Source organism: Stenotrophomonas maltophilia, assembly GCF_001676385.1.
Taxonomy (GTDB): domain Bacteria; phylum Pseudomonadota; class Gammaproteobacteria; order Xanthomonadales; family Xanthomonadaceae; genus Stenotrophomonas; species Stenotrophomonas maltophilia_J.
This window is the reverse complement of sequence record NZ_LYVJ01000001.1, coordinates 53,170-164,776: the sequence shown is the minus strand read 5'-3', so window position 1 is coordinate 164,776 and position 111,607 is coordinate 53,170. Positions and strand designations below refer to the sequence as shown.

Below are 111,607 nucleotides of genomic sequence, written 5' to 3'. Positions count from 1 at the left end.
GCCGCTGAGCGGTAAAAAAACCTTGCCGCCTTGGCCTTCACACGGTATCTTAGGCGGCTCCTTCGGGGTGTAGCTCAGTCTGGTAGAGCGCTACGTTCGGGACGTAGAGGTCGCAGGTTCGAATCCTGTCTCCCCGACCACTTCGGTGGTCGCATTGAAGCCTGGTGAAGTCGTCCAGGCTTTTTTGTTCCCTGGAGTACCTGCTCCGGCAGTACGCAGTAAACGGCGTTCACCCCTTGCCGCCATCGGGGTGAATCGCTAGAATAGGCGGCTCCCTTCGGGGTGTAGCTCAGTCTGGTAGAGCGCTACGTTCGGGACGTAGAGGTCGCAGGTTCGAATCCTGTCTCCCCGACCACTCCGGTGGTCACCAAGAATGCCTGGAAGACTCCACGGTCCTCCGGGTTTTTTTGTGCCTGCGCCGCGCGCCTGATCGATGCCTGCAGGCGGGCGTTCCTGGCCTTTGCCGATGCGGTTGCGGGCCAGCCACGTACAATGGCCGCCTCTCCCACCTGCCGCATCGGCCTCGCCCGATGCCGGCGCCCGTGCCATCACCTCGGCATGCGGCACCTGCAAGGACCACCGATGAGTTCCTCCCCTTCCGATCCGCCGTCGCTGCTGCGCGGCCGCGTCCTCGCCTTCGCGGCCATCCTGCTGGCAGCGGTCAACCTGCGGACCGCGGTCACGTCCATCACGCCACTGCTGGATGTGCTCGGCCAGCAATTCGGCTTCGGCACCACCATGACCGGTGTGCTGGGCATGCTGCCCACCGCGTCGTTCGCAGTGTTCGGCGTGGCCACCCCGGCCCTGGCGCGGCGCCTCGGCCTGGAACGCACCACCCTGCTGGCGATGGTGATGGCGATGGCCGGCCTGCTGCTGCGCTCCAGCGCCGGCAACGTGGGCACGCTGCTGTTCGGCTCGGTCGTGGCGCTGGCCGGCATGGGCATCGGCAACGTGGTGGTACCACCGCTGGTGAAGCGCTATTTCGCCAACAAGGTCGGCACCATGAGCACGCTGTACATCAGCGTGCTGCAGCTGGGCACGATGCTGCCGGCGCTGCTGGCGGTGCCGGTGGCCAATGCCGCCGGCTGGCGCGTGTCACTGGGCATGTGGGCGCTGCTGGCGCTGGCCGCGGCGTTGCCGTGGCTGCTGCTGGCCACGCGCGCACCCAGGCCGCAGGCCGATGCCGCCGACCCCACCGCGCAGCCACACGGCAAGGTATGGCGCACGTCGTTGGGCTGGAGCATGACGCTGATGTTCGGCATGACCTCGTTGATGACCTATTCGATGTTCACCTGGCTGCCGCGCATCGTGGTCGAGGCCGGTGGCACGCCCGCGTTCGGCGGCGTGATGGTGGCGGTGTTCTCGGCGCTGGGCCTGCTGCCGTCGCTGGTCATTCCGTCGATGGCGGTACGCATGCAGAACCCGTTCCCGCTGGTGCTGATCGGCTATTCGTCGTTCGTGATCGCATTCGCCGGCCTGCTGCTGGCACCGATGAAGGCTCCGCTGCTGTGGGCCTGCCTGCTCGGCGTCGGCCCGTCCACGTTCCCGCTGGCCCTGACCCTGATCAACCTGCGCACCCGCACCCCCACCGGCTCGGCCGCGCTGTCCGGCTTCATGCAGGGCGTGGGCTACACCTTCAGCTGCCTGGGGCCGTTCCTGGTCGGCTGGCTGCACACCGTCAGCGACGGCTGGATGATTCCGTTCAGCTTCCTGTTCAGCTGCGCCACGCTGATGCTGTGCGCATCGTGGGTGGCGTGCAAGCCGCGCAAGCTGGAAGACCTCTGGTAGGCCGGGCGGGACCATCGACCGCCCGGCTACCGCTTGTCAGCCCATGGGGGGATTTTGACGCCGGATTGACAAATCCGGGCGGATAGTGACCAGGAATGCCCATCCTTGCCGCGTGCCGGCATCGGGCATGGGGGCGGCGGCGCCGCCCGAGCCACCACCAGGTGTGCGGGGGACTCTCGTTTTCAGACAAGACATTGCAGTCGCTGTCCGGGTTGTACCCGTCCTGAGGGACGGGAATGCACGAAGGGAGTGACGCAGGACACGGCCACGCCGAAAGCTGGCATGTGATGTGCGTCACATTTCACAGGGTGTCTGGTTCGGAAGCCAAGGGGGTCCTCAATGGTCGTTCACTGTCGGCTGGCGCTCTGCGTCGGCCTCGCCTGCACTCCCCTGGCCTGGGCCAGCAGCGCCGCCGCGCCTGATCGCGACGCGGCCCTGGCCGACATCGGCCGCTATCGCGACCAGGCGCGCTGGCTGGATGCGCTGGGCGCAATCGAGCGTGCCAGCCAACAACAGCCCAACGACGACCTGTTGTTCAAGCTGCGCGTGCTGACCCTGGGTGACATCGGCAACGCCTGGCGCGCCTGGGAGCTGTACCAGCAGCGCCCAGAGCTGTTCGATGAGGCCCAGAGGCAACGCCTGGAAGGCGATTATCTGGCCAAGCTGGTGGCCTGGAGCCTGGCCTACAGCAGCAGCGAAGACAGTCGCCTGCAAGAAGCCGAATCCACCTTGGCCCGCATGCAGCGCTACCTGGGCCGCGAAGGCACGCCCCCCGGCCAGGCCCCCCTGCGAATCCGCATGGACCGGCTGATCCTGCTCAACCGGCTGGGTCGTCACGCGGAGGTACGCGAGGAAGCCCGCGCACTGCAGGCCGAAGGCCACTCCCTTCCCGACTACGTGCTGCCTGCCGTCGGGGACTCATTGATGGGCACCCTGCATCCGGAGGAAGCCATTCCGGTGCTGCAGGCGGCCGTGGCCGGCGACCCCACGCGCGATGCCTCGCGCTCGGAACTGGCCTATGCCTACCTGGAAAGCGAACAGCAGGAAAAGGCCATCGACCTGCTGCAGGCATGGCACGACAAGGAGCCACCATGGCGCTGGAGCAACGGCAAGTCGCCATATGCGAACTGGTCGCGTTACGAAGCCGACCTCAACCTGGCCATGGTGCGCGCCTACAGCGGTGACCTGCCCACCGCACAACGCGACCTGGAGTCGATGGTCGACATTGCGCCGGGCAACGGCGGCCTGCAGAGCGCGTTGGGCAGCGTGTACATGATGCGCGGTTGGCCACGCAGGGCGCTGCAGCGGCAGCAGATGGCGCATGTGCTGGACCCGCGCGACATCGAAGCCAGGCTGGGCATGGAAGAGGCCTATGTCGCGCTGCAGCGCGATGACCTGGCGCGGCCATTGCACGACGATCTGGTTGCACGCTATCCCACCCAGCCTGCCGTCCGCCGCATGGACCAGGCCTGGCGCGCGCATCGCGGGTGGCAGCTGAAGGCATGGACCGACATCGGCCGCAGCTCCGGCGGCGGCGGCATTTCGCCCCTGGGCAACAACGACCGGCGCTACGGCATGGAAGTGCAGACGCCGGTGCTTGACGACCGCTGGCGGCTGTTCGCCCTCGCCGAACGGCGCTCGGTCGACTTCCAGGACCAGCGCATCGACCCGCTGTGGCTGGGCGCCGGCGTGCGCTACCGCTTCGGGCGACTGGACGCGGAAGCGGCGGTACTGCGTGCCAATGACCACATCGGTGATACCGGCCTGCGCGTGGGCGTCGGCTGGCAGTTCAACGACGCGTGGCATGCCGGGCTGGTGGCCGCGCGCAACGACCCGGAAGCCTCGATGCAGGCACGGGCCGCCGGCATCACCGCCGACAGCGTGGGCGCCCAGGTCGCCTACCGGCGCAGCGAACGTACCCACTGGACCTTCGGCGCCAGCCGCTTCCGCTACGAGGATGGCAACCATCGCGAACTGTTCGGCACGGCCCTGGAACAGCGCCTGCTGACCCGCCCGCGCTGGCTGATCGATGGGTTGGCCAGCGCCTACGCCAGCCGCGGCAGCCGTGACGATGCGCCTTACTTCAATCCGGCGCGCGACCGCATGGTCGAGATCGGCCTGCGTATCGACCAGCAGCTGTGGCGGCACTACGAGCGGCATTTCCGGCACCGGCTGACCGTCTCGCTGGGCGACTACTGGCAGGACGGCCATGGCAGCGCGCTGGTGCCTTCGGTGTCCTACCTGCACGAGTGGCAGTTCGGCCCGGGCCGCGTGTTCGAGTACGGCGTGCGCTGGTCGCGGCCCGTCTACGACGGCCACCGCGAGCGCCATATCGGCTTCGAAGCCGCACTGCGCTGGGGAGACTGACATGGCCCGCATCCTGCAACTGATCGTGTTCCTGCTGCTGGCCGGCGCGGCACCGGCCACCGCGCAGCAGGCCGTCCAGCTCGACGCAATCGACAATGGCCTGCTGATCCTCAGCTACCACGATATCCGCGACCAGGTAGCCGCCAAGGGCGACGCCGATACCTATGCGGTGAGCACGCAGAACTTCGCCGCGCACCTGGACTGGCTGGGCGCGCACGGGTATCACCCGGTGTCGCTGTCGCAGGTGATCGACGCCTCGAAGGGCCGCGCCGTGCTGCCCCCGAAGCCGGTGCTGCTGACCTTCGACGACGGCCTGCGCAGCGTCTACGACAAGGCCTTCCCGCTGCTGCAGGCGTATCGCTATCCGGCCCTGGTAGCGGTGATCACCGACTATGTGGACATGCCCGCCGGGCGCACCATCGACTACGGCTACCGCCCGTTCGGCCACGACGACTTCCTGACCTGGGCGCAGCTCAAGCAGATGCACGACAGCGGCCTGATCGAGGTGGCCAGCCATACCGACAACCTGCATCACGGCGTACTTGCCAATCCGCAAGGCAATTCCACGCCCGCCGTGGTGACCCGCATCTACAATCCGGCCACGCGCAGCTATGAAACCGAAGCCGAGTACGGGCAGCGGCTGCGCGCCGATCTCCAGCGCAGCGTCGAGCGCATCCAGATGCATCTTGGCGTGCGCCCGCGTGCCATCGTCTGGCCCTATGCCGCCTACAACCAGCTGAGCAACGATATCGCCGAGCAGCTGGGCATGGCGGTTTCGTTCGACCTGGAAGGCCGCAGCACGCCGGTGGCCAGCGACCTGCACGGACTGGCGCGTTTCCTCGTCAGCGACAACCCGACCGTGGAAGGACTGGCCTACGAGTTGCGCCGGGACATCGCGCTCGACGGCATCCGCGCCCTGCAGATCGACCTGGATGCTGTCTACGACGCGGACCCGGCCCAGCAGGCACGCAACCTTGATGCCCTGATCGAGCGGGTCAAGCGCATCGCCCCGACCCATGTCTACCTGCAGGCGTTCGCCGACCCGGACGGCAACAACACCGCCGATGCGCTGTACTTCCCCAACCGGCACATGCCGATGCGCGCGGACCTGTTCAGCCGCGTCGCCTGGCAGCTGAAATCCCGCGCAGGGGTGAAGGTCTACGCATGGTTGCCGGTGCTCGGCTTCGAGCTGCCCGACCCCGCGAGGCGCACGGCACTGGCGATCCACAACGGCGAGGCGGACGGCATGTACCGGCTGGACTTCACCCGGCCGGAGGCCCGCCGGATCATGCTCGACATCTACGAGGACCTGGCGGTCAACTCCTACTTCGAGGGCCTGCTGTTCCATGACGACGGCTACCTGCGCGACAGCGAGCTGCCGGCGCTGGCCGCCGGAGGCGGCGACGCGCGTACGCGGGCGCTGATCGATTTCACCCTGGCGCTGCGCGACAGCGCGCAACGGTGGCGGCCGAAGCTGGCCACGGTGCGCAACCTGTATGCCGAGCCGGTACTGAACCCGCAGAGCGAAGCCTGGTTCGCGCAGCGCCTGGACCTGTTCAACAAGGCCTACGACCAGACTGCGCTGATGGCGATGCCCTGGATGGAAGGGAGCAAGCACCCCGAGCGCTGGCTCGATCAGCTGCTGGCCGCGGTACGAACGCATGACCCGCAGCTGCAACACACGCTGTTCGAGCTGCAGACCGTGGACTGGCGCAGCGGCCAGCCGATACCCGCCACGCGCCTGCGCGCGCAGATCCGCCAGCTGCAGGCGCAGGGAGTGCACCATTTCGCCTGGTACCCGGATGATTTCATCGCCGACCAGCCCTCCACCCACGATGCCCGTGCGGCGATGTCCGCCGGCAACTTCCCGTACCCGGAGAAGTGACGTGGACATGCATCCGCTCCTGCAGATCCTGTTCCAGTTCGCCTTCTATTACCCGATGGTCATGGCGTTCTTCTGGATGTCCGGCGGCCTGTACTACTACTTCCGCCGCGAACGATATTCGCGCCCGCGCAACGATCCACCGCTGATGGTCGAGCCTCCCTTCGCGAGCCTGCTGATTCCCTGCCACAACGAATCGGAGAACCTGGACGACACGCTCGGCTCTGCGCTGGCGCAGCGCTATCCGGCCGACTACGAAGTGATCGCCATCGACGACGGCAGCAGCGACGATACCGGCGCCCGCCTGGATGCACTGGCCGCGAAGCATCCGCGGCTGCGGGTGCTGCACCTGGACCGCAACCTGGGCAAGGCCAACGCCCTGCGCATGGGTGCGCTGGCGGCGCGTTCGGAGTACCTGGTGTGCATCGACGGCGACGCGATGCTGGAGGAGCACGCGCTGCACTGGATGGTCTGGCACCTGGTCAGTGGCAACCGGGTCGGCGCGGTCACCGGCAATCCGCGCATCCGCAACCGCTCCACCCTGCTCGGCCGCCTGCAGGTCGCTGAGTTCTCCTCGATCATCGGCATGATCAAGCGCGCGCAGCGCGTGTACGGGCGCATCTTCACCATTTCCGGAGTGATTGCCGGCTTCCGGCGTACCGCCCTGCACCAGGTGGGCTGGTGGTCGGATGACATGGTCACCGAGGACATCGACATCAGCTGGCGCCTGCAGCGCGCGCACTGGGATATCCGCTACGAGCCCAACGCCCTGTGCTTCATCCTGATGCCGGAAACCCTGAAAGGCCTGTGGCGGCAGCGGCTGCGCTGGGCGCAGGGTGGCGTTGAAGTGATGCTGCGCCATGCGCGCTCGCTGCTGCACTGGAAGGAGCGGCGCATGTGGGGCGTGTTGCTGGAATACGTGCTGAGCGTGATCTGGGCCTACACCATGCTGTTCATCGTGGTGCTCTGGGCACTGGGCAAGTTCATCGACCTGCCCCCGCAACTCTACATCGCCAGCCTGCTTCCGCAGTGGCACGGCGTGATCCTGGCGCTGGTCTGCCTGCTGCAGTTCGCCAGCAGCCTGATCATCGACCGAAGGTACGAAACACAGATTGGACGCAACTACTTCTGGGTCATCTGGTATCCGATGGCGTACTGGCTGATCAGCCTTTCCACCACCCTGGTGGCGTTGCCGAAGACACTGCTGCGCCGTCGCAGCAGGCGCGCCACCTGGACCAGTCCCGACCGGGGAATCCGATGAACGCACAACGCCCGTCCAACCGCTTCGACTCGCGGATGATCCGCAAGCCGCATCGCCAGCCACGCTTCCAGCGTACCGCCTGGGGCTTCGTGACGATCGCATTCTGGGGGTTCTACTTCTACCTGTGGGCGCCGCTGGTCACGCTGTTTTCATGGCTTGTCGGCGGGCAGCTGGCCTGGCAGCAGCTGTATGAACGCCAGAACCAGTTCGACCCGTATGTGCTGGTGGCCCTGCCGCTGATGCTGCTGTGCGCGTCGCTGCTGCTGATCACCTGGGCCGAATACAATCGCGCGCGCTTCCGCGGCCAGGATCGTCGCCTGCCACAGCCACTCGCCACCCTCAACGAGGTAGCGGCCGATCTGGGCGCCAGCACCGGCCTGGCCGAACGGTTGGTGGGCTGCAAGGCCGCAACCCTGCACATGGATGATCACGCGCGCCCGGTGGGCATCCGCCGCGAGGTGGTGTGAATCCGGGTTTCGCCGGGCATCACCCGGCGCTGCCCGACGGGGGGCGGTAGCACCGGGCCATGCCCGGTGGCCTTGCTGTTCAGCTGCGGGTCTGCCCTTCGCCGCGCACCACGAAGCGTTCGACCGTGAGTGCCTCCAGTCCCATCGGGCCATAGGCATGCAGGCGCGTGGTGGAGATGCCGATCTCGCTGCCCAGCCCGAGCTGGCCGCCATCGGAAAAGCGCGACGAGGCATTGACCATCACCACCGCCGAACGCAGTGCATTGACGAAGCGCTCGGCATGGCCGGGATCCTCGGTGGCAATCACCTCGGTGTGGTCGGAGGTGTAGGTCCGGATATGCGCGATGGCGGCGTCGAGGTCATCGACCACGCGTACCGCCAGCACCAGGTCGAGGAACTCGGCGGCATAGTCATCCACGGTGGCCCTGGTGCTGCCCGGCAACAACGGCTGCGCACGCTCGTCGGCGCGCAGCTGCACGCCACGTTCGCCCAGTGCCTGCGCCACCCGCGGCAGGAACGTTCCGGCCACATCACGATGCACCAGCAGGGTCTCCAGCGAATTGCAGGCCGCCGGGCGGCTGCACTTGCCGTCCACCAGCAGGTCGATGGCCTTGCCGGGATCGGCACTCGCATCCACGAACAGATGGCAGACGCCCTTGTAGTGCTTGATCACCGGCACCCGTGCATGTTCGGCGACGAAGCGGATGAGGCCTTCGCCTCCACGCGGGATCGCCAGGTCGATCAGCTCGTGCAGCTGCAGCAGCTCCAGCATCGCTTCACGGCGCAGGTCGGTCAGCACGGTCACCGCGGCCGGTGGCACGCCGTTGGCCTGCAGGGCGCCGGCCAGCGCCTGGGCAATGGCGGTGTTGGAATGGATCGCTTCGGAACCGCCACGCAGGGTCACGCCATTACCGGCTTTCAGGCACAGCGCGGCGGCTTCGGCGGTCACGTTCGGCCGCGCCTCGTAGATCATCGCGATCACGCCCAGCGGCACGCGCACCTTCTGCACGCGGATGCCGTTCGGGCGCATGTCGTCGCGGGTCACCTGGCCGACCGGATCGGGCAACGCGGCCACCTCGCGCACGGCCTCGGCCATCGCGAACAGACGCGCCGGATCCAGTGCGAGGCGATCGAGCATCGCACTGCCAACGCCCTTGTCGCGCGCGGCGGCGAGGTCACGCGCATTGCCGGCCAGGATCCGCCCCGCGTTCACTTCCAACGCCTGGGCCATCGCCAGCAGCAGCGTACGGCGCGCCTCGCTGCCAAGGCCGGCAACGATCTGGGCCGCGTCACGGCAGGCGCGCGCCTGCGTTTCGATGTCGCTCATGAGGGTGTCCTTCAAACGGATCAGGGCAGCACCAGGTCGTCACGATGGACGACACTGCCACCATAGTTGTAGCCGAGCACGGCCTGGATGTCGCGCGAATGACGGCCGGCAATGCGTCGTACGTCGTCGGCCGCGTACTGGCTTACACCTCGGGCAACGCAGACACGGCCCTGCGGCGCATTCCAGCACACCTGCACCATGTCACCACGGCGGAACCCGCCCTCCGCGCCGGTGATGCCACCGGGCAGCAGCGAGGCCCCCTTCTCGCGCATCGCCTGCGCGGCACCTGCATCGATCAGGATCGCGCCCTCGGCCAGCGGTGCGTGCCGCAGCCAGTGCTTGCGGGCCGCCTCGCGGCTGCGCGCGGCGCGGATACGGGTCCCGAACAGGCGGTCCTGCGCCAGCGCGCGCACGACTTCGCCGCTGCGGCCATTGAACAGGTAAGTCTCCATGCCGAGGCGACCGGCCTTGGCTGCCGCCTCCAGCTTGGTTCGCATGCCGCCGGTGCCGGCGCGCGAGCCGGCGCCACCGGCCATCGCCAGCACCTGCTCGTTCAGTTCCGGCACGTCGTGCAGCGGCCGCGCATCGGCCACTGTCCGCGGGTCGGCACTGAACAACCCGTCGATATCGGTGGCGATGAACAGCGCATCGGCATCGACCAGTGCCGCCACCGTCGCGGCCAGATTGTCGTTGTCTCCAAGCTTGAGCTCGTCCACCGACACGGTGTCGTTCTCGTTGACCACCGGCAGCGCGCCCAGGCGCAGTAGTTCAGTCAGCGTGGCGCGCGCATTGAGGTAGCGCCGGCGGTTGCGCAGATCGTCGTGGGTCAGCAGCACCTGCGCCACCGGGCGCTCGAAGAAGCGCTGCCAGAGACCGATCAGCTGGGCCTGGCCGAGCGCTGCCAGGGCCTGCCGGGCGGCCATTGCCGCACCGGGTTCATCGGCCCGCGGCAGGATCGCGCGCCCGGCAGCGACCGCACCCGACGAAACGATCACTACCTCGCGCCCGGCCAGCACGTTGGCCGAAACGAACTGCGCCAGGCCGAGCGCGTGGCGCGGCGACAGGCCGCCGCCATCGGCCGCGAGCAGGCTGCTGCCGACCTTCAGCACCGCACGCCGCCACGGCGGCAGCGCCTGTTCGGGGAACGGCGAGGCGACGTGGGGAGCATGCAGGGTCATCGATCAGGGCCTCAGCGGGTGTTCCATTCGTGCACGGTCAGGTCGGAGGCCTGCATCGTCACCAGCGGGTCGGTGGCGACGATGGCCTGCGCCTGCGCCAGGCTTTCCACGTTGCACAGCACGTAGGCGCCGCCGCTGCCATCGGCGAAACCGCCGGTCAGCTGCAGCCGGCCCTGCTCACGCAGAGCATCGAGGAAGTCGCGGTGCGGTTGCACGGCTGCGGCATTGAAATCCGGTCGGCGCATGGCCAGGACCAGGTACACGGTGCTCATTGCGGATTCTCCAGCGGAACGGGTTCACGGTCACCGTGACTGTGCGGTGCTGAAACCACCAGGAAATGGACGTCAGCCGCCGAAGTGTTGCGCATCTGGTGCGCGGCGCCCGGTGGCACATGCAGCCCGTCGCCGCTGCGCAGCACGTGCGCGGTGCCATCCAGTTCCAGCACGGCCTCGCCTTCCAGCACGCGGAAGAACTGCCGCGAACGCAGGTGGCGATGGCGGGCCTCGGCGGTACCCGGTGGCATCCTCTCTTCGATCACGCTCAGGTCCGGCACATCCAGCAGGTGCCAGCCGTCGCAACGCCCCCCCCAGGTGTAGTGCCGGGCCGTGGAGGTGCTGACCGCGCTCATCAGGACAGCGCCTGCCAGCGTGTGCGCAGCTCGTCCAGGCGCAGATCGGCAGCCGAACCCGGCGACACGCGCGCGGCCAGGCTTCCTTCCGGGGTACGTCCCTGCCCTGCGCTGTCTGCGCCCGCCGCGGCCGCCTTGTAGGCCTCGCGGAACGGTACACCCGCAACCGCGGCCTCCACCGCGAGGTCGGTGGCATACATGCCCGAGTCGATCGCTGCGCGCAGCCTGTCATCACGCCATTCCAGGTTGCCCAGCAATGCCGGCAGCAGTTCCAGCGCGGCCAGGCCGCGCCCGAAGCCATGGAAGATGGCCCCCTTGGACGACTGCAGGTCGCGGTGGTAGCCCGACGGCAACGACAGCAGCTGCTCGATCTCGGTGCGTGCGGCCGCAACGCTGGCATGCGTTGCACGCATCAGTTCGATCACGTCCGGATTGCGCTTGTTGGGCATGATCGAACTACCGGTGGTGTACTGCGCCGGCAAGGCCACGAAGCCGAACTCGGCACTGGTGAACAGGGACAGGTCCCAGGCGATGCGGCGCAGGTCCAACGTGGCGCCACCGAGCGCTTCCAGCGCTGCCAGCTCGAACTTGCCGCGCGACAGCTGCGCGTAGATCGGCGAGACCTGCATGCGTGCGAAGCCGAGCGCCGCCGTGGTGTGCTCGCGGTCCAGCGGCAGGTTGACGCCGTAGCCGGCGGCAGTGCCGAGCGGGTTGGCGTCGATCAGCGCGTGGGTGTCGCGCGCGCGGGTGGCGTTGTCGATGAAGGCCTCGGCCCAGCCGGCCCACCACATGCCCGCCGAGGACACCACGGCACGCTGGATGTGGGTGTAACCGGGAATCGGCAGATCCTTCTCGGCCTGCGCCCGGTCCAGCGCAACCTTGGCCACTTCGGCGCTGAGCTGGGCGACGCGCTGCAGCTTCTCTTTCAACCACAGGCGCGTGGCGACCAGGATCTGGTCGTTGCGGCTGCGACCGGTGTGGATCTTGCGACCGGCATCGCCCAGGCGTTCGGTCAGGCGCGCCTCGATCGCCGAGTGGCCATCTTCGTACTGCGTATCCAGCACGAAGCGGCCTTGGCGGAAGTCCTGCGCCAGTATGTCGAGCTCGCGCAGCAGGCCCGCCAGTTCGTCGGCGCTGAGGATGCCGATGTGCTGCAGGCCCTGCGCATGCGCGGCACTGGCGGCGATGTCATGCAGGAAGAACTCACGGTCGAGGATCACGTCGTCGCCGGCGAGGAAAGTCTGGATCTGGGCGTCGACAGCGACGCCGGGCTTTTGCCAAAGAAGGTCTGCCATGGGGGCTCCGGGATGCGGGTTCAGTGCGGGATCGACGTCAGTTCGTCGATGCCCAGCGCGAGGTTGAGGTTCTGCATGGCCTGGGTGGCCGCGCCCTTCAGCAGGTTGTCCAGGGTAGCAACCACGACCACCCGCTTGCCGCCCGGGGCCAGCGTGAACCCACCGACCTGGGCACCGTGGCGGCCAGCGATTCGGCTGACCCAGGGGGCTTCATCCACCACTTCGATCAGTGGCTCGCCGGCATAGGCCTGCTGGAAGCGCTCGACGATCTGATCGCGGGTCTGCACGCGGTTCAGCCACAGGTTGGCAGTAAGGGTGATGCCACGGAAATGCGGTGCGACGTGCGGCATGAACTCCACAGCCACGCCCAGCTGCACCGACACCTCGCGCTCGTGCACATGGTTGGTCAGCGCATACGGCATCAGGTTGTCGGCCAGCAGTGCCACGTTGTTCTTGTCCGACGGCGTGGTGCCCGCACCGGAGTAGCCGGACACACCGAAGCACTGCGGCGGGCCGGCCAGCAGGTCCAGCAGCGGATGGATCGCCAGCTGCATGGCCGTGGCATAGCAGCCCGGATTGCTGATGTGCTTCTGGCCGTTGTAGCGGCCGCGGGTGAGCTCCGGCAGGCCGTAGTACCAGCTGTTGTCGAATCGGTGGTCGGCCGACAGGTCGACGATGACGGTCTCCGGCTTCGCTGCGTCCAGCGCGGCCACGAACGGTGCGGCCAGGCCGTTGGGCAGGGCCAGGATCACCGCATCCACGCCCTTGGCGGCCACTGCATCGGCGTCCAGGTTCTCGTAGCGCAGCTCGCCGGGGAACTCCGGATGGTGGTCGGACAGGCGCTGCCCGGCACGCTCGCGCGAGGATACGAAAGCCAGCTTCAGGCGCGGATGGGCGGCCACCAGCTTGATCAGCTCGGCGCCGGTATGGCCGCGGGCACCGACAATGCCCAGGGTAAAGGTCGGATCGTTCATGCGTGACTGTCCAGGCGGTGCTGCAGGTGGCGCTTCACGCCCTGCCATTCCGCATCGATGATGGAGAAGATGACGGTGTCGCGCGGCGTGCCGTCGGCGTGCCGCTTGTGGTTGCGCAGCACGCCATCCTGCTTGGCGCCGAGGCGGGCGATGGCACTGCGCGAGGCGAAATTGAACCAGCTGGTTTCCAGCACCACGCTGATGCAGCCCATGGTTTCGAAGGCATGCTGCAGCAGCAACAGCTTGGCTTCGGTGTTGGCCCCCGTACGCAGCACGCGCGGGATGTACCAGGTATAGCCGAGGCTGAGCTTCGGCACGCTGGCGTCCATGTCGTAGAAGCGCGTGCTGCCGATGACACCACCGTTCGCATCAAGGATCACGAACGGCAGCGCCTTGCCCTCGCCCTGCGCCTGCAGCGCTGCCTGCACATACTGTTCGACCTGCTGCGGCGACGGCACCTGGGTATACCAGAGCTGGTCCAGGCCACTGCCGTCCACCGCAGCACGCAGGCCCGGCACGTGTTCGCGCTGCAGCGGCTGCAGCGTCACGTGACGGCCGCACAGGCGGGGAACCATGGTCCAGGCGTCGATGGCGTTCATCGATCAGCCCTGCAGGCTCGGGGCGCGCTGGGCGCAGTGGTCGACATAGGTCTTGATACGGTCGATGCCGTCGGCGCCGAACCAGAATACCTTCCAGTGATCCTGCTTGTAGCAGCCATCGGACTCGGCGTAGTAGAAGTGGTTGATCGGGTTGCCATGGCGCGAGCGCCAGAACAGCTGCGGAGTCTCCTCCCGCATCACGTTCCAGACCGCGCGGCCCAGGCCTTCGCCCTGTGCATCATCCAGCACCGCGAACTTGTCCAGGTAAACGCCTTCGGCCTCGTCGGTGAGAATCACCGCGGTACGGTAGTTTTCGCTGACATAGGCACGCAGCAGCCGGGTCTTCTCGAAGTAGCCCGGCACCAGCGAACGGCCGAAACTGGATTCGATCAGGCCTTTCAGGCGCGGCAGGTCCAGCTCGCTCCAGGTGGTGGCACGCAGCACCTTCTCGCCCTTGCGCACCAGCGTACCCGAGCCCTTGTGGGTGAACAGCTCCTTGGCCAGATCGGCCGGGCGGGTGATCGACACCGACGATTCCAGCGGTAGGCGGTCGAGCAGATCCTTGATCTGCTCGATCTTCACCTTCATGCCGCCGTGGATCCACGGCTGCGCGATGAGGTGGTCGTACTCGGTGGACAGGTTGATCGAATCGATCACGTTGCCCTGCTCGTCCAGCAGGCCGCCGGTGCCGGTCAGGAAGATGATCTTGTACGGCTGCAGTTCCTGCACCAGTTCGTTGGCGGCGAAGTCGGCGTTGACGTTGAGGATCTGGCCGCCGGCGGTTTCGCCCAGGCTGGTGATGACCGGGATCGAACCGGCGCGCAGGCTGGCCTCGATCGGCGCCAGGTTGACCTTCTTCACCTCGCCGACCAGGCCGTAGGTGTCCATGTCCAGGTACTCGGCCTCGAACACGCCGCCGGTGATCGACGTGGCGCGCGCGCCATTCTGCTGCAGGGCTTCGACCAGGCGCAGGTTGGACTGCTGGAACACCCGGCGCACGATCGCCAGCGCTTCCGGCGAAGTCACGCGCAGGCCGTTGACGGTCTGCTTCTCGATGCCGGCGGCAGACAGCTCGGCATCCAGCTGCGGGCCGGCGCCATGCAGCACGATCGGGGTCAAGCCGACTTCCTGCAGGAACGACAGCGAGGAGGTCAATGCATCGAGGTCGTCGCGCAGCACCGCGCCGCCCACCTTGACCACGGCGAAACGCTTGGCGTCCAGCTGCGAAAAGCGCTTGAGGTACTGGCTGATCTCCTTCGCGCTGGCCATGCTGGAGAGCAGGCGCACGATGGTCTGGCGGGTCTGGCGGTGGGGCTGGAGGGCAGGAGACATTTCGGTTTCGTCACAGGCGGCGGTCGCCGCGTTGCAGTTCCACCCGGCCGGGGCCGGGCGGCGTTGTAGGGTCGATCAGGCGCCGGCAGCAATGATCCGGTGCACGGCGTCGGTGTAGCGCTGCAGCTGGTCCAGCGTCACGAACTCATCGGCAGTGTGGGCCTGGGCAATGTCACCCGGCCCGAACACCAGCGTGGTGTAACCGGCGGCGGAGAACAGCGAAGCCTCAGTCCAGAAGTCCACCGCGTTGCCGATCGGCAGTTCCAGCGCATCGGCCACGTCCCGCGCCAGCAGGCGGCGGTTCTCGGCCTCGGCGATGTCACCGGCCGGCAGGCTGGGGCCACGGAAGGTTTCGGTGAACAGTGCGGCTTCCGGCTCTGCGAACCCGGCGAAGGTTGCCAGCAGTCCGTCGATGTCCATCGACGGCAGCGGGCGGAAGCCGAAACGCACTTCGGCCGCAGGGGCAATCATGTTGGCCTTGATCCCGCCTTCGACGCGACCGATGTTGAAGCGCAGGCCGGTCAGTCCACCAAAGCGGGCCGAAGCCAGCGATTGCACATGGTCCAGCGCACGGTTGCCCCAGCGCATGGCCTGGTGCAGTGCACTGGCGGCGGCATCCTGCTTGCCCGAAGCATGGCCGGCACGGCCGGCGAACTGCATCAGCACCGAGCTGATGCCCCGGTGCGCAAGCACCGCTTCGCTCATGGTCGGCTCAGCCACCAGCACGGCGTCATAAGGCAACCCACGGGCCAGGAACGCGGCGATGCAGCGCGGATCGTTGGCTTCCTCGTCGCTGGAGAACAGGAACGCGGCATCACCGTTGCTGGCATTGGCCGCCGCCACCAGCGCAGCGGCGGCCCCCTTGATGTCGCACACGCCAAGGCCCACCACCCGGTCATCCAGGTGGCGCATCACATGCGGGTCGGCACTCCAGTGCGGCGAGTCCGGCACCGTATCCAGGTGCACGTTGAACAGGTACTTCGGGGTGCCGCGCACGGCGTACAGGCTGACCGCACCGGCGCCATGGTCGATCACCTCGACGGTGAAGCCGGGCAGGTTCGCGCGCAGGTAGTCGAAGATGCCGCCGGTGGTGATCGCACGTGGCGGGTTGCGGGTGTCGAACGACACCAGGGCCTGGAGGTGCTGCAGGGTCGAAGCGAGCAGGTCGGTCATGGGATCAACAAGGTATTACTCGGCCGAAGCCGGGGCATAGAGGTTCTGGCGCACGATTTCCATCAGCAGCTCGGGCCGTGCCGGCGCGCTGAAGCCAAACGCGGCGTAAAGCCGGTGTGCATCGCTGGTGGCCAGCATGAAGCGGCGCAGGCCCTGCAACTGCGGGTGGGCCATGATCGCCTGCAGCAGTTGCTTGCTGTAACCCTGGCCACGGTGCTGCGGTAACACGAATACATCGGCCAGATAGGCAAAGGTGGCACCGTCGGTGATGACGCGCGCGAACGCGACCTGGCCGAACTCGTCCAGGTAGGCGCCGAAACACAGCGACCCCTTGACCGCCCGTTCCACCACCTCGCGCCCGATGCCCAGGCTCCAATAGGCCTGGGTGGACAGGAACTGGTGGATCAGGGCAACGTCCAGGTGCTGCGGATCGGTGCTGATGCGGAGCGCGCTCATCGATTCATCCGTTTGCCGGCGCCCTGGCCCGCAGTGGACCCGGGCGCCGCGGTTTCAGCGGTTCACTTGCGCATAGAGCGTGGAACTCATGCCGAACAGCTTGATGAAGCCTTCGGCCTCCTCCACGCCCCAGTCGGCCGACTGCGCGTAGGTGGCGCCCTTGGTGTTGAGCAGGTGCGGCGACTTCACCGCCACCGCGTCGACGCGGCCACCGCGGGTCTCCAGCACCACTTCGCCGTTGACCTTGGCCTGCGAGGACTTCAGGAAAGCCTCGATGTCGGTCTTCAGCGGGTCGTGGTAGAAGCCCTCGTACACCAGTTCCACCCACTTGCGCGCCACGTCCGGCTTGAAGCGGTTCTGCTGCTTGGTCAGCACGGCGTCTTCCAGCGCGCGGTGCGCGGCCAGCAGCGAGACCAGGCCCGGGGCCTCGAACACGATACGGCCCTTCAGGCCGATCACGGTGTCGCCGGTGTAGACGCCGCGACCCACGCCGTACGGGGCGAACAGCTTGTTGAGCTGGGCCAGGATCTGCTCGCCCGGCAGCGCCTTGCCGTTCAGTTCGACGGCTTCGCCTTCGACGAACTTCAGGGTCACCGTCAGCGCCTGTTCCGGCCACTCGCTGCGCGGTGCACACCAGCCACGCGCGCCCTCGCCCGGGGCTTCCCAGCGGTCGATCTCGCCGCCGGACATGGTCAGGCCCAGCAGGTTCTCGTTGATGGTGTAGGCCTGCTGCTTGGCGCGCACGCCGAAGCCACGCGCTTCGAGGTACTTCTGCTCGTAGGCACGGGTCTGGGTGTGTTCCTTCTGGATCTCGCGGATCGGCGCGATGATCTGGTAATCGCCCAGCGCCTTCACCGCCAGGTCGAAGCGGACCTGGTCGTTGCCCATGCCCGTGCAGCCGTGGGCGATGATGTTGGTGCCCAGCTCGGCGGCGCGCTTGAGCGCGGCATCGACGATCAGGTAGCGGTCCGAAACCAGCAGCGGGTACTGGCCCTGGTAGCCTTCGCCGGCCCAGACGAACGGCTTGACGAAGCCTTCCCAGATGGCCGGGCCACCATTGACGGTGACGTGGCTGGCCACGCCCAGCTCGGCCGCGCGCTTCTCGATGAAATCACGCTCTTCATCATCCACGCCGCCGGTGTCGGCGAACACGGTGTGCACGTTGTAGCCGCGCTCCTGCAGGTACGGCACGCAGAAACTGGTATCGAGGCCGCCGGAGAAGGCGAGGACGACGTCTTTGTTGCTCATGGGGTCAGGTCCACTTGGGGGATGAGAATTCGGTAGAGCCGACCGTTGGTCGGCTGGAATGTTGGATGCGCCGCTGCGGGAGCAGCCGACCAACGGTCGGCTCTACCCCCTTGTTCGATCTAGCGCCCGGCCACTGCGGCCATGATCGCCTTCTGCACGTGCAGGCGGTTCTCGGCTTCATTGATGGCGATGCATTGCGGCGAATCCATCACCGCGTCGGTGGCCTTCACGTTGCGGCGCAGCGGCAGGCAGTGGCTGAACACGCCGTTGTTGGTCAGCGCCATCTTCCGCTCGTCCACGATGAAGTGCTTGAACTGGTCGCGGATCGGCTTTTCCGGTTCCCAGTTGCCGAAGAACGGCAGCGCGCCCCAGCTCTTGGCATACACCACATCGGCGCCGGCGTAGGCGCTGTCGATGTCATGGCTGACCTTCAGCGAACCGCCGCTCTCGGCCACGTTCTGCTCGGCCCAGCCCATGTAGCGCTCGTCGAGGATGTAATCGGCGGTCGGGCACAGCAGGGTGACGTCCATGCCCATGCGGGTGGCGATGGTCAGGGCCGAATTCGCCACCGCCGTGTTCAACGGCTTGGGGTGATAGGTCCAGGTCAGCACGTACTTCTTGCCGCGCAGGTCGCGGGTGCCGAAGTGCTCCTGCAGGGCCAGGATGTGGGCAAGTTCCTGGCACGGGTGGGTGATGGTCTCCATGTTGATGACCGGCACCGGCGAGTACCTGGCAAAGCTGTTGAGGACGATGTCCTGGCGGTCGTATGCCCAGTCGACGAACTTGGGGAACGCGCGCACGGCGATGATGTCGCAGTAACGGCCCAGCACCTTGGCCACTTCAGCGATGTGCTCCTCGGTCTCCCCCTCCATCACCGTGCCGAGGTTGAACTCGATCGGCCACGCATCCTTGCCCGGCTGCAGCACGACGGCATGGGCGCCGAGCTGGAACGCGCCCAGCTCGAAGCTGGTGCGGGTGCGCATGGACGGGTTGAAGAACACCAGCGCGATCGACTTGCCCTTGAGCTGGTCGCCGAGCTTGTTGCGCTTGAACAGCGCGGCCTGGGCCAGCAGCGCGTCGAGATCGCTGCGGCTCCAGTCCTGGGTGTTCAGGAAGTGCTTGGGGGACATCATCTTTCCTTGCGTGGCGGCGCCGGCTCCGGCGCGGTGGAAGGGAAAAGGTGGAACGAAAAGGTTGCAGTTGCAGTGTTCAGGGAGCTGGAAACGAAAAAACCCAGCCGGCGGGCTGGGTTTTTTCGGACGAACAGCAAAAAGCTCCGGTTACCCAGCGAGAATGTGGGGTTCCGGTCGACGCGCACGCGAGGTCATGCCCGACGCCTGTCGGGCTGCGCTGCTGTCGTGCTGGAAGTCGGTGAGCTTCATGGTCGGCCATCTTTGCACGCAGCCGGGGCCGGCGCAAGAGGCGGGGGTCGCAGAATCAGGGATTGCCGGCAGCGTCCTGCTCAGGGCCGATCCAGGGGGTGATCGATACCCGGATCCTGAGCCGGTTGCCGGGGTCCTCCGGCAGCCGCGAACGGTACTTGGTGCCCTTGTAGACGTAGTCCACGTCATAGGCGATGGGCCGGCGGAATTCGCGCCCCACCGGCACGATGCGGCAGTCGCGGGTCAGCATCGGCCCATTGTTGGCCGGCGCCGGCGCCGGGGCCTCGCTTGCGGCCTCCTCGGACGGCTCCTCGTCGCTGCGCTTGAACATCGAGCGCACCGAGTCCCAGAAGCGGCTGATCCGGCCCTTGTCCTCGACCGGCTCCTCGCCGGTCACGTTGACCGGGGCCAGGGTACGGGTGGAAACCGGTTCGCAGTGCTCCTCGGTACGGGTCGCGCGCAGGACCTGGAACACCGGCTCGACGTTCAGTACCTGGGCATAGTCGAACTTGACGTTCTCCACGATCACCACGCGGTTGCGCGGTTCCGCCTCCTGCGCCTCGGCCACGACGGCCAGTGCCGACAGGCAGGCCAGGGTCAGCAGCGCGGTGGATTTCATGGGCGACGGGAGCAAGGACACGGCGATAGTGTAGGCAGTGGCGAGCGCAAGGGGCTGAACATTACCCGTCCACGCCGCTCCTGCCCACCCCACCCCCGGAGCGGGCCCGGCATCCAGCCGTGCAAACCGGCGTCCCCAAAGGGGCCGACACGTTCTAAAATCACCGGCTTGTCCCCCAGCCACAGCCCCATGACCCTGCGCCTGCACAACAACCTGACTCGCCAGCTCGAACCGTTCACCCCGCTCGATCCGGCCTGTCCGACCCTGTATGTGTGCGGCCCGACGGTCTACAACTACGTGCACATCGGCAACGCGCGCGGCCCGGTGGTGTTCGGCGTGCTGGCCGACCTGCTGCGGCGGCGCTTCGGCGCGCTGCGCTACGCCCGCAACATCACCGACGTGGACGACAAGATCAACACCGCGGCGCGCGAACAGGGGGTGCCGATCAGCGCCATCACCGACCGTTTCGCGGCCGCCTACCGTGAAGACATGGCCGCACTGCGCGTGGCGCCGCCGGACATCGAGCCGGAGGTGACCGCGCACATGCCGCAGATCATCACCATGATCGAGCAGCTGATCGCCAATGGCCATGCCTATGCCGCCGAGGGCCACGTGCTGTTCGCGGTAGCCAGCTTCGACGGCTACGGCAAGCTCTCGCGCCGCGACCCCGAGGAGATGCTGGCCGGTGCCCGCGTCGACGTTGCCCCGTACAAGCGCGACCCGGGCGATTTCGTGCTGTGGAAGCCGTCCAGTGAGGACCTGCCCGGCTGGGAATCCCCCTGGGGCCGTGGCCGCCCGGGCTGGCACATCGAATGCTCGGCGATGGCCGCCGCCCATCTGGGCGAGACCATCGACATCCACGCCGGTGGCGTCGACCTGCAGTTCCCGCACCACGAGAACGAGATCGCACAGAGCGAATGCGCCCACGGCGGCCGGATCTTCGCCCGCTTCTGGCTGCACAACGGCATGCTCAACTTCGGCGGCGCCAAGATGAGCAAATCGCTGGGCAACATCGAGCGCGTGCACGACCTGGTGCGCCAGCATCCGCCGGAAGCGCTGCGCCTGGCCCTGCTGTCGGCCCACTATCGCCAGCCGCTGGACTGGTCCGACGCACTGATCGAACAGTCGGTGCGCACCCTGGACCGCCTGTACGGCACCCTGCGCGAGCTGGCGTCGGTCGAGGCCGGCGCCGTGATCCCGGCCTCCATCGAAGCAACCCTGGACGACGACCTCAATACTCCGCAGGCACTGGCCGAGCTGGCGCGCATCGCCGCCGACGCGCGCCGTGCCACCGATCCGGCTGAACGCACCCGCCTCAAGGGTGAGCTGCTCGGCGCCGGCCTGGCCCTGGGACTGCTGCAGGCCGATCCGGCGCAATGGTTCGGGACCGCTGCGGGCGATGGTGACGACGCACGCATCCAGGGCCTGATCGACGAACGTGCCGCCGCCAAGAGAGCGCGTGACTTCGCCCGCTCCGATGCGCTCCGCGACCAACTGGCTGCGGAGGGTATCGTGCTGGAAGACACCCCGCAGGGCGTGCGCTGGTCGCGCAAGCGCGGCTGACCCGCCCTGCCCCGTGGCCGGTCCGCCGGCCACGCCCCCACCGTAGAGACTGTTGTGACCGACTCCCCGTTCCCGCTTGAACCCACCGCCGCCGAGGCCCAGGCCGCCATCGCCGAGGAATTCGGCTTCTTCGGCGACTGGTCCGAGCGCTACCAGTACCTGATCGACCTCGGCCGCAAGCTGCCGGCTTTCCCGGAAGACTGGAAGACCGAAGAGCATCGCCTGCTCGGCTGCCAGTCCATGGTCTGGATCGTGCCCGAAGGCAACGCGCAGTCGCTGCGCTTCCACGCCATCAGCGATTCGGCCATTGTCTCCGGCCTGATCTTCCTGGCACTGCGCGTGTACTCCGGGCGCTCGGCGCAGGAAATCCTGGCGACCGAGCCAAGCTACATCCAGGACATCGGCCTGGCCCGCCATCTGTCGCCCACCCGCAGCAACGGCGTGGCGGCGATGCTGGCCTTCATCCGCGAGACCGCGCAGGCCCAGCTGCAGCGCGACCCGTCGTGAGCGAACCCGCCACAGCCGAAGACAGCGCGCTGGGCCTGCTGTCCCGGCCCGGTTTCGCCAGGCTGCTGGCGTACCGCATCTTCGCGATGCTGTCCTACCAGGTGGTCGCGGTCACCGTCGGCTGGCACATCTACGAAGTCACCCGCAATCCGTTTTCGCTGGGCCTGGTCGGCCTGGCCGAGGTACTGCCGTTCTTCTGCGTGGCCCCGTTCGCCGGCTACCTGGTAGACCACCTGCCGCGGCGCCGGCTGGGCATGTTCGCCTGTGCCGGGCTGGTCGCCACCGCACTGGTGCTGACCGGGGTCGCCCAAGGTTGGCTGCCGTTTGACGGTGTGTGGCCGATCTATGCCGCCATCGCGCTGACCGGCATGGTCCGCGCCTTCCTGTCGCCGATCTACAACGCGCTGTTCGCCCGCGTGCTGGCCCGTGACCAGTACGCCCGGGGCGCTGGCCTTGGTGCCGTGGTGTTCCAGGCCGGCATGGTCGCCGGGCCCGCATTGGGGGGCGTGCTGGTCGGCTTTGGCGGCAAAGGCCTGTCCTATGCGGTGGCAACGGCCTTTGCGCTGGTGGCGATGGCCTGCCTGGCCACGCTGAAGGTGGAAGAACCGGTGCATGCCGGCCCGGCCGCGCCGATCTTCAAGAGCATTGCTGAGGGCGCCCGCTTCGTGGTCGGCAACCGGATCATGGTCGGCGCGATGGCACTGGACATGTTCTCGGTGCTGCTGGGCGGCGTGGTGGCGATGCTGCCGGCGTTCCTGCATGAGATCCTGCACCATGGCCCGGAGGGCCTGGGCATCCTGCGCGCAATGCCAGCGCTGGGCTCGGTGTGCGTGGGGCTTTGGCTGGCCCGCCACCCGCTGCATCGCAATGCGGGCCGCGTGCTGCTGTTCGCAGTAGCCGGCTTCGGCCTGTGCGTGATCAGCTTCGGGCTGTCACAGCACTTCTGGCTGTCGGCGCTGATCCTGCTGTTCTACGGGGCCTTCGACGGTGTCTCGGTGGTGATCCGCTCGACCATCCTGCAGCTGGCCACGCCGGAAGAAATGCGTGGACGGGTGTCGTCGATCAACGGCATCTTCATCAGCTCATCCAACGAACTGGGCGCCTTCTATGCCGGCACCATGGCGAAGCTGCTGGGCCTGGTGCCCGCGGTGGTACTGGGTGGGTTCGCGGTGCTGAGCGTGGCCGGAATTACCGCGTGGAAGAACCCGACCCTGCGGAAGTTGAATCTGCGTGATCTGCAGTGATCCTGTAGAGCCGAGCCCATGCTCGGCCGCGCATTTGCGCGCGCCCACGCGCCGATAGCGCCGGGCCATGCCCGGCGGCCCTTTTCCGCGACCGCGGCGGGGTGTCACTTTCTTTCGCGAAAAGAAAGTAACCAAAGAAACGCTCCGCCATCCGCGAGCCGGCGCTGCGCGCCGGTGCCCTGTGCTCCTCGGTGAATCAGGGGACGGCGCCGAACTCGCTGCGCTCAAACAGCGGCGCCTCTTCGCCCCTGATTCCCCTGCGGTGCTCGGCTCGCTACAAGGCGGACTCAACAGCCGCGAGCGCACGCATGACCGCTCCTGTCGGCCTGAGCCGAGCGTGGGCTCGGCTCTACATCGGCCGCGCACGCAGGAAACCGTCGAGAGCCTGCGGATGGGTCCGGGCAGGACCGTCCGCGGCATGGATGCCGCGGCCGAGCTTACAGGGATGTACTTGCAGCGTGTCCTGCCCGGACCCACCCGCAGGCTCCACCCGATACCCGGAAGGCGCTGCTCTACACAGCCAACTCGAACCCAACAAAAAACCCGGCCGAGGCCGGGTTTTTCGCATGACCAGACAACGAACTGGAATCAGTCGCCCTGCTGCTTCTGCAGGTGCTCCCAACGCTCCTGGGCATCGATGGTGCGCTCGGCGGTCAGGCGCGCCTCAAGGCGCTCCAGGCCGATCTCTTCACCGGTATCCACGCAGTAGCCGTAATCGCCGGCTTCCAGGCGCTTGAGGGTGCTATCGATCTTGCCGATCAGCTTGCGGTAGCGGTCGCGGGTGCGCAGTTCCAGCGAGTTCTCGGTCTCGCGCGTCGCGCGCTCGGCTTCGTCGCCGATGTCACGCACTTCCTCACGCAGGTTCTCGATGGTCTGCTTGGACTCTTCCACCAGGTCCGCGCGCCAGTTCTGCAGGCGCTGGCGGAAGTATTCCTGCTGCAGCGGGCTCATGTATTCCTCTTCCGGGGACGGCTTGTAGCCGGCCGGCAGGATCGGGCGACCGGTCGCCTCGTCGGTCTTGTACTCGACCACCTTGTACTTGCTGCGCGGGGCCGGCGCCGCCGAGCGGGCGGCCACGGCCACGGCAACCTTGCCAACAGGGCGCGGCACGGTCTTCGGGGCGGAATCGGATTTCACGGCGGTCTTGGCAGGCGATTTCGAAACGGGCACGGGATTCTTGGATTGCGGGGCGGTCGATGCAGCTGGAGCAGCGGCCGGGGCCGGCTTGGAAACCGGTTGGGCTGCTGCCACTGCCGCGGTCTTGGCCGGGACAGGCTTGGCCGGAGCCGGCTTGGCAGCCGGCTTCGGTGCGGACTTCACAACGGGAGCCGGGGCCGGTTTTACGGCCGGCGTGGCTACATTCTTGGTGACTTTCTTTACAGCGGCAGGCTTGGCTGCCGGTTTTGGCGTGGCGGCCTTCTTCGCTGCGGGCTTGGCGACGGGCTTGGCAGCAGCCTTCTTCACCACGGCCTTCGGCGCCGGCTTGGCGGCTGCCTTCTTCGCTGCCGGCTTGACCGGGGCCTTCTTCACCGGCGCAGCCTTGCTGGCCGCCTTCTTCACCGCCGGCGCCTTCTTGCCGGCAGCAGCAGGCTTGGCCTTGGCGGGCGCGGCGGCCTTCTTCGCCGCCGGCCTGGTTGCCTTGGCCGGCGCTTTCTTTGCGGTGGCCTTCCTGGCCGCCGGTTGCGAGGACGCTGCCTTGCTCGCCGGCTTGCTGGCCGGCTTCTTGGCAACGGGCTTTGCCGCCAACTTCTTCACAACAGGCTTGGCGGTTTTCTTGGCGGCCGTTGCGGCCTTCTTTGCAGTTTTTTTAGCAGCCACGAAACGCTCTTCCTTGGATTTCCCGGGGCCCGGGAAAGCGGGCCTTTATAGCCTACCCGACCCGCAGCAGCAACCTCGGCGGCCCCGCTCCATTCAGTCCTGGAGCCAGGGCGCCCAAGGGGCAGTCCGACGAACACGGACCGCCTTGCGCGGTACGGAACCTGGCCAGCGCCCGAAGGCACTGGTACCGGTCGCAGGCCATCGGCGACATGCGACCAACGCCCCATCCTGCACAAATGCGGGCTTCATGCCAACTGGCATAAGATGACTGGGTGATCTCGCGCCTGCTCATTGCCCTGCTGCGCTTCTACAAGCGCTTCATCAGCCCCCTGCTGGGGCCACGCTGCCGTTTCGTGCCGAGCTGTTCTGAATACGCGATGGACGCCATTTCGCGGCACGGTCCACTGCGCGGCAGCTGGTTGGCCGCCCGCCGGCTGGGCCGCTGCCATCCGTTCCATCCCGGTGGCTTCGATCCGGTACCCGGATCCACCGACGCCCCCTCTTGCCGTTGCACAGGAAAACACTGACATGTCCTCCTCCCTCATCACCAACGCGCGCATGGTCAACGAAGGCCGCACCTTCGAAGGCGACCTGCGCATCGAGAACGGCCGCATCGCACAGATCGGCAGCGGGCTGGCGCCGCGCGACGGCGAACAGGTGGTGGACGCGGCCGGGCGCTGGCTGCTGCCCGGCATGATCGATGACCAGGTGCACTTCCGCGAGCCGGGCCTGACCCACAAGGGCGATATCGCCAGCGAATCGGCCGCGGCCGTGGCCGGTGGCCTGACCAGCTTCATGGACATGCCCAACACCAACCCACCGACCCTGGATTCGACCATCCTCGAAGCCAAGTATGAGCTGGCACGCGGCCGCGCCTGGGCCAACTACGGCTTCTACCATGGCGCCAGCAATGACAATCTCGACGCGATCCGCGCCCTGGACCCGAAGAAGGCACCGGGCGTGAAGGTGTTCATGGGCGCCTCCACCGGCAACATGCTGGTCGACAACCCGGAAACGCTGGATGCGATCTTCCGCGAGTGCCCGACCCCGATCATCACGCATTGCGAAGACACGCCGATGATCGATGCCAACCTCAAGGCCTTCCAGGAAAAGTACGGCGATGCACTGACTCCGGACATGCACCCGGACATCCGCTCGCGCGAGGCCTGCATCAAGTCGACCCGGCTTGCGATGTCGTTGGCACGCAAGCACGGCACCCGGCTGCACGTGCTGCACATCTCCACCGCCGATGAGCTGGCGCTCTTCGAGAAGGGGCCCCTGATCCGCGCCGACGGCAGCCGCAAGCAGATCACCGCCGAAACCTGCGTGCACTTCCTGCACTTCGCGCGGCCGGACTATGCGACCAAGGGCAACCTGATCAAGTGCAACCCGGCGATCAAGGAAGTGTCCGACCGCGAGGCGATCACCGCCGCGCTGGCCGACGACGTGCTGGACGTGCTGGCCACCGACCACGCACCGCATACCTGGGACGAGAAGCAGAAGCCTTACGCGCAGGCACCGTCGGGCCTGCCGCTGGTGCAGTACGCGCTGGTCGCGGCGCTGGAGCGCGTGCACGAAGGCAAGCTGACCCGCGAGCAGGTGGTACAGAAGTTCGCGCATGCTCCGGCCCAGCTGTTCGACGTCGAGGAGCGCGGCTTCCTGCGCGAAGGCTACTTCGCCGACCTGGTACTGGTCGAAGACGTACCGTTCACCGTCAAGCGCGAGGACGTGTTGTCCAAGTGCGGCTGGTCGCCGTTCGAAGGCACTACCTTCCGTTCGCGCATTGCCTCCACCTGGGTCAACGGCCAGTTGGTGTGGGACGGCAGCAAGCTGGTGGGCCAGCCCGCCGGCCAGCGCATGACCTACGACCGCTGATGCGTTCGGCACTGATGATCGGCGCGCTGCTGCTGGCGGCGCCCCTGTTTTCCACAACGCCGGCGCGGGCGCAGGATGGCATCGGCAGCCTGATCGACAGCCGCGTGGTGTTTCCGGCCAGTGCCTCGCAGGGCGCGATGGTGATCGGCAAGGTACCCGCCGGCAGCCGCGTGCAGTACGCCGGACGCCAGTTGCGGGTGAGCGGCTATGGCAGCGTGGTGTTCGGCATCGGTCGCGACGAGAAGGGCCCCTTGCGCGTGCAGGTGCAACGTCCCGATGGCGGCAGCGAGACCGCGACCATCGCGGTGACGCCGCGCGACTGGCCGACCGAACGGGTCAACGGCGTGCCACCGAAGACCGTCAATCCGCCGCCCGCGATTGCCGAGCGGATCAAGCGCGAACAAGCGCAGGTGACCGCCGCGCGTGCCCGCGATGACGACCGCACCGACTTCACCCAGACCTTCATCTGGCCGGTGCAGGGCCGCATCAGCGGTCGCTTCGGCAATGCGCGCGTGTACAACGGCCAACCCGGCGCCGGTCATTCCGGCATGGACATCGCGGTGCCGACCGGGACCCCGGTGAAGGCACCGGCGGCCGGTATCGTCACCTTCGCCGGCCCGGACCTGTACCTGACCGGCGGCACCCTGCTGATCGACCACGGCTTCGGGGTCAGTTCCAATTTCCTGCACCTGTCGCGCATCGACGTGAAAGTTGGAGATCGCGTCGAACAGGGCCAGGTGATCGCCGCCGTCGGTGCCACCGGCCGTGCCACCGGCCCGCACCTGCACTGGGGCATGAACTGGTTCGACACCCGTATCGACCCGCTGCTGGTGCTGGAACGTAAATAACACCCATCGCCCGGTGCAGTGGTGAGCTGCTGTTGTAGAGCCGAGCCCACGCTCGGCTTCTGTGGCGCAGGGATGCGCCGAGCATGGGCTCGGCCCTACAGACGGCATTCAATCATCCGCGCGCGGTAGCGCCGGGCCATCCCCGGCGAAGCGCCGGATCAACCGCGCGCGGCCCACCACACGCGCAGCAGGGTGCGCACTGGCGTGGCTTCAATCGGCTTGCCGGCGGCCCGCGCCGCCACGCGCGCACGCGCCAGGCTGGACCACACGCGGCGCGGGCGCGGGCCGGGCACGCGGCTGCCCCAGCCCTTCAGCAGATGCTGTGCCCAGCGCTGCGCGGCGGTACTGGAATCCTGATCCAGCAGGCTGCGCGGTACAACGGCCACGCCGGCATCCTGCAGGCGCTGGGCCAGGGTCTGCAGCTGCACCGCACGACCGGCGCCGGCACGCGGCTGGTCGGCAAACAGCGCCACTTCCACCGCCGCCACCGCTTCGGCGTAATTGGCCAGCGCGCGCTCGGCGCCCGCCGCATCCAGCGCGACGGTGCGCGCTTCGACCAGATCCGGCAGCGCCTCGGCCAGCTGCGCCCAGGGTGCCCGTACCGGCTCCAGCAGACGGCCCAGCGGATGGCGCGAACGCTGCGCGGCCCAGCTGCGCAGTTCCTCGCCCCACCACGCCAGCTTGGCGTCGGCCGGCAGCGGATCGCTGCTGGTGTTGAGCATGTCGTCGAATTCCTGCAGCAGCGCAAACCATGCCACCGCAAGCTCGCGTTGCGATTCGGCCACGAACGGGGCGGCCACCGACCATTCCGGCCAACGGCTGCGCCACTTGTCGAGGAAACTGTCCAGCGCGGTACTGCTCACTACGGTATTCCTTACGGCTGGGCCGGGGGCGCCGGCCGGGTCGGCCAGAGGCTGGCCAGTTGCAGGAGTTCGGCGTTCTCGACCAGCACGTCGGCCTGCCAGGCCAGCGGGTCGTCGCTGTGCAGGCGGTAGCCCCACAATGCCGCCACCGATGGCATGGCTGCAGCGCGCGCGGCGATGATGTCGCGCTCATCGTCACCCACGTACACGCAGTCTCCGGCAGGGACGCCGATGGCCTGCGCGGCGTGCAGCAACGGCAACGGATGCGGCTTGCGCTCGGCCAGGCTGTCGCCGCCCACGAGGACCGCGCAGCGCTGCTGCCAGCCATGTTGCGGCAGAATCAGGCGCGCCAGGTACTCGGGCTTGTTGGTGACGATGCCCCATGCCGTGCCGGCCTCATCCAGCGCCCCCAGCATGCCGGCCACGCCATCGAACAGCACCGCGTGCTGGCCGATCAGCGCTTCGTAGCGCCGCAGGAATTCCGGGATCAACGCATCGCGCGCAGCGGCATCCAGGTCAGGGAAGGCGGCACCGACCATTGCACGCGACCCCTTGGAGACCACCGGGCGCAGCTGCGCCGGATCGACCGGCGCGCGGCCACGCTCGGCCAGCATCGCATTGCAGGTGGCGACGAAGTCCGGCGCGCTGTCCAGCAGGGTGCCATCCAGATCGAACAGCACTGCTCGCGGGAAGCGGGCGGCGGTCATGCCGGCTTGACCGCGTAGGCCAGGTAGTTGATATCGGTACGGTGGCTCAGGCGGGCATGGTTGCGCCACGGCTCGTAGGCCATGCCACTCACGTCCACCAGCTGCAGGCCGGCCTCGCGCAGCCAGCGCGCCAGCTCGGCGGGCTTGATGAACTCCTGGTAGTGGTGGGTGCCCTTGGGCAGCAGCCGCGCCACGTACTCGGCACCGACGATCGCTACCGCGAAGGCGGCGGCGGTGCGGTTGATGGTCGACAGGAACAGATGACCGCCCGGCTTCAGCAGGCGCTTGCAGGCCTCGATGATCGCGCCTGGATCCGGCACATGCTCGAGCATCTCCATGCAGGTGACCACGTCGAAGCTGCCCGGCTGCTCCGCAGCAAGGTCCTCGGCGGCCTGCACCCGGTAGTCGACCTTGGCCCCGCTTTCCAGCGCGTGCAGGCGTGCGACCTTGACCAGCTCCGGGGCCAGGTCGATGGCAGTGACGTCGGCACCGGCCTGCGCCAGCGCTTCGCTCAACAGGCCACCACCGCAGCCGATGTCGAGCACGCGCGCGCCGCGCAGCGGCACGCGGTCGGCCACGTACTTCAGCCGCACCGGGTTCAGCGCATGCAGCGGCTTCTGCGGGCCGTCGGCGTCCCACCAGCGGTTGGCCAGCGCGGCGAACTTGTCCAGCTCGGCCTGATCGAAATTGGAGGATGCGTGGGGGGCAGTCATGTGGAAGTCCTTGCAGCGCCGGGGTTCAGGCGCGGATATGACGGATGCGCTCGCGCCACTGGCGCGCGTTGGCGATGATGCCCGGCAGGTCCATGCCGACCAGCTCGCGCTGCACCAGCTTCGGCTGGCCGGCAATCCAGACGTCGCTGACCTGCTGGCGGCCGGTGGCGTACACCAGCTGCGACAACACATTGTGCAGCGGCTGGGTTTCCAGCGCGGACAGATCGACGCAGACCAGGTCGGCCTGCTTGCCGGCTTCGATCGAACCGATACGGTCACCGAAGCCCAGCGCGCGGGCGCCGCCCAGCGTGGACGCACGCAGCGTCGTGGCCGCGTCCAGGGCAGTGGCATCGTCGGCCACGGCCTTGGCCAGGATGGCCGCCGTGCGGTTCTCGCTGAACATGTCCAGGTCGTTGTTGCTGGCGCAGCCGTCGGTGCCGATCGCCAGGTTCACGCCGGCGCGCTGCAGGGCACAGGCCGGGCAGAAACCCGACGCCAGCTTCAGGTTGGACTCCGGGCAATGCACCACGCTGACGCCACGCTCGGCGCACAGGTGGATCTCCGCATCGGTCAGCTGGGTCATGTGCACCGCGATCAGGCGGTCATTGACCAGGCCGAGCCGATCCAGCCGCGCCAGCGGGCGCTGGCCGTGCAGCTTGATCGAATCGTTGATCTCCTGCGCGGTCTCATGGGTGTGCAGGTGCACCTGCATGTCGAGCTGGTCGGACAGCATCCGCACCCGCTCGAAATTGGCGTCGTTGACGGTATACGGCGCATGCGGCGCGAACGCGGTGCCGATCAACGGATCGGTGCGCCATTGATCATGCAGTTCGCCGGCCTTGGCGAAGTACTCGTCATCGCTCTTCGCCCAGGCCGTGGGGAAGTCGATGATGACCGCGCCGACCAGCGCGCGGAAACCGTGCTTCCTGTAGACCGCGGCCTGCACGTCACCGAAGAAGTAGTTCTCGTTGGCGCAGGTGGTACCGCCGCGGAGCATCTCGGCGATGGCCAGGGTGGTGCCGTCGGCGACGAACTCCGGGCCGATCACTGCGGCCTCCACCGGCCAGATATGCTGCTGCAGCCAGGTCATCAGCGGCAGGTCGTCGGCGATGCCACGCAGCAGGGTCATCGGGTTGTGCGTGTGCGCGTTGACCAGGCCGGGCATCAGCGCGGCCTGGGGGCGGCTGACCACCTGGGCGGCACGGAATCGCGCGCGGGCCTCGGCGCGCGGCAGGATGGCGACGATTTCGCTGCCACGCACGGCCACGGCATGGTCTTCGAGCACCACCGCATGCGGCTCGATCGGGACCACATAACCGGCTTCGATGAGCAGGTCGCAGGCTTCGGGGAGGTGCGGGCTATCGCTCATGCAGGCTCACTGGCAGTGGGGGCGGCGAGATGCTTCTGGGGGGACACGCCCCTGGGACAGGGGCTGCCGCGAAGCGGCGGGGTCTGGAGACTCGTGAAACGGGGCCCATGATCTGCCGAAGCAGATCATGGGAGCGCCAGCGCGAATGCGATGGCGCGTACCCGAGCATGGCTCGGCTCTACAGTAAGGCCGGCCTACGGCCGGAACCTTATTTGACGCGTGCCGAGTATTCGCCCGAACGGGTATCGACGCGGATCACTTCGTCCTGGTTGACGAACAGCGGCACGCGGACCACGGCGCCGGTTTCCAGGGTGGCCGGCTTGCCGCCGCCGCCCGAGGTGTCGCCACGGACGCCCGGATCGGTTTCGGTGATCTTCAGTTCGACGAAATTCGGCGGCTGCACGAAGATCGGCTCACCGTTCCACAGGGTGACCACGCAGGACTCTTCGCCCTTCAGCCACTTCTCGGCGCCGCCCATGCCGGCCTTGGTGGCCTGCACCTGCTCGAAGGACTCCGGGTCCATGAAGTGCCAGTACTCACCGTCGCTGTACATGTAGTTCATGTCGGTGTCGACGACATCGGCCGCTTCCAGCGAGTCGGTCGACTTCATGGTGATTTCCTGGGTACGGCCGTCCTTGATCAGGCGGTACTTCACGCGGGTGAAGGCCTGGCCCTTGCCCGGCTTGACGTATTCGGTGTCAGTGATGACGGCCGGTTGATTGTTGACCAGGATCTTCATCCCGTTCTTGACGTCGTTCATGCCGTAGCTGGCCATGCGTAAACTCCTCAGTGGCGAAAACGCCGCGGGTGCGGCGAGCCGTTAGAATGGAAAGCCCACCGGGTGTCGGTGGGCGACTGTTTTTCTGCCCCCATGATAACCGCAGGCCCCCTCTCCATGCAGCTTTCCGCCTTCCCCCGGCCCCAGTCGCCCGGCGCGCCCGCACGCTGGCAGCAGCTCTGGCGCCAGGCGCTGCGCGACCCGCACGCCCTGTTGGAACGGCTGGAACTGGATCCCGCCTCGCTGGGTGTCTCGGAGGCCGCCATGGCCCAGTTCGCGCTGCGCGTACCGGAGGGTTTCGTGGCCCGCATGCGCAAGGGAGACCCCACCGACCCGCTGCTGCGCCAGGTGCTGCCGGTCGACGAGGAAATGCGCCCGGCGCCCGGGTTCAGCTTCGATGCGGTGGGCGACGGCGCGGCCAGGAAGGCCACCGGCGTCATCCAGAAGTACCGTGGGCGTGTCCTGCTGGTCGCCACCGGCAGCTGCGCGATCAACTGCCGGTACTGCTTCCGCCGCCACTTCGACTACGGCACCGAGAACGCCGCCAGGGGCAGCTGGCAGGAAGCGGTGGAGGCCATCGCCGCCGACCCCGACATCGACGAGGTGATCCTGTCCGGCGGCGACCCGCTGTCGCTGGCCACGCACAAGCTGGTCGAACTGACCGATGCCCTGCGCGCGATCCCGCATATCCGCCGCCTGCGCATCCACAGCCGCCTGCCGATCGTGCTGCCGGAGCGCGTGGACGATGAGCTGGTCTCCTGGCTGGGCGCCCTGCCGTGGCCGCTGGCGATCGTGGTCCACGCCAACCATGCCAACGAATTCGACGCCAGCGTGGACGCGGCGATGGCACGCCTGCGAGGTACCGGTGCGCAGCTGCTGAACCAGGCGGTGCTGCTGCGCGGGGTCAATGACAGCGTGCCGGCCCTGCAGGCACTGAGCGAGCGCAGCTTCTCCGCCGGCGTGCTGCCCTACTACCTGCACCAGCTGGACCGGGTCGAGGGCGTGGCCCACTTTGAAGTGGACGACAGCCAGGCCAAGGCGCTGATCGATGGACTGACCGCGCGCCTGTCCGGCTACCTGGTTCCGAAACTGGTGCGCGAGCTGCCCGGCGATCCGAGCAAGCGCCCGGTGTAGCGCGGGACCGGGGTCCGATTCCCTTTCCCGTGGAGAAGGAATCGGACCCCAAGCCAACACCTACAACCCCGACTCGATCATCCGCACCACCTCGGTGGCGGTGACCGGGTGGCTCAGCCAGTAGCCCTGGCCCAGATCGCAACCGCGCTGGACCAGCAGTTCAAACTGCGCCTGCTGCTCGATGCCCTCGGCAACCACGGTGATGCCCAGTGCGTGCGCCATGGCGATGATCGCCGTGGTCAGCGCCAGGTCGTCGGGATCCCGTTGCATGTCGGCGACGAAGCTCTTGTCGATCTTCACTCCGTCCACGGGTACCTGGCGCAGGTGGCTGAGGCCGGAGAAGCCGGTGCCGAAATCATCCAGCCACACCTTCACGCCGGTACGGTGCAGCTTGTCCAGCAGCTGCGCGGCGACCATCTCGTCACCGATCACTGCGGTTTCGGTCAGTTCAAGGTGCAGGCGCGAGGCTGGCAGCCCGGACTCATGCAGGCACTGCGCGACCAGCGCCGGCAGCTCACCGCCCCGCAGCTGCCGTGGTGACACGTTCACCGATACGAACGGATCGTCTCCCGCCGCTCCGCGTGGCCACTGCGCGGCCTCGATGCAGGCCGCACGCAGCACCTTCGGGCCGATGATCTCGATCAGGCCACTCTGCTCGGCCACTTCGATGAACACCGATGGCGGAATCGTACCCAGGGTCGGGTGCTGCCAGCGCAGCAGAACTTCGACGCCCACCATGCGGCGGTCGCGCATGCGGAAGATCGGCTGGTAGGCCAGGCGCAGCTCGCCGCGCTCCCAGGCCCCGCGCAGCTCCTGTTCCATGTGCACGCGGCGCTCGACGGCATGATCCATCGCCCGGCTGTAATAGCGATAGCAGTTCTTGCCGGCCATCTTCGCCTGGTACATGGCGATATCGCCGTTCTTCAGCAGCGTGGTCGCATCGGCGGCGTCGTCGGGGAACAGGGTCACCCCGATCGAGGTCCCCAGGAACAGCTCCCTGCCCTGCACGACCAGCGGTTTGCCCAGCTCACGCACCAGTACTTCAGCCAGCAGCCGCGCGTTCGCGGCCACGTCGCCATCGCCGACCAGGATCACGAACTCGTCGCCTCCGAAGCGGGCCAGCAGGGCTTCGTCGCCACCGGCCTCGGTGACCGCGCGGCCGATGCGTTGCGAGAACTGCAGCAGGGCTTCATCGCCGGCCTCATGGCCGAGCGTGTCATTGACCCGCTTGAAATCATCGATGTCGGCAAACAGCAGGCCCAACCGATGGTTCGAGGCACGCGCGGCCATCAACCGATGGTCAAGCGCCTCGCGGAACGCCAGGCGGTTGGTCAGCCCGGTCAACGCATCGGTATAGGCCATCCGGCGCACCTCGCGATCATGGCGGGCAATCGCGTCGCGCATGCGGGCGAAGCCACGCACCAGCTCGCCAACTTCGTCATCCCGCGTGTTCTCCGCCAGCGGCACCTGGTAGTCACCGGCCTCGATGCGGCGCGCGGCTGCGGCGAGATCGCGGATCGGCGCAACCAGAGTGCGCTGCACGTACGCGATCACCGCCACGCCGATCACCACCAGCAGGCCCAGCATCAGCAGCAACCAGCCCAGGTGCCGGCTGCCGACCTGCTGCAGGCGCTCGCCCAGGGTCGCGTTGGCGGCCGCCTCGCGCTGCCTGACCTGGTCCAGCGCCATGCCGACACGGACCCCGCCGATGCGCTTGTTGCCGATCATGATCGGCATCGTATTGTCGAGCACCGTCGGCGACGCCTGCACCATCAGTGACTGCGCGGCAACCGCCTTCGCGGCGAGCGGATCGGTCATCGGCTGGCCGAAGCCGGGCATTTCGACCGAACCGTCATGCACCAGCAGGCCGCGTTGATCAAATACCTGCACGTAGCGCACCACCGGCTGGCGCGAAACGCTGCGCGCCAGGGCACCGACCTGGTCCAGGTCGTGGTAGTAAAGGGGGTTGGCCAGCGCGTCGGACAGCTCGCGTGCCATGGCCTCGCCACGGCTGCGCACACTGCGGTCAAACAGTTCATGGATGACGCTGCCACTGAGATTGCGCACCTCCGCCTGCATCGCCGCCTGGCGTCCCAGCAGCACCGCCAGGATCGAGACCACCACGATCATCGCCCCGCCCATCGCGAGCAGGAACCGGGCCTGCATCCCCGAGCCAAGCCACTTCATTCCACTTCCATCCGCACGCGCGCCAATCCTTGTTTCAATTCATCCAGCCGCTGCTGCGCATGCGCATCGACGCGGTGGAAACCGGAAGTACCAAAAAACCGATGCAACGCCTCCTGCGCCTGCGGATCGCTCGCCGCCTGCAGCAGGATGTCCTGCAGGCGATCGCGCACCTTCGGGTCGAGGTCGGCACGCACCATCTCCACGGCACGCGGGTAGGGTTCGGTACGCAGCAGTTCGCGGAAATCCCGCCGGAACGCCGCCGGTACCCGGCGCTGATCGTCCCAGTCCACGCTGCTTACCGCCCCCGCCTCCACCACGCCCTTGTGCACGTACGTCGCGATGTTCAACTCGCTCCTTGCGAACACATAGCCCACGCAGTCGGGGCCTGGCACGTCCCACACCCCGGCCAGGATCTGCGGCGACAGCCCCTCCTCCAGCAACGTCATCACCGGCACCAGGTAGGCGCTGGTGGACGCCGTGTTCTGCAGCGCCAGGCGCCGCCCGTGCAGGTCCCGCAGGCGCTGGATCGGACTGTCGCTCCGCACGAAGAACACCGTCTGGTACTCGCGCACGCCATTGCGCTCGGTCAGCAGCAGTGGCCGGGCGCCACTGCGCTGGCCCAGCGCCATTGCCGCGCCGGAGGTCTCCGTGACCCAATCGACCCGTCCCCGCCGCAGATAGCTGGCCATCTGCTGGGGATCGCGTGCCATCAGGATCCGTCCCTCCTTGATGCCGACGTCGTGCATGCGTGCCACCACGTAGTCCAGCAACGGCTGCAGCTGCGCGTAGTGGGCCTTGGGATCGTCGCTGATCCGGCCCAGCACCAGCACCGGATCCGTTGCCGCACGCACCGTTCCGGCCAGCATGAGCATGGCCAGGCCCAGCAGCCCCCCCTGCATTGCCTTTCGCAGACCCGACACAGGCATATCCCCCCTGGGTATCCGGACAGACTATCCGAAAAAACGGGAACGTCGTCAGCGGTCCTTGCCGCCCTCCCGGGCCAACCGCGCCATACGCTGGGCATCGGCAAGGATCCCGCGCAGCAGGCGCACTTCCTGCTCGCTCGGCTCGCTGCGCAGGAACAGGCGGCGCAGCTTGCGCATTGCCGATTCCGGGGCCCGGCCCTTGTGGAAATCGATCTCGTCGAGGGTATCGCCCAACTGCGCGAAAAAGCCCTCCATCTGCTCGTGGCTGGCGGCCTGTTCCCGGACGCCCGGTTCGGTTCCGGCCATTGGCTGCGCACCCAACAACTGCATGCGCGTCTCATAGGCCAGCACCTGCACGGCGGCAGCCAGGTTGAGCGAACTGAATTCCGGATCGGACGGGATATGCACGGCCGCGTGGCACAGCTGCAGTTCTTCGTTGGTCAGGCCGGTGCGCTCGCGGCCGAACACCAGCGCCACCTCGTCACCTCCGGCGGCCTTGGCCACTGCGCGGGCGGCGGCATCGGCAGGCAGATACTCCTCCAGCTGGACGCGGCGGGCACGGGCGGTGCAGCCGAGCACCAGGCGGCAGTCGGCCACGGCCTCGGCCAGGGTAGCCACCACCGGAGCGTCACCGAGCACATCCTCGGCGCCGGCCGAGCGGCGGAAGGCCTCCTCGTCCAGCGGTTTTTCGGGGGCGACCAGCACCAGGCGGGCCAGGCCCATGGTCTTCAGCGCGCGGGCGGCGGCCCCCATGTTGCCGGGGTGCTGGGTACCGACCAGGACGAATCGGAGGCGGGTGGCGGCAGGAAACTGGGACATGAACAGGGAAAAGGTCGAGCTGGGCGAAGAGCAATGGTAAACTGTGCGGCCGGCCACTGCGCCGGACCTGCTCTTTTCCCCTGCCAGTCCCCCCTTCTGCCTTCCCGGGAGCCCACGCCATGCAGAAACCCGCCGTCACCGTCATGGTCAAGGCCGCCCGCCTCGCCGGCAACGTCCTGTTGCGCAACATCAACAAGCTCGAGGCACTGAACGTGGTGCAGAAAGGGCGGATGGACTACGCCAGCGAAGTGGATGCGGACGCGGAAAAGGTCATCGTCAAGGAACTCAAGCGTGCATACCCGGACTACGGCGTGTTCGGCGAGGAAGGCGGCGTGCAGGGCGAACATCGCCACATGTGGGTCATCGACCCGCTGGACGGCACCAGCAACTACCTGCGTGGCGTGCCGCACTACTGCGTGTCGATCGCCCTGGTCGAGAACGGCGAGCCCACCGATGCGGTCATCTTCGACCCGCTGCGCAATGAACTGTTCACCGCCAGCCGTGGCGCCGGCGCGGTGCTCAACGACCGCCGCATCCGCGTGGCCGACCGCAAGGACCTGGCCGGCACCCTGATCCAGACCGGCTTTGCGCCGCGCGAGCGCGCCCGTGCCGGCGCCCAGCTGAAGGCGGTGGACGCCCTGCTGGTGCACGCCGAAGACATCCGCCGCGCCGGTTCGGCGGCGCTGGACCTGGCCTACGTGGCCTGCGGCCGGGCCGATGCCTACTTCGAGGCCGGCGTGAAGGCATGGGATATTGCCGCCGGTGTACTGCTGGTCCGCGAAGCCGGTGGCAAGGTCTGCGATTTCAAGGGTGCGCCGCTGGGCCGGATGGACAATCGCGGGCCGGAAACCCAGCAGGTGGTTGCCGGCAACCTGAAAGTGGCCGAGTCGCTGCAGAAGGTGCTGGTGAACACCGGCTACGCGGCGGAGTTCGACGCGAAGTTCTGAGGTTCCGTGTAAAGCGATTCATGGGGACGGCACCTGCGAGGGTGCCGTTCTCGTTCGTGCGCCGACGCATTGGCGCGCCAGGCGATGCCTGGGATCATTTCCGCGACCGCGGAGGGGTGTCACTTTCTTTGCGCGTGCACCGCGCTGCAGGAGCAGCGTGGAACGGCGCAGCCGGCCCGTAGGGTGGCGCACATGGATGTGCGCCATCAAGAAAGTAACCAAAGAAACACGCCGCCGGGGCGCGAGCCGATGCTGCGCATCGGTACCCTGTGCTCCTCGGCCCGCCGAGGGACGGTGCGGGAACTCGCTGCGCTCAGACACCCGCACCTCTTCGCCCTCGCCGGACCTGCGGTGCTCGGCTCGCTCAAGGCGGACCCAAGATCAAATGCCACAGCTGCACCCAGTAGCAACTGTCTTGTCAGGGGCAGCCGGGGGTCACCTCGGCGTCCCGCTTGCGGGCGTTGAGGATCACCAGCATTTTGCGCATAACCGCCACGAGCGCCACCTTGCTCGCTTTGCCCTTGGCCTTCAAGCCAGCGTAAAACGCGCGCAGTCTCGGCTCGTACCGGATGGCGGTGAGGGCCGCCATGTAAAGGGCTTCGCGCACCACCGCGCGCCCACCACTGATGCGTCGCTGACCCTGCCAAGTGCCACTTTCGCGGTTCATCGGGGCCAAACCCACCAGCGATGCTATGGCTTTGCTTCCCAAACTGCCCAGTTCCGGGAGCTCGCAGGCCAGCGTACTGATCAGGATGGGTCCGACGCCTTTGAGCGCGCCGATACTCTTCCAGCCAGGCTGTCCCTCAAGCTGCTCGGCAATAGCTTTATCCAATTGTTTCAGGTCGTCAGATAGCTGAGCTATATGGCGCTGCTTCATCGCAATCAGATCCGGATCGACCAATCGCCGCAAGCGCTGCATCTCACTGACCCGCATCTGCACCAGATGCCTGCGGCATTGTGCAAACTCAGACAGACGCTGCTGCCAAGGAGCAGGCGGTACGTAGCGGGTCAGCGGCAACAAATGGGCCATCTGCGCCAGCACCGTTGCATCGAGCCGATCGGTCTTGGCGGCACGGCCCGTGCCTTGGGCAAATCGCCGTGCACGCGCTGGATTGATCCGTACCATCGGCAGGCCGGCGGCGTGCAATACATCCAGAGCAGCCCGCTCGTAACCCCCGCTTGCCTCAAGAACGACCTGCTTGATCGGCCACTTCTTCAACCACCGAATCAAGCGCACAAAGCCGCGCTTGTCGTTGCTGAATTGGCGAAACTGCTCTCCATGGACGGCCACATCCAGCGTGGCTTTGCTCACATCGATCCCAATCCCAAACATGGCAGAACTCCGCCAGGCTGACAGGGTCGAGAGCTCCCCCCGCTTGCCCAGTCTTATCAGTTCGAGCGCCAACTCAACCAACTGTTCGGGCGGTTCAGGGAGAATCCGGCGTGGGGACCCAAGCTACTTCTCGGTCGCAAGACCTGGATCCACACGGTCGCCCACGCCGGGCTCTCGGCACCCAAGGTGCCAGATCGGCAAGAGATAAGACCCACGCCACGCGTGGATGCTGTTGCCCTTGATCTTGACCTTCCAGTCCGCCTTGAGCGAGCCGAGCATCGCAGGAGAATCAGGGGCGAAGAGGCGCCGGTGTCTGAGCGCAGCGAGTTCGGCGCCGTCCCCTGATTCACCGAGAAGCGCAGGGAACCGTCGCGTAGCGACGGCTCGCGGCTGGCGGAGCGTTTCTTTGGTTACTTTCTTTGCGCGCAAAGAAAGTGACACCCCTCCGCGGTCGCGGAAATGACTCTCGCCGGGTCGTACCCGGCGCCACCGATGCATCGGCGCGCATACAAAAACGCCCGGCGCGGGGCCAGGCGTTCCTGCACTACCGTGGAAGCACGGAGGCTTACGCCACCGTCGACGCCCGCAGCGCGGCGATGCGCTCTTCCAGCGGCGGGTGGCTCATGAACAGCTTCCTCGCCGTCGAACCGGCAATGCCGAAGGCCGCGATCTGCGTCGGCAGCGTGCTCTGGCCGTGATTGAGCTTCAGCCGCTCCAGCGCAGCGATCATCTTCTGCCGGCCCGCCAGCGAGGCACCACCGGCATCGGCGCGGAATTCGCGGTGGCGCGAGAACCACATCGAGATCATGGTCGCGAACAGGCCGAACACCATCTCCAGCACGAACACGATGATGTAGTAGGCGAAGCCACGGCCGCCGCCTTCGCGGTTGCCCGACAGCGCGCTGTCGATGACGCCGCCGACCACGCGGGCCAGCACGATCACGAAGGTATTCAGCACGCCCTGCAACAGGGCCATGGTGATCATGTCGCCGTTGGCGACGTGGGCGATCTCGTGGCCCAGCACCGCTTCGGCCTCGTCTTCGCTCATGTTGTGCAGCAGGCCGGTGGACACCGCCACCAGCGCGTTGTTGCGGTTGGCGCCGGTGGCGAAGGCATTGATCTCCGGGCCGTCGTACACCGCCACTTCCGGCATGCCGATGCCGGCCGCCTTGGCCTGGCGTTCGACGGTGGCCAGCAGCCAGCGCTCGGTCGGGTTGCGCGGCTCGGTGATCACCACTGCGCCGGTGGAGCGCTTGGCCATCCACTTCGACAGCAACAGCGAAATGAAGGAACCGCCGAAGCCGAAGATCGCAGCCATCACCAGCAGGCCGCTCATCTGGCTCGGATTGACCCCCAGCAGCGACATGACGATGCCGGCCAGGATCAGCACTGCAAAGTTGGTGGCTAGAAAGAGTGCGATGCGGGTAAACATGGGAAAATCCGGCTCGGAAGGGGACGATATCGGTCATATCTACGGTGCGGTCAGCTTGAATTCAAGCGCCAACCTGACCGACGATTCAGCCAGCATGACCTCCCCCATTCCCTGCGGCCGCTTCGCTCCCTCGCCGACCGGCCCGCTTCACCCCGGTTCCCTGCTCGCCGCCTTCGGCAGCTGGCTGCTCGCCCGCCATCACGGCGGCCTGTGGCGGCTGCGCATCGAAGACGTCGATCCCCCCCGCACCGTGCCCGGCGCGGCGGAATCACAAGTGCAGGCGCTGGCCGCGTTCGGCCTGGTCCACGACGGCCCGATCCTCTGGCAGAGCTCGCGCGGCGAGGCCTACCAGGCCGCACTGGATGTGCTGCTGGCCAGCGACCTGGCCTTCGTCTGCCACTGCAGCCGCAGCGAGCTGGCCGCCAGCGGCGGCATCCACCACCGGTGCGTCGCCCGGCAACCGCGACCGGACCCGGCCGTCCGCTTCCGCGTGCCACCGGGCAGCCTGGTCCGCTTCGACGATGGCCTGCGTGGCCCGCAACTGCAGGACGTCCACGCCGAGGTCGGTGACTTCGTGCTGCGCCGTGCCGACGGTTGCTGGGCATACCAGCTGGCAGTGGTGGTCGATGACGCCGCGCAAGGCGTGACCGAAGTGGTGCGCGGCGCCGACCTGCTCGATTCCACCGCACGGCAGATCCTCCTGCAACAGGCGCTCGGGCTGGCGGTGCCACGCTACTGGCACCTGCCACTACTGCTGGATGCGCCGGGCCACAAACTGTCCAAGTCACTGGCGGCGCTGCCGGTGGACAGCATGCGGCCGGTACCGGTGCTGCGCGAACTCTGGAGGCTGTTGGGCCAGGCGCCTGCTGCCCTCGAGGCAACCGCCGACAGGGACACGCTGCTCGCCGCGGCGCAGAGGGCCTTCGACCCGGCGCGGCTGCCTCATGCCGACATCCTGCTGCCGCCCGGCGCACTTTCCGCGCCGATGTTGCAGAATCCCCCCTCCCCCACCTGATTCCGGACAGCATTCCATGACATCTCGCGTCGCACTGGTCACCGGCGGAACCGGCGGCATCGGTACTGCCATCTGCCAACGCCTGGCTGACCAGGGCCACCGGGTCGCCACCAACTACCGCGACGAGGCCAAGGCCCGCGCCTGGCAGCAGGCGATGACCGAACGCGGCTACACCGTGTCGATCTTCCCGGGCGATGTCTCCGATCCGGGCAGCGCCGAAGCGCTGGTGCGCGCGGTCGAAGCCGAGCTGGGCCCGGTCGAGATCCTGGTCAACAACGCCGGCATCACCCGCGACACGACCTTCCACCGCATGCGCGCGGACCAGTGGCACGATGTGATCAACACCAATCTCAATTCGGTGTTCAACGTCACCCGGCCGGTCATCGAGGGCATGCGCCGCCGCGGCTGGGGCCGGGTCATCCAGATCAGCTCGATCAACGGCCTGAAGGGCCAGTACGGCCAGGCCAACTACGCGGCGGCCAAGGCCGGCATGCACGGCTTCACCATCTCGCTGGCCCGCGAGAATGCCGGTTTCGGCATCACGGTCAACACCATTTCCCCGGGCTATGTGGCCACCGACATGGTGATGGCGGTGCCGGACGAAGTGCGCGCCAAGATCATCGCCGACATCCCCACCGGGCGCCTCGGCAAGCCGGAGGAAATTGCCTATGGCGTTTCCTTCCTGGTGGCCGACGAAGCGTCCTGGATCACCGGCAGCAACCTGGACATCAACGGCGGCCATCACATGGGCTGGTAGGCCGCGCAACCGGGCGCTGCTGCCCTGCTCGTCCCCCTGCCGAAGGTCATGCTGCGCAGCACGCAACTCCTTGTTGCGCAACATGATCGCCGCTGAAAGCCAAGCCTGGCGGGGGCTGAGGCGGTTGCAACCGCTGCTGCACTGCGCCATGCTGCGCACTTACTGTGACGAGTGACCGCTTCAATGGCTGCGACCCGCATCATCAAGAAGTATCCGAACCGCCGTCTCTACGACACCGAAATTTCCAGTTACATCACCATCGAGGATGTGCGGCAGCTGATCCTGGACGGTGAAGACTTCGAAGTCCGCGACGCCAAGAGCGGCGATGACCTCACCCGCTCGGTCCTGCTGCAGATCATCGCCGACCAGGAGCAGGACGGCGAACCGATGCTGTCCACCCAGCTGCTGAGCCAGCTGATCCGCTTCTACGGGGACTCCCTGCAGGGCTTCATGGGCAATTACCTGGAGCGCAGCATGCAGGTCTTCCTCGACCAGCAGCAGCAGTTCCGCCAGCAGATGGGCAACCTGCTGGGGCAGACCCCTTGGGCAATGATGAACCAGCTGACCGAGCGCAACCTGGAGTTGTGGCAGGAATTCCAGCGCAGCATGGGCAGCGGCTTCGGTGGACCGCGCCCGGGCGGCACCGGAACGGGCGCCGGCACCGGCAGCAAGCCCGGCGAACCGGGCACCGGCGGCAAGACCCGCCGCTGATCTGCAGCCCCCGCTGGCACGAAAACGGCGCGCCCTTTGGCGCGCCGTTTTTTTGTCTGGAATGGCCCCAACGATGCGTCAGCGTTTCGCCTTGCACCCCGTGCACACGCGCTCGACCTTGTAGCCCTTCGCCCTCAGCTTCTCGGCGACGCCGTCACTACCCAGCAGGTGCAGCGTGCCCACCACGACCAGCGTTCCGCCCTGGCCAGCCTGCAGGTACGGCAGCAGCTTTGGCACCCAGGCGTCATTGCGGCCGGTATTGATGCGCTGGTAGAGCTGCGGGTACTGCTGACGCATTTCCGCTGCCATTTTCGTCCACAGCAGGCGCTCGTCGCCGCGCCGCCAGGCATCGTGCAGCTGGCGCGCCTGCTCATCGGCCTTGCCGGCCTGGTCCAGCGCTTCGGCCAGCATCTGCCGCTGCTCCTGCGCGGTCATGCCGTCGAGCATGCTGATCTGGGTGTCGATGTCCTCCAGGCCGGCCGTGCTGCGGCCGGTCTTCTGCGCGCGCCCCATGAAATGGCGGTCCAGTCCCAGCGATGGGTCCAAGCCCAGCTTCTGCATCTGTCCGATCGAAATGCTCAGGCCAACGAACCAGGGTTTCATGCCCTGCATCTGCGCCAGCGGCAGCTGGTTCTCGGCCGCGAACGCCTGCAGTTTCTGCCAGGTGGCAGCATCAAGATCGCGCTTGAGTTCACTGCCATCGGTGCGGATCGCCGCCTGCACCATGCGGCTGGCCAGCTGCGGTGACTGCATATCCTCCGGCGACAACTCGAATACAACCCGCTGGGACGCCTCGAAGGCCTGTTCGACATCGGCCGACAGTGGGTAGTCCTGTGGCTTCAGCAAGTGGAATGATCCCAGCAGGTACACGCGGGAATCACCCGGGCCAGTCACTTTCCACAGCAATGGCACCGGCGGCCCGGCCTCCGCCACGGTGCCGGCGACGGTCGCGCCATGGGCCGGGGCCAACGGTGCGACCGCACAGGCCACCAGCAGCAGCGTGGCACGGAACAGATGTTTGATCGGCATGGTCAGCCCTCTCCTTCTGGCAGGTGGTAGGCCTTCTCTCCCGCTTCCACGCGCAGGTCCAGCCGGTTCTCCGGGGGCGCCAACGGGCAGGTCGCATAGGCGGTGAACGCACACGGCGGGTTGTAGGCATGATTGAAATCGATGCGCACCCTGCCATCGGGGCCGGGTGCGCCGGTATCCAGGTAGCGACCCGCCGGGTAGCTGCCGCGCCCACTGGTACGGTCGGCGAAGATCAGGAACAGCGGCGCGCCGGCAGCGCCGATCGCTTCCAGCCGCCAGGTGCGCCCGTCGCGTTCGAATTCCACCGCGCCGGCATTGGGCATCTCGGTGGTCAGCCCGGTGATGTCGACGATCGGCAGGGTCTTGCCCGCGGGATGCGCGATGAAGCGCGCCTGCACCTGCCAATCGGGGCCGCCCGGCCAATACTCCAGGCCGGCGAAGTCACGCCGTGCGGGTGCATCGGCGTGCTTGACCCGCAGCGCATCGCGCGGACCGCGACGGATGATGCTCAGCTGGCCCTTGCCGCCATCGAAGGCCAGCAGCGTCGGCTGCGGGTCCTTGTCGGTGTCGACGTGGATGCGGCCGCGCACTGGCTGGCCTTCATGGCTGACATCGACACCCGGTTCCGGCGTGAACCACCATCGGGAGCCCTCTCGGCGCAGCAGGCCCAGTTTCTCCGGCCCCACCGCCAGCCTGAGGCCGTTGGTGGGGCCGCTGCCGACGAAGTGCGATCTGTTCTGCAGCCAGTGCAGCCCGACCAGCGCGGTCCAGCCATCGGGCCGTGTCAGGTCCTGGTAGCGTGCCACGCGCCACTGCTGCTGCGCGGCGGCGTAGGCCGGATCCTCTACGGACGGCGCGGGTGCAGGCGCCGATGCCGGGCTGCAGGCGGCCAATACCAGGGCAGCCAGCACGCCACACAATTCCCGATACCTCATCGATGCTCCCCTCAACGTCCGCGCAGGAACCAGCGGTCGATCTCCGCCAGCGAAAAACGGGCCCAGGTCGGCCGGCCGTGATTGCATTGGCCGGAACGCTCGGTGATCTCCATATCGCGCAGCAGCGCGTTCATCTCGGGCACGGTCAGGCGCCGGTTGGCGCGGACCGCGCCATGGCAGGCCATGGTCGACAGCAGCTCGTCGCGTGCACTCGCGACGCGGCGGCTCTGCCCATGCTCGCGCAGGTCGGTCAACACGTCGCGCAGCAGCCCCTCCGGCTCGGCATGGGCCAGCAGCGCCGGAATGCTGCGCACGTGCAGCGAACCGGGGCCGGCACGGGTTACCTCGAAACCGAGCGCCGCCAGGGTCTCCGCTTCGCTTTCGGCGGTGTCGGCCTCGCGCTCGCCCACCGCGAGGGTGATCGGCACCAGCAGCGGTTGCGACTGCAGGCCGATGCCGTCGTGCGCGTTCTTCAGGCGCTCGTAGCCGATGCGTTCGTGGGCCGCATGCATGTCGACCACGATCAGGCCTTCGGCGTTCTCGGCGAGGATGTAGATGCCATGCAGCTGCGCGATCGCATAGCCCAATGGCGGCACGCCGGCCTCGGCGCTGGTCACCGGCAACCCGTTTTCGCTCGGCATCGGCGGCAACGCCGCTGCGCGTTCGACGCCGGCGGGCGTGGCATACAGCGCTGCGTAAGCGGCAGGCGCATCGGCCACCTGCAGACCCAGCGGCTGCTGTGGGCGCCACCCGGAGAATCCGCCACCACCACCTCCCGAGCCGGCACCCGGCGCGGGGCCACGCACCCACCCGAAACCGGAGGCGCCCGCGCTCGACTCCATGGGTGCAGCCGTGGCGTCCGCCGGATGCGCGGTGCCGGCCCCGATTTCCTGCGCCGACATGCCGGCGCGGGTATCGGCCAGCGCATCCTTCAACGTGCGGTAGACGAAGTCATGGACCAGTCGGGCATCGCGGAAACGGACTTCGTGCTTGGCCGGATGCACGTTGACGTCAACGCGGGTCGGGTCCAGTTCCAGGAACAACACATAGGCCGGCTGGCGGCCGTGATACAGCACGTCACCGTAGGCCATCTTCACCGCGTGGGCGACGCTGCGGTCACGCACCGAACGACCGTTGACGTACAGGTACTGCTGGTCGGCACTGGCCCGCGAATAGTGCGGCTGCGCAATCCAGCCGTGCAGGCGCAGCCCGGCACCGCTATGGTCGACGCGCACTGCCTGGTTGGCGAAATCCTCGCCCAGCGTTTCGGCCAGGCGCGCGTCGGAATACAGGTCACCCGGCTTGTAGCGGCGTGACGCCTTGCCGTTGTGCGACACGCGCAGCTCGACATCCGGCCGCGCCAGCGCCAGCGAGCGCAGCCACTCTTCGATATGGCCCAGTTCGGTGCGCTCGGCACGCAGGAACTTGCGCCGCGCCGGCACGTTGTAGAACAACTCGCGCACTTCCACGGTGGTGCCTGGCGCATGCGCTCGCGGGGTCACTTCGCCGATCTTGCCGCCTTCGATCTGCAGCGCCGAGCCGTGCTCGTCATGCGCGCGGCGCGAAGCCAGGGTGAAGCGGCTGACCGAGGCGATCGACGGCAGTGCTTCGCCACGGAAGCCCAGCGTGGACACTGATTCGAGATCGTCCAGGTCGGCGATCTTGCTGGTGGCATGGCGTGATACCGCCAGCGGCAACTGCTCCGGTGCGATACCGCTGCCGTTGTCACGGATGCGGATCAGGCGCACACCGCCTTCTTCCAGGTCGATGTCGACACGTGTGGCACCGGCATCGATCGCATTCTCGACGAGCTCCTTGACCACCGAGGCGGGACGCTCGACCACTTCGCCGGCGGCGATCTGGTTGATCAGGATTTCCGGCAATGGCCGGATCGGGCGCGGGCCGGGCGCACTCATGGGAGATGATGGTCAGCGGACTTCATGGGTCGATGATAGCGGAGCGGCCCGTCGTCCGCCGGGCATGAAGCACCTCGCGTTCCCGGCGGCAGGGCCCGCGCGCGTGGCGATGCGTTCGCCAGAAGGGCGCCCATCGGTCAGAGGCGCGGCTCGACGCCGCAGAAAGCGGCAACCCGCGTTCGGCGGGTTACTTGCTGCCGCCGGCCATGGTGGCAGCCGCGTCGATCTCGGCCTGGGCACGGGCCGCATACAGCGTGCCCGGCGGTGGCTGGCGGCTGAAGAAGGTGTGTACGCCATCGAGCACGGCACCGGCGATCTTGCGCTGGTAGGCGGGATCGGTCAGGCGGCGCTCCTCGTCCGGGTTGGAGATGAACGCGGTTTCCACCAGCATCGCCGGCATGTCCGAGGTCCGCAGCACGGCGAAGTTGGCGCGCTCGATGTTCGGCTTGTGGTTGTTGCCGATCCGCTTCAGGCCACCCAGCACGTGGCCGGCCGCATCTTCGGACGCCTTCATGTAGCCACTCTGGGCCAGGTCCAGCAGCACGTTGGCGAGGGTGCCCTCGGTCTGCTGCAGGCGCACGCCACCGACCAGGTCAGCCGCGTTTTCCTTGTCCGCCAGCCAACGAGCGCGCTGCGAGGACGCGCCTTTGGTCGACAGCACGTAGACTGACGAGCCGGTGGCCGAACGGTTCTCGGCCGCATCGGCGTGGATCGAGATGAAGATGTCGGCCTTGTTCGCCCGCGCCTTCTGCGCACGCATCGGCAGCGGGATGAACACATCGCTGTCGCGGGTCAGGTAAGCCTTCAGACCCGGGGTGGCGTTGACCTGGCGCGCCAGCTCGCGCGCCACCGCCAGGGTGACGTCTTTTTCGCGCTTGCCGGTCGGACCGATCGCGCCCGGATCCTGGCCACCGTGGCCGGGATCGATCGCCACGACCAGATGGCGCATGCCGGGCTGCATGCGGATGCGCGAGGCATCACTGGGCATGGCTGGGCGCGGAGGATCCATCGGCTTGGGTGCCGGCGGCGGTACGGTGGCGGGCGGGTTGGTCACTACCGCCGCAGTGTGCTGGCCGGCAAGGATCGCAGCCGGCGAGGACGCAGGTGTAGTGGTACCGGCCGCGGCACCCTGCGCCGACGCCGTAGCCGGCACCGGTGACGGCGCAGCCGTTGCCGCTGCGGTGACACTGGCCTGCTGCTGCACCTGCGCGGTCAGCAGGGCGGTGGCGCGGGCGGCATCGGAACGCGACTGCGCGCTTTCGGCCGGCGTCGGTGCCGCGACGCCGGGCGCTGCCGCCGCCGCTGCCTGCCCGGCCGTGGCCGGACGACTGCTGGCCACGGACTGACCATCGCCCGGCCACTCGATCACCAGCCTGGATTCATTGCCCTCGCGCTGCATCTGCGGGCGGAACGGGGCCACGGATTCGGCCAGGTCAAAGACCACCCGGAAGGTACCCGGCACCGGCTGTCCCGTGCGTACCGCAGTAACCACGCCCTGGGGAGCCGGCATCTTCAGCGCCCGCACCGCACTCGAGTCGGGAAAGTCGACAACCAGCCGGTTCGGCCCAGACAACGACAGGGTCTTGTAGCCGCCGCTGCCGGCCAACGAAATCTCGGCGCGGGTCCCGGTGGCGCCGGTATTCAGCACGACCTGGCGGACTTCACCCGCCCACGCGCTGGCGCTCGCCAGACCCAGTCCGACGGTGGCACAGATGGCGATGAGACGGTTCCCCGGGCGCATGGCTCAGGATTCAATCACCGCGCTGAACGGAATGCAACACCTTTTTCCTTAATAATCCGTAACCTGCCGGCGTTTGTTCTCGTCAGCCGACAGAAATGGCATGCAAGTCGCCCCCTTGGGGAAGCCGTTTCAGCCATTCACGCCCCACGTCGCTCACCGCAATGAGACGAGCACGGCGCCCTTGGCCTTCAAGGTCCAGCGCGACCACCAGATCGGTAGGCGGCAAGGCACCGGCCCCGCGCTCGGGCCATTCGACCAGCCACAGCACCGCGCTGCCCTCGTCCAGGCCGAGGAAATCGAGCTCGCCGGCCTGGCCGATGCGGTACAGGTCCAGATGCCATGCCTCGCCGCCACTGGCCAACGGATAGCGTTCGACCAGGGTGTAGGTAGGGCTGCGGATGGCCCCCTGCACGCCCAGTGCGCGCAGCAGTGCCCGCGCCGTGGTCGACTTGCCGGCACCAAGGTCGCCACGCAGTTCGATCAGTGCCTGCGGCGGCCGGGTGGCCGCAAGCCACTGCCCCAGCAGCTCGGTGGCATCGCTGTCGGCAAGGAAGAATTCGGTCATGGAGAGCATTCCGGGTTGGCCAGCCGCCGCAATGGTGCCAGCAGGTCAGTGGGGAGCAGGCCACGCGCGCCATCCACGGCGGCGGCGTCGCCTGCGAGCGCATGCAGCAACGCGCCGCCCGCAGCGGCGTCAAGCGCGGCCAACCCCTGCGCGCGCAGGCTGGCGATGATGCCGGTAAGCAGGTCGCCCATGCCGCCCACGGCCATGCCGGGGTTGCCTGCGGCGATCAGCCGGGGTCGATGCCCCGGTGCCGCCACGATGCTGCCGGCACCTTTCAGCACCACCACGGCGTGGAAGCGATCGGCCAGCGCCTGTGCGCTGGCGAAGCGATCGGCCTGGATCTGGGCCGTACTGCAGCCAAGCAGGCGCGCAGCCTCGCCGGGATGTGGCGTGAGGATGGCGCCGGGCAGCGCGCGCGGATCCTGTGCCAACAGGTTCAAGGCATCGGCGTCGACCACCAGTGGCTTGGCGCAGGCCAGTACCCGCGCAAACAGCGCGCGCGCCCATTCGTCCTGGCCCAGCCCGGGCCCGACTGCCACCACGCTGGCCTTGTCCAGCAGCGCCGGCAGCGCTGCGCCCTCTTCCAGTGCGTGGCTCATCGCCTCCGGCACCCGCGCCAGCATCGGGCCGACATGCTCGCGACGGGTGCCGGCGCTCAACAGCCCGGCGCCTGTGCGCAGCGCCGCCTCGGCAGCCATCACCAGCGCGCCGCCGCTGCCATGGTTGCCACCAATGCACAGCACATGGCCGGATTCGCCCTTGTGGCTGTTGGCACGACGCGGTGGCAGCAGCGCCGGCAATCGCTCCCGGGTCCAGCACTCGGCCGCTGGCGATACGCCTTCCCAGGCGACCGACGGCAGCTGGAGCGGTGCCAGCAGCTTCCGACCGCAGTGATCCAGCGCATCGCCCGTATACAACCCGCGATGCCGCACGATGAACTGCAGGGTCAGCGTGGCCCTCGCCGCCGCGCCCGGCACGGTGCCGCGGTCGGCATCGACGCCGCTGGGGACATCCAGGGCGAGGACCGGAACCGACTGGGAATTGAGCGCGGCCACCATGGCCTGCGCCGCCCCCTCCGGCCTGCGGTCGAGGCCCAGCCCGAACAAGGCATCAACCCAGACATCGGCCGCGGGCAGCGCCCCATCGAAATCCACCACGGTACCGCCCGCAGACATGAACTCCGACAGCGCCCGCTGCGCCAGCGCGGTCGACGGTGATTTGCCCGGCAGCGCGACAACCTTCACCTCGCGTCCGGCCTGCAGCGCGTGGCGGGCCAGCACGTAGCCATCACCGCCGTTGTTGCCCGCACCGGCCATTACGCCGATCCGCTGCGCCTGGGGCCAATGCTGGAGCAGGCACTGCCAGGCGGCCTGGCCGGCCTGTGACATCAGGTCCCAACCGCCCTCGGCAGCCAGCGCCGAGGCCTGCGCATCGAGCGCGCGCGCCGCAGCGGAATCGAACAGATCAGCAAGGTTGGCCATGCCGGGATTTTATACTGGTGCACATGTCCCCTGCCCCCACCCCTGTCGATCCGGCCCAGGCCGTGCAGCGCATCCGCGACCTGGCGCGGGCCCACGGCTTCCAGCGCTGCGGCATCGCCGGCATCGAACTGGGCGAGGATGAGGCCCACCTGGCCGACTGGCTGGGCCAGGGCCTGTACGGCACGATGGACTGGATGGCGCGCCATGGCACCCTGCGCGCGCGCCCGGCCGAACTGCTGCCCGGCACCGTACGGGTGATTTCGGTGGGCATGGATTACAGCCACAAGGATGACACCGAAGCCTGGGCAACCCTGGCCGATCCGGGCCGTGCCTATGTCGCCCGCTATGCGCTTGGCCGCGACTACCACAAGCTGATGCGCAATCGCCTGCAGAAGCTGGCCACGCAGATCAATGACGAAGTGGCACCGCTGGGTTACCGCGTGTTCGTCGATTCGGCGCCGGTGCTGGAACGCGCGCTGGCACGCAATGCCGGACTTGGCTGGATCGGCAAGCACACCTGCCTGATCGACCGCCACGGCGGTTCATGGTTCTTCCTCGGCGAGATCTACATCGACCTGCCGCTGCCGATCGATCATCCCGCCAGCGCGCATTGCGGCACCTGCACCCGCTGCATCGACGTCTGCCCCACCCGCGCGATCACCGGCCCGCATCGGCTGGACGCGCGCCGCTGCATTTCCTACCTGACCATCGAGCACGACGGCGCCATACCCGAAGACATGCGGCCGCTGATGGGCAACCGCATCTACGGTTGCGACGACTGCCAGCTGGTCTGTCCCTGGAACAAATTCGCCCGGCGCACCGACGAGGCCGATTTCCGCGCGCGCAACAACCTCGACACTGCCCGCCTGGACCAGCTGTTCGCCTGGGACGAGGCGGAGTTCCTGCACCGTACCGAGGGCAGCCCGATCCGCCGCAGCGGCCACGAGCGCTGGTTGCGCAACATTGCCGTGGCGCTGGGCAATGCACCGACCACAGTGGAGACCCTGGCCGCACTGGACAGCCGCGCCGGCGATCCCTCGCCACTGGTTCGCGAGCACGTCCAGTGGGCGCGGCGCCAGCACGATGCACGCTGACGTGCGATCCTGAGCCTCCGTTCCACCTGCCCCACGCCGTTTCCATGCAGCCACGCAGCGACACCATCTTTACCCCCGGCCAGCTCAATGCCCTCGCCCGCGACCTGCTGGAAGGCAGTTTCCCGGCGATCTGGGTCGAGGCCGAGCTGGGCAGCGTGGCCCGCCCCGGTTCCGGGCACCTCTACTTCACCCTGAAGGATGCGCGCGCACAGCTGCGTGCGGCCATGTTCCGGATGAAGGCGCAGTACCTGAAGTTCGTGCCGCGCGAAGGCATGCGCGTGCTGGTGCGCGGCAAGGTGACCCTGTACGACGCCCGTGGCGAGTACCAGATGGTGCTGGACCACATGGAGGAGGCCGGCGAAGGCGCGCTGCGCCGCGCATTCGAGGAGCTGAAGGCACGCCTGGAGGCCGAGGGCCTGTTCGACCCCGCCCGCAAGCGGGCGATGCCGGCGCACGTGCAGCGCCTGGCCGTGATCACCTCGCCCACCGGTGCCGCCGTGCGCGACGTGCTGAGCGTACTCGGCCGCCGCTTCCCGCTGCTGGAGGTGGATCTGCTGCCGGCCCTGGTCCAGGGCACCAGCGCCGCCGCGCAGATCACCCGGCTGCTGCAGGCCGCCGATGCCAGCGGCCGCTACGACGTGATCCTGCTGACCCGCGGTGGCGGTTCACTGGAGGACCTGTGGGCGTTCAACGACGAGGCACTGGCCCGCGCGATCGCGGCCAGCCGCACGCCGGTGGTCTCTGCGGTGGGCCACGAAACCGACTTCAGCCTGAGCGATTTCGCTGCCGATCTGCGCGCACCGACACCCTCGGTAGCCGCCGAACTGCTGGTGCCGGACCAGCGCGAGTTGATGCTTCGCCTGCGCCGCACGGCCGCGCGCATGGTGCAGCTGCAACGGCACACGATGCAACAGGCCATGCAGCGCGTGGATCGTGCCCTGCTGCGCCTGAATGCACGGAGCCCCCAGGCACGCCTGGACCTGCTGCGCCGCCGCCAAGTGGATCTGGGCCGGCGCCTGCACGGCGCGTTCAACCAGCAGCAGGAGCGCCGTGCCGCGCGCCTGCGCCATGCGGCAGCGGTGCTGCGTGGGCACCACCCACAGCGCCGGCTCGACGCGATGCAGCGCCGCCTGGCCGCCCTGCGCGGCCGCCCCCAGTCCGCGATGCTGCGCCTGCTGGAACGCGATGCACTGCGCCTGCGCGGGCTGGCGCGCTCGCTGGAAGCGGTCAGCCCGCTGGCGACGGTGGCCCGCGGCTACAGCATCCTGACCCGCAGTGACGACGGCACGCTGGTGCGCCAGGTCGGGCAGGTGCAGTCCGGCGACGCACTGCAGGCCCGCGTTGGCGACGGCGTGATCGACGTGCAGGTCAAGTAAAGGGTTGTTCGGCAGGGCTGCACCCTGCACCTGCCGAAGCGTTCAAGCAACAGCCGAAGCAACAGCCAAAGCTGGCATCCCGCGGGATGGCGGGGCGGTGTGGCTGTGCAGGACACGCCGTAAACCCATCCCTGGGGGCTCGATGGCGCCATCCATGGCGCCAACGGTCCTGCACAGCCACACCGCCCCACCCTCGACAGTTTCCCGGTGACGGTCGGTGGATCCACGCCATGCGTGGATGAATCTCTGTCAGATATCGAAGCAATTCGGGGTCAGATCCGTTCTCCTTCGGAAAACGGATCTGACCCCACGCCATTCCGACAGATCGCGAGAATCTGTCGAAGGCGGGGTGGGTCCGGTGGCGGGAGTGTCCGCGGCATGGATGCCGCGGCCAAGCCCCCATGGGTGAGGGCGCTTTGCTTGCGAAGCACTGCTTCGCAAGCGCCCGAACGCACAGCCGCCAGCGGCTGGGCCGGACCGCGGAGCGGGGTTTACGGCGTCTCCCGCCGCCGGACCCACCCCGCCATCCCTCAGGAAACCCGCTTCTGCTGTTGCTGTTGAGGTTGCCGGCCAGCGGCCGGCACTACCTACCGCAGGTGCAGGGCTGCAAGCCCTGACGCCTCCCCTACTTTGCCTGCTCGCAGAAGGTCTGGCGGTACTCGAGTGCCTTCGGCATCAGCGCCTGCAGGTTCTGGATGCGGGTGCCCGGGTTCGGGTGGGTGGAGGCGAACTCCGGCGGGGCCTGGCCACCGCTGGCCTGGCCCATGCGCTGCCACAGCGGCACCGCCTCGCGCGGATCGAAACAGGCCGCCGCCGCCAGCATCAGGCCCACTTCATCCGCCTGGGTCTCGTGGCTGCGCGCGTAGGGCAACAGGTAGCCGTACCCCATCGCCGACATCATCATCTGTTGCTGCTGCGCATCCATGCCGCTGGCCGCGCCGGCCATCTGCCCGATCTGCGTCAACTTCTGCTGGGCCATGCGCTGTGCACCATGGCGCAACAGCGCGTGGGCAATCTCGTGGCCCATCACCACGGCCATCGCATCACGGGTCCGCGCCACCGGCACCAGCCCGGTATAGACCGCCATCTTGCCGCCCGGCAGGCAGAACGCATTCGCCTGCTCGGACGGAATCACGTTCACCTCCCACTGGAAATCGCGTGCAAAGTGCGCAGGCTGCACGCCATGTTCCTGCGCCAACGCGGTCTCCACAACGTCCACCTTGGCGATCAGTCGCTGGGCGATGCCGCGCACATCGCGCGCGATCGGTGCGTTCGGATCCATGGGCCGTTCCTGCGACAGGATCTGCTGGTACGCCTGCAGTCCCAGCGCGGTCTCCTGGCGCGCATCCAGGCTGCTGTCGATCATCACCTTCTCGCCGGTGTAGGGATCGATCGTGCGGTTGGAAAACCAATAGAACGCGGCGTAGCCCGCGGCCAGCAGCAGCACCCACCAGCGGATGTTGCCGAACAGCCCGCGCCGTTGCGGACCTGATGACGGACGGGAGAAGGGATCGTTGCGCATCGGTGGGCTTCCAGCAGGCCCCGCCGGTCGGCGGGCACGGCGCAATCTTAGTGCGCCGGTGCCAGCAGCGGGTGAAGCCGGCCACCGATCAGATGCCGCGCACCAGGCGGAAGCCGATACGCGCGCTGGTGGTGTCCGAATCCTGTGACTGCCGCCATGCCGCGCGGGTCTGCTCGGGCGAGTTGGCCCAGTTGCCGCCCCGGATCACCCGCGCGCGGCAACCCGGGTTGAACCAGGCCACGCCATCGGACGGTGCCCGTCGGTAGCTGGCATGCCAGCAGTCGGCCACCCATTCGCTGAGGTTGCCGGCCATGTCGTGCAACCCGAACGCATTGGCCTGGAAACTCGCTACCGGTGCCGGCCCCCACCAGCCGTCGCCATAGCCGATGAAGGCGTTGTGCCAGTGCCGCCCGGACGGCGATGCATCCTTGCTGCCGGTGAAATTGCCACTTCCCGGCGGCGGCGTACCGGCATCGCCCCATGGGTAGCGCCCGCTGTTGCCCGCGCGCAGCGCGTACTCGAACTCGGCCTCGCTGGGCAACCGGTAGCTGTGCCCGGTCTGCTCGGACAACCACGCCGCATAGTGTTCGGCGTCGCGGATGCTCACGTGCATCACCGGTGAATTACCCAGGGCGCGGCCACCATCGTAGTCCGAACGCCAATCGACACCGCTGCGGCGGATGAAGTTGCCGCTACGCTCATCGTAGACCACCGAATGGCCGCGCCGGGTCGCGCGCGGCCGTGCATTGGTCGCCTTCACGTAACGCTCGAAATCGCTGACCGTGATCTCCGTGGCCGCCATGGCAAAGCCCCGCTCGAAGCGCACGTAGTGCGACGGGCGCTCCGAATCAGCGGCGCCAGGCTCGTTGTCACCGGCTCCCATCTGGAAGCCGCCATGTGGGACCACCACCATCTGCGGCCCCCGGCCGCCATCCTTCATCGCATCGCTGAATACCTGCCCCGGACGGAAGCTGCCGTAATGGGTGGCCAGGTCGATACGCTCCCGCAACTGCGCCACCACAGCATCCCCCGGCAGGGCGATGCGCAGGGCTTCGGCCAGTTTCTCGCGCGCTGGCTTCAGTCCCTGCGGCGCGGCAAGGTCGCGCAGGCCTTCATCGCGCAGCTGCAGCAGCGCATCAGCCCGGATCTGCTCGATGCGTTCGAAGGCATCGGCGATGGTCGGCGACGAATCACGGACCTTGCTGGCCTCCGCCAGCCAGGTGCCGGCGCTGGCGAAATCACGCACGCGCGCCGCGTCTTCGGCACGGCGGATCAGGCCGCTCTCTGCCGCGGCCAGGCCCTGTCGTGCCCGGTCATTGCCTTCATCCAGGGCCAGCGCCTCGCGGAAGTTCCCGATGGCACCGTCACCATCCTCGCCGATCCGGTCCGAACGCAGGTCTTCTTCGCCGGCACGGTTGTAGGCCACCACGCGCTGCGCGGTCTCGACCCTGCCCTGGAGCGCGCGCACCTCGCTGTCCTTCGGCGCCAGGGTCAGCAGCACCAGCGCCTGGCGGCCCGCCTCGGCCAGCGCTTCGCGCTGCCGCTGTGGCCGGGCCAGCAATGCGTCGGCCTGCTGTTGCAGGCGCTGCCGCGCTCGCTGCAGGCCGGCCCGGGCCTGGCGATCATCCGGGCTTTCCTCCTGTATCGCCAGCCACAACGGGATGGCAGCGTCTCCATCTTCATACAACCGGCCTTGTGCGAACGCCTGCTCGGCCGCCCGGCGCAACTGCGCCAGGCTGCGGCCCTGCCGGTCCACCGTCGGCGGTGTCCATTGCTGCACGGCCTCGGCGGCGTCCTCACCGGCAATGGTCACACTGCCCTGCGAGGCCTGCGACCGCTCGCCGCTTCCCATATCACCGGTGGGGCGCGCGTCCGCGCCAGCGCCGCGGTCCGCCGCCACCGGTGCCGACGGCGTGCAGCCGGCCAGGGCCAGGGCCAGGGCCAGGGTGGCGCAGAGCACGGACGACAATGGAAAACGCAAGCAGGGGCTCCTTGGGCACGGTCGCGGACCGACGTTAGGCTATTCTCCCCTGCCTGAGCAAACCCGAGTAGCAGGCCCTGACCCGTGCCAACCTGGATCACCACCCCCGCCGAACTGGATGCGTACTTCCAGCAGCGTCCGACCCGTATCGGCCTGGACACCGAATTCATCCGCGAGCGCACGTTCTGGCCGCAGTTGGCGCTGGTACAGATGGCAATCGGGCAGGAAATCCTGCTGATCGATCCGTTGATCCCCGGCATGACCGGTGCGCTGGCCCCCTGGCTGGCCGATGAATCAATCACCAAGGTGATGCACAGCGCCAGCGAAGACCTGGTTGCGTTCAAATGGGCCTGCGGTGTACTGCCGCGGCCGCTGTTCGACACCCAGATCGGTGCTTCGCTGGCCGGCATCGGCGGTGGCATGGGCTACCAGAAGCTGGTGGCGGAAATCACCGGCATCACGCTGTCCAAGGGCGAGACCCGCTCGGACTGGATGCGCCGACCGTTGTCGGAGTCCCAGCTGCAGTATGCCGCCGACGACGTCGAGTACCTGTTCGCGCTGCATGACGCAATCGACGCGAAGTTGAAGGCGCTAGGCCGGCAGCAGTGGCTGTACGACGACGGTGAACGCATGCTGGACAGTGTCGCCCATGACGAGGATCGCTGGCCGCACCTGTCGATGCGCTCAGCCCAGTTCCTGGATGCCGATGCACAGCGACGCCTGTTGCGACTGCTGCGCTGGCGCGACGCGCAGGCCCGCAGCAGCGACCGCCCACGCAGTTGGATCCTGGACAACGAACTGGCCGCCACGCTGGCGCGTACGCCACCGATCGACGCCGCTGCGCTGGGCCGGTTGTTCGAGCAGTTCCCGAAGGCACCGCGCAAGCTGGCTGCCGCCGTGTGGCAGGCACTGGAGACGCCGCTGGCCGACGAGGCCGAAGCTCCCCAGGCAGTCCAGCTCACCGACGGTGCCAAGAAGCGCCTGAAGCGGATGCAGGACGCCGTGGCAGAACGCGGTCGTGAGCTCGGGCTTCCAGACGGCGTGCTGGCCGCGCGCAAGCATCTGGAGAGCTATCTGGAGAGCCATCAATGGCCAGCCGCGCTGGCCGGCTGGCGCCAGCACGAGCTGGAACCGCGGTTGCGCCCCCTGCTGCCTGAGCGCTGACTCAACGGGCACCGGCGCGGGTCCAGTCACCCCGGCAGTGAATCAACACCTGCCGCGCTTGCCGGCGCGCGCATGGACCTGTCCACACACGACCCCGCTATTGCTGGATTGCATCAAATGACGAATGGAATGAAGGACGGCCTTTGCGCCGACGACCTGGCCTGGCGCGCACAGGCACGCAACGCACTGCTGGCCGGGGACTACACAGCGCTGGACGCATTGCTGGCACCACACGAGCAAGCCTGGCTGGATGGCGGGAACCTGCTGCCCGGCATCCGTTGGCGCCTGCGCAACCTGCATGACGCGACGCTCGGCCTTGAAGCGCGCCTGCAGCAGGCGCAACAGTGGGTTACCGCCGCGCCGCACAGCTACTACGCGCACCTGCATCTGGGCGCTTGCTGGGAATCCGCAGCTGGCGCCCTGCGCAGCGCCGACGTGGCGGCGCTGGTCGAAGACAGCCAATGGCTGGCCGCGCAGCAGGCACGTGATCATGCGGTGCATGCCTACCTGCAGGCGATCCCGCTGTCGCGACGCCCGGCACTCGCTCTGGATGGCATCAAGCGCATCACCAGCTACCTGCGCGAGCCCACGTGGCTGCTCGCGCTGCAGTCCGGACGGCCGGCCGAGTCCGATGAGGCGGCACTCGCGCAGCACTATCCCCAAGCCTGGCCGCAGGCCCTGCAGTTGTTGTCGCGCTTCGGCGAGCCACTGCGGCACCTGCCCACCGAGCTGCCCGCTTTGCTGCGCGAACGCAGCCAGGACGATTTCGATGCGCCGTTGGCCTACTGGATGAAGCGGGTGCTGGAACAGCGCCCCAACGACCTGGGCACGCTGGAAGACACCCTCTACTACCTGTACCCCCGCTGGGGCGGCAGCCACGAAGCGATGGCGGCCTTCATCGAAGGGCACTGGTGCAGCGGCCTGGAGCTGGCACACAGCAACGCGCTGCGCTGGTGCAAGGAACAGGACTGGCTGTGGGACCTGCCACGCCGCGACGACGCCGAAGCAGTGGCGATGCACGAGCGCGCGTATGCGCAGATCCTCGACTGGCACCTGGAGCGCTTCGTGCGCGCGCAGGTGCTGGCCCAGCGTGCCGCGCTCCGCTACCACCTCGGTCGCCTCGGGGAGATCGACGACGCGGTGCAGTGGGACGCCGGCCACATGCGGGCGGTGTTTGAAGACCTGCAGCAGGCCTGGACACTGGACCGTGACGTGGTCCTGCACGATGGCTTCAGCAATCTCGAAGCCTGCGCCTGGTTCGCCCATGTCGACGGTGCCCAGGCACTGTTCGCGCAGGTGGTGGATTACGCTGCGCGCGAAGGGGATTCGGCGCTCGGCCTGCTCTGGGCCGCCACCGCCATCGAGCATGGCCTGCTTGGGCAGGCGGCCGACCCGGCCCGTGCACGCCCACTACTGGGTCGCGCATTGGCGCTGGCGCACCACCAGGACACATCGGCGGTCACCTTCGCCGCCAACCTGTTCTGCGATGTCTCCGAGAGTGCGGGGCTGTCGCTGCTGCAGCACATGGCCGGAAACGGCGATGCAGGCGCAATGGCGGCGCTGTCCGACCTGTACAAGGGCCGGCTCGGCGGCCGCGACCAGCCGGGTTACATCGATGCGGAGAAGGCCCTGTACTGGCAGGAACGCGCGGTGGAAGGCGGCGACCTGATCGCCACTTACAACCTGGCCGTGCGCCTGGTTGCCGCCGGCGGCACCGGGAATGAAGCGCGTGCGCGCGAACTTTACCTGCGCTGCCTGCACGAAGCCGAGGCCGGTGAACGGGTGTGGAGCCCTGCCTGCCGCAACCTGGCCTGCCTGGCACTGGAGGGCCACGACGACACGCACAAGCGCGAAGCGGTCGAGCACGCGCTGATTCCGTTGTGGTGGCGCGGTGACGACGACGACAAGCTGTGGGCAGCCGGCTATCTGGCCGATATCTACCACTTCGGCACCGGCGTGCCGGCCAATGCATTCCTGGCCATGACATGGCTGCAGCGTGCCAGCGAGATCGATCCGGAGTATCCGGACGTGGTGCGCATGGCGCCGTTGATCAATGGCGAAGGCCGCTGGTTCGGCGCCAGCCGTGCGCGCAGGCAGCAGGAGCAGGATCGCCAGCAGGTGGACAGCGCGACCTGGGCCCGGACCTTCGGGCAACGCACCCGGGACAGCGAGCTCACCGCTGTCTGAGGCAATGGAAAGGGCGGCCCGGATCACCGGGCCGCCCTTTTCGCTGCGGCAGTGCGATGGCGGAAGACCCGCCACCACGACAGTGCTTTACCAGTTCATGTTCAGCGAAACGCCCACGGTGCGCGGTTCGTTGTAGACCGCGGCCATGTAGTTCTCGATCACGCCCTTGAGGTTCTTCTCGTTGGTGATGTTGCGCGCGAACAACGCCACCTCATAGGCTCCGTAGTTGCCGGAGTAGCCGATCTTCAGGCCGCCCTCGAAGTCACCCTTGGAATTGAACTCCTTGCTGTCGTACAGCACGAAGCTGGTGTAACCCTGCTTGTTCCAGTCGGTGGAGACGAACAGGGTGCCGGCATCGCTGACCGGGACGTCGTAGCGGGCGGCCAGGTTGACGTTGTACTTCGGCGCATTCGGCAGCGGGTTGCCGTCGATCTGCGCGAAGGTGTTGGCACCGACCTTGATGGTCGGGTCATTCACCGTGCACACCACCTGGCCGTTGAGGCCGCAGACCTGCGCGTATACGCGCTTGTCCTTGATCTCGCTGTGCAGGAGGCTGACGCCGGCGCTCAGGGTCAGGTTCGGGATCGGGCGCAGCTCCATGTCCGCTTCGAAACCGTAGGCCTTGGCCTTGTCGGCGTTGAACAACACGCCATTGCCGTCCGAATCGTTGCCGTTGAGCTGGATGTCATTGACGGTATAGGTGAACGCGGTGGCGTTCAGGCGCAGGCGGTTGTCCCACAGGCTGCTCTTCACACCCGCTTCCCAGGACAGGATGGTCTCGGAATCGGCGGTGGTGAAGTCGGCATTGAACACCGCCGAACGGCCCTGGATGGTCGGGCCGCGGAAACCACGCGCGACCTTGGCGTAGACGCTCACGTCCGGGGTGATCTGGTACATCGCGCTCAGATCCCAGCTCGGGGTGGTGTCGGACATCCTGACGTCGGTGCGACCCTTGTAGGTGACCACGCCGGCGGCAGTGTCAGCCGTCTTCAGCAGGCGGGTGTGCTTCTCGTCCCGGGTCTGGCGCAGGCCGGCCGTGACGGTGAACTTGTCGGTGAAGGCGTAGCTCAGCTGGCCGAAACCGGCCCACGAGGTGTTCTTGTTGCGCAGGCGCACCCAGTTGTTCGGGTTGCGTGCCGCGCCCTGCAGGAACCACGCGCGCTGGTAGAAGTCGGTGGTGTCGCTGCCGTTGAAGTAGAACGCACCGGCCTGCCACTGCAGGGCACTGTCGTCATGGCTGGCCAGGCGGAATTCCTGGGTCCACTGGTCCAGGTCGCGGATGCGGCCCATCGACTGGCCGTAGCCGTTCGGCACGCCGTTGACCGGGAAGTTGACCGCGGCACCGCCATCGGTGTCGCCGCGGCTGTAGCCGGAGGTGGTTTCGTAGGCAGTGATCGAGGTGAAGTCGATCGCTCCGAAGTCGTAACGCGCCTTCACCGAACCGCCGTAGGTCTTGTAGGCCTGCGGATTGCTGTCGGCTTCGTCGTAGGCGACCTGGTCGCGCGGCACCTCGGTCTTGTTCGAGCCCTTGGCCAGCGCACCGCGCAGGAACAGGGTCGAAGTGCCTTCGTAGTCACGGGCGTGGGCCGAGGCCAGGATCGAGAACTGCTCGCTCGGGGCCAGCAGCAGCTGCGCGCGCACATTGCGGTCATCGAAGCCGCCCATGGCGTTCTTCTTCGGGCTGGCCGTGCCGTCGGCACTGGGGCCCCTGTACGTGTTGTCGACGTAGTCGTCGCGGTGCTGGTACAGCGCCGACACGCGGAACGAGGCGATGTCGTTGATCGGGCCACCGAAGCCGCCATCGATCGACACGCTGTTGTAGGTGGCATAGCTGGCGCTGACGCGGCCGGTGTAGTCCTGGGTCGGCTTCAGCGTGTCGAACTTGACGATGCCGGCGGTAGTGTTGCGGCCGAACAGCGAGCCCTGCGGTCCACGCAGTACTTCCACCTGGTCCACGTCATAGACCGGGTTGGACTTCAGCACCACGTGCTCGAGCACCACGTCGTCCTGGATGATCGACACCGGTTGCGAGGCACCCAGGTAGAAATCGATGTTGCCCAGGCCGCGAATGTAGAAGCGCGGGAAGATGCGGCCGGTGGTGGTCTCCGCATACAGGCTCGGCACGCGGCCGGACAACGCCAGCAGGGTGTCATCGCCGCCAGCGGTGAAGTCGCGCATGCGATCGCCCTGCACCACACCGACCGAAACCGGCACGTCCTGCAGGTTCTGTTCACGGTGTTCGGCGGTCACGGTAATGGTGCCCAGCCCGGTCGGGGTCGGCGCGCTGTCCTGCGCCGCGGCGCCGAAGCTGCCGGCCAGCGCCAGGCCGGCACAGGCCAGGGCCAGCGGGTGGCGGCGGAAGGAAACGAAGGAAGACGACATACCCGACAGGCGGCGGGAATCGGAATGGGAGGGCATGGAATGCTCTGGGGAGGCGTCCGTGCGGCCTGCGCGAGCCGGGCGGCAAGAAAGGGGGAAACTGCGCAAGCGGCCATTATCCCCCAAATTGTTACGATTTCGTTGCGCAAAAGGGGACGGAGGGGATTAAGGCGTATTCGGCACAGTGGCCGACCTCCGCGCCCCGCAGGCGCGCCGGTCCACCACGCATGCCAGAAGCGACTTAATTCCCTCCGTCCCCTTTTTTCAGCGGGCCCAGCGCCACGTCAACCATCGCCAGCAGGCGCTCGCGGCTGATGCCATCACGGGCCTGTATCGAAATACCGTGCAGCACCGTCGCGAAGTAATCCCCCAGCGCTTGCACCGCCATATCGCCGGCCAGCTCCCCTTCTGACTGGGCCTGCTGCAGGCGCGCGATGATCGCCGCCGTGCGCTCCCGGCGATGGCCAGCCAGCCAGTCGCGCACGCCTTCGCCATCAGGCGACACGCTGCTGGCCGAGGACACCACCAGGCAGCCGTGCGGCCGCCCACGCCGGGTGTAGGCCAGCACCGCTTCGCGCAGCATGGAACCGATCGCCTCGCGCACCGTGGCCCGCTCCAGCGCGCGCGGCGCGAAGCCACCCTCGCCGGCTTCGTACAGCGCGATCGCTTCCCGGAACAACTGCTCCTTGCTGCCGAACGCGGCGTAGATGCGTGCAGAGGCGATACCCAGCGCTTCGACCAGTGCCGACATCGAGGTGCCTTCATATCCGTGCTGCCAGAACAGCAGCATGGCGTTGCGCAACGCCTGGTCCCTGTCGAATTCGCGCGGTCGCCCTGCCATCTGCCTGCCTGCTCCAGTGAGGCGCGCAGTGTAACGCGGGTGTTGACCATCGCGAGGGCCGCGCCTATTCTTTGTCGCTCGACAAATAATTGGAGCAGTACATGCAGACCCTCAAGGGCCCCAGCCTGCACCTGGCGCAGTTCGCCGGCGACCAGGCCCCGTTCAACTCACTCGGCGGTATCGCCGAATGGGCCGCTGGCCACGGCTTCAAGGCGCTGCAGATCCCGGCCTGGGATGCACGCCTGTTCGACCTGGCTACCGCTGCCGACAGCCAGGATTACTGCGACGAGATCCGCGGCACCCTGGCCGGTCATGGCCTGCAGGTCAGTGAGCTGACCACCCACATCCTCGGCCAGCTGGTCGCCGTGCATCCGGCCTACGACGAACTCTGCGACGGCTTCGCGCCCGAAGCACTGCGCGGCAATCCGAAGGCCCGCAGCGAATGGGCGCAGCAGCAGCTGCACCTGGCCGCCCGTGCCTCGCGACGGCTGGGCCTGCAGGACATGGGCACCTTCTCCGGCTCGTTCGCGTGGCCGTACCTGTTCCCGTTTCCGCAGCGCCCGCCGGGCCTGATCGATGCGGCGTTCGATGAGCTGGCCCGGCGCTGGCGGCCGATCCTCGATGCCTGCGACGACAACGGCGTCAATCTCTGCTACGAGATCCACCCCAGCGAAGACCTGCATGACGGCACCAGCTTCGAGCGCTTCTACGAGCGCGTCGGCCAGCACGAGCGCTGCCGCATCCTGTTCGATCCCAGCCACTTCGTGCTGCAGCAGCTGGACTACCTGCAGTACCTGGACATCTACCACCCGCTGATCCGCATGTTCCATGTCAAGGATGCGGAGTTCCGCCCCAGCGGCCGCCAGGGCATCTATGGCGGTTATGCCGACTGGACCGAACGTGCGGGCCGCTTCCGCTCGCTGGGCGATGGCCAGGTCGACTTCAAGTCCATCTTCTCCAAGCTGGCGCAGTACGACTACCAGGGCTGGGCGACACTGGAATGGGAGTGCTGCCTGAAGGACCAGGACGCCGGCGCGCGCGAAGGCGCCGCGTTCATCCGCGACCACATCATTCCGGTCACCGACAAGATCTTCGACGACTTCGCCGGTGCGCCGATCAGCACTTCACAGATGCAGCAGATGCTCGGCATCGCCTGAGCCCCCACGGAGCATTCCCCCATGACGACTTCCCTTCCCGCTGGCACTGCCGGCGACGCCGCCCTGCGCCACCACTACCTGCGCATCGATGGCCAGCGCGTGCACTGCGTGTCCGCCGGCCACGGCGAGCCAGTGCTGCTGATTCCCGGCTGGCCACAGACCTGGTATGCGTGGCGCCACGTGCTGCACGCCCTGGCCGACGACGGCTTCGAGGCGATCGCGGTCGATCCCCCGGGTATCGGCGAATCCGATCGTCCCGCCCACGGCTACGACACCGGCAGCGCCGCTGCCGTCCTGCACCGGACCATGCAGGCGCTGGGCCACGACCGTTACCAGGTGGTCGGGCATGACATCGGCATGTGGATCGCCTATGCACTGGCCAGCGACCAGCCGCAGGCGGTGCGCCGGCTGGCCGTCACCGAGGCAGTGATTCCCGGCCTGGCCCCGGAGCCGGGCATCTTTGCCGCGCCGGCCGACAACATCTTCCTCTGGCACTTCATGTTCAACCAGGTGGCCGATCTGCCCGAGGCACTGATCAGTGGCCGCGAGCGCGCCTACCTCGAGTTCATGTTCGACCGATGGTCTTACCGCCGCGATGCGGTGGCCGCCGATACCTACATCGCCGCCTACAGCCGTCCAGGCGCATTGCGCGCTGGCTTCGCGTGGTACCGCGCGATACCGGAAACGATCCGCCAGAACAAGCAGCGCGCGCAACGCCGCCTGTCGATGCCGGTGCTGGCGATCGGCGCGGAACATGCCACCGGCGATGCGCCGATGCTGACCCTGCAGCCGCATGCCGACGATGTCCGCGGCAGCATCGTGCCGGGCTGCGGCCATTTCATCATGGAAGAAGCCCCGCAGGCATTCCTGGCACAGCTGCTGCCGTTCCTGCGGGAGGCACGCCATGCAGCTTGAACCGGAACTGCAGCAGTTCGTTGACGCTGCCGCAGCCCATCCGCCGCCGGGCGATCTGCGCGAACTGCGCGCGATCAGCGAAGGTGCGTTGCCACTGCTGCAGGGTGCACCGCAGTCGGTTGCGCATGTGATCGAGCATACGGTGATCGCACGCGACGGGCATTTATTGGAAGTGCGCCTCTACACGCCGGGAGGGCTGCCCGATGGCCTGGCACCGGCACTGCTGTTCGCGCACGGCGGTGGTTGGTTCCAGTGTTCGCTGGCGGTCTATGACGGCCCCTGCCGTGCACTGGCCAATGCCAGTGGCTGCGTGATTGCCGCCGTCGGCTACCGTCTGGCGCCGGAACATCCGTTCCCGGTGCCGCTGCACGACGTTGCCGACGCCTGGCAGTGGTTGCAGGCCAGCGCCGGGCGCCTCGGCCTGGACCCACAGCGGCTGGCGATCGGTGGCGACAGCGCCGGCGGCAACCTTGCCGCCGCCTGCTGCCTGCTGCTGCGCGAACTGGGCCTGCCGCAACCGTGCCACCAGCTGCTGCTGTATCCGGCGCTGGATGCCAGCATGGACAGCGATTCCTACCGCGACTACGCCGCTGGCTACTACCTGAGCGCCGAACTGATGCAGCGTTGCTGGCAGGCCTATCTGGGGGATCTGGCCGAGCCGTCGGCACTGGCTTCGCCGGCCCACGCAACCGACCTGGAGGGGCTGGCGCCCGCCTCCGTGCTCAGCTGTGAGCACGACCCGCTGCGCGACGAGGCCGAACACTACGCGCTGCCGGGGATGATCCACGCCTGCATTCACCTGCAGGGAGTGGCCACGTCCACCGGAATCGCGGTTCAGCGCGCGGGCGCCCTGCTGCGCCAGGCCCTGGGCTGAATCCACCCGGGACCGTGGGTGGATCCACGCCTGCACCGTCCCTGCCCGGCGCTTGGCAAGCCCGGCGGGCAGCGCTACACTGGAGCCCTGCCGTGGGGCCATAGCTCAGCTGGGAGAGCGCGTCGTTCGCAATGACGAGGTCAGGAGTTCGATCCTCCTTGGCTCCACCACTCTTCAAGAAACCCGCAGGTCTTCACGATCTGCGGGTTTTTTCTTTTTGCCGGTTGCCGCTCAGGCGGGTTCCTGATCGCCATCCTTGCGTCGTGGGCCGCGCGAATGGGCATCACGCACCTGCTGATCGCGCTGGCCCGGCCGCTGCTTCGCCACCTCCTCCTGGGCCCTGTCCTGACGGCTTTCCTGCACGCCCTGCTTCGAATCGCCCTGGTCTTTGTCGCGCTCACTCATCGAAATCTCCTGTGCCGGCGAAGGCCGACCAAGGCTTCACGCTAGAGGCTGCACGGTGATCCGCAGGTCAGGCCCACGCGAACAGCGTGTGCAGTCGCGCTTGCCGCCGCGACCCACAGGCCTACAGGCCTACAGAATCCGACGCAACCTGCCCAGCCGGCCGGCAATGTCCCCTTCTTCCCAGCACGCCGTTCGCACGCTGCCGATTACCCTCGATCCGGCAGACGGCAGCATCCAGCTCGGCAGCCTGCCGGCGTTGATCTGCCCCGCCCTCTCTCTGGATCACGCGCGCATCGCCTTTGCCGCGTGGGTCCATGGCGAACGCGATGTCGGCACCGGCTATCACTGGCTGAGCCTGCACCGGCTCAGCCTGGGCGGCGCCCCCGCCGGTATGAGCCTGTGCTTCCACGGGCAACAGCTCGACGTGGTCACGATGGGCGTGGATCTCCCAGGTGCGGCACTGGAAGATGGTTGGCCGACCCAGGCCACGATCAACGCAGAAGTCGCGTTCATGAAGCGCAGGCTGGGCGCGATGCTGGGGCGAAAGCTGGCCGGAGGCCACGCCCGCTTCGACTGGGGCGAGGCCTGGGCCACTTTCGATCAAAAGGGGTTCATGGCCAGCAGCGGCATTCGCTACCGGCCACACCGATGACCGGACTCAGGTGCGGGTGATCGACACCCCACCCTCGACGCGCATCGCGGTACCGGTAATGAAGCTGCTTTCATCGCTGGCCAGGAACAAGGCCGCGTTGGCGATTTCCTCCGGCTCGGCCATGCGCTTGAGTGCGTGCAGCGAGCGCACGAAATCACGCGCATCTTCGGTAGGTGCCGCCTGCCGGCCCATCTCGGTATCGGTGCCGCCGGGCAGCAGCACATTGCTGCGCACACCCTGCGCGCCGTACTCGGCGGCGATCACCTGGCTCAGGCCGATCAGCGCGGCCTTGCTCGACGCATAGGCGGCCATGCCCGGGAACCCCACCGTGTGGCCGACGAAGGTGCCGACGAACACCAGCGAACCGCCACCGCGTGCCAGCAATGCGGGCAACTGGGCGCGTGCGGCATGGAAGGCGGCATCGAGATTGGTGGCCATCACCTCGCGCCAGGCCTCCACCGGGAACTCCGCCGCCGGCGCGCCGGGGCCGAGCATGCCGGCGTTGTTGAGCGAGATGTCCAGGCCACCGAATGACTGCTGGGCAAGATCCACCAGCCGCTGGGCCGTGTCGGGGGCGGCGACGTCGGCAGCGTGCACCACCACCTCGCCACCGGCGGAGCGGATCTGCGCGGCCAACGCCTGCAGCGGCTCTGGGCGCCGTGCGTTGAGCACCAGTTTTGCCCCTTCGGCAGCGAAGCGCAGCGCGCTGGCGCGGCCAATGCCGGCACTGGCACCGGTGATGAGAGCGATCTTGTTGTTCAGGCGCATGGTCGTGCTACCGGTCGTGAAGTGGCCATCACGATGCGCCACCACCGACCGGCCAACACTCCGTTTCCGGGCCTCGGCCACGGGTGCAGGAAACGGAGTTTCCACAGCACCCGCACGTGCCAGAATCCGGCCATGGACAGTACCGCCACCACCGCCCTCGATGCCCGTGTTGAACGGGTCTGCCGCCATCTGCAGGCCAGTCTCGACGAGCCCTCGCTGCAGGAACTGGCTGCTATCGCCGGCTGCAGCCCGACCCGGCTGCACCGCCTGTTCAAGCAGGCGATGGCGCTGACGCCCAAGCAGTATGCCGCCGCTCTGCGCGCGGACCGGCTGCGCACCGGGCTCCAGCAGCAGGAACGCATTACCGACGCCTTCCACGATGCGGGTTTCGGCTCCAGCGGTCGTTTCTACGAGAATGCACCGCGGCTGCTGGGAATGACTCCAAAGCAATGGCGTGCCGGTGGTCGCGGCGAAGTCATCCACTTCGCGCTTGCCGAAAGTTCACTCGGCAGCGTGCTGGTGGCCAGCAGTGCAACCGGCGTGGTCGCGATCCTGCTCGGCGACGATCCCGAGGCGTTGCTGCAGTCCCTGCAGCAGCGTTTCCGCCACGCCGAACTGGTCGGCGCCGACAGCGGTTATGAGCAACTGGTGGCCCAGGTGGTGGGCCTCGTCGAGGATCCTGCCCGTGGCGCCACGCTGCCGTTGGACATCCGCGGCACCGCCTTCCAGCAGCGGGTGTGGCAGGCGCTGCAGCAGATCCCGCGTGGGCAGACCACCTCTTATGCCGATATCGCCGCGCGCATCGGCGCGCCCCGATCAAGCCGTGCGGTGGCGCGCGCCTGCGCAAGCAACCCGCTGGCAGTCGCGGTGCCCTGTCACCGCGTGGTGCGCCGCGACGGCGACCTGTCCGGTTACGCCTGGGGCGTGGCGCGCAAGCGCGAGCTGCTGCGCCGGGAAAAAACCGCGAACGGCTGACGTTGCCGTGGATGCCCGGGCAGACGCGCCGACCACGCCAGTCACAGCGTTCCGGCGCCGGCAGCGCTCGCAATCGGCGGATCAAGCACTTGCGCGCATGCAGGCAGCAATGTGAAGGTTTTTTTCCAAAACGCTTGCCGAACAGCACCGACCTCCGTATTATGCGCGTCCTCGGCAGCCACCACGCTGCAACGAAACAAGTGGCCGAGTAGCTCAGTTGGTAGAGCAGGGGATTGAAAATCCCCGTGTCGGCGGTTCGATTCCGTCCTCGGCCACCACTTTCGAAGGCCTGCAGAAATGCAGGTCTTTTTTTTCCGGCAGCCACGCAGGTCGCGGCCGCCACGCAATCTGGCCGAGTAGCTCAGTTGGTAGAGCAGGGGATTGAAAATCCCCGTGTCGGCGGTTCGATTCCGTCCTCGGCCACCATTCTGCGGATCGTCCCTTCGCCCCGCTCGCCGAGCCACGCTGGGCGTCGGCTCGGCGCTCCTGCGCCGGTCGTCGGCTGGCTTGACGGAACATTTACACGTGCCTGCGCGACGGCACCTACGCTGCGGTTCCCTGCCTGGAGCCCGCCCATGCATCTACGCCCTGCCCTGCTCGCCTGTCTCCTGGCGGTCGCGTTTCCGGTGATCGCCGCCGCGCCGGTCCGCGCCGTCGACGCCCTGGACATCGATCGCTATGCCGGCCAATGGCACGAAATCGCGCACCTGCCAGTGTCATTCCAGAAGCAGTGCATCGGCGAGATCACCGCCAACTACGGGCTGCGCCGCGACGGTCGCATCAGTGTCACCAATGCCTGCCGCAACGGCGACGGCGAACACGTGGTCGCCGAGGGCGTGGCGCGGCCGGTGGCGGGCCATCCCGGCCAGCTGCAGGTACGCTTCGCTCCGGACTGGCTGAGCTGGGTGCCGCTGGTCTGGGCCGATTACTGGGTGCTGGCGCTGGACCCGGACTATCAATGGGCGATGGTCGGCGAACCCGAGCGCAGGTACCTGTGGATCCTGTCGCGCGTACCGGAAATGGATCGTGCCCGCTTCGAACAACTGAAGGCCAGGGCCGCGGCGATGGGCTACGACCTCGGCCCACTGCGCCTGATGGCGCCCCTGCGTGACGCGCCAGCCGATTGAACCGCAGCAGAACACGCGCAGAGTGCCCGGCCACGGCTGCGCGTGACACGCCCGGCCATCGTCTTCACGCGCTACCCTCTGCGGCGGATCGCCACAGGCAATCCAAACCACCATACGCCGTAGTATGCTTATCTCCAACGCACCCTCCAGAGGACTTGCGCCCATGCTTCACCGTGTCCGTACCGCCTTGATCATCCTGTGCACCCTCGCCCTTGCCGCCTGCGGCGATGGCATCGTCAAGCGCGTGTCGGAGCCGGCGGCCAGCCTGCAGCAGCTGACGGTGCGTGCCGATGGCAACTGGACCGTGGCGCTGCGCCTGCAGAACTACAGTTCGATGCCGATGACGTTCGATGATGTATCGCTGGCGCTGACTGTCGGCGACGTCGAGGCAGGCACGCTCCGGGCGGCACCCGCCATTTCCATCGGCGGGACCTCCGCCGACGTCGTCAGCGTCGACCTTGTGCCCAGCTCCGCCGCGCGCCTTGTGGTGGCTGACGCCCTGGCCGGCAACCGCACCCTCGCCTACGGGTTGAAGGGCTCGGTGGCGGCAACGCCGCAGGAAAAGAAGCAGCGCAGCTTCGACATCAGCAGCCGCAGCACCCTCAACCAGGCCCCCGGCCTGCCCGGCGTGCTGCGCTGATTCCGCTCACCGCTGCGATGCGCCGCAGCTCCCCTGCCCCTGATCGAGACGTACCCGATGAGCAGCTACACCGCCCCGCTTTCCGACCTCCGTTTCGCCCTGCACGACGTGCTCAAGGTTGAGCCTCTGTTCGCCCGCCTGGGCTTCACCGACGCCACCGTCGACGTGGTCGATGCTGTGCTGGAAGAGGCCGGCCGCTTCAGCGCGACCGTGCTTGCCCCACTCAACAGCGTTGGCGATGAGATCGGTTGCGTGCTCGACCAGGCCACCGGGGAGGTGACCACTCCGCCCGGCTTCAAGCAGGCCTATGACCAGTTCGTCGAGGGTGGCTGGACCGGCCTGACCGCATCGCCGGAACTGGGCGGCCAGGGCCTGCCGCATACCCTGGGCGTGCCGCTGAACGAAATGATCAACGCCGCCAACCTCGCCTGGGGCAATTTCCCGCTGCTCTCGCACGGTGCCATCGAGGCACTGAAGCAGCACGGCGAAGCCTGGCAGCACGAGGCGTTCCTCAAGCCGCTGATCGAAGGCCGATGGACCGGCACCATGTGCCTGACCGAGCCGCACTGCGGCACCGACCTGGGCCTGCTCAAGACCAGGGCCACGCCGAACGCCGATGGGAGCTATGCGATCACCGGTACCAAGATCTTCATCACTGCCGGCGAGCACGACCTGACCGGCAACATCGTGCACCTGGTGCTGGCCAAGCTGCCCGACGCCCCTCCGGGCGCCAAGGGCATCTCGCTGTTCGTCACCCCCAAGTTCAAGGTCGACCGCGACGGCAACGTCGGCGAGCGCAACGCACTGCGCTGCGGCTCGATCGAGCACAAGATGGGCATCAAGGGCTCGGTCACCTGCGTGATGAATTTCGACGGCGCGCAGGGCTACCTGGTCGGCCAGCCGCACAAGGGCCTGCAGGCCATGTTCACCATGATGAACACCGCGCGCTTGGGCGTCGGCCTGCAGGGCATCGGCCTGTCCGAGCGCGCCTACCAGAACGCGCTGAAGTACAGCCGTGAGCGCCTGCAGTCGCGCGCGCTGAGCGGTGCAAGGTTCCCGGACAAGGCGGCCGACCCGATCCTGGTCCACCCGGACGTTCGCCGCATGCTGCTGACGGTGAAGTCGCTGGTCGAAGGCAGCCGCCTGCTGGCGCTGCACGCCGCCACCCTGATCGACATCGCCCACCATGCCGAGGACGCCGCCGAGCGCGAGCGCGCCGATACCCTGGTGAGCTTCCTGACTCCGATTTCCAAGGCCTGCCAGACCGAATGGGGCATCGAGAACACCTACAACGCCCTGCAGTGCTTTGGTGGCCACGGCTACATCCGCGAGCACGGCATGGAGCAGCTGGCCCGCGATGCCCGCATCACCACGCTGTATGAAGGCACCACAGGCATCCAGGCGCTCGACCTGATCGGCCGCAAAACCGCGTCCAGCCAGGGCGCCGGCCTGAAGCTGATGCTCGCCGAGATCGAAACCTTCGCCAGGGAGCAGGAGGGCAACGAGGCCCTGGCCGAGTTCATCGGCCCGCTGCGCGCGAAGGCCGCCGAGTGGGGCACGCTGACCATGGAGGTGCTGCAGCGCGCGGCCACCAACCCCGACGAACTGGGCGCAGCCAGCTACGACTACCTGTTCTATTCGGGCTACGTGGTACTGGCCTACTGGTGGGCCCGCAGCGTGGCCGCCGCCGATGCCAGCACCCACGGTCCCGCCTTCGCCCAGAGCAAGCGTGAGACCGCGCGGTTCTACTTCGCGCGCGTACTGCCGCGCACCCTGGCCCATGCCGCCGCGATCCAGGCCGGTGCCGGCCCGCTGATGGCGATGGACGACGAACGCTTCGGCGCCTGAGCCGGGCTGCCGCCCGGCACCCGCGGTAGTGCCGGCCGCTGGCCGGCAACCGCAATATCAACAGCTGGATCCCGGTGGATGGCGGGGCGGTGTGGGCTGGCAGGACACGCCGTAAACCCCGCTCCGCGGTCCGGCCCAGCCGCTGGCGGCTGGGCGTTCGGGCGCTTGCGAAGCAGTGCTTCGCAAGCAAAGCGCCCTCACCCATGGGGGCTCGATGGCGCCATCCATGGCGCCAACGGTCCTGCCAACCCACACCGCCCCGCCTCTGACAGTTCCCCGCGATCTGCGTAGATCCACGCGTGGATGAAAACCACCGAAATCCATCTGGGGAAAAGCCCCCCTTTGTTAAGGGGGGCGCACCGACAGGTGCGGGGGATAGGAGGAATGCGCGGACCTGAATCTTGCGTTTTGTGTATCGCCCTCAGGCGATACACAAATCGTCAACATTCAGGTATAAGCTGTTCTCCCGATGGAGACAGACACTACACGCTTGGGTCTGATCGAAGCCGGAGCTCCGTTTTCTGCTCCGGGCGCCGAAGCATCGCCCAACGCCACGACGCTGCATCGCCCCGGTTCGGTCCGGCTGCTCTCGCTTGATGCCCACGGACGCGTACTGGACTGGATCACCTGGCAGGATGCGGCCTGCCTCTATGCCCGTGAGGCGGTGGCCTGGACGCTCGGCGACCCCTGCCTGCACATCCATGGCGGTACCAACCGCTTCAGCGGCCTGCAGAGCGGGCTGGACCTGCACCCGATCATCGCCGCCCGCGGCCACGCCCGCTCCCGCGCGATCGACCCGACACCGAACCTGACCAACCCGGCCCTGTTCGCCCGCGACGCCCACCTGTGCATGTACTGCGGCCAGCAGTTCAGCCGGCCCACCCTTACCCGCGACCATGTCGTGCCGTTATCCAAGGGTGGGCTGGATTGCTGGGAAAACGTGGTCACCGCCTGCTTCCACTGCAACTCGCGCAAGAGCGACCGCACCCCGCAGCAGGCCGGAATGCCGCTGCTGGCGGTGCCCTACCGGCCCAGCTGGATCGAGCACCTGATCCTGTCCAACCGCAACATCCTGGCCGACCAGATGGCGTTCCTGAAGGCCCAGTTGCCGAAGCGGTCGAAACTGAGCGACTGAACACCCGCACCGGCAACCCTCACCGTCCTGTCACGGGCGGCGGCGTTTGCTTGCTCCACCCCGGTTTGAGGGCGAAAATGGGCGTTCAGAAAAAGTGCGAACATGATGATCGACTCTGCCCGCTATCCCCGCCTCGCGCACATCCAGACGCCGGATGACCTGCGCACGTTCGACGAATCCGAACTGAGGGCGGTCGCCGACGAACTGCGCGCCTATCTCATCGAGTCGGTGGGCAAGAGCGGCGGCCACTTCGCCGCCGGCCTGGGCGTGATCGAACTCACCGTGGCCCTGCACTACCTGTACCAGACCCCGCATGACCAGCTGGTCTGGGACGTCGGTCACCAGACCTACCCGCACAAGATCCTGACCGGCCGCCGCGACGAGATCCACACCGTCAAGCAGAAGGACGGCGTCGCGCCGTTCCCGAAGCGCGAGGAAAGCGAGTACGACACCTTCGGCGTCGGCCACTCCTCGACCTCGATCTCGGCCGCGCTCGGCATGGCCATTGCCCGCCAGTCCGAAGGCGATGACCGCAAGATCGTGGCGGTGATCGGTGATGGCGCCATGACGGCCGGCATGGCGTTCGAGGCGCTGATGCATGCCGGCGGCATGGAGCCGGAGCCGAACCTGCTGGTCATCTTGAATGACAACAACATGTCGATCTCCGAGGCCGTGGGCGGGCTGACCAAGATGCTCGGCCGCGCCACCGGCAGCCGCACGCTCAACGCGCTGCGCGAAGGCGGCAAGAAGATCCTCGGCGACAAGAAGAACAACCCGGCGCGCTTCGTGAAGCGCTGGGAAGAACACTGGAAGGGCATGTTCGTGCCCTCCACGATGTTCGAGGAAATGGGCTTCCATTACACCGGCCCGATCGATGGCCACGACATGCCGGCGCTGCTGTCCACGCTGAAAACGCTGCGCGCGTCCAAAGGCCCGAAGCTGCTGCACGTGATGACCACCAAGGGCAAGGGTTACCAGCCAGCCGAAGGCGATCAGATCGGCTACCACGCCGTGGGCCCGTTCGATCCGGACAAGGGCCTGGTGGCCAAGGCAGGCGCCAAGAAGCCGACCTACACCGATGTGTTCAGCGACTGGCTGTGCGACGCTGCCGCCGCCGAGCCTCGCCTCTTCGGGATTACGCCAGCGATGCGCGAAGGCTCCGGCCTGGTGCGCTTCAGCAAGGAATACCCCCAGCGCTACTTCGATGTGGCGATTGCCGAGCAGCACGCCGTCACGCTTGCCGCTGGCATGGCCACCCAGGGCGGCAAACCGGTGGTGGCGATCTACTCCACCTTCCTTCAGCGCGCGTACGACCAGCTGGTGCACGACGTCGCGATCCAGAACCTGGACGTGCTGTTCGCGATCGACCGTGCAGGCGTGGTCGGCCCGGACGGTGCGACGCATGCCGGCAATCTCGACCTGAGCTACCTGCGCTGCGTGCCGAACATGGTGGTGATGGCGCCGTCCAATGAGGCCGAATGCCGGCAGATGCTCAGTACCGGCCTGGAGTATCCAGGACCGGCTGCCGTGCGCTACCCGCGGGGCACCGGCACCGGCGTGGCCGCTGGCACCGACCTGTCGACCCTGCCTGTCGGCAAGGGGGAGCTGCGCCTGCAGGGCAGCCGCGTCGCCCTGCTCGCCTTCGGCAGCACCGTAGCCGCCGCCGAAGAGGTCGGACGGGAGCTGGGCCTGAGCGTAGTCAACATGCGCTTCATCAAGCCGCTCGACCGCGAACTGGTGCTGGCAACCGCCGCCCAGCACGAGGGCCTGGTGACGATCGAAGACAATGTCGTGGCCGGTGGCGCGGGTTCCGGCGTCGCTGAACTGCTCAACGCCGAAGGCGTGCTGCGCCCGATCCTGCACCTCGGCCTGCCCGACAGCTACCAGCACCATGCCAGCCGTGAAGACCTGCTGGCGGAAGCCGGCATCGATGCGGCCGGCATCCGGGAGGCGGTACTCAAGCGCTGGCCGCAGCTGGCGGCAGCAACCCCGCCCTTGAGCGCGGCAGGCTGATCGGCCGGCCGCGCGGATGCGCAGCCATGGCAGAAATCCGGATCCAGGCTCGGCTGCGCTTCAACGGCCGGGCCTCAATCCGCCGGACGTGCGCTCGGCTGCCCCACGCCCTCAACCGTAGCTGACGGCCTCGACGAACGCGCCACTGGCCTCCACGCGCACGGCGGCCCGCTGCCCGGTATCGACGAAGTGAAGGCGGGCGAGGGTTTCGGCGAAATCATAGGCCCGCGCGCCATCGCGGAACATGATCGGTTCCGGCCGGTCAGGATGCAGCACACGCCATTGGCGCTGATCGCATTGCAGGCGGATCAACATGCAGCTCACTCCTTGAGGCAGCGTATCGACGTGGCAGCCACGTTAGTGCCGATATCGGCATAAGTCGTCGTTGCCGACCAAGGGCACGCAGGGGTGCCCCTGGTCGCAGAAGATACGACCTTGAAACTGTGAGATGTATCAGATTTTTCTGATTTTCACGGCGACGCTCAGTTCACCTGGAACTGCGCGCGGCACCCCCCACTGACCCAGATGCCACGGCGGTCCCATCCCCAGGTCTGGCCTTCGATGCAGGCACTGCGCGAATCCTGGCGGATCAGGCGGACACCGCGGCGAATGCGCGCCTCGCAGTATTCCTGTCGGCGGTCATTGGAGTGGCAGGCGATCACCTCCCCCCCACCGCCGTAGCCCCAGCCGCCACCATGGCCCCAGCCGTTGCCGCGGCCATATTCACCGACGAACTCGGCGCGGCAGCCTTGGGTCACCCACACGCCGTAGCGGGATTGCCCCCAGGTCTCGCCCTCCACGCATGGCGACCCGGACAGTTGGCGGATCATCCGGGCACGGCCCTCCAGGCGGCATTCATTGCTGCGATTCCTGATCGATTCGCAGCGCACGATGCCCCCACCATCACGACCGCCGTAACGGTCATCGTCGTAGCCGTAACCGTAGCTCTGCGCCTGGGCGCCGCCAGCGGCCGCCAGCATTGGCAGCAGGGTGCAGGCCAGGGTGCGCCAGGTGAGTGCGTTGCCCATCGAAGTCTCCGGATGAATACGATGGCGCAAGCATCGGGGATTCACGGCGCGGCGCACAGGGGCCTGGTGAGAACAGTTTTTCCCCCATTCAAACAACTCAACCATGGCTGACTGGGCCATGGGTGGCCGCGTCAGCCGCCGACGTGAAGGGCCTCCACCGAATTCCCCAGTGCCTCCACCCGCACCGTGCTGCGCTGGCCGGTACGGCGATGATGTTCCAGCGCAAGCGCGGCGGCCGCGTCGAACGCCTCGGCGCCCCGGGCGTAGCGGGCAACGTCAGGCGACTGCGGATGGAGCACGGACCAGTGCCGCGCCTTGCATTGAACGGTGATGACCATGGGAACTCCCGGTGCGATGAAAGGGGCGCGCCAGCAACGGAAAGGCCGAGGCCGGTACATCCTCAGGCTAGCGGGCACCTTCGGGCCATCCCATCAGATTTGTACGAAAACGCCCCGTCGATTCGTCAGGATTTGGCCGTCCTCACATACCTGAGGTCGTTTAGTGAAGACTTTCCGTGACTCTTGTCACAGAGTCAGCTGCGCTTCACACTATGATCACCAACTGGGGGCCCTTCCACATGCGCACCTTCTTCTCACAGCAACGGTGGACGCTGCTGAAGTTCTACTTCGTGGCCAGCTATCTGATCCTGATCGAAGAACTGGTCCGTGCCGCGGTGCATTGAGCGCTTGCTGCGCGGCGCTTAGCGACGGACACTGTCGCTTTCGGCTACCGGTCTGCCCATGAAAGCGCATTTTCTGCTGCCCTCGCTGCTGGTCCTGGCCGCTTGCACCAGCCCAGGCAAGGCGCCTGCGGATGCCGATGCGCCCGCCGCATCGACGGCCACGCCCGTGGTGGGCGGTGATCGTGATGCACATGGCTGCATAGGGTCGGCAGGCTACCAATGGTGCGAGCACCGCCAGCGCTGCGAACGCCCCTGGGAACTGGCGCAGGCGCAGGGACTGGCCAACACCGCCGCAGCCATCGAGGCCTATTGCGCGAAACCCGCCAGCCCGGCGGGCAGGTGAGTCGGCACATCATGGCTGAACTGAGCCCTCTTCCCACCCTCGCCCCTGGCCGCTACCGCCACTTCAAGGGCGGCGAATACGAAGTGATCGGCATCGTCCGCAGCAGCGAGACGCTGGATCCGCTGGTGCTGTATCGCGCCCTTTATGGAGAGGGCGGCCTGTGGGTGCGGCCCTATGCGATGTTCATTGAACAGGTTCCCGGCGAGCACGGCCCGCAGCCCCGTTTCGCTCCCGTGTGAGCTGACCGGCCTGCTCACGCGGTACCGACACCCCTCCCCTGCATTCTCGATGCAGATGCCATCCGGGACGATCATGCGCTCTGCCCTGCCCTTCATCCTGTTCGCTGCCAGCGCGTCCGCACTGGCCCAGGACACGGATGAAGTGCCGGGCTTCGACCGGCCCGGCATCGGCTTCGGCACCGACACGGTACGGCGCGGCGCGCTGGCCGTGGAACTGGGCTTCCCGGGTTACCTGCATGACCACGCCGATGACGGTGTGCACACCGTCGGACTGTCCAGCGATCTGCTGCTGCGGACCGGGCTCGCCCCCGGCTGGGAGCTTCAGCTGTCCACCTCTCCCTGGCAGCGGCAGCGGATCAGTTCCCCGCAATCCTTGCGCTCCACCCGCCTGCAGGGCGCGGGCGACAGCCATCTGGCAGTGAAATGGGCAGGGCCCGCCAGCACGGACCGTACCTCCTGGGCCCTGCTTGCATCGGCGGTGATCGCACGCGGTGATGCGGACTTCAGCGGCGGCCGCCAGTACGCGCTGGCCGCCAGCATCGATCATCGGCTTGCCGGAAACTGGAGCGCAGCGCTGTATGCGAGCCACCAGCGTGGCGCTGGAACCCACAGCACGAGCTGGTCACCCAGCCTGGCGCTGGAGGTGAGCGATCGGCTGGGATTCTACCTGGAGGCAGGTTTCAGCCATGCCAGCAACGCACCGGACGAGACCATCGCCGGTGCAGGCGTCACCTGGATGCTCCGCCGCAACGTCCAGCTGGATGCATCCTTCGACGTTGGCCTGGATGCAGGCAGCCCGGACCTGCAGGCCGGCGCCGGCGTGGCGATCTACCTGGACTGAGCGGCGCGACGGCTGCGCCTGCGGGATGTTCCCCGCCGGCAGCATACGCACGGCATGCATCAGCGCGGGTGGAAACACAGCAGCCCCGCCGCGAACCCCAGGAACAATGCGGCGTGGATGCGAGGGTCGCGGAGGCAGGTTCAGGCCGCCAGCGCCTCGCGCCGGATCATCACCTGGTCGATCAGGCCCCATTCGCAGGCCTGCTCGGGGCTCATGAAGCGATCCCGGTCCAGGGCCTGTTCGACGTCCTCAAGGCTGCGCCCGCAATGTTGTGCGTACAGGCGGGTGATGCGCTGCTTGGTGCGCTGCATCTCCTCGGCGTGGATGAGAATGTCCGACGCCTGGCCCTGGACGCCGCCCAGCGGCTGGTGCACGTGCAGGCTCGCGTTGGCCAGCGCGGCGCGATGGCCCGGTTCGCCGGCCATCAGCAGGAACGAGCCCATCGAGCGCGCGGTGCCCATGCACAGCGTATGCACTGGCGCGGAGATGTACTGCATCGTGTCGTACATCGCCAGGCCGCTGGTGATCACCCCGCCCGGCGAGTTGATGTACAGGTGGATCGGTTTCTCCGGGTTTTCCGACTCCAGGAACAGCAGCTGCGCGCAGACCAGCGCCGACACGGTGTCGTCGACTTCACCATTGAGGAAGATGATGCGCTCGCGCAGCAGGCGCGAGTAGATGTCATGGGAACGCTCCCCGCGCTCGCTGCGTTCCACCACCATCGGTACCTGCCACATCCTGTCCTGCATGTGCCTGCTCCTTGTGGGTGCGATCCAGGCGCCGGCTCAGGCCGCGCGCATCATGGTGCGAGGGGTATCGTTGGCGGCCGGCGGCATCAGCGCGCGCGGGTCGGTGAGCCGATGGACGACGGTCAGCACGGTCCCCCCACCCTCATCTGCACGCAGCTGGAAACGCACCAGGCTGTGCAGATGCGGAGGCCGCGCATCGCGCAGATGGAATCCAAGCTGCCGCCCCTCTTCGCACAGGCACGGTTGCGGATCGGCAAGGTCAGCCGCGGGCAGCCAGCGCTCGCGCAGTGCCGGATCGCACAGCGCGCGCCAGACACGTTCCGGCGGCGCCGGCAACCGCTGCTCCAGTACCAGGTCCGGGAGCGTTCCGTTGTGCATTTCGTCCATCAGTCCATCTCCTCCAACAGGTCCTGCAGGGCCGACATCCGCGCCGGCCAATAGGCCCGGTAGCGCTGCAGCCAGCTGCCGATGTGGGCCAGGCCACGTGGATCGACCTCGTAGTGGACGAAGCGCCCCTGGCGCTGCTCACGCACCAGCCCGGCCTCACGCAGCACCGCCAGATGCTGCGACATCGCTGACTGGCTGATCGCCATGCCCTCGCGCAGCGCGCTGGCATGGCGGCCACCCTCGGCCAGCTTCTCGAAGATATGGCGGCGGGTCGGGTCGGCCAGCGCCTTGAACAGAGCGTTCTCGATCATGGCCAATACATTAGCGCGCGCTAATGTGTTGTGCAAGCTCCGGACCGGATGTGCTGCAATGGCGGCCCGTGGCATGGAGCAGTGCATGAAGACGCTTGGACTGATCGGCGGCATGAGCTGGGAGAGCTCGGCACAGTACTACCGGCTCATCAACGAGGAGGTGCGCCACCGCCTCGGAGGCGCGCACTCGGCGCAGCTGCTGCTGTGGTCGGTGGACTTCGCCGGCATCAAGCGGTTGCAGCACGACGGCGACTGGGAGGCACTGGGTGGACACATGGTCGATGCCGCGCGGCGATTGCAGGCCGGCGGCGCCGACCTGTTGCTGATCTGCACCAACACCATGCACAGGCTGGCCGACCGCATCGAGGCCGCCTGCCCCCTGCCGCTGCTGCACATCGCCGATCCGACTGCGACCGCGATCGTGCAGGCAGGCGTGCGCAAGGTGGGCCTGCTCGGTACCGCCTTCACCATGGAGCAGGACTTCTACCGCGGCCGGCTGCGGGACCGCTTCGGCCTGGAAGTGCTGGTCCCTGAAGCCGGCGATCGCCGCAACGTGCACGACATCATCTACCGGGAACTGATCGCCGGGGTGGTCAGTGCACGTTCGCGGCAGGTCTATGCGGAGGTGATCGCGCGGCTGGTCGCGCGCGGTGCCGAGGCGATCATCCTCGGCTGCACCGAGATCATGCTGCTGGTACGGCCGGAGGACAGCGCAGTACCGTTGTTCGACACCACCACCCTGCACGCGCGGGCCGCAGTGGACGCGGCACTGGCGTGATGCGATGCGGGCCGGGGTACGGAATCAGCCCGCGCCCTGTACTTCCAGCGCAGTGACCAGCCAGTCGACCACCGCCTGCGAATCACACAGGAAGAAGATGGCATCGCCGGAGCGCGCTTCGGTGAGCAGGCGATAGACCGTGATCGCCACCGCCGACTGGCTGGCGATGAATACCTCCGGGTTGCGTGGCCCCTCGTTGTGGCCAGCAACGGCATGCAGCGCCTCGCGTGCGGCCACGGTGGCGGGCGGATCTGCACTGCGGGCCAACTCCGGCCCACGCAGACCCCAGGCAATGAAGACATGCTTGCCCTTGAACGTGGTGTCCAGGACCTGCACCTCGGCGGCGCCCGCGCCGCTCGAGCGGTGAATGACGATACTGCTGATCAACGCAACCCCCTGTGGTCGTCGTGGTCCGCGCATCTTCCGCCACAGGCCACCCGCACACCGGTGACGGCAGCGACAGGCTGCGCCGGCAGGCGTGGAAAACATGTAAGAGGGTGTAAACCGATGCGATCGGATGTGCCGCGATGATACGGGATGCAAGCCTTTGCATGGGCCCGTGCGCACTACTAAATCCCGACTGAGCCGGCTCCGGACTGATGGGTTCCAATAGCTTCCGCCTGGGTCATTCTTGCCGCCCGATTCCCCACCCGAGGCCCCCATGACCCATCGCCTGCTGCTGCCGATCACCGGCACCACCCTTGCCCTGCTGCTGGCCGCCACTGCCGTGGCGGCCCAGGACGACGAGACCGATCACGTCCCGGCGCTACGCTGCGAATCCCGGTTCAACGCGACCGAGCAGTGCCCGATCGAGGGCCGCGTGCGCCTGGCACGGCAGCTGTCGGTGACCCGCTGTGTCGAGGACCAGAACTGGGGCCAGAGCCGGCGCATGCTCTGGGTGACCGACGGCTGTCGCGCCGAGTTCGTCTCCGCCGAAGACCGACGTGGGCGCTGGCCCGGCCGCGGCAGGGACCGTGACGGCGATGGCGAGCGCCTCGTCTGCGAGTCCTACGAAAACAAGGAGAAGGAATGCCGCATCCGCGTGCGGCATGACGTGCGCATGGTCAGGCAGAAGTCGGTGACCCGCTGCATCGAGGATCGCAACTGGGGCTGGGACCGTCGCGGTGTCTGGGTCAGCGACGGCTGCCGTGCCGAGTTCCGGGTGTATTGACCGCCGGCCACACGCGGGCCGCCGTTTGCCGGATGGATGCAGTGAAGAGCCGGGCCCAGGCGTGGTGGGCACGGCATGATCCACCTTCCGTTGCACTCGGTGGCGACGACACGTTCCATCCGCCGTTGCCGATCGCCGTACCTGCGGCCGCCCTGGAAACCGGGACCGGCCTGATGCCACCTCCCGCTTCGACGATGCTGCCGCCGTGCCGCGTGCACCCGGCGGCACATGCCTGTGCCTGGCGCGTACAAAAAAGCCCGCGCATCGCTGCGCAGGCTTCTTGGATCATCACAGTGGTCGGGACGGCCGGATTCGAACCGACGACCCTCTGCCCCCCAGGCATCGTTACAGATTGACCCATCCGGTTGATCTATAAGGGTTTCAGCCCTGCGCAGAGCATCCCAAAAGTGCAGATTGCGCACCAATCCGATCAATCACTTACGTGCGGATAGGGTGCAGCATGCCCGGCCTACACTCCCCGCCGTAGCTGCTCCAGCCCTGCCCTGATCCACGCCTTGCGGGCGTCCTTCGGGCGGGGCTTCGTCTCGGCTGGCGGCCGGCGCGGTTCCAACGCTTCCCTGAGCCGCGCTGTAGCGGCGGTCGAGGCCTCGGCCAGCCGTCGGGCCTGTTGCTGCTGCTCGCGGGTCGGCGGCAGGCCCGGCGGCTCGGGCGGCAGCGGGATCGGGGTGTTGTCGGTGAGGCGAGCCACCGCCGCGCGCAGCGGCAGCTCCGGGTATAGCCTGGCCGCGCACCAGCGTTCGGCATACCGCTTGCCCTGGGCAATGCTGGCCGCCCGCACTTCCTTGGTCTGCCACATCTTCCGGGCGTCCAGGTGCACGTGCACGCCGCGGTCCCCGGCCGGCGACACCTGGGCGATCTGCCGGCCGTTCCACCAAAGCACCCAGCCGTACTCCATCTTGACCCACCCTGCGGGGATCGTGGCGGTGCGGAAGCCCTGGTAGCCGTGCGACGGAAGCATGGCCGGAAGGATACGGCCGACGGTCGCAAAGGCTGCGACAAGGGATCGTTCACCGGCTGAACCGTTCGGGATCACGCCCCGGGCACGGCCGGCAGGGCTACCCTCCGGCCATGTGCGGCCGATTCGTCCAGCTCCCCGTTGTCGACTTCGGCCAGCCCGGGCTGGCTGACCTTGCCCCCGGCCTGGCCGAGATCCAGCCGAGCTACAACCTGGCGCCGACGCAGCGCGCCTCAGTGATCCTTGACCGGGGCGAAGGCCGGCAGGTCACCCGGCTGGCGTGGGGCCTGCTGCCGTTCTGGGCGAAGGCCAAGGGCCTGCAGGGCTCGACCATCAACGCCCGGATCGAGACGGTGGCCACCAAGCCGGCGTTCCGGTCCGCCTTCAAGAAGCGCCGCTGCGTCATCCCCATGGCCGGCTACTACGAATGGTCGGTGAGCCCGATCGACGAAAAGAAGGATCCGTGGTTCATCCACGCCACCGGGCCGCTGCTGGCCGCTGGCCTGTGGGAGGACACCAGCCCCCTGCTGCCCGAGGGCAACCTGGGCACCTTCACCATCATCACCGGCGACAGCAGCGGCGTCTCGGCCGACATCCACGACCGGATGCCAGTGTGGCTGCACGCCAGCCAGATCGATGAGTGGATGGCAGCCAGCCCCGACGACGCCATGGCCATGCTGCTGGCGAGCGAGCCGCCAGCGATGGAGGCCTACCGGGTCAGCCGCGCGGTGAACACGCCGCGGAACAACAGTGAGGACCTGCTCCAGCAGGTCGCATGAGGCAAGGCCGGCATGATGCCGGCCTGCCCCAGTGGTGATCAGCGCGCGAAGAAGCTCACTCCATCCAGGTAGATCCCGTTATCGGTACCGAGACCGTATATCGACACCGCGCCACCGGTCGAAATGATGATGGTCGCGGCCGCACCATTATCCGTCCGAACTCGATAGACCTGTTGAATGCGAGGAACACAGCTTGCCGGCAGCGCCAGTATCTGAGTCCCATCGGCCTTCGTTCCAGCGTCAATTCGGCCTGACAGGTGAACAACCGCGTCTGCCGTCATGCCAATCTCTGCGCCACCATTGATAGCCCACCCGTTCTTCAGGCAGGAACTCGGCATGGTGATCGGTGAGAACGCGCGTGTCTTCTTAGGCGCGTAGCCGGCAAGCTTTTTTGCTACTGCCCAGGCAATCGCCGCACCGCGACGGGGGGTTGCGTGAATATTGTCTCGCAGCCCCGGATCAATGAACGAGTTATCGAGATCCGATCCCAGCACGCTGCGCAACTCAATATTCAGATCAACGATCTGACAGTTCTTCTTGGCGAAAACACTCCGATAGGCAGAGCGATAGAGTGCGCTCAGGTCATAATTGAACGTGGTCACGCCCTTGTTATTTGCGAGCGGCTTGGAGTACCACGTCGGGAAAATGACGCCGGTTACGCGCTTGTTGTTGGCCTGGCAGTAGTCGATGATCGCGTTCATGTTCGCAATGCATGCGTTCAGATCGCCAGCCGCCCCCGGATTCTGGACGTCGTTGGTCCCCAGGTTGACCACCACGTCAGTGGCGCCATACACACCATTTGCGGTGAGTGTGGCGAGCTGAATCGCAGAGGTGGCACCGTCCTGTGCGTAGTTCCGAATATTGGAAACCTTGATCCCGTGCGACTCGTCGATGAAGTTCCGCAGGTACGACGGATAGTCGCCGTGGACCTTTGCCGTAGTCGAATCGCCGACACAGATGATATCCATCGTCCCACGGCCGCCAGAGTGGTTATTCACCACCTTCGTCATGTACCTGATGAAGCCCACCGCGGCCTCGTTGTCGTAGGCGTAGCCGAACCCCACGAACTCGATGATCTCTCCAGCGGGGAGAGTCTGCGGGCTGATTACTTCCCGTCCGTTCAGCAATACAGACCAGGTCTTCAGATCGTACAGGCGAATGGACCATTCCGCTTTGCTCGGATGCCATGACACATGACTGGGGTAACCCTCCCACGCAATCCCAGACGACACAGTGACCGGAGCGCCACCGATCGACTTGAATACGATATTGCCGGCGCCGTCCTGCTGGCAGTAGAACATGCGAACGCCATCCGTACAGCGAATCATCGCGGCACGCACATATGGCCCCGCCTCGTAAGTCGCGTTGTACTCAGCGCCGCCTTCAGCCGCCTGGAAATGGCCGTAGAAATAGCTGTTGTTGCTGAGGGCCTCGCCTACACCATCTGCATTCGCAGAACCTGGGGTGAAGCTTTCCCATGCGGTTCCAGCAGGCCAAGCCAACCTCTGGTGGAAGAGTGATGCCATATCAACGGCGCCAACAACACCACGGTCACAGTCGCCTTCGCTCTGGAACAGTGGAATTCTGGTACGGCTGTGCACGTCCTCAACCACGAACGTGTAGTCGATGTACTCGTTGGCACTATCGGAACGCCCGACTTTCAAAGGCCGTACGAAACGGGCATCGGTGTGGATTTCCACATTGCCAGTGATCTTGCTCTCTTCGCTTGCGTCGATGGTGATGGCTGGGAACACCAGTGGCGTATCGGTGCCCACGTAGTAAACCCTGCCGCGCGGCAGCTTCAGGACACTCCCCGATGCCATCGCCTGCTCCGCTGCACGCTGCAATGCCACCCTGTCGTTGGTGGCGCCATCGCCCGCAGCGCCAAACTCCTCAGGACTGACGTACTCGCGAAGGCGGTCAAGAACTTGACGCCCAACTGCTCCCGAGCCGGCTTGCCTGTACCCGACCAGCGCAGCGCCTGCGGTTGCGTCCACCAGATCGTCGCGGAGGGTCAGATCACCTGCCCCTTCCAGGGTGATGTACCGAATGCCGCTTCCATCTGCATTCCAGCCAATACCCTTGCCAGGCTCAGGCGCCGGCAGGGTCAGGTCCGGAATCGTGCCGGGATAGGTTTCGGGGAATCGGATGGTGAGGTCCTGCCGGTCGTCCAGCTGTTGCACCTGCATTACGCGGTAGTCGAACGAATCTTCGTGCAGCTCCGGTAGGAACGCTCCCTGGTTCGTGATGTCCGTCGGCTGGTCAAACGGCACCGTGCGCAGGATCAGCACGTCAGTGTCAGACGCTGGAGGCGTGTTCATCAGGATCGTGGTGCCACCCGATCCGCCAGCCCCGCGAACGGTGTACTGCGATGGCGACAGTTCGATGGTCCCCTCAGAAGTGCCGATATAGACCGCAATGTGCTGCGGGCTGAAACACCGAGGCCCGGGAAACTCAGTCGTTACGCCGTTGCCCTTGTAGTTCTTGCGGCGATCATTTGCAGTGATGGTCATGGTATCCCCAGGCAAAAAGAAAGCCCGCTGATGCGGGCTGGTGGTTGAACGGAGGTGAGTGGTTACTGCTACTGCTCGTCCTTCGGACGGCGGTACATCAGGTAGGCGGCGGCCTCGGCCGGGTTGTCCGGTGTGTATTGCCCAGTGCCCACGTCGTAGAGGTACTCACCGGTGGTGAGCATCTGGTTGCTGGGAATGCCGGTCAGTGGGCCGGCGGCGCGGACGCCGGTCTTGATCAGCTTCTCCGCGTCGGGCTCATCATCGTCTTCGATCCAGTCCCTGCCCTCCTTCCACGCGGTGTGGCCGAACTTCGCCAGCGCCACGCCCGCGTCGACGATCGGGTTGGGACGCCCCATGCTGGGCTTGCCCTCGATCGCAGCATCGATGCCGCCGGCCACGTCACGCAGCAGGGGGATCGTCTGGAACGGGAATAGCAGCGTCTTACGAGCGAGCCAGGCGCTCCAGTCATCCCAGCCCTTCTCGTCGTCGTCTCCGCCGTCAGGGCCGCGCATCATCAGCAGCTCGAACACTGCGTTCGAAAGCACGCCGGCCGACAGCCAGGTGCCGAGCGCGCGGGCTGGGGACTGTACGCGCCCCAGGTACAGGCCACGCAGGCCAGATTCCTGCAGGCGGTTGTTCATGATGATCATCGGGCCAATGAACATGCGCACCCACTTGTAGCGGGGGTCACGCTCAGCAGCACTGAGGTCCTTCGGGGCGCCGGCCTGCTGGGTGGTTCGGATCGCCTTGTCCGCCAGTCGTACCGCCTCATCGATGCCGGCACCCTGCGCCTGGGCCTGCTGGTAACGGCCCAGCCAGATGGCGCGCTCGGCCAGCGGCACGGTCCAGCGGTGCACCTCCATTGCTATTTTCATCGCCGCCGCGCGGATGCCACGCTTACCCGAGAGCTTGCCCAGCACCACCTGATAGGACGAGTCGAGCGAGTTGGCGCGTTCCTCCATGAAGGGCGACAGAGAGTGAATCATCTCCGTCATCTTGGCCGGATTGCGGTAGTAGGCCGCGTAGCCGGTGGCCAGGTACTTCGGATCCACGCGCGCCGCTGCCTGAATCGGTGCCACCACGCTGTTGGCGAACACCAGCGGCAGCCGGAACCCCAGCGCGGCGACGGCCGTATTGGTCAGTACCGCGTCGCCGATCTTCTCGGCCATGCTGGAGCCAGGCTCAGACACCGATGCGCCGCGGACGGCGTTCTTCACACTCCCGTGCAGTGCGTGATAGGCGCCCTCGGACAGCCGCTGCTGGATGAGGGCCTTCAACTCCTGGTCTTCCAGAACACGGAGCGCCTGCTTCACGTAGCCGCGGTGCGACACGTCGGTGATCACGTCATTGAGGTGGCGCGACAGAACGCGGTGATAGTCCAGCAACATAGGCGCGGCGTAATCCGTCCGCTCCTTGGTGTGCCCTTTGCTGGTCATCGCGCGGCTGAAGGTGCCGCCCATGATCTGCTCTTCGGCCGCGCGCGCCTGCTTCACGCCTCCAGCGGATGCCCTGGGATCGTACACCGCCGGGTAATAGCCACCGCGCAGGCTGACCATAGAACCATCCGCTGCGGTGAAGATCAGCGGCATCGGCTCGACCTGCTCCGGAGCAACGCCCGAAAGGCGGCGCTGCTGCTCCACGATGTCCGGCCACAGGCTGTTCACCGCGTCCCAGACGCCCTGCACCATCTGTGCGTCGGCCGGCGTAAGGTGTCCCAGCATGTCCGCGATGTTCTGCGGCGTGAACTGGATGATCTCAGCGTTCTGGCCGATGTAGCCGCCTCGCATCAGCTTGTCGCGGTTGCCAGCGTTACCCAGGTTCAGGGCCACAGCAACGATGGTGTTTTTCGAGAGAGACCGGCCAAGGCTCGGCACATACACCAGCCGATTGAGGTCTGCGCGCTGATCCGGCGTCAGGGCATTCATGACCTGCTCGAGCATGCCGCCTACCCGGTTGCGCAGCTCGATCCGGTGCTGCTGAGCGGCCTCGGCCTGGTTCCACAGGAAATCGTGCCACGGCCCTGTCTCTCCGCCGTCCAACCACTCGACCACGGTTTCGGGCCGCAGTACCCAGTCCAGCAGGCCGGTGTACGCAGATCCCACCTTCTGCAGCGCCGTCATGTCGGAATCGGAGAACGGCAGCGGCTTGCCCTCGGCGATTGCGCCGCGGATGGCCCCGGCCAGCTCGGCCTGCGCGCTTTCCCAGTCGCGCTGATCTTTGTTGCCAAGCAGCTGGTTCTTCAACTTGGCCAGGCGCGCGATGTTGGTCACCGCGTCGTGAAGCTCGCGGAACTCGGCAATCGGCAGGTCCGCATAGTTGGTCACGCTCTCGGCCTCCACCCTGGCCAGTAGCGCATCGCTCACAGCGGTCAGGTCGTCGTCAGCCTGGCGAGCTTCTACCCACTGCCGCAGGCTCTGCCGGCGCGCCACGGCCCGGCCAGACACCTCGCGGAACTCGTAGGTATCGGCGATGCTGTCCATGGCCTCCAGGTAGTCGGCACCGGCCTTGCCCAAGCGCTCGCGGGCCTTCGGCGTCATCTGCCGCCGGATGTAACTGACCTTCGACTCGACCTCCTGCTGCACCGCGCGGGCCTCGGCGAACAGCACAGCGTTCAGCGCCTGCTGCCGCTTCGCCTGCAGCGCATCGGCAAACTTCCCCTTCGCCGCAGCCTGGGCCGCCGCACGGGCCGCCTTTCGCTCAGCGACCAGGTACTCATTGGGGCGGATCTGCCGCGCGGTCTTTCGGGATAGCACGGCCTCGGCGACGGCCTTCAACTCTCGGCGGTTCGGCCGGGGCTCCCGCGCCAAGTCCGCCAGCACTCCCAGTTCGCGCTCCAGCAGCTGGATTTTTCGGCTGCCGTGAACCGCGTCCAGTGCCCGCTGCGGCAGCGTGCCATCGGTCATGGGCTCACCGTGCCGGGCCTGCATGCGCGCGTCAGCCTCGGCACTCACGCCGGCCAGGGTCTGGCGCACCGTCCACAGGCCCTGCACCAGTTCGTCCCCAGAGCTGAAGCCCAACAGGGCGGCTGCCTCATCCGGGTGAGTACCGCCCGTGCGGGCATAGACACGCCCCATTTTGCTCAGCAGGCCATCGCCATACGTCGCGGCCAGCACTGCGCGGTCCAGCTTCAGGCCCTGCAGCTGCTCAGGCACCGGCTCGCCGCCGGCTTCCTTCCGGCCGGTCAGCACACGGTAGGCACGCACGATGGGCGTGGCCTCGATCTCCGCTTCGACCTCGCCGCGGATGGTGGCCAGCTCATCCTTCCACCAGCGCTCGCGCGCCCGCGCATCGGCTTCCTGCAGCTGCGCCATCAGGTCCGCCTCGGCCTGTTCCCTCGCCGCAGCAACCTGCGCCTGGTAGTCGGCGAACTGGCGCTCGGTCATGCCCAGCGCCTGCGCCTCTGCCAGGTCGCGCGCGATCGGCTCGAAGCCCACGCGTGCCTGCGCAGCCTCGATCTCTTCCTGGCTGGCCAGCATGCGGTCGAACACACCGCGCACCTCGTCGGTCAGCTCCACGTCCAGGTTCCGCAGGCTGCGGTAGACGCCGAGAATCCACTGCTTGAACTGGCTGAACACCGATTGCAGCTCAGGGGTCGGAGCCTTGCCCTCGCCCAGATAAGCCTCGAAGCCCCGGGCGAACTGTTCGTGCTGGTCGACGCCGATCTGGTCCACCGACTCGACACCGAACCATTTCAGCAGGGCGGCCAGATCATCACGCAGCTGGGGCGATGCGTCCTCGGCCATGGCAACGTCGCGGTACACCTCCAGGAAGAAGTGGCCCGATTCGTGCAGGAAAGTGGACAAATCCGCCCCCCTGAACAGGCTGATCTGCATCGACCGGTCAGGGCCAATCTGAATCTGCCCCCGAGGGGCCGCCTCAGAGGACTGGAAGAACGGCCTGGTGTTGAAAGCCGACAGAACCTCTGATAGCGTCAGCGCCGATGTCGGCAGACTGCGGGTACGCAACTCGGACTCGGCCGTGCCGGCCCGCTCCATGGCACCGACATCAGACCCCGATTGGCGCAGCGAATCGCTGCCGAGGCCGTCGGGGTTTCCTATTTCAAAGCCTTCGAAATCATAGGCGCGGCGCACGCCATCGTTGCCGACGCGGTACACCAGCCGCACCGGATACACCAAGCCGTCGTACTGCACAGCAGACGCCGCGTATGCGTAGGACACAGTCTTGTCGTCGGTATCCACTGACGTAGAGTGGATTGGCGCCGATTCCACCAGCGTCGGCAGCTCGCGGGCTACGGCCTGCCGCAGCGGATCCCGCCTCCCCTTGGACATCACCTTCTTGCGACCGCGCGAAGCGAATCGAACAGGCTGGCCATCCGGCGCGGTGACTTCGGTGCCGTCCTGCTGAGTCCGCATCAGCTCGTTCGACTCTGCAAACCATTCGGCCGGGTTTCCGGTAGTGGGCTCCAGCTCGATCACCGGCACGGGCGTGTTCGGGGCCAGGCCAGTCGGAACTTCATCCGTGCGGGTCGGCTGGAACAGCACATCCCCGGCGGACACATTCTGCTGCCCTTGGTCAGCGACAGGCGCCTGGGCCAAACCGAACAGCCCGCGCAGCGCATCCATGCCCCGCTGCATCAGCGTACGCGGCTGCCCCTCTCCGCCCTCGGCCGGTGCCTCAGCCGCCTCAATGCCGGCTGCATAGCGCTCGTACAGCGCTACTGGATCCTGCCCGGTGACCTCGCCCAGGCGGCCGAACATGGCGCCCCACAGCTGCGCCTGGCTCTCGGCCTGGGCGGGCGTATACCGCTCGGTCCCGACCAGCTGCGCCATGACGGCTTGCTGCACCTGCGCGCGGGCATTCGCGGCGGTAGCGTCCGGTGCCGGCGCATCCAGCGGCACGCCCAGCTCGCGAGCCATGGCGTCGATGTCGAGCGTTTCCAGTTCCGCCGGCGACAGCCCGTCTGCGGTGGTGCGCGCGTTGCGCAGGATCTCGTCGCGGTTCGGCAGGCGCGGAACTGCGGCCATCCACTCAGCCATAGGGATCACGACCTGGCCGGTGGCCAGCTGCTCGGCCAGTGCCGCCTCACCCCCGACCATTTCCTGCAGCACCTGCGGCGCGGACTGGAACAACGTCTGCGCCTGCTCCGCGTCCAGATACACCCGCGCGTCTTCGCCGGCCACCTGCGCGGTCAGCGCCTTCATGTCCTCCGGAGAGCGCTCGCCCAGCTTCAGCTCGGCAGCAAGCTCGGTGGCAGCGCGCAGCCGGTCGTTGCTCTGGCCAGACTGCATCACCTGGTCCAGCCGTTCATTGATCCAGCGCACATGCCCGGATGCGCGAGCAGCACGGTAGTTGGCATGGACCTCCACCGCACCGGTGGGGACCTCGGCCAGGCCCTCCATGATGATGTCGCCCCACTTCAGGCGCTCTTCGGTCAGCAACTGAGCGGTGGCCTCACCGGCCGCGCCGCCACCCAGCTGCACGCCGGCATCGGCACCAGTGCGGAGAATCGCCGACGACGCGCTGCGCCTGGCATTGTTGATGAAGTGGCCGGCCACACCAGCAGTCAATGCGTCGAAAATGCCGATGGCCACGCCGCGCTTGGCTGCCTTCTCGCGCGCGGCTGCCATCTTCTGCGGGTCACGCAGGAACTGGCCTACGGCATAGGCGTCAGTCGGGTCGACATTCGCGTCCTGCATGGCGTCGGCGATGCTTGCACCGAACTCGGTCAGGCCAGATCCCGTGCCCGCCGAGGCCGCAGTGACCACGCGGCTGCCGCCGCCAGTGGCTGCCGTCAGCGCCAGACCCGGGGCACCCATGCCGATCGACTGCCCCAGGGTGACTGCGATGGCGCCGAGCGTGTCCCTACCGCCGCCGGCCAGCTCGCGCACAGCTCCGCTGAAGCTGCCGGCCTTGTTCGCGCGGTCGAATGCCTGGAATCCACGGTCGGTGCTGGCACTGGTCACCTCTGCGGCCTGCGCCCGGCGCTCCTGGTCTGCGCGTAGTGCCGCCTCCTCCGCAGTGCGGTCAGTCGTCAGGCGGCCCGTGGCGGGGTCAACTACGGCTGGACCATCGGGCAACAGTGCCAGCGCATTGGCCTTGCCGCGCTGCCAGCCGCTGACGATGCCGCCGATGACCTGCTCCAGGATGTTCGGCTCTGCAGTGGCTCGGGCCTCGCCGGTCACCAGCGAGTTGGCATAGGTGGCCAGCTTCGGGGCTTCGTCACTGGCCAGCGCCATGCGCCGCGGATCGCTCAGGAAGTCGCCCACGTGCGGCGATGCGCGGCCGGCATCATCGATCTCCTGCCGGCGGGCGTCCTGCTCGTAGTCGGCCAGATTGGCCGCCACTACGCCGAACGGTTGGCCGAGCTGATCCGACAGCTGGTTTGCGCGCGCGGCTTCTTCTGGCTTCTGGCTGGTGCCGGTGTAGGCGCTGCGCAGGGTCACCTGCCGGTGGTTCTCGATCTCGTCCGACAGTTCGTCGAAGCCTTCCAGCACGTTGTCGATCACTTCTTGGCTCCTTGGCTCTTGCGGGCGAAGTACTGGGTAACCCATGCGTCCGTCGGGGGGCGGCCATACTTATCGATGTATGCGCCCCGGACCGCGTCACGATCTGCTTGGCTGATCTGCAGGTCGAACTGCGCGGCGCTGCTGTAGAGCCCGGTTTTCACCTTCGGGTTGTTCTTGAACTTGCCGCCCTCCTCCTGGATGGCGCTGAGGCGACCAGCCTGCAGGTTCTGGGCGAACTGCTTGGCCGTTGCCTGCAGTAGCACGTCCGCCTGCTCCGGCGTCGGCTTCTTGCCAGTGGACTGTACGAAGGCCGTCTGCGCGTTCTGGTAGGCGATGCGGAACTCGCCACGGAGCGCGTCGCGCGGTGCATTCTTGGCCTGCGACCCGTTCCCCGATACATCGGTGTCCTTCCCGAAGCCGAGCATCTGGAAGCCACGCTCCAGCCGCTCGTTGTCGGTCATCCAGTCGGCGCGCTTCGACGGGTCGTTTGCCTTCGTCTGGTCATCAGCCAGGGCCTTCAGCGTCTTGCCGCTGAGCCTGTCGGCGTACTGCCCCAGAGGCACCTTGGCAAACTCAGCCGGGCTCAGGGCCTGCATGCGCTGCAGGTTGTCCAGCGTGGCCGGGTCGTCCTGGATCACCCCTCCCTCGGCGATGAGCTTCCGGTAGCGATTGATGGATTCGCTCAGGCTGGAGTCTTGGCCAACCAGGGCCAGTTCGGCTGGCGCCAGTACCTGCGACAGCGGAACGCTCGCGCCGGCGGCCGTCACTTTGTCGTAGATCGACATGGCGGCCTGTTTCTTGGCCTGTTCGATGCGGTCCTGGCGTTGGGCGAAGATGTCGCGGAGATAGCCTTCGGTGGCTGCCCGCTGGTCCGGCGGCAGCGTGCGCGGGATTGCGGCGATGGCGTCAGCCAGCGTCGATGGTGCTGGTGCCCCAGCGCTTGGAGACGATGCCGCAGCACCAGGCACCTGCAGGCCCTCGGTCGCCCACCGCGCGGAGCGGCCCATCACCTGCCGCACGTACAGCGCCGTCTTCGGGTTCTGCGCTGATCGGCCACGGTTGACTACCGCATCGGCGCCATCCTCTCCAGCGAAGTGCGCGGCGATGGCGAACGCTCGGCCGCCCTTGGCCAGCCGTTCCTTGTACTCGCGAGCAGCGCGGCGGGCCGACGCCGCAGCATCCTTGCGGTCGATGCCGCCGGCGCTGGTCGCGCGGTACTGGAACAGGCCGGTGGCCTGGTCGCCGTCGTCCAGCACTTCGGGGTTGACGGCGTCGGCGCGGAATCCCGACTCCTGTTCGGCCAACGCGTACAGGTCCGCCCGGCCGGCAGCGTCCAAGCCCTCGGCTGCCACCGCATCATCGATCGCCTTGGCGATGGCCGGGGACGGCTTGCCGCGCGCGGTGGGTGCAGGCAGCGGCTCAATGGCTCCGCGGCCGTCGGCCAGCGAGTTGGCCAGCTCATACGCAGCGCGGTCCTTCACCACCGGGTACAGCGTCCGCTCCACCTGCGCACGGTCCTCGGGCGTCATCTGGTCCGCGTAGCGGTGGTAGTAGTCCTCTGCCGCGAACGGGTCGCGAGTAGCCAGGGCCGCTGCCGTCTGCTTGCGCACGGATGACACGATCCCGCGTTCGCTGGCCTTGATGGCCTCGGCGCCCATGCCCTGCGTCTGGTAGGCGGCGCTGGCAATGCCTACGGCTTCCTGCAGCCGCACATCGGCCAGGCCGAAGTCGCCGGACATGCCGGCGCTGACCGCGTCCTGCCCGATGTTGTCGATAGTGGCCTTGCGCTCGGTCGCCTCATAGGCGCTGTATTCGCGGTCGGCATAGTTGTTCAGCCGGCCCTGCACCGAATCGCGGAAGCTGAAGGCCACCTGGTCGAACTTCTGCTGCTGGTCGCCGGACAGATTGGCGCGGATGGCCGACACGCGCTGGTCAAGGTCGCCCAGTAGCGCCTCGTTGGCCTGCAAGGCGTTCTTCCCCTGGTACTTGGCAATGCCATCCGGGTTGGCAGGGTTGAACGTTTCGCCCTCCCATGCCGACAACTCACGGCGTGCCTGCATGACGGCCGTCAGGTCGGCCCGGTCCTTCTGCTGCTGGAACAGCTGGGCTGCCGCTTGCCCCACCTGCCCCGCGGCGCGAATGGCGGGCGACAGATCCACCTGCACGTTGTTCCGGACCTGCGGACCGAGCTGCGCCTGGACCTGCGGGCCGCTGGTGCGCGGGATGATGGTAGCCATCAGGCATAGCCTCCCGTCCAACCGCCGTTATTGATGGTGCCCGTCGTCCACGACCCGACCGACGACTTGCCGGCACCGCCCCCCATGCTACCCATGCCCATACTCGCGGCACTGGCCAGGGAGCCGAGAATGGTCCCCGTCGCCTGCGCGTTGCCGCTCCAGCGCGACAGCTTCGCCTGCGTGCGGAAGCCCTGAGCTTGGGCGTTGAATCCCCACGCCTGTCGTGCGGCATTCATGCGAATGGTCTGCTGGTCAATCTCACCCACCAGAGCCGTTTCGCCCAGGATGTCGGCCGGGGTTCCCAAGGTCGGGTCCACGTTATTGGCTGCGATGGCAGCGCGCTGCTGGCCCATTACCGCACGGGTGCGCCATGCCTGCTGCTCCATCTCGCGCGTGGCCATGGCGTTGCTGGCGTCGGCCTCCTGCTGGGCCAGCGTCGCGTTGTTCTCGGCGATCTGCGCGTTGACCTCACCCTGCTTTCGCTGCTGGTCCGCCTGATAGGCGCCAGTGATGAGGGTTGTCGCCAGTAGGGCGATTCCGGGATTGCACACGTTATGCGCTCCAGTAGAACGGAATGAAGGGGGCGCTGTCCGGTCCGACCGGCACCGGCGCGAGAAAATGGAAACCGAGCCAGTGCAACCAGCGCTGTGCGGCGGTGTTTCGCTGATCCACGACGTTGAACAGCATCGTGGGGAACGCCTGTTGCATGCGCGCCAAGGCCGGCCGCGACAGGCGCAGCAGGTCCTTCTGGACAGCGAAGGGGTTCAGGCCGGTAGAGCCAACCATCCACGGCGTACCGATGCCGCCGAGGATCGAATATGGCGTGGCGCCGAACATGCAGACCGGCACTCCTCTGACCACAGCAGTCCATGCTTCAGCGCTGCCCGCAAGGCCGCGCTCCATGGCGTCCGCCGGGGTCGTGCGAGCGCATGCCCACAGCTCGGCTACATCGGCCGGCCTTGCCGAGGAAGCGATCACCTCGATATGGGCAGCGTCGGCAGGCACCAGCTCCGCGACGATCCTCATGGCGACACGTCCACGTTGGGCATCAGTGCCAGGATCTCCATAGGCACCGGGTCGTCGCTGACCAGGTGGAACTTCCCGCCGTTACGGTTCCATTGGGAGCTCATTTTCACTTTCAGCACGCCGTTGTAGGCCTTGGTCGGCTCGTCGTAGTCCTCGAACTCGCGCTGGGCAATCGGGTCCAAGGTGTCAAGCGTGGTCCCCACGTACACACCCCGGGTGTTGCGCACCAACAATGCAACCTCGAACGTCAGCTTCTTCATCGGCCGCAGGGGTTCGCCGCCGCTGGAGTTGACTTCCAGCGTCTCGATGTGGGCCTGGTATGGGAGCCCGATCTGGACCACGCCACCCGGGCGCTGCAGGCGAACCTTCCCAGACACCACGGACAGATCACGCTGGACGTTCCCGTCAACCAGCGCCACCACTCCCTTCCCTTCCAGGTGTTCCATGCCGGCGATCACCAGCTTCTGGAACGTCCATGCGGTCAGCGGAACGGCGCGGAACGCATGCCCCACGTTGCCGATCGATTCGACCGAGGCCACAGTCGGCGAGATCACGTCGATGATTCGAACCCGCAGGCGCTCGCCCGCCACCTCGAACTGCAGGATGTTCCCTGCGTCGGTGCCAGGGTTGAACAGTGCGGTCGAAGCCGTGGCCGTCAACGCCGCCCCCTCGCCCCATCCCCCGGCGCTGCTGAGGGCCAGCGTGGTTGCCGTGGTGTTGCGGCCGTCGTAGGTCAGCAGACTGTCGGCATACTTCCAGTCGCTGATGTCCGCATACTCGGTCGGCGCCAGCTGCTCGATGTACTGCACAGGCTGCCCATTGATGATGCGCCGCACCAGCACGTAGACCTCGGTTTCCATCTCGCCGGGCAGGCAACACACGTCGAGGATCTCGCCGTCGGTCTGGTGCCGGTGCCAGCCAGTAACCTCCTGCTCCGGCATGTAGGTACAGCCGATGAGGACGCCATCGCTGCGAGGCATCCACAGAATCGGCCAGGGCGACGTGCTGTACTCCAGCCCGGTGAAGGAATATCCCTTGATCAGGTGATCCGCCCAGATGCTGATGTCGTTGCCGCGGAAGCCGTCCTTCTCGAACTGGTAGGCCAGGTCACGAACCCGACGCCCCTGGGCCTGCTGGAAGATCGCCGATTCGCCCAGGACGCGGGCCTGCAGGCTGCCGGTGCCGTAGTTGGACTGCGGCTTGACCCCTATGGTGCTGGGCGTCACGACATCGTCCTGGCCGCCGGTCACCTTCCACTCGCCGCCGGTGGTCAGCACCAGCATGCTGTCCAGCGGGACCAGATCCATGATCGCATTGACCTGGCGGGCATTGATGGTGAACGACACCGCATCGCTGTCGACGATGGGCGAGCTGCGCCCAAAGTTGTTGTAGTCGCCGATGTTCGACGCCCAGATGGTCTGCGGGTCACCGGCCGTGCCGGCAAACCACAGTCGGCCGCCGTAGAACTCGGCCTCGCGTGGATACCCGAAACGCGGCGACCAGGCCCCCACGGACCAGACGTTCGTGCCGCCGCGACCGTCCGCGCCATACTCCGACACAACGATTGCGGCCCCATTGGCCGGCGGCTCGTAGAAACTGATCGTGTCCGCTGCGGCGTTGACGGTCCAACCCTGTGGCATGTTCTTCTCCTACGGCTTCATCTGCTGGATGTTGTGGGTGGCGATGAACACCCCGTCCACCTCACCAGCGAAGTAGCACTGATCGCGCACGCTGATCTTGGCCACCGTGCGAGTGCCGGCTGGCTCCAGGCTGACAACCTCCTCCCAAGCCAGCACGCCTTCGCGCAGGACCAGTGCCTGCTCGCCCAGCATTTGGGGCAGACGCACGCAACGCCCATCGCGGAGCGTCATCGGCGTTGTGGTCGAGGCGACGACGGCGGCGCCACTCGCGGTTACCAGCCGGAGACACTCAGCGCTACCGGCACGGTTCGCCTGCACTGGCAGTTCGATCACCGCTGGCGCTTCAGGCCGGTCGTTGTAGCAGGCCAGCATCTGCCCGACCGCGATCTCACCAGCGCGGCGGCCATCGGTCAGGAAGGAATCTGCATCGACGCACCACTCGTCCTCCGGGCTGCCGGCGTTCGGGTTGCCCGCCACAGGGACGCCGTCGATCGTGACGGTGTAGGACGCCTGGCTGGAGGACGTTGCTCCCGCAATGGCGAAGGTGGTCGTGGTGCCGTTGCCGGTCAGGTTCCACGTCGCGCCTGGCGTTGGCGCCGTTCCGGTGATGCTGTCGGGAATCCGCTCGATTACCGTGGCATTGACCTGCTTGGCGGTAATGAACGAGTCGATCTTCAGGATGCCGAATCCGCCGTGCACGTATTCCCATTCGACCCCGACCACGTAGTCGTTGACGTTGTCGAACTTCACATCCTGCGGGCCGTCGAATGCCCGGCCGCTGTCGTGCACCGGGCGAACGCTGCCACAGACGTAGTACGGCGTCCCGCTGAGCCCTGCCAGATCAGGAACGCTGACACAGCGGTACACCTTCTGGTCGCTGCGCCGGTACGCGTTCAAGGGCACGTTCTTCTCGGCGGCCACCCACGGCTTCACCCCGCGCAGTTCCTGCTCTTCCATGTAGACCAGCGACCCAACCATTGCTTCGCTGAACACGTCGGTGTTGCAGGTCAGGACCACCTGGCCGATGACCCCCGATGCGGCCATCACGAACGAGTCGTTGGAGTTGGTGGCGCGGAACGGACCCCGCCTGAACTCGAAGCTGCGCAGTTCGAACGTGGTTGCGCTGGTACGCCGTAGCTCCCGGGGCGACACGTCCACGTGGGTGAGGTACAGCACGTCGGCAGACTGCGTGTAGCGCACGTCGTAGATCATGTCGCCGGTGTATGGGGTCGGCACCTCCACAATGCCGCCCAGGTCGTCTCGCAGCAGCGCGCCATTGACCCAGAACCGCATGTAGCCGTAACCCATCTCGATCAGGTACTTGACCCCGGTCGAATAGATGAAGGGGATCAGCCGCGTGGCGGCCACAGGGCTCTTCGTCCTGCCTCGGTACAGCAAACCGGGGCGCTTCTCCGCGCCGCCGGTGGGCTTGGTGATTACGTTTTTGCACGTGGCCAGGCTGATCGGATAGCGCAGCATGTCGACGCGGCCCTGCAGGCCGGGCGACAGCTCGCCGCCGGACATGCTCGGCTGGAGGATGCGGGTCATCTCAGCCCCTCGCCATCTGCGCGGCCGGCATGTCGTGGCCAGGCTCGTCGGATTCGTTGAAGTCGTGCGCCGCTGCCTGGCTCAGGGCCAGCTGGTACAGCTGCTTCAGCCCCGACTTGTTCGAGAAGCCATTGCCACCGATCACCGCCGGGGCTGCTTCTTCGGCCAGCTTGCAGGCCAGCGCCTCGACGAAGTGCGGCGGATACCGTTCGGTATTGCTCACCCGGCAGATGTAGACCAGCCACGCCTCCGGCAGGTCGCACATCAGGGACGTGTCCTGGTCGCCGTAGACCTGTTCGAATGCCACCCCGTGCTGCTGGCGGTAGTAAGGCTCGCACCAGAGCGACAGGCGCCGACCAGCACGCAGGCCAGCGTCATCCGTGACCGCCAGGGCGGTGATGCAGTCGTTGGGCCTGGCGTATCGGATCTCCCAGCCGGGATAGGCGGGCTCAGCAGCAACGGCAAGGCGCTGCACCTTCACCGCCCACGGCCATGGACGATCGGCCAGCACCAGATCGCGCATCGGCTCCCACAGGCGCGAGAACACCCGCGCCTCCTTCGACCTGTCGGACATCGCCGCGATGGTGATGTCCTGCGCCAGCTTGCCCAGGGCGAGGTTGCAGATTTCGACTTGCGAGGGCATGGCTCAGTCCTTGTCCGGGTACATGCGCTGCGCGATGGGCCGGCCAAGCCCCTCAACACCCAACTCGGTGATCTGGATGTCGAGAGTCCGCTTGGTCTTGCCGTCGACCTGTTCCTCACGGAAACCGATCACCTCGCCCACGCCGCCGATCTGCAGACGTGCACCTGCTGCCGGCATCGATTCCAGGCCCAGCTTCTGCAACTGCTCGTCTTCCAGGCAAAGGCGAGTGCCCCATGGATAGTCAGGGATGTGGGCGCTCTCGCAGCATGACTTGCTGTCGTCCTTGTCGTCCTTGTCCGAATCCCGCTTCATCGATACCAGCTTCATCGTGCTGTCCTCTGTGATCGGGGTTTAGCGCGCTTTTTTCGCTTCAGCGGCGGCCTTTTCCTTGGCGCGTGCCGCATCCGCTTCCTTCACGGCTGCTTTCGCCTCCTCGTTCAGCGGCTTCAGCAGTACGCCCGGGGTGCCGGACCAGTACACCTTCTCGCCAGGTTCATAGCTGCGTCCGTTGATGAAGTGACTGCGTTTGGTCACCTCGTACAGGGCACCGCTGGTGCCTTCGGCGGGCAGGCTGCCGCGCACGGCCTTGTTGGAGCGCTGGGCGCTCTTGCTGGTTGCTTCGGACATCGTCGACTCCTGTTCGGTTGTAGAAGAGCCGGCGACTACTGCCGCCGGCTCAGTGGGGGCACCGCTGGTGCCTTCGGGCGTCAGTGGCCGACGGCTGCCGCGTAGGCGCGGTACAGCTGAGGATCGCGCGTCAGGAACGCCGACACGGCACCTGCGGTCATCGGGCCAGTGCCGACCGTGTAACGCACGCCCAGGTAGCGCAGATAGTCACCACTGGGGAGCGCCACCACCGCCAACGTGGTGCCAGCGGTGAGGGCCGCGAGTGCCAGCGCGCCGGTGTTGAAGTGGACGTTGGCCGAGGTCAGGCCAGCGGCGGCGGACGATTCCAGCGAGACCGCGAGCGTTGCGGCGCCGGCGGCGGCGAAGGTGGTATCCACCTGGACCACCAGGAAGATCGGCTCCAGCGCGCCCAGATCCTTCACAGGATTCTGGTCGGTGCCGGTGTCGATGACGTTGGTGGAAATTGCCGTGGCGGTGACCGCCTGGCTGTTGGAGAACTCGTTCTGTGCGTCGAGGATCATTGCGTTGCTCCGGGTTGGATGGGTTGCGGCACACCTCCCCGATTACGGGAAGGTGATCGCCGATTCGTTGACCGACAGGGCGTCGACCCGGCGCACCGGGATGCCGTCGAACTGGACCGCCTTGCGGCCGGCCACTTCGCCCATCGACAGCCAGACGTTGTCCTTGTTGGTGATCTGGCGGCGCAGGAAGCTGCGGACGGTGCGCGGCACGTAGAACGCCAGCTTCACGGCCTCCGGTGCGTTGATCTGCTCGACGGCCTGGACCATCAGGTCGATCAGGTCGGCGCCCGCAGATGCGTCCTTGGTCAGGGCGCTCATGTCCACGTTTGCGACGCGGACGATGTTGCGCCAGTCCTTCACGGCGATGCCGTGGTGCCATTCGAACCAGTCGCGGTAGGCCGGGAACTCGTTGCCGTCGGCGTCCTTGACCAGCTCGACACCGTAGTCCTGGTGGACCAGACCGGCCTTCGAACCCTTCGGGTAGATGCCGTAGGCGCCTTCCTTGCCCCAGCCGATCAGCCAGATCGAGGCATTGTCGGTGCCGGTGCCGCCGCCGTTGATCAGCTGCACAGCATTCTCGGCATCGTCCGGATCAGCGGTGCTGAAGCGCGGCGCGAAGCCCAGGAACTGCTCCGGGTTGATGTCCGTATCACCGTAGAACAGACGGTCGGCGAACGTCTGGTTCATCGCGGTGAAGTGGCCCATGTTCTCGCGCACCCGGAAGTCGGCCGGATTCGGAGACAGGTCGGCCAGGGCCTTGTCGATCTTGCCCAGCGAGGTGAGCATGCCGGTCGACTCCGTCACGTCGGCGTAGCGGCTCTTGCTGGCCGGGATACCGGCGTTGAGCTTGCGATAGACGGCCGACGGCAGGCCGGTACGCACCGCCAGGCGTTCGCCAGTGGTCTGGTTGGCCTCGAACCACGGGATGTCGTCCAGGATGGGGTTCTGCTCGGTGAGCAGCTCGGCCACCGGCAGCGGGGTGCCATCGCCGGTGTACAGCTTCGACGCCTCCAGCAGGGTCGGCATGGTGTTTCCGATAACAGCCATGGGGCTTACTCCTTGAAATGAAAAAACCGCCTTGCGGCGGCTGAGGGTTGGTTGGTTGTGGCGGTGGGGTTACTTCATGTCCGGGTACATGCGCTGCCCCAGGCTGCGCTCGCCGGCGGCGCTGGTGGTCGAACCACCGAGGCCATCCATGGGGCTGTCCCGCAGGAAGCGGCCCATGAACGCGAACGCGTTGACCATGGCCGGGTGGTTGCCCCATCCCAGTTCGTTGAACGCCTTGGTCAGCTCGGGATCGTTGATCGCCTTGACAGCAGTGGTGGCCAGGCTGACCGTCTCGTCGTACTTGCTGCCCAGCTGCTGCTTCGTTTCCGTTCCCCACTGCTCGATCTGCTGCAGGCGCTGTGTTTCCACAGCCTGCTGCAGTGCCCCCGCGTCCTCGCCGGCCATGCTGGTATACAGGTCGATGGCCTCCTGGGCCTGTTCCTGCGTCCACCCCTTGGCCTTGAAGAACTCGGTGGCCTGTCCGAGGCGGTCGCCTTCCAGGACGAACCCGTCCGGCACCTTGAACGCCTCGTACTGCTCCGGTGCGCCAGCGGCGGTATCACCGTCGGGCTTGCCGGCCTTGCCGTCATTACCCTGGGTGTCCTTGCCGTTCGCGCCCGTCGCGTCACCTCCATCCCTCGTACCCTCGGTGCCCGACTGGCCATTGCCGCCGGTGCCCTGCTGTCCCGTGGTGCTGGTGGTGGTGTTGCTGCCCTCGCCTTCGCCAGAGTTTTGGGTGCTGGTCGTGGTGGCGGATTCAGTCGACATCGTTGGTTTCCTCTGGTTGCTGCGACTGCGCCTGCAGTCGCTTCAGTGCACTGTTGGCCTCGGCGCGCATCTGTGCCTCACGCTCCGGGCAGTTGTCGCGGATGGCCAGAAGCCACCACTGGGCGGCCTCCTGCCGTCCGATGGCGCGGGACTGCGCCATTGCGTTGGTGTTGAAGGCGCTGGTGTCGACGCCCATGGCCTGCAGGAACGCCCAGACCACTCGGCGCCCGACGGGGTCAGCCAGCACGGTGCGGATGTCCTCACGCAGCTGGCGAAGCTCCAGCTCGGCCAGCTGGCGCTCGCGGCGTTCCTGGTCGATGTCCTCCTGACTGCGGCCAGGCCGGCTCATGAGGTCGCCCCTTGCATCGCATCGATCAGCGCTTGGGCCGCAGAGCCTTCCTCGGGCACCGTGTCGCTTGCGGTCTTCAGTGCCTGGGTCGCGTCCTTCAGCGGCTGTGCGGCCGCCGCGAGCTGCTGCTGCCGCTGCTGCTGGGCACGGGCAGCACGACGGTCCGCCACTGCGTCGTCGCCGCGGATCATCGAGGCCGGCCCCCCCACAGCTGCATTGAACTCGTCGACAACCTGGTCGGTGTCAAGCTTGTCCATCACCGACAGATCGCCAGTGGCCTGAGCGACGCCTGCAACGAACTGCACCGTGCGCTCGATGGAACCAACTGCAGCTGCCTTTGCGGCCTGGGCCAGGATGCTGGTGTATTCGATCTTCAAGGGCACCGAGGCCAGGATCTGCGGCGGCTCGGGGATCCGGCCAGCACGCTCCAGCAGGCGGAACACCCGGATGATCACCGGATCCAGCACCTCGTCCGTGATGGACTCGAGCGTCGGCGCCAGCACCGCCGCCTTCTCTTCCTTGCGAGTGAAGATTTCGGCGGCCGTGCGGTCGGTCTTGTCGCCCAGGGCCTCCAGCATCAGGAACAGCTGGTAGAAGAAGGAACGCTGGATGCGCTGTTCGACGGTGGCGATCTCTTCCCGGATCTGCTGCAGGCCGCGGGCGTCAGGGGTGTAGACCGGGGCCACGTTGGCGTTCACCGAGTCCTGCGGCAGGTAGATCAGACCGCCCTTGCGAAGCCGCGCGCCACCGGTGCGCCGCAACGCCTCCGGTGCGCCCAGAGTGGGGTCGGACATCTGCTCCATCAGGCGCAGCTTCTCGCCTTCCAGGTACTGCAACTGCTTGATGTCGCCGAGGCAGTCGATTGCCGGGGAGGTGGAGTAAACGTCCTCCGCGACGGGGTTCCAGCGCGCAACGACGTGCGGGGCCTCGTAGTGGCCGCCGATGTCGATCACACCGCTTTCGCCATCGCCGCACCCGTCGATCCACACCACTTCCCGGTAGGCGCGGTACTGCGGAGCCTGCAAGCCCAATGGGCCAATGCCGGGGCGCTCGTCGGGGTTCGGCTCGATCAGAGACTCGACCCAGAACTGGCTGTCGCCGTTCTTCGGTAGGGCTTCGCGCACGCGCGCCGGGAGCTTCTCCCGCCCGTAGCGCTGCTCCAGCTGGCGCGCGGTCTTCGTGTACCTGCGCCACAGGGAATCGACGCGCTGCTGGTCATCCAGCCCAACGGCATAGGTGCCAGCGGTCAGCGAGTAGAACCGAACGACCTCGCGCGGGTCATCGAGGATCAGCATCGGGGCCGTGCCGAACAGTCCATCCTCGGTGTAGACGACCGGCATGGCCTTGTAGAAGTTGCTGCTGGCCAGGGCGTCGCGGATGCGTGCGGCCACGTCGTCCAGCCACACCCGAACCCCGAACTGCTCGGCCATCGCCGGGTCGGGCGTGGTCACGCGAAACCACGGCTGCGCCTTGGGCGTCATGTGCGACATCATGCCGGCCGCCATCACACGCAGTACCTCGGTGGCGGTGCTGTTGATAACCTTGGAGCGGTTGCGCTTGCGCGGCTTGTTGTCGTTCTCGCCGTAGAAGCGCCCACGGGTCGGGTCGACGTACTCGGACACCTGCCGCCAGTCCGGGACCCAATCCGTCTGCGCATCCTGCATGGCCTTCTTGCGGCGCCGGCAGTGCGCCCGCAGTTCCATCATGTCCATCAGCCGCCCCCCAGCACGGTGTTGCGCGGGGTCGTGCCGCCCAGCGCGGTGGTCGTCGGTGCAACGGACCGGTACGCAACCGAGCGCACGCCGCTGCTGCTGTAGGTCCGCTGCTCCTCCTCTGCCTCCTTGCGGGCACGGCGGACGCGGCCGGTCGGGTCACCAACGGCGGTCTTGGTGATGCCCAACGGGTCGGCGTACTTGGCGGTCTTGTCGCCGAACAGCAGGCCACCCGGGTCGATCACCTGGCGCGAGGTGCACATGTGGTCAGCCCCCCAGCGCCGTCTTGACCGAGGCGGTCGGCATTGCCGCGCTGGTGTCGCCGGCCAGGATGGTGGACGTGCGGCCGTAGCGCAGGCGCTGCCGTTGGCGTTCGCGGTCACGCTCGGACAGCGCTGCCTCATCGATCGATTCGGGCGCGACCTCGGGCGGCGCAGCCACTGGCTTCACCTTGGGGGCGGAGTTGCACATGGGGATTCCTTCAGGACAACGGGTTGTAGGGCTCGCCGGCCTGCTGGCCGGCGTTGTGGCGTGCCTCAATGGGCATGCCTTCAGGGTCACGCGGCCGACGGATCACCGGGTATGCGAAGGTCAGCGCCAGCGCATCGGCCTTATCGGGCGAGCGGCCGAGCTGCTTCTTGATCATGTCCTTGGGGATGACCCGGAACTTGTCGTTCTGGTACGTGAAGCGCAGAGCCAGCAGTTCCTCCCGCAGATCGGGGTCCACCGGGATGGCACCCACGGATCGAATCCACTCGCAGGCCAGGAACAGCATCTCGCTGCGCTTGTCGAAGTAGCGCGCGTCGATTGGGCTGCCGCCGAACTTCACGCCCACCGGCTGGTACTGCCGGCGGCGCAGGTCATCCACCACGCCAGCGCCGTAGCCGCCCGTCTCGTCGACGAACAGCCCGTCAGCCTCATGCTTGTCAAATTCGGTGGAGGTACGCGCCGCCACCAGCGTTGTGTCGGGGATCCGCATGCTGTCCATGGGGAACAGCACCTGACCCTGCCGGCGGGCAATGACGCTCTTGTCGTCGCCCTCGCGAGCCACGTCGACGCCCAGGATTACCGGAGCAGCGCGGTAATGCTCAGGCCGGTAGTGCCTAGCCTGCGCCTTTTCCAGGTCGTCGATGCCGATCATCGAGTTGAAGCCGCTGGGCGGGAACAGGCCCAGGATGGTCGCCATCACCCACGGGTTCTCACGCCCGTGTTCGTCGATCATCTCTTGCGCGTGTTCCTTGCTGACGCGCGGAGTGCGTTTCGGGTCTTCCGGGTCGGCGGTGATGGTGATCACCGGCCAGCTGCCGCTGCCGCACGACTCATAGAGCAGGCCGGCAGTGCTGGTCGGGTTGCCCGCCTGGGCCACCAGAGCATCCGTCGGTGAACCGGTGAATATCTGCTGTGCCGCCTTGCCTACTGCGGCCGGCATCTCGCCCGTCTCGTCCAGGAGGATGAAAGGGAACTGGCTGTGCAGGCCTGACAGCGCCCGGCCGATGGCGTCTGCGTCCGCATCCTTGGCGAACGACCGAGCCGACAGGAACCATGTCTCGGGGTGATCCTTGGCGTAGATGCGCTCCTTCGTCCACTCGAACGCATCCACCAGGAACGGCGAGCGGCTGCGCCACTTGGCCAGCTCAGCCCACAGGTTGTCTTTCAGGTTGTCTGCCGTGATCGACAGCGCCGCACCCTTGGGGTGTTCGCCCTTCGCCGCAAAGCAGGCCAGGCGATGCCAGCCCACCCATGCCAGCGACGCCGACTTGCCCGGACCGGTGCATGCTTTCATGCACAACTTTCGGTTGGGCTTTGGCGGACCGCCCAGCAGATGCAGTGCGTCGCGCTGCCATTCGTCCGGCTCTACCTCGAAGTTGTCCACAACGAACCGGATCGGATCCTCGCGCCACAGCCGGATGCGCTGCTGGGCCTGCAAGATGGTGGCCGACTCGCTCATTCCTGCTCCGCATCATCGCCGATGCCTGCCACCAGGCTCTCCAGCGTCACCCGACCGCGATGCTCAACCGTCTGGTTGTTGCCGTACTTCTTCGGGGCCAGCTTCCCGGCGTACCACTTCCTGGCATCCACCCGCAGGCGATTGCGGGCCACGGCGGTTGGGTCGAAGACAACCTCCGTATTCCCCTCGCCGTCATCGTCAGCCGTGCCGTGCTTGCTCGCGCGGACCATCGTGCACTCCTCGTCGGAGATATCGATGGTGTCCTCGGCATACGCGTCGGCCTGCGCCTCGCGCGCGTGCGCGTACTGGTCCCGGAATGCCTGGTTCTCGGTCAGCCACCGGAAGACTGTCGAGCGCTTGGGCATCCCATTACCGCTACAGATGGTGCGCAGGCTCTCGCCATCAGCCAGCCGTTCGCAGATCTGCTCGGCGAGCTTCTGGCTGTACTTGCTTGGGCGTGCCATTACTGCTCCCTGTCCGCCCGGATCACGGCTTGGCAGGCGCGGACGTGGTCGTCGGCGTCGCGGCCGATTTGAACAGCAGCTCCCGCAACCTCTGCTCGTAGTTCGGCGTGCGCATCACGTTCGACGGCGCCGGCGACGGCTTGGGACAGGAGGCTGGTGCTGCAGGTGGCGAGGTCGTCGCGCAGCTGGATACGCCCAGCGCGCAGGTCAGCCACAACAGCAGCAGGGACGGTCGCGGCCGCAGTGCGGTCTTCTTCATGCTTCGCTCCGATGGTGGCCAGCTGCAGAGCCTTGCTCTGCTCGGTGGCACGGGTCTGGTTCACCTGGGCGGCGACTGCCTCGGCGCCGGCGGCGCGCTGGTCGGCTTCCCTGCCCTCTGCCCGGTCGCCGCGCCAGGCCCAGCCGGCACCGAACATGGCCCCGGACCACAGGGCGAAGGCGGCGACCGCGACGGCGATGCGGTTCACGACCGTCCCTCGCACATGGCCCGTTCCGCCGCCCGGCGGTTCACCAGGCCCTGCACGCGCTTGCCACCGGCGTACACCCAGCGATCCAGCTCCGGGCACCAGGCCGCGGCGGGCTGGCCAGCGTTGATCCGGCCCACCAGCGTCGAGCGGCAGGCAGCACCCACGCCCACGTTGTAGGTCCAGCTCAGCACCGCGGCCCACTCGCGTTCGCGCAGCGGCACCTTGATGCACTGGCTGATCCCGGTCAGGTAGCTGCCCAGGCGGCTGTTGAGCTTCTCGGCGCACTCCTGCTCGGTGTAGACCGCTTTGTCCGGGCGGCTGGCGTCGCCGTAGCAGTGGGTGGCGACGCCCACCATGTCGATGTACGGCGTGGGCGAGTAGCCCTCCCACGGCTTCACCAGCGCTCCGGCGGCCAGGGCGATAACGGCCGCGGCGCTGCCGCCGATCACCTTGCCCTTCATCCGATCACCCCGCCGCGGCGCGCCTGGCGCCATTCGCGGATCCACTTCCACACCAGGTAGCCGATCTGACCGACCAGGTAGATGGCCGTCAGCACCAGCACCGCCTTGTCCAGGGTGAACCCCGATGCGACGGCCGTGGCCACCGTTACCGGCGGCGTGACCTTCAGGGCTGCGGTCCCCACCGCGTCAATGATTTCTCCCCGCATGTCGGTTCCATGGTTGATCCGGTTCGGCATGACGCCCTCCCCGATTGGTCGATAGGTGCCCGTCACCGCAGCCCGGCAGGCTCGGCGAGTTGGTCCGGTAAGGGCGGACGGGCGTGGGTGGTTGCGGGGGCCGGATTCGAACCGGCGAATCTCCGGGTTATGAGCCCGGCAGCCTGGACCTCTGGCCCACGCCCGCAGGAAAAGCAGTCCCGGAAACGCAGAAGCCCCGGCGCTGGCCAGGGCTTCAGGGGGGACTTCTCGAATGGTGCCAAGTTTCTAGGCCACATTGTCTAGACGCAACACCTTGCACAGCGACCTGATCGCATCGAGGCTCATGTGCTTCCACCGGGTCTCACTCACGCCGAAATGCTTTACGACCAAGGCCGTTGCATCCTTCATCGCCTGCTTGTGGACGGGGTCAGACAGGTTCATGCGGAACCACTCACCCTGCGTGTGATAGGCGCGGAGCTGGTCATGGAACATGGCCTCAGCTGACCGAGCACCACGCGGCAGGTCCAGGTAGGCCACATCGGTGATCGGCATCGGGCAGCCGGTTTGCACGGCACTGACCCGCGCAGCCAGATCGGTGGTCACCCCGATCTTGCAGAAGCTCTCACCACAGCAGGCGTCGGCGATCATCATGTATACGCGCATCTTCATGCTGCGTTCTCCTTCGAAAGTTGACCCATCACGAATGCCTTTGCGATGGCGAGATAGTCGTAGTAGGTCGGCCGCTTAATGTCGATCCCCGCGCGCCGCAGGTTCTGCAGCTTCAGTTCCAGTGGCGCCGACTTCAGGAAGTACTCGCACCGCAGCGTCCGACCGGGTCGGATGTAGCCATACGCCTCCATGGCAAGCACTGCGGATTGGACTTCGTCTCCTGGCGTGTTGATGAGAATGCCGCGGTAGCCACCGGTACCCGGCACGAACCCTTGATGCTCAATCAGGGACTGAAGCAGGTTCCGGCTGGAGTAGCCGATGTGCTCGTACCGGCCACCGCCGTACTCTTCCGCCCACTGGATCAGGCGCGCTTCGAGCTGCTTCTTATCCATGGGTCACCTCAGGATTCATCGCGCATCCCCTCCAGCACGCTCTCGTCGAATCGGAACACCGGCAGCTTTCCGTCGGTGTCGCAGCTCCCCTGCCGGTCGGGCCAGCCCTTGCAGTGCGCCGGGCTACTGCCGGCGGCACGCATGGTGCAGACCGCGCACCGGCCATGCCGGCGCAGGTAGGCGTTGTATCGCTTCCGCGTGCGGGCCTCGGCCGTGGTCATGCTGCGGCCTCCCCGAACAGGGACGGCGCGGCTGCCAGATACTTGATGGCCACCTCCAGCCGCGCCCCTTTCTCGTCCGGCTCCATGCGCTCCAGCAGGGTCCGCCGGATCTGCTTGTCGTCCACCCAGGCGATGCCGTTCAGGGCGTCGGACACCACCTTTTCGCAGTTGCCGAGGTCGATGCACTGCACCGTGTCGTCCCAGGTGTGCGGATCCTTCCGTGCGCGCTTCGCCCAGTCCTGCGGCCGGTGCGGGAACAGCTTGATGTGCAGCACCACGCGGCCGGTCGCCGGCACGCGGATGCCCGCCGCCTTGGCCAGGTGGCCGACCGCCGCCTTGTAGGCCTTGGCTTCCTCGGTCACGTAGGTAATCGCCAGCGGCTTCGGCTTCTTCGGGATCACGCGCACGGCCCAGTAGCGGTTCGCGCTGATCGGATACGGGAGGGTGAGGTGGATCATCGTGCGGCCTCCTTCAGCTGCAGCCGGGAAAGGGTGACGTTCAGGGCGGCCAGCTCGTCCATCTTCATGACGAGCCACATGCGCTTCTGCCCGTGGATGCCGTTGAAGCTGCCCTGGTGGCAGTCCTTGCACAGGGCCACCGTCGTGAAGTGCTGGCCCTGGTTGATGTGATGGGCGTCGCTGGGACCAGGCTTGTCGCAGACGCTGCACTTCAAGAGCTTCACCGCGTCCACGTGCCGCTTTTCGGCTGGCGTGAGTGCTTTGGAGTTCTTCGACCTCATCGGCGGCGCTCCAGGCGGTAGCGCGGCTTCCCTGGCTCGTAGATGCGCCTCGATGGCGCGAACCAGGAACCTCGAATTTCGAGTAATCCGACTCGGACCCATCGGTAGGCCGGGCATGTCTCGCGGTCCATCGCCACCACCTGACGGAGTCGGCTCATCGCCTCACCAGCAGTTCCTCGGGAGTGACGTTCCGTCTGTTCTCTGAGCCGCTCCTGTGCGAAGTAGTACGGCCACATCGATGGAGGCAAACCCATCCACAGCGGTCGGAAGCCAAGCGACGGCATCACGGCTTCACCTCCGGGCGAGCGGCGAGCATGGCGGCATATCGCCAAGGGAACCCCTCACCGCTCTCCCACTTCACCTCCATCGCTTCGGCCATCTCGTAGGTGGGCAACACCGGCACCAGCACGTAGCCCTCGGGCGGC

109 protein-coding genes and 6 tRNA genes (2 of these 115 running past the window's edge) are annotated in these 111,607 nt (G+C 67.1%); 42 read left to right on the top strand and 73 right to left on the bottom strand.

Translation table 11 applies throughout. The annotated features are described in order from the left end of the window. The 8 genes from cydX to pgaD all read left to right on the top strand — a co-directional run. On the top strand, positions 1–8 hold the final stretch of the coding sequence (cydX, locus tag A9K58_RS00905; RefSeq protein ID WP_065197535.1) for a cytochrome bd-I oxidase subunit CydX. Its footprint begins 109 nt before the window's first position; only the last 8 of its 117 coding nucleotides appear in the window; its start codon lies beyond the left edge, outside the window; its stop codon occupies positions 6–8. 55 nt (positions 9–63) lie between these two features. Further along, positions 64–140, top strand: a tRNA-Pro gene (locus A9K58_RS00900). Between the two features lie 138 nt (positions 141–278). After that, positions 279–355: transfer RNA gene (locus tag A9K58_RS00895), tRNA-Pro, on the top strand. Between the two features lie 227 nt (positions 356–582). Beyond that, a complete protein-coding gene (locus A9K58_RS00890; protein WP_065197534.1) occupies positions 583–1,788 on the top strand; it encodes a CynX/NimT family MFS transporter in 1,206 nt (401 codons plus the stop codon). A gap of 339 nt (positions 1,789–2,127) precedes the next feature. After that, positions 2,128–4,155: a poly-beta-1,6 N-acetyl-D-glucosamine export porin PgaA gene (gene pgaA, locus A9K58_RS00885; protein ID WP_065197533.1), complete on the top strand. Its 2,028-nt coding sequence runs from the start codon at positions 2,128–2,130 to the stop codon at positions 4,153–4,155. Position 4,156: 1 nt separating this feature from the next. Further along, the gene (pgaB, locus tag A9K58_RS00880; RefSeq protein WP_065197532.1) at positions 4,157–6,040 is read left to right on the top strand and encodes a poly-beta-1,6-N-acetyl-D-glucosamine N-deacetylase PgaB; all 1,884 of its coding nucleotides are present in this window, start codon (positions 4,157–4,159) and stop codon (positions 6,038–6,040) included. A gap of 7 nt (positions 6,041–6,047) precedes the next feature. After that, positions 6,048–7,298 (top strand): poly-beta-1,6-N-acetyl-D-glucosamine synthase, encoded by a 1,251-nt coding sequence (gene pgaC / locus A9K58_RS00875; RefSeq protein WP_065197797.1) that lies wholly within the window; start codon positions 6,048–6,050, stop codon positions 7,296–7,298. Then, positions 7,295–7,765, top strand: a complete 471-nt coding sequence (gene pgaD, locus A9K58_RS00870) for a poly-beta-1,6-N-acetyl-D-glucosamine biosynthesis protein PgaD (RefSeq protein WP_065197531.1) — start codon at positions 7,295–7,297, stop codon at positions 7,763–7,765. Before pgaC ends, pgaD begins: the two co-directional genes overlap by 4 nt. Positions 7,766–7,844: 79 nt before the next feature. Here the strand turns inward: pgaD and A9K58_RS00865 are convergent, their stop codons facing one another. From A9K58_RS00865 to A9K58_RS00805, 13 genes are all read right to left on the bottom strand, one after another. Continuing rightward, positions 7,845–9,092 (bottom strand): glutamate-5-semialdehyde dehydrogenase, encoded by a 1,248-nt coding sequence (locus tag A9K58_RS00865; protein WP_065197530.1) that lies wholly within the window; start codon positions 9,090–9,092, stop codon positions 7,845–7,847. 20 nt (positions 9,093–9,112) lie between these two features. Then, positions 9,113–10,270: a glutamate 5-kinase gene (proB, locus tag A9K58_RS00860; RefSeq protein WP_065197529.1), complete on the bottom strand. Its 1,158-nt coding sequence runs from the start codon at positions 10,268–10,270 to the stop codon at positions 9,113–9,115. Positions 10,271–10,281: 11 nt separating this feature from the next. Continuing rightward, on the bottom strand, positions 10,282–10,542 hold the full coding sequence (locus A9K58_RS00855; RefSeq protein ID WP_065197528.1) for a YciI family protein: 261 nt from the start codon (positions 10,540–10,542) through the stop codon (positions 10,282–10,284). Continuing rightward, on the bottom strand, positions 10,539–10,898 hold the full coding sequence (locus A9K58_RS00850; RefSeq protein WP_065197527.1) for a cupin domain-containing protein: 360 nt from the start codon (positions 10,896–10,898) through the stop codon (positions 10,539–10,541). The genes A9K58_RS00855 and A9K58_RS00850 overlap by 4 nt, the downstream gene beginning before the upstream one ends. Continuing rightward, a complete protein-coding gene (argH, locus tag A9K58_RS00845; protein ID WP_065197526.1) occupies positions 10,898–12,193 on the bottom strand; it encodes an argininosuccinate lyase in 1,296 nt (431 codons plus the stop codon). The genes A9K58_RS00850 and argH overlap by 1 nt, the downstream gene beginning before the upstream one ends. Positions 12,194–12,213: 20 nt before the next feature. Continuing rightward, on the bottom strand, positions 12,214–13,167 hold the full coding sequence (gene argC, locus A9K58_RS00840) for an N-acetyl-gamma-glutamyl-phosphate reductase (RefSeq protein WP_065197525.1): 954 nt from the start codon (positions 13,165–13,167) through the stop codon (positions 12,214–12,216). Beyond that, a complete protein-coding gene (locus A9K58_RS00835) occupies positions 13,164–13,766 on the bottom strand; it encodes a GNAT family N-acetyltransferase (RefSeq protein ID WP_065197524.1) in 603 nt (200 codons plus the stop codon). The genes argC and A9K58_RS00835 overlap by 4 nt, the downstream gene beginning before the upstream one ends. A gap of 3 nt (positions 13,767–13,769) precedes the next feature. Further along, positions 13,770–15,098, bottom strand: coding sequence for an acetylglutamate kinase (locus A9K58_RS00830; protein WP_065197523.1), 1,329 nt, complete (start codon positions 15,096–15,098; stop codon positions 13,770–13,772). A gap of 75 nt (positions 15,099–15,173) precedes the next feature. After that, positions 15,174–16,271, bottom strand: a complete 1,098-nt coding sequence (locus tag A9K58_RS00825) for an acetylornithine deacetylase (protein ID WP_065197522.1) — start codon at positions 16,269–16,271, stop codon at positions 15,174–15,176. A 15-nt stretch (positions 16,272–16,286) separates the two neighbouring features. Next, complete coding sequence (locus A9K58_RS00820) at positions 16,287–16,727, bottom strand: GNAT family N-acetyltransferase (protein WP_065197521.1); 441 nt, start codon at positions 16,725–16,727, stop codon at positions 16,287–16,289. Between the two features lie 54 nt (positions 16,728–16,781). After that, positions 16,782–17,975 (bottom strand): argininosuccinate synthase, encoded by a 1,194-nt coding sequence (locus A9K58_RS00815; protein ID WP_065197520.1) that lies wholly within the window; start codon positions 17,973–17,975, stop codon positions 16,782–16,784. 119 nt (positions 17,976–18,094) lie between these two features. Next, positions 18,095–19,105 (bottom strand): N-acetylornithine carbamoyltransferase, encoded by a 1,011-nt coding sequence (locus tag A9K58_RS00810; protein ID WP_065197519.1) that lies wholly within the window; start codon positions 19,103–19,105, stop codon positions 18,095–18,097. 307 nt (positions 19,106–19,412) lie between these two features. Continuing rightward, entirely contained in the window at positions 19,413–19,976 is a 564-nt protein-coding gene (locus A9K58_RS00805; RefSeq protein ID WP_065197518.1) for a glycine zipper 2TM domain-containing protein, read from the bottom strand. A gap of 189 nt (positions 19,977–20,165) precedes the next feature. On the opposite strand from A9K58_RS00805, the gene cysS reads away from it, so the two are divergent. The 3 genes from cysS to A9K58_RS00790 are packed head-to-tail and all read left to right on the top strand — an operon-like array spanning position 20,166 to position 23,290. Further along, on the top strand, positions 20,166–21,539 hold the full coding sequence (gene cysS, locus A9K58_RS00800) for a cysteine--tRNA ligase (RefSeq protein ID WP_065197517.1): 1,374 nt from the start codon (positions 20,166–20,168) through the stop codon (positions 21,537–21,539). Between the two features lie 54 nt (positions 21,540–21,593). Next, positions 21,594–22,046 (top strand): SufE family protein, encoded by a 453-nt coding sequence (locus tag A9K58_RS00795; RefSeq protein ID WP_065197516.1) that lies wholly within the window; start codon positions 21,594–21,596, stop codon positions 22,044–22,046. Beyond that, on the top strand, positions 22,043–23,290 hold the full coding sequence (locus tag A9K58_RS00790; RefSeq protein WP_065197515.1) for an MFS transporter: 1,248 nt from the start codon (positions 22,043–22,045) through the stop codon (positions 23,288–23,290). Before A9K58_RS00795 ends, A9K58_RS00790 begins: the two co-directional genes overlap by 4 nt. A 588-nt stretch (positions 23,291–23,878) precedes the next feature. Here A9K58_RS00790 and dksA read toward each other — a convergent pair. Then, positions 23,879–25,108 carry an RNA polymerase-binding protein DksA gene (dksA, locus tag A9K58_RS00785; protein WP_065197514.1) on the bottom strand — a complete coding sequence of 410 codons (1,230 nt, stop codon included), beginning with the start codon at positions 25,106–25,108 and terminating at the stop codon, positions 23,879–23,881. A 272-nt stretch (positions 25,109–25,380) separates the two neighbouring features. Here dksA and yidD point away from each other — a divergent pair, with 272 nt between their 5' ends. From yidD to A9K58_RS00770, 3 genes are read left to right on the top strand one after another with little or no spacing between them, the layout of a single operon-like run. Then, complete coding sequence (gene yidD / locus A9K58_RS00780; RefSeq protein ID WP_065197513.1) at positions 25,381–25,635, top strand: membrane protein insertion efficiency factor YidD; 255 nt, start codon at positions 25,381–25,383, stop codon at positions 25,633–25,635. A 1-nt stretch (position 25,636) separates the two neighbouring features. Beyond that, positions 25,637–26,983 (top strand): dihydroorotase, encoded by a 1,347-nt coding sequence (locus A9K58_RS00775; RefSeq protein WP_065197512.1) that lies wholly within the window; start codon positions 25,637–25,639, stop codon positions 26,981–26,983. Continuing rightward, the gene (locus A9K58_RS00770; RefSeq protein WP_065197511.1) at positions 26,983–27,831 is read left to right on the top strand and encodes a M23 family metallopeptidase; all 849 of its coding nucleotides are present in this window, start codon (positions 26,983–26,985) and stop codon (positions 27,829–27,831) included. Before A9K58_RS00775 ends, A9K58_RS00770 begins: the two co-directional genes overlap by 1 nt. Positions 27,832–27,989: 158 nt before the next feature. On the opposite strand, the gene A9K58_RS00765 is transcribed toward A9K58_RS00770, so the two are convergent. The 5 genes from A9K58_RS00765 to efp form a co-directional block, all read right to left on the bottom strand. After that, positions 27,990–28,694, bottom strand: coding sequence for an isoprenoid biosynthesis enzyme family protein (locus A9K58_RS00765; RefSeq protein ID WP_065197510.1), 705 nt, complete (start codon positions 28,692–28,694; stop codon positions 27,990–27,992). Between the two features lie 11 nt (positions 28,695–28,705). Further along, positions 28,706–29,401, bottom strand: coding sequence for a phosphoglycolate phosphatase (locus A9K58_RS00760; protein WP_065197509.1), 696 nt, complete (start codon positions 29,399–29,401; stop codon positions 28,706–28,708). Next, positions 29,398–30,114 (bottom strand): bifunctional 2-polyprenyl-6-hydroxyphenol methylase/3-demethylubiquinol 3-O-methyltransferase UbiG, encoded by a 717-nt coding sequence (ubiG, locus tag A9K58_RS00755; protein WP_065197508.1) that lies wholly within the window; start codon positions 30,112–30,114, stop codon positions 29,398–29,400. Before ubiG ends, A9K58_RS00760 begins: the two co-directional genes overlap by 4 nt. Before the next feature lie 25 nt (positions 30,115–30,139). Then, positions 30,140–31,483 (bottom strand): TRZ/ATZ family hydrolase, encoded by a 1,344-nt coding sequence (locus A9K58_RS00750; protein WP_065197507.1) that lies wholly within the window; start codon positions 31,481–31,483, stop codon positions 30,140–30,142. A gap of 208 nt (positions 31,484–31,691) precedes the next feature. Continuing rightward, positions 31,692–32,258: an elongation factor P gene (gene efp / locus A9K58_RS00745; protein WP_065197506.1), complete on the bottom strand. Its 567-nt coding sequence runs from the start codon at positions 32,256–32,258 to the stop codon at positions 31,692–31,694. Between the two features lie 96 nt (positions 32,259–32,354). Between efp and epmB the strand changes: the two genes are divergently transcribed. Beyond that, positions 32,355–33,395 (top strand): EF-P beta-lysylation protein EpmB, encoded by a 1,041-nt coding sequence (gene epmB, locus A9K58_RS00740; RefSeq protein WP_196769140.1) that lies wholly within the window; start codon positions 32,355–32,357, stop codon positions 33,393–33,395. 60 nt (positions 33,396–33,455) lie between these two features. On the opposite strand, the gene A9K58_RS00735 is transcribed toward epmB, so the two are convergent. From A9K58_RS00735 to A9K58_RS00725, 3 genes are read right to left on the bottom strand one after another with little or no spacing between them, the layout of a single operon-like run. Then, positions 33,456–35,582 carry a putative bifunctional diguanylate cyclase/phosphodiesterase gene (locus A9K58_RS00735; RefSeq protein WP_065197504.1) on the bottom strand — a complete coding sequence of 709 codons (2,127 nt, stop codon included), beginning with the start codon at positions 35,580–35,582 and terminating at the stop codon, positions 33,456–33,458. Continuing rightward, positions 35,579–36,508, bottom strand: a complete 930-nt coding sequence (locus tag A9K58_RS00730) for a phosphate/phosphite/phosphonate ABC transporter substrate-binding protein (protein WP_196769139.1) — start codon at positions 36,506–36,508, stop codon at positions 35,579–35,581. The genes A9K58_RS00735 and A9K58_RS00730 overlap by 4 nt, the downstream gene beginning before the upstream one ends. Positions 36,509–36,556: 48 nt before the next feature. Continuing rightward, complete coding sequence (locus A9K58_RS00725; protein ID WP_065197502.1) at positions 36,557–37,327, bottom strand: RNA methyltransferase; 771 nt, start codon at positions 37,325–37,327, stop codon at positions 36,557–36,559. A 119-nt stretch (positions 37,328–37,446) separates the two neighbouring features. Between A9K58_RS00725 and A9K58_RS00720 the strand changes: the two genes are divergently transcribed. Continuing rightward, entirely contained in the window at positions 37,447–38,274 is an 828-nt protein-coding gene (locus A9K58_RS00720; RefSeq protein ID WP_065197501.1) for an inositol monophosphatase family protein, read from the top strand. A 418-nt stretch (positions 38,275–38,692) separates the two neighbouring features. On the opposite strand, the gene A9K58_RS00715 is transcribed toward A9K58_RS00720, so the two are convergent. Both A9K58_RS00715 and htpX read right to left on the bottom strand, forming a co-directional pair. After that, a complete protein-coding gene (locus A9K58_RS00715; protein ID WP_065197796.1) occupies positions 38,693–39,607 on the bottom strand; it encodes an IS110-like element ISStma6 family transposase in 915 nt (304 codons plus the stop codon). Positions 39,608–40,172: 565 nt separating this feature from the next. Further along, on the bottom strand, positions 40,173–41,039 hold the full coding sequence (htpX, locus tag A9K58_RS00710; RefSeq protein WP_065197500.1) for a protease HtpX: 867 nt from the start codon (positions 41,037–41,039) through the stop codon (positions 40,173–40,175). Positions 41,040–41,133: 94 nt separating this feature from the next. Here htpX and gluQRS point away from each other — a divergent pair, with 94 nt between their 5' ends. From gluQRS to phaR, 3 genes are all read left to right on the top strand, one after another. Beyond that, positions 41,134–42,054: a tRNA glutamyl-Q(34) synthetase GluQRS gene (gene gluQRS / locus A9K58_RS00705; RefSeq protein WP_065197795.1), complete on the top strand. Its 921-nt coding sequence runs from the start codon at positions 41,134–41,136 to the stop codon at positions 42,052–42,054. Positions 42,055–42,070: 16 nt separating this feature from the next. Then, the gene (gene phbB, locus A9K58_RS00700) at positions 42,071–42,811 is read left to right on the top strand and encodes an acetoacetyl-CoA reductase (RefSeq protein ID WP_065197499.1); all 741 of its coding nucleotides are present in this window, start codon (positions 42,071–42,073) and stop codon (positions 42,809–42,811) included. Positions 42,812–42,994: 183 nt separating this feature from the next. Continuing rightward, positions 42,995–43,522, top strand: a complete 528-nt coding sequence (gene phaR / locus A9K58_RS00695) for a polyhydroxyalkanoate synthesis repressor PhaR (RefSeq protein ID WP_065197498.1) — start codon at positions 42,995–42,997, stop codon at positions 43,520–43,522. Between the two features lie 78 nt (positions 43,523–43,600). Here the strand turns inward: phaR and A9K58_RS00690 are convergent, their stop codons facing one another. From A9K58_RS00690 to A9K58_RS00665, 6 genes are all read right to left on the bottom strand, one after another. Then, positions 43,601–44,551 carry a TraB/GumN family protein gene (locus A9K58_RS00690; protein ID WP_065197497.1) on the bottom strand — a complete coding sequence of 317 codons (951 nt, stop codon included), beginning with the start codon at positions 44,549–44,551 and terminating at the stop codon, positions 43,601–43,603. Between the two features lie 2 nt (positions 44,552–44,553). After that, entirely contained in the window at positions 44,554–45,486 is a 933-nt protein-coding gene (locus A9K58_RS00685) for a DUF1684 domain-containing protein (RefSeq protein WP_065197496.1), read from the bottom strand. A gap of 11 nt (positions 45,487–45,497) precedes the next feature. Continuing rightward, positions 45,498–47,402, bottom strand: coding sequence for a DNA mismatch repair endonuclease MutL (mutL, locus tag A9K58_RS00680; RefSeq protein WP_065197495.1), 1,905 nt, complete (start codon positions 47,400–47,402; stop codon positions 45,498–45,500). A gap of 187 nt (positions 47,403–47,589) precedes the next feature. Further along, positions 47,590–49,143, bottom strand: coding sequence for an N-acetylmuramoyl-L-alanine amidase (locus A9K58_RS00675; RefSeq protein WP_065197494.1), 1,554 nt, complete (start codon positions 49,141–49,143; stop codon positions 47,590–47,592). 82 nt (positions 49,144–49,225) lie between these two features. After that, positions 49,226–49,708: a tRNA (adenosine(37)-N6)-threonylcarbamoyltransferase complex ATPase subunit type 1 TsaE gene (gene tsaE / locus A9K58_RS00670; protein WP_065197493.1), complete on the bottom strand. Its 483-nt coding sequence runs from the start codon at positions 49,706–49,708 to the stop codon at positions 49,226–49,228. Next, entirely contained in the window at positions 49,705–51,189 is a 1,485-nt protein-coding gene (locus tag A9K58_RS00665) for an NAD(P)H-hydrate dehydratase (protein ID WP_065197492.1), read from the bottom strand. Before A9K58_RS00665 ends, tsaE begins: the two co-directional genes overlap by 4 nt. Before the next feature lie 23 nt (positions 51,190–51,212). Between A9K58_RS00665 and queG the strand changes: the two genes are divergently transcribed. Both queG and xseA read left to right on the top strand, forming a co-directional pair. Further along, a complete protein-coding gene (gene queG / locus A9K58_RS00660) occupies positions 51,213–52,283 on the top strand; it encodes a tRNA epoxyqueuosine(34) reductase QueG (RefSeq protein WP_065197491.1) in 1,071 nt (356 codons plus the stop codon). Between the two features lie 44 nt (positions 52,284–52,327). Continuing rightward, on the top strand, positions 52,328–53,659 hold the full coding sequence (gene xseA, locus A9K58_RS00655; protein WP_065197490.1) for an exodeoxyribonuclease VII large subunit: 1,332 nt from the start codon (positions 52,328–52,330) through the stop codon (positions 53,657–53,659). A 625-nt stretch (positions 53,660–54,284) separates the two neighbouring features. On the opposite strand, the gene A9K58_RS00650 is transcribed toward xseA, so the two are convergent. Beyond that, positions 54,285–55,181, bottom strand: coding sequence for a M48 family metallopeptidase (locus A9K58_RS00650; RefSeq protein WP_065197489.1), 897 nt, complete (start codon positions 55,179–55,181; stop codon positions 54,285–54,287). An 88-nt stretch (positions 55,182–55,269) separates the two neighbouring features. Then, positions 55,270–57,162, bottom strand: a complete 1,893-nt coding sequence (locus A9K58_RS00645; protein WP_065197488.1) for a formylglycine-generating enzyme family protein — start codon at positions 57,160–57,162, stop codon at positions 55,270–55,272. Between the two features lie 84 nt (positions 57,163–57,246). Between A9K58_RS00645 and rnd the strand changes: the two genes are divergently transcribed. Then, on the top strand, positions 57,247–58,326 hold the full coding sequence (gene rnd, locus A9K58_RS00640) for a ribonuclease D (protein ID WP_065197487.1): 1,080 nt from the start codon (positions 57,247–57,249) through the stop codon (positions 58,324–58,326). A 129-nt stretch (positions 58,327–58,455) separates the two neighbouring features. After that, entirely contained in the window at positions 58,456–60,513 is a 2,058-nt protein-coding gene (locus tag A9K58_RS00635; protein WP_231109230.1) for a DUF4034 domain-containing protein, read from the top strand. 87 nt (positions 60,514–60,600) lie between these two features. Here A9K58_RS00635 and A9K58_RS00630 read toward each other — a convergent pair whose 3' ends face one another. Beyond that, positions 60,601–62,931 carry a TonB-dependent receptor gene (locus A9K58_RS00630; protein ID WP_065197485.1) on the bottom strand — a complete coding sequence of 777 codons (2,331 nt, stop codon included), beginning with the start codon at positions 62,929–62,931 and terminating at the stop codon, positions 60,601–60,603. Positions 62,932–63,133: 202 nt separating this feature from the next. After that, positions 63,134–63,733, bottom strand: a complete 600-nt coding sequence (locus A9K58_RS00625) for a TetR/AcrR family transcriptional regulator (protein ID WP_065197484.1) — start codon at positions 63,731–63,733, stop codon at positions 63,134–63,136. Positions 63,734–63,834: 101 nt separating this feature from the next. Here A9K58_RS00625 and A9K58_RS00620 point away from each other — a divergent pair, with 101 nt between their 5' ends. The 4 genes from A9K58_RS00620 (at position 63,835) to A9K58_RS00605 (ending at position 66,849) form a co-directional block, all read left to right on the top strand. Beyond that, on the top strand, positions 63,835–64,890 hold the full coding sequence (locus A9K58_RS00620; protein ID WP_065197483.1) for a sugar phosphate isomerase/epimerase family protein: 1,056 nt from the start codon (positions 63,835–63,837) through the stop codon (positions 64,888–64,890). Positions 64,891–64,911: 21 nt separating this feature from the next. Further along, positions 64,912–65,805, top strand: a complete 894-nt coding sequence (locus A9K58_RS00615) for an alpha/beta fold hydrolase (RefSeq protein WP_065197482.1) — start codon at positions 64,912–64,914, stop codon at positions 65,803–65,805. After that, entirely contained in the window at positions 65,795–66,679 is an 885-nt protein-coding gene (locus A9K58_RS00610) for an alpha/beta hydrolase (RefSeq protein ID WP_065197481.1), read from the top strand. The genes A9K58_RS00615 and A9K58_RS00610 overlap by 11 nt, the downstream gene beginning before the upstream one ends. 94 nt (positions 66,680–66,773) lie before the next feature. Then, a tRNA-Ala gene (locus A9K58_RS00605) sits at positions 66,774–66,849 on the top strand. Between the two features lie 61 nt (positions 66,850–66,910). On the opposite strand, the gene A9K58_RS19640 is transcribed toward A9K58_RS00605, so the two are convergent. Continuing rightward, positions 66,911–67,084 carry a hypothetical protein gene (locus tag A9K58_RS19640; RefSeq protein WP_196769138.1) on the bottom strand — a complete coding sequence of 58 codons (174 nt, stop codon included), beginning with the start codon at positions 67,082–67,084 and terminating at the stop codon, positions 66,911–66,913. Between the two features lie 166 nt (positions 67,085–67,250). Between A9K58_RS19640 and A9K58_RS00600 the strand changes: the two genes are divergently transcribed. Then, positions 67,251–67,736 carry a hypothetical protein gene (locus A9K58_RS00600; RefSeq protein WP_065197480.1) on the top strand — a complete coding sequence of 162 codons (486 nt, stop codon included), beginning with the start codon at positions 67,251–67,253 and terminating at the stop codon, positions 67,734–67,736. Positions 67,737–67,742: 6 nt separating this feature from the next. Here A9K58_RS00600 and A9K58_RS00595 read toward each other — a convergent pair whose 3' ends face one another. Next, a complete protein-coding gene (locus A9K58_RS00595) occupies positions 67,743–68,504 on the bottom strand; it encodes an SDR family oxidoreductase (protein ID WP_065197794.1) in 762 nt (253 codons plus the stop codon). Positions 68,505–68,636: 132 nt separating this feature from the next. Here A9K58_RS00595 and A9K58_RS00590 point away from each other — a divergent pair, with 132 nt between their 5' ends. From A9K58_RS00590 to dxs, 8 genes are all read left to right on the top strand, one after another. Next, positions 68,637–69,479 carry a bifunctional transcriptional activator/DNA repair enzyme AdaA gene (locus tag A9K58_RS00590; RefSeq protein WP_065197479.1) on the top strand — a complete coding sequence of 281 codons (843 nt, stop codon included), beginning with the start codon at positions 68,637–68,639 and terminating at the stop codon, positions 69,477–69,479. Between the two features lie 202 nt (positions 69,480–69,681). Further along, positions 69,682–69,757: transfer RNA gene (locus A9K58_RS00585), tRNA-Phe, on the top strand. A gap of 72 nt (positions 69,758–69,829) precedes the next feature. Further along, positions 69,830–69,905, top strand: a tRNA-Phe gene (locus tag A9K58_RS00580). A 149-nt stretch (positions 69,906–70,054) separates the two neighbouring features. Beyond that, on the top strand, positions 70,055–70,606 hold the full coding sequence (locus A9K58_RS00575; RefSeq protein WP_065197478.1) for a lipocalin family protein: 552 nt from the start codon (positions 70,055–70,057) through the stop codon (positions 70,604–70,606). Between the two features lie 163 nt (positions 70,607–70,769). Next, positions 70,770–71,246, top strand: a complete 477-nt coding sequence (locus tag A9K58_RS00570) for an LEA/WHy family protein (protein ID WP_065197477.1) — start codon at positions 70,770–70,772, stop codon at positions 71,244–71,246. 57 nt (positions 71,247–71,303) lie between these two features. Next, positions 71,304–73,094: an acyl-CoA dehydrogenase C-terminal domain-containing protein gene (locus A9K58_RS00565; protein WP_065197476.1), complete on the top strand. Its 1,791-nt coding sequence runs from the start codon at positions 71,304–71,306 to the stop codon at positions 73,092–73,094. 469 nt (positions 73,095–73,563) lie between these two features. After that, the gene (locus A9K58_RS00560) at positions 73,564–74,229 is read left to right on the top strand and encodes an HNH endonuclease (RefSeq protein ID WP_065197475.1); all 666 of its coding nucleotides are present in this window, start codon (positions 73,564–73,566) and stop codon (positions 74,227–74,229) included. 105 nt (positions 74,230–74,334) lie between these two features. Beyond that, a complete protein-coding gene (gene dxs, locus A9K58_RS00555) occupies positions 74,335–76,242 on the top strand; it encodes a 1-deoxy-D-xylulose-5-phosphate synthase (protein ID WP_065197793.1) in 1,908 nt (635 codons plus the stop codon). A 111-nt stretch (positions 76,243–76,353) separates the two neighbouring features. Here dxs and A9K58_RS00550 read toward each other — a convergent pair whose 3' ends face one another. From A9K58_RS00550 to A9K58_RS00540, 3 genes are all read right to left on the bottom strand, one after another. Further along, entirely contained in the window at positions 76,354–76,557 is a 204-nt protein-coding gene (locus tag A9K58_RS00550) for a hypothetical protein (protein ID WP_065197474.1), read from the bottom strand. A 167-nt stretch (positions 76,558–76,724) separates the two neighbouring features. Next, the gene (locus A9K58_RS00545) at positions 76,725–77,270 is read right to left on the bottom strand and encodes a DUF3011 domain-containing protein (protein ID WP_065197473.1); all 546 of its coding nucleotides are present in this window, start codon (positions 77,268–77,270) and stop codon (positions 76,725–76,727) included. Positions 77,271–77,401: 131 nt separating this feature from the next. Then, a complete protein-coding gene (locus tag A9K58_RS00540) occupies positions 77,402–77,608 on the bottom strand; it encodes a hypothetical protein (RefSeq protein WP_065197472.1) in 207 nt (68 codons plus the stop codon). A 402-nt stretch (positions 77,609–78,010) separates the two neighbouring features. On the opposite strand from A9K58_RS00540, the gene A9K58_RS00535 reads away from it, so the two are divergent. The 3 genes from A9K58_RS00535 (at position 78,011) to A9K58_RS00525 (ending at position 79,375) form a co-directional block, all read left to right on the top strand. After that, entirely contained in the window at positions 78,011–78,295 is a 285-nt protein-coding gene (locus A9K58_RS00535) for a hypothetical protein (protein ID WP_065197471.1), read from the top strand. A gap of 11 nt (positions 78,296–78,306) precedes the next feature. Further along, a complete protein-coding gene (locus tag A9K58_RS00530; RefSeq protein WP_065197470.1) occupies positions 78,307–78,534 on the top strand; it encodes a DUF1653 domain-containing protein in 228 nt (75 codons plus the stop codon). Positions 78,535–78,607: 73 nt separating this feature from the next. Then, positions 78,608–79,375: a transporter gene (locus A9K58_RS00525; protein WP_155760408.1), complete on the top strand. Its 768-nt coding sequence runs from the start codon at positions 78,608–78,610 to the stop codon at positions 79,373–79,375. 140 nt (positions 79,376–79,515) lie between these two features. Here A9K58_RS00525 and A9K58_RS00520 read toward each other — a convergent pair whose 3' ends face one another. The 3 genes from A9K58_RS00520 to A9K58_RS00510 are packed head-to-tail and all read right to left on the bottom strand — an operon-like array spanning position 79,516 to position 80,822. Continuing rightward, complete coding sequence (locus A9K58_RS00520; protein WP_065197468.1) at positions 79,516–80,124, bottom strand: ATP-dependent Clp protease proteolytic subunit; 609 nt, start codon at positions 80,122–80,124, stop codon at positions 79,516–79,518. 36 nt (positions 80,125–80,160) lie between these two features. Further along, positions 80,161–80,511 (bottom strand): SRPBCC family protein, encoded by a 351-nt coding sequence (locus tag A9K58_RS00515; RefSeq protein WP_065197467.1) that lies wholly within the window; start codon positions 80,509–80,511, stop codon positions 80,161–80,163. Further along, the gene (locus tag A9K58_RS00510; RefSeq protein WP_065197466.1) at positions 80,511–80,822 is read right to left on the bottom strand and encodes an ArsR/SmtB family transcription factor; all 312 of its coding nucleotides are present in this window, start codon (positions 80,820–80,822) and stop codon (positions 80,511–80,513) included. Before A9K58_RS00510 ends, A9K58_RS00515 begins: the two co-directional genes overlap by 1 nt. A gap of 85 nt (positions 80,823–80,907) precedes the next feature. Between A9K58_RS00510 and A9K58_RS00505 the strand changes: the two genes are divergently transcribed. After that, a complete protein-coding gene (locus A9K58_RS00505) occupies positions 80,908–81,600 on the top strand; it encodes an aspartate/glutamate racemase family protein (protein ID WP_065197465.1) in 693 nt (230 codons plus the stop codon). Between the two features lie 24 nt (positions 81,601–81,624). Here the strand turns inward: A9K58_RS00505 and A9K58_RS00500 are convergent, their stop codons facing one another. Then, positions 81,625–82,020, bottom strand: a complete 396-nt coding sequence (locus A9K58_RS00500; protein ID WP_065197464.1) for a hypothetical protein — start codon at positions 82,018–82,020, stop codon at positions 81,625–81,627. A 241-nt stretch (positions 82,021–82,261) separates the two neighbouring features. Between A9K58_RS00500 and A9K58_RS00495 the strand changes: the two genes are divergently transcribed. Further along, the gene (locus A9K58_RS00495; RefSeq protein ID WP_065197463.1) at positions 82,262–82,771 is read left to right on the top strand and encodes a DUF3011 domain-containing protein; all 510 of its coding nucleotides are present in this window, start codon (positions 82,262–82,264) and stop codon (positions 82,769–82,771) included. Between the two features lie 469 nt (positions 82,772–83,240). Here the strand turns inward: A9K58_RS00495 and A9K58_RS00490 are convergent, their stop codons facing one another. Continuing rightward, entirely contained in the window at positions 83,241–83,750 is a 510-nt protein-coding gene (locus A9K58_RS00490) for a hypothetical protein (protein ID WP_065197462.1), read from the bottom strand. Positions 83,751–83,860: 110 nt separating this feature from the next. Between A9K58_RS00490 and A9K58_RS00485 the strand changes: the two genes are divergently transcribed. After that, positions 83,861–84,526 (top strand): SOS response-associated peptidase, encoded by a 666-nt coding sequence (locus A9K58_RS00485; protein WP_065197461.1) that lies wholly within the window; start codon positions 83,861–83,863, stop codon positions 84,524–84,526. Between the two features lie 38 nt (positions 84,527–84,564). On the opposite strand, the gene A9K58_RS00480 is transcribed toward A9K58_RS00485, so the two are convergent. The 29 genes from A9K58_RS00480 to A9K58_RS00340 all read right to left on the bottom strand — a co-directional run. Further along, positions 84,565–87,039, bottom strand: a complete 2,475-nt coding sequence (locus tag A9K58_RS00480; protein ID WP_065197460.1) for an SGNH/GDSL hydrolase family protein — start codon at positions 87,037–87,039, stop codon at positions 84,565–84,567. Positions 87,040–87,107: 68 nt separating this feature from the next. Beyond that, positions 87,108–93,506, bottom strand: coding sequence for an LPD3 domain-containing protein (locus A9K58_RS00475; protein WP_065197459.1), 6,399 nt, complete (start codon positions 93,504–93,506; stop codon positions 87,108–87,110). After that, positions 93,503–95,743 (bottom strand): hypothetical protein, encoded by a 2,241-nt coding sequence (locus A9K58_RS00470; protein ID WP_065197458.1) that lies wholly within the window; start codon positions 95,741–95,743, stop codon positions 93,503–93,505. Before A9K58_RS00470 ends, A9K58_RS00475 begins: the two co-directional genes overlap by 4 nt. After that, positions 95,743–96,294: a virion core protein, T7 gp14 family gene (locus A9K58_RS00465; RefSeq protein WP_065197457.1), complete on the bottom strand. Its 552-nt coding sequence runs from the start codon at positions 96,292–96,294 to the stop codon at positions 95,743–95,745. Before A9K58_RS00465 ends, A9K58_RS00470 begins: the two co-directional genes overlap by 1 nt. Before the next feature lies 1 nt (position 96,295). Further along, complete coding sequence (locus tag A9K58_RS00460; RefSeq protein ID WP_196769137.1) at positions 96,296–96,748, bottom strand: hypothetical protein; 453 nt, start codon at positions 96,746–96,748, stop codon at positions 96,296–96,298. Between the two features lie 17 nt (positions 96,749–96,765). Then, a complete protein-coding gene (locus A9K58_RS00455) occupies positions 96,766–98,409 on the bottom strand; it encodes a phage tail protein (RefSeq protein ID WP_065197455.1) in 1,644 nt (547 codons plus the stop codon). Between the two features lie 9 nt (positions 98,410–98,418). After that, positions 98,419–99,957 (bottom strand): phage tail protein, encoded by a 1,539-nt coding sequence (locus tag A9K58_RS00450; protein ID WP_065197454.1) that lies wholly within the window; start codon positions 99,955–99,957, stop codon positions 98,419–98,421. A 1-nt stretch (position 99,958) separates the two neighbouring features. Then, a complete protein-coding gene (locus A9K58_RS00445) occupies positions 99,959–100,600 on the bottom strand; it encodes a phage connector family protein (protein ID WP_065197453.1) in 642 nt (213 codons plus the stop codon). A gap of 3 nt (positions 100,601–100,603) precedes the next feature. Next, entirely contained in the window at positions 100,604–100,927 is a 324-nt protein-coding gene (gp10, locus tag A9K58_RS00440) for a capsid staple protein (RefSeq protein WP_065197452.1), read from the bottom strand. Positions 100,928–100,951: 24 nt separating this feature from the next. Then, a complete protein-coding gene (locus A9K58_RS00435; protein WP_065197451.1) occupies positions 100,952–101,227 on the bottom strand; it encodes a hypothetical protein in 276 nt (91 codons plus the stop codon). 80 nt (positions 101,228–101,307) lie between these two features. After that, entirely contained in the window at positions 101,308–101,748 is a 441-nt protein-coding gene (locus A9K58_RS00430; protein WP_065197450.1) for a Bbp16 family capsid cement protein, read from the bottom strand. A 42-nt stretch (positions 101,749–101,790) separates the two neighbouring features. Beyond that, positions 101,791–102,795 carry a major capsid protein gene (locus tag A9K58_RS00425; RefSeq protein WP_065197449.1) on the bottom strand — a complete coding sequence of 335 codons (1,005 nt, stop codon included), beginning with the start codon at positions 102,793–102,795 and terminating at the stop codon, positions 101,791–101,793. A 69-nt stretch (positions 102,796–102,864) separates the two neighbouring features. Next, on the bottom strand, positions 102,865–103,563 hold the full coding sequence (locus A9K58_RS00420) for a hypothetical protein (protein ID WP_065197448.1): 699 nt from the start codon (positions 103,561–103,563) through the stop codon (positions 102,865–102,867). Beyond that, entirely contained in the window at positions 103,553–103,912 is a 360-nt protein-coding gene (locus A9K58_RS00415) for a hypothetical protein (RefSeq protein WP_065197447.1), read from the bottom strand. The genes A9K58_RS00420 and A9K58_RS00415 overlap by 11 nt, the downstream gene beginning before the upstream one ends. Next, positions 103,909–105,624, bottom strand: a complete 1,716-nt coding sequence (locus tag A9K58_RS00410; RefSeq protein WP_065197446.1) for a portal protein — start codon at positions 105,622–105,624, stop codon at positions 103,909–103,911. Before A9K58_RS00410 ends, A9K58_RS00415 begins: the two co-directional genes overlap by 4 nt. Next, the gene (locus A9K58_RS00405) at positions 105,624–105,887 is read right to left on the bottom strand and encodes a hypothetical protein (protein ID WP_065197445.1); all 264 of its coding nucleotides are present in this window, start codon (positions 105,885–105,887) and stop codon (positions 105,624–105,626) included. The genes A9K58_RS00410 and A9K58_RS00405 overlap by 1 nt, the downstream gene beginning before the upstream one ends. A 4-nt stretch (positions 105,888–105,891) precedes the next feature. Continuing rightward, positions 105,892–106,095, bottom strand: a complete 204-nt coding sequence (locus A9K58_RS00400) for a hypothetical protein (RefSeq protein WP_065197444.1) — start codon at positions 106,093–106,095, stop codon at positions 105,892–105,894. Positions 106,096–106,105: 10 nt separating this feature from the next. Continuing rightward, positions 106,106–107,572 (bottom strand): hypothetical protein, encoded by a 1,467-nt coding sequence (locus A9K58_RS00395; RefSeq protein WP_065197443.1) that lies wholly within the window; start codon positions 107,570–107,572, stop codon positions 106,106–106,108. Then, positions 107,569–108,036 carry a terminase small subunit-like protein gene (locus A9K58_RS00390; protein ID WP_065197442.1) on the bottom strand — a complete coding sequence of 156 codons (468 nt, stop codon included), beginning with the start codon at positions 108,034–108,036 and terminating at the stop codon, positions 107,569–107,571. The genes A9K58_RS00395 and A9K58_RS00390 overlap by 4 nt, the downstream gene beginning before the upstream one ends. Continuing rightward, positions 108,036–108,503, bottom strand: a complete 468-nt coding sequence (locus A9K58_RS19370; protein ID WP_065197441.1) for a lysis system spanin subunit — start codon at positions 108,501–108,503, stop codon at positions 108,036–108,038. The genes A9K58_RS00390 and A9K58_RS19370 overlap by 1 nt, the downstream gene beginning before the upstream one ends. Further along, entirely contained in the window at positions 108,500–108,964 is a 465-nt protein-coding gene (locus A9K58_RS00380) for a lysozyme (RefSeq protein WP_065197440.1), read from the bottom strand. Before A9K58_RS00380 ends, A9K58_RS19370 begins: the two co-directional genes overlap by 4 nt. Next, positions 108,961–109,200: a hypothetical protein gene (locus A9K58_RS00375; RefSeq protein WP_225792042.1), complete on the bottom strand. Its 240-nt coding sequence runs from the start codon at positions 109,198–109,200 to the stop codon at positions 108,961–108,963. The genes A9K58_RS00380 and A9K58_RS00375 overlap by 4 nt, the downstream gene beginning before the upstream one ends. Before the next feature lie 88 nt (positions 109,201–109,288). Beyond that, positions 109,289–109,367 (bottom strand) — tRNA-Met (locus A9K58_RS00370). Positions 109,368–109,446: 79 nt separating this feature from the next. Next, entirely contained in the window at positions 109,447–109,830 is a 384-nt protein-coding gene (locus tag A9K58_RS00365) for a GIY-YIG nuclease family protein (RefSeq protein WP_065197439.1), read from the bottom strand. Then, a complete protein-coding gene (locus A9K58_RS00360) occupies positions 109,827–110,222 on the bottom strand; it encodes a hypothetical protein (protein WP_065197438.1) in 396 nt (131 codons plus the stop codon). The genes A9K58_RS00365 and A9K58_RS00360 overlap by 4 nt, the downstream gene beginning before the upstream one ends. An 8-nt stretch (positions 110,223–110,230) precedes the next feature. Next, entirely contained in the window at positions 110,231–110,443 is a 213-nt protein-coding gene (locus A9K58_RS00355; protein WP_065197437.1) for a hypothetical protein, read from the bottom strand. Beyond that, a complete protein-coding gene (locus tag A9K58_RS00350; RefSeq protein ID WP_065197436.1) occupies positions 110,440–110,901 on the bottom strand; it encodes a RusA family crossover junction endodeoxyribonuclease in 462 nt (153 codons plus the stop codon). Before A9K58_RS00350 ends, A9K58_RS00355 begins: the two co-directional genes overlap by 4 nt. Continuing rightward, on the bottom strand, positions 110,898–111,182 hold the full coding sequence (locus A9K58_RS00345) for a hypothetical protein (RefSeq protein ID WP_065197435.1): 285 nt from the start codon (positions 111,180–111,182) through the stop codon (positions 110,898–110,900). Before A9K58_RS00345 ends, A9K58_RS00350 begins: the two co-directional genes overlap by 4 nt. Before the next feature lie 283 nt (positions 111,183–111,465). Next, on the bottom strand, positions 111,466–111,607 hold the 3' portion of the coding sequence (locus tag A9K58_RS00340; protein WP_065197434.1) for a hypothetical protein. 128 nt of this gene lie beyond the right edge of the window; only the last 142 of its 270 coding nucleotides appear in the window; its start codon lies beyond the right edge, outside the window; its stop codon occupies positions 111,466–111,468.

What these genes read in the sequence shown, in the direction of transcription:
- A9K58_RS00890 (WP_065197534.1), top strand. Translation starts at nt 583, where the DNA reads ATGAGTTCCTCCCCTTCCGATCCGCCGTCGCTGCTGCGCGGCCGCGTC.
- pgaA (WP_065197533.1), top strand. Translation starts at nt 2,128, where the DNA reads ATGGTCGTTCACTGTCGGCTGGCGCTCTGCGTCGGCCTCGCCTGCACT.
- pgaB (WP_065197532.1), top strand. Translation starts at nt 4,157, where the DNA reads ATGGCCCGCATCCTGCAACTGATCGTGTTCCTGCTGCTGGCCGGCGCG.
- pgaC (WP_065197797.1), top strand. Translation starts at nt 6,048, where the DNA reads ATGCATCCGCTCCTGCAGATCCTGTTCCAGTTCGCCTTCTATTACCCG.
- pgaD (WP_065197531.1), top strand. Translation starts at nt 7,295, where the DNA reads ATGAACGCACAACGCCCGTCCAACCGCTTCGACTCGCGGATGATCCGC.
- A9K58_RS00865 (WP_065197530.1), bottom strand. Translation starts at nt 9,092, where the DNA reads ATGAGCGACATCGAAACGCAGGCGCGCGCCTGCCGTGACGCGGCCCAG.
- proB (WP_065197529.1), bottom strand. Translation starts at nt 10,270, where the DNA reads ATGACCCTGCATGCTCCCCACGTCGCCTCGCCGTTCCCCGAACAGGCG.
- A9K58_RS00855 (WP_065197528.1), bottom strand. Translation starts at nt 10,542, where the DNA reads ATGAGCACCGTGTACCTGGTCCTGGCCATGCGCCGACCGGATTTCAAT.
- A9K58_RS00850 (WP_065197527.1), bottom strand. Translation starts at nt 10,898, where the DNA reads ATGAGCGCGGTCAGCACCTCCACGGCCCGGCACTACACCTGGGGGGGG.
- argH (WP_065197526.1), bottom strand. Translation starts at nt 12,193, where the DNA reads ATGGCAGACCTTCTTTGGCAAAAGCCCGGCGTCGCTGTCGACGCCCAG.
- argC (WP_065197525.1), bottom strand. Translation starts at nt 13,167, where the DNA reads ATGAACGATCCGACCTTTACCCTGGGCATTGTCGGTGCCCGCGGCCAT.
- A9K58_RS00835 (WP_065197524.1), bottom strand. Translation starts at nt 13,766, where the DNA reads ATGAACGCCATCGACGCCTGGACCATGGTTCCCCGCCTGTGCGGCCGT.
- A9K58_RS00830 (WP_065197523.1), bottom strand. Translation starts at nt 15,098, where the DNA reads ATGTCTCCTGCCCTCCAGCCCCACCGCCAGACCCGCCAGACCATCGTG.
- A9K58_RS00825 (WP_065197522.1), bottom strand. Translation starts at nt 16,271, where the DNA reads ATGACCGACCTGCTCGCTTCGACCCTGCAGCACCTCCAGGCCCTGGTG.
- A9K58_RS00820 (WP_065197521.1), bottom strand. Translation starts at nt 16,727, where the DNA reads ATGAGCGCGCTCCGCATCAGCACCGATCCGCAGCACCTGGACGTTGCC.
- A9K58_RS00815 (WP_065197520.1), bottom strand. Translation starts at nt 17,975, where the DNA reads ATGAGCAACAAAGACGTCGTCCTCGCCTTCTCCGGCGGCCTCGATACC.
- A9K58_RS00810 (WP_065197519.1), bottom strand. Translation starts at nt 19,105, where the DNA reads ATGTCCCCCAAGCACTTCCTGAACACCCAGGACTGGAGCCGCAGCGAT.
- A9K58_RS00805 (WP_065197518.1), bottom strand. Translation starts at nt 19,976, where the DNA reads ATGAAATCCACCGCGCTGCTGACCCTGGCCTGCCTGTCGGCACTGGCC.
- cysS (WP_065197517.1), top strand. Translation starts at nt 20,166, where the DNA reads ATGACCCTGCGCCTGCACAACAACCTGACTCGCCAGCTCGAACCGTTC.
- A9K58_RS00775 (WP_065197512.1), top strand. Translation starts at nt 25,637, where the DNA reads ATGTCCTCCTCCCTCATCACCAACGCGCGCATGGTCAACGAAGGCCGC.
- A9K58_RS00770 (WP_065197511.1), top strand. Translation starts at nt 26,983, where the DNA reads ATGCGTTCGGCACTGATGATCGGCGCGCTGCTGCTGGCGGCGCCCCTG.
- A9K58_RS00760 (WP_065197509.1), bottom strand. Translation starts at nt 29,401, where the DNA reads ATGACCGCCGCCCGCTTCCCGCGAGCAGTGCTGTTCGATCTGGATGGC.
- ubiG (WP_065197508.1), bottom strand. Translation starts at nt 30,114, where the DNA reads ATGACTGCCCCCCACGCATCCTCCAATTTCGATCAGGCCGAGCTGGAC.
- A9K58_RS00750 (WP_065197507.1), bottom strand. Translation starts at nt 31,483, where the DNA reads ATGAGCGATAGCCCGCACCTCCCCGAAGCCTGCGACCTGCTCATCGAA.
- efp (WP_065197506.1), bottom strand. Translation starts at nt 32,258, where the DNA reads ATGGCCAGCTACGGCATGAACGACGTCAAGAACGGGATGAAGATCCTG.
- epmB (WP_196769140.1), top strand. Translation starts at nt 32,355, where the DNA reads ATGATAACCGCAGGCCCCCTCTCCATGCAGCTTTCCGCCTTCCCCCGG.
- A9K58_RS00735 (WP_065197504.1), bottom strand. Translation starts at nt 35,582, where the DNA reads ATGAAGTGGCTTGGCTCGGGGATGCAGGCCCGGTTCCTGCTCGCGATG.
- A9K58_RS00730 (WP_196769139.1), bottom strand. Translation starts at nt 36,508, where the DNA reads ATGCCTGTGTCGGGTCTGCGAAAGGCAATGCAGGGGGGGCTGCTGGGC.
- A9K58_RS00725 (WP_065197502.1), bottom strand. Translation starts at nt 37,327, where the DNA reads ATGTCCCAGTTTCCTGCCGCCACCCGCCTCCGATTCGTCCTGGTCGGT.
- A9K58_RS00720 (WP_065197501.1), top strand. Translation starts at nt 37,447, where the DNA reads ATGCAGAAACCCGCCGTCACCGTCATGGTCAAGGCCGCCCGCCTCGCC.
- A9K58_RS00715 (WP_065197796.1), bottom strand. Translation starts at nt 39,607, where the DNA reads ATGTTTGGGATTGGGATCGATGTGAGCAAAGCCACGCTGGATGTGGCC.
- htpX (WP_065197500.1), bottom strand. Translation starts at nt 41,039, where the DNA reads ATGTTTACCCGCATCGCACTCTTTCTAGCCACCAACTTTGCAGTGCTG.
- gluQRS (WP_065197795.1), top strand. Translation starts at nt 41,134, where the DNA reads ATGACCTCCCCCATTCCCTGCGGCCGCTTCGCTCCCTCGCCGACCGGC.
- phbB (WP_065197499.1), top strand. Translation starts at nt 42,071, where the DNA reads ATGACATCTCGCGTCGCACTGGTCACCGGCGGAACCGGCGGCATCGGT.
- phaR (WP_065197498.1), top strand. Translation starts at nt 42,995, where the DNA reads ATGGCTGCGACCCGCATCATCAAGAAGTATCCGAACCGCCGTCTCTAC.
- A9K58_RS00690 (WP_065197497.1), bottom strand. Translation starts at nt 44,551, where the DNA reads ATGCCGATCAAACATCTGTTCCGTGCCACGCTGCTGCTGGTGGCCTGT.
- A9K58_RS00685 (WP_065197496.1), bottom strand. Translation starts at nt 45,486, where the DNA reads ATGAGGTATCGGGAATTGTGTGGCGTGCTGGCTGCCCTGGTATTGGCC.
- mutL (WP_065197495.1), bottom strand. Translation starts at nt 47,402, where the DNA reads ATGAGTGCGCCCGGCCCGCGCCCGATCCGGCCATTGCCGGAAATCCTG.
- A9K58_RS00675 (WP_065197494.1), bottom strand. Translation starts at nt 49,143, where the DNA reads ATGCGCCCGGGGAACCGTCTCATCGCCATCTGTGCCACCGTCGGACTG.
- tsaE (WP_065197493.1), bottom strand. Translation starts at nt 49,708, where the DNA reads ATGACCGAATTCTTCCTTGCCGACAGCGATGCCACCGAGCTGCTGGGG.
- A9K58_RS00665 (WP_065197492.1), bottom strand. Translation starts at nt 51,189, where the DNA reads ATGGCCAACCTTGCTGATCTGTTCGATTCCGCTGCGGCGCGCGCGCTC.
- queG (WP_065197491.1), top strand. Translation starts at nt 51,213, where the DNA reads ATGTCCCCTGCCCCCACCCCTGTCGATCCGGCCCAGGCCGTGCAGCGC.
- xseA (WP_065197490.1), top strand. Translation starts at nt 52,328, where the DNA reads ATGCAGCCACGCAGCGACACCATCTTTACCCCCGGCCAGCTCAATGCC.
- A9K58_RS00650 (WP_065197489.1), bottom strand. Translation starts at nt 55,181, where the DNA reads ATGCGCAACGATCCCTTCTCCCGTCCGTCATCAGGTCCGCAACGGCGC.
- A9K58_RS00635 (WP_231109230.1), top strand. Translation starts at nt 58,456, where the DNA reads ATGAAGGACGGCCTTTGCGCCGACGACCTGGCCTGGCGCGCACAGGCA.
- A9K58_RS00630 (WP_065197485.1), bottom strand. Translation starts at nt 62,931, where the DNA reads ATGCCCTCCCATTCCGATTCCCGCCGCCTGTCGGGTATGTCGTCTTCC.
- A9K58_RS00625 (WP_065197484.1), bottom strand. Translation starts at nt 63,733, where the DNA reads ATGGCAGGGCGACCGCGCGAATTCGACAGGGACCAGGCGTTGCGCAAC.
- A9K58_RS00620 (WP_065197483.1), top strand. Translation starts at nt 63,835, where the DNA reads ATGCAGACCCTCAAGGGCCCCAGCCTGCACCTGGCGCAGTTCGCCGGC.
- A9K58_RS00615 (WP_065197482.1), top strand. Translation starts at nt 64,912, where the DNA reads ATGACGACTTCCCTTCCCGCTGGCACTGCCGGCGACGCCGCCCTGCGC.
- A9K58_RS00610 (WP_065197481.1), top strand. Translation starts at nt 65,795, where the DNA reads ATGCAGCTTGAACCGGAACTGCAGCAGTTCGTTGACGCTGCCGCAGCC.
- A9K58_RS19640 (WP_196769138.1), bottom strand. Translation starts at nt 67,084, where the DNA reads ATGAGTGAGCGCGACAAAGACCAGGGCGATTCGAAGCAGGGCGTGCAG.
- A9K58_RS00600 (WP_065197480.1), top strand. Translation starts at nt 67,251, where the DNA reads ATGTCCCCTTCTTCCCAGCACGCCGTTCGCACGCTGCCGATTACCCTC.
- A9K58_RS00595 (WP_065197794.1), bottom strand. Translation starts at nt 68,504, where the DNA reads ATGCGCCTGAACAACAAGATCGCTCTCATCACCGGTGCCAGTGCCGGC.
- A9K58_RS00590 (WP_065197479.1), top strand. Translation starts at nt 68,637, where the DNA reads ATGGACAGTACCGCCACCACCGCCCTCGATGCCCGTGTTGAACGGGTC.
- A9K58_RS00575 (WP_065197478.1), top strand. Translation starts at nt 70,055, where the DNA reads ATGCATCTACGCCCTGCCCTGCTCGCCTGTCTCCTGGCGGTCGCGTTT.
- A9K58_RS00570 (WP_065197477.1), top strand. Translation starts at nt 70,770, where the DNA reads ATGCTTCACCGTGTCCGTACCGCCTTGATCATCCTGTGCACCCTCGCC.
- A9K58_RS00565 (WP_065197476.1), top strand. Translation starts at nt 71,304, where the DNA reads ATGAGCAGCTACACCGCCCCGCTTTCCGACCTCCGTTTCGCCCTGCAC.
- A9K58_RS00560 (WP_065197475.1), top strand. Translation starts at nt 73,564, where the DNA reads ATGGAGACAGACACTACACGCTTGGGTCTGATCGAAGCCGGAGCTCCG.
- dxs (WP_065197793.1), top strand. Translation starts at nt 74,335, where the DNA reads ATGATCGACTCTGCCCGCTATCCCCGCCTCGCGCACATCCAGACGCCG.
- A9K58_RS00550 (WP_065197474.1), bottom strand. Translation starts at nt 76,557, where the DNA reads ATGTTGATCCGCCTGCAATGCGATCAGCGCCAATGGCGTGTGCTGCAT.
- A9K58_RS00545 (WP_065197473.1), bottom strand. Translation starts at nt 77,270, where the DNA reads ATGGGCAACGCACTCACCTGGCGCACCCTGGCCTGCACCCTGCTGCCA.
- A9K58_RS00540 (WP_065197472.1), bottom strand. Translation starts at nt 77,608, where the DNA reads ATGGTCATCACCGTTCAATGCAAGGCGCGGCACTGGTCCGTGCTCCAT.
- A9K58_RS00535 (WP_065197471.1), top strand. Translation starts at nt 78,011, where the DNA reads ATGAAAGCGCATTTTCTGCTGCCCTCGCTGCTGGTCCTGGCCGCTTGC.
- A9K58_RS00530 (WP_065197470.1), top strand. Translation starts at nt 78,307, where the DNA reads ATGGCTGAACTGAGCCCTCTTCCCACCCTCGCCCCTGGCCGCTACCGC.
- A9K58_RS00525 (WP_155760408.1), top strand. Translation starts at nt 78,608, where the DNA reads ATGCGCTCTGCCCTGCCCTTCATCCTGTTCGCTGCCAGCGCGTCCGCA.
- A9K58_RS00520 (WP_065197468.1), bottom strand. Translation starts at nt 80,124, where the DNA reads ATGCAGGACAGGATGTGGCAGGTACCGATGGTGGTGGAACGCAGCGAG.
- A9K58_RS00515 (WP_065197467.1), bottom strand. Translation starts at nt 80,511, where the DNA reads ATGGACGAAATGCACAACGGAACGCTCCCGGACCTGGTACTGGAGCAG.
- A9K58_RS00510 (WP_065197466.1), bottom strand. Translation starts at nt 80,822, where the DNA reads ATGATCGAGAACGCTCTGTTCAAGGCGCTGGCCGACCCGACCCGCCGC.
- A9K58_RS00505 (WP_065197465.1), top strand. Translation starts at nt 80,908, where the DNA reads ATGAAGACGCTTGGACTGATCGGCGGCATGAGCTGGGAGAGCTCGGCA.
- A9K58_RS00500 (WP_065197464.1), bottom strand. Translation starts at nt 82,020, where the DNA reads ATGCGCGGACCACGACGACCACAGGGGGTTGCGTTGATCAGCAGTATC.
- A9K58_RS00495 (WP_065197463.1), top strand. Translation starts at nt 82,262, where the DNA reads ATGACCCATCGCCTGCTGCTGCCGATCACCGGCACCACCCTTGCCCTG.
- A9K58_RS00490 (WP_065197462.1), bottom strand. Translation starts at nt 83,750, where the DNA reads ATGCTTCCGTCGCACGGCTACCAGGGCTTCCGCACCGCCACGATCCCC.
- A9K58_RS00485 (WP_065197461.1), top strand. Translation starts at nt 83,861, where the DNA reads ATGTGCGGCCGATTCGTCCAGCTCCCCGTTGTCGACTTCGGCCAGCCC.
- A9K58_RS00480 (WP_065197460.1), bottom strand. Translation starts at nt 87,039, where the DNA reads ATGACCATCACTGCAAATGATCGCCGCAAGAACTACAAGGGCAACGGC.
- A9K58_RS00470 (WP_065197458.1), bottom strand. Translation starts at nt 95,743, where the DNA reads ATGGCTACCATCATCCCGCGCACCAGCGGCCCGCAGGTCCAGGCGCAG.
- A9K58_RS00455 (WP_065197455.1), bottom strand. Translation starts at nt 98,409, where the DNA reads ATGCCACAGGGTTGGACCGTCAACGCCGCAGCGGACACGATCAGTTTC.
- A9K58_RS00450 (WP_065197454.1), bottom strand. Translation starts at nt 99,957, where the DNA reads ATGACCCGCATCCTCCAGCCGAGCATGTCCGGCGGCGAGCTGTCGCCC.
- A9K58_RS00445 (WP_065197453.1), bottom strand. Translation starts at nt 100,600, where the DNA reads ATGCCCTCGCAAGTCGAAATCTGCAACCTCGCCCTGGGCAAGCTGGCG.
- gp10 (WP_065197452.1), bottom strand. Translation starts at nt 100,927, where the DNA reads ATGAAGCTGGTATCGATGAAGCGGGATTCGGACAAGGACGACAAGGAC.
- A9K58_RS00435 (WP_065197451.1), bottom strand. Translation starts at nt 101,227, where the DNA reads ATGTCCGAAGCAACCAGCAAGAGCGCCCAGCGCTCCAACAAGGCCGTG.
- A9K58_RS00430 (WP_065197450.1), bottom strand. Translation starts at nt 101,748, where the DNA reads ATGATCCTCGACGCACAGAACGAGTTCTCCAACAGCCAGGCGGTCACC.
- A9K58_RS00425 (WP_065197449.1), bottom strand. Translation starts at nt 102,795, where the DNA reads ATGGCTGTTATCGGAAACACCATGCCGACCCTGCTGGAGGCGTCGAAG.
- A9K58_RS00420 (WP_065197448.1), bottom strand. Translation starts at nt 103,563, where the DNA reads ATGTCGACTGAATCCGCCACCACGACCAGCACCCAAAACTCTGGCGAA.
- A9K58_RS00415 (WP_065197447.1), bottom strand. Translation starts at nt 103,912, where the DNA reads ATGAGCCGGCCTGGCCGCAGTCAGGAGGACATCGACCAGGAACGCCGC.
- A9K58_RS00410 (WP_065197446.1), bottom strand. Translation starts at nt 105,624, where the DNA reads ATGGACATGATGGAACTGCGGGCGCACTGCCGGCGCCGCAAGAAGGCC.
- A9K58_RS00405 (WP_065197445.1), bottom strand. Translation starts at nt 105,887, where the DNA reads ATGTGCACCTCGCGCCAGGTGATCGACCCGGGTGGCCTGCTGTTCGGC.
- A9K58_RS00400 (WP_065197444.1), bottom strand. Translation starts at nt 106,095, where the DNA reads ATGTGCAACTCCGCCCCCAAGGTGAAGCCAGTGGCTGCGCCGCCCGAG.
- A9K58_RS00395 (WP_065197443.1), bottom strand. Translation starts at nt 107,572, where the DNA reads ATGAGCGAGTCGGCCACCATCTTGCAGGCCCAGCAGCGCATCCGGCTG.
- A9K58_RS00390 (WP_065197442.1), bottom strand. Translation starts at nt 108,036, where the DNA reads ATGGCACGCCCAAGCAAGTACAGCCAGAAGCTCGCCGAGCAGATCTGC.
- A9K58_RS00380 (WP_065197440.1), bottom strand. Translation starts at nt 108,964, where the DNA reads ATGAAGGGCAAGGTGATCGGCGGCAGCGCCGCGGCCGTTATCGCCCTG.
- A9K58_RS00375 (WP_225792042.1), bottom strand. Translation starts at nt 109,200, where the DNA reads ATGCCGAACCGGATCAACCATGGAACCGACATGCGGGGAGAAATCATT.
- A9K58_RS00365 (WP_065197439.1), bottom strand. Translation starts at nt 109,830, where the DNA reads ATGAAGATGCGCGTATACATGATGATCGCCGACGCCTGCTGTGGTGAG.
- A9K58_RS00360 (WP_065197438.1), bottom strand. Translation starts at nt 110,222, where the DNA reads ATGGATAAGAAGCAGCTCGAAGCGCGCCTGATCCAGTGGGCGGAAGAG.
- A9K58_RS00355 (WP_065197437.1), bottom strand. Translation starts at nt 110,443, where the DNA reads ATGACCACGGCCGAGGCCCGCACGCGGAAGCGATACAACGCCTACCTG.
- A9K58_RS00350 (WP_065197436.1), bottom strand. Translation starts at nt 110,901, where the DNA reads ATGATCCACCTCACCCTCCCGTATCCGATCAGCGCGAACCGCTACTGG.
- A9K58_RS00345 (WP_065197435.1), bottom strand. Translation starts at nt 111,182, where the DNA reads ATGAGGTCGAAGAACTCCAAAGCACTCACGCCAGCCGAAAAGCGGCAC.